Raw genomic sequence first — 98740 nt, forward strand, 5'->3', positions numbered from 1 at the left:
CCCGTCAACAGAAGGAACCGTTCAATGCGAACTTGACAAGGCCCGGATCATACAAATCGACCACCGTGTTGCCGACGCGCGACTTGAGGTCGTGCGAGTAGCGGACGCCGCCCGTGATCTTCAGGTCAGGGACAATTTCATAGGTTGCCTGCCCGAAGACTGACTTGTTCTCGGCAATTGTCGGGTCCTGCGGGAAGCCGAAGCGCGTGTTGGCACCCAGCAGATTGTTCAGGAAGAAGGCAATGCCTGACTTTTCCTTGAAGTAGTATCCGCCGATCTGCGCCTGCAGCGGGCCATCACCACCATAAGCGAGACGGACTTCCTGCGAGGTTTGCCAGTACTTGCCCGCAAAGTCCGCCGAGAACGCTCCATTGGCGGCGTTGCTGAATTCCTTGCGTTCCGATTCACGGTATGACCCGAGATAGGTCAGCGTGACATTGCCCAACGTATAGTTGAGCTCGCCCATCACGCCCTTTTCCTCGTTGTTGCGGAAGGCCTGCTGCGCCTGCGTGCGGCTCAACGTGCGGGCGACATCGGGATCGGCGCCCAGATAGGTTGGCGCGCTGAAGTTCTGGCGACCGCCGCTCGTGATGTTGCTATAGAACTGCGTGGTGGGAACACCGTTGGTAGGGTTGCCCTTCACCTTGCTGTAATCACCGACAAGCAGAAGGCTGAGGTCCGGGGTCGGCTTGAACAGTGCTGACAGGCGGACAGACTTGTTGTCCTTGAACTTGTTGAGCGTCACGCCATCGTTCGGTGCGCCATCGATAAGATAGCTGTCACGCTGGTCGATGTTCGCGGCAACGCGGAAGGCAATCGTTTCGCCAGCCGGGACGTTGATGACGGCAGTACCATTCAGCGCGTTGAAATTGCCGTAGGAAACATCGGCGCGTGCGCCAAATTCGAACTTGGGCTGAACCGTGAGGATGTTGACCACGCCGGCCGTCGAGTTGCGCCCATAGAGCGTGCCCTGCGGGCCGCGCAGCACTTCTACGCGCTCGATGTCGAAAAACGAGACTTCCTGAGCCTGCGGACGCGCCAGATAGACGCCGTTGATCATGAAGGCCGCCGAAGGATCGCCCTTTTCGGTACCGTCGGTGCTGGTCACGCCGCGAATGGTGATCTGCAGGCCGTTGCCGCGCACGATAGACAGGTTGGGAACGCTTTCCTCAAGCTGCGTCGGATTGGTGATGCCCGAGGCGATCAGATCGTCACCGCCGACAGCCGTCATTGCAATCGGGGTCTTGGACAGCAGCGATGAAGTGCGGTTTGCCGTGACGACGATGTCGCCATCTGTCGGCGCCTCGCTCGCATCCTGGGCGTAGGCGGACGTAGCCGCCAGAGACAGTGCCGATGCCAGGCACGCGAACTGCAGTTTTCTCATCGTAATCCTCCCTTTTGAAACCTGCACCCTTATCGACAGCGCTGTCAGCAGAGGGGGCGCCAGGGCTCACATATCGCCCCTGTGGCTTGGTTCTGGCATCCCTCTCAGCCGCTGCAATGTATGCGCGCGGTCGTTATGCCTCTTGCCTTGCATACTTGTTTTGACAGCGCAAGCCAAAATTGTTGCCAGTTCCCACTGGCCTTGTTGAGGGTATCGTCAGCCTTGCACGTCGGGACTGGTGAAAAGGCGAGCGTATCCTTCGAGCGCGTTCGAAGCGTTGAACATGTGCGCACGCATCAGTTTGGCCGCTTCTTCCCCATCGCCACGCATTACGGCCTCGACCAGTTCGCCGTGTTCGTTGCGCGACCGCGCGGGTCGTCCACCCTGTCGCAACTGCGCTCTGCGAAAGGCGGCCATGCGCTCACGAAGGAGCTTTGCCTGTTCCACGATGAAGGTGTTGTGGGTTCCCTCATAAATCGCATCGTGGAACCGCCAGTTCAGTCGGTCGTACTCCTCTACATCGCCATTCTCCACCAAAATGGCCGATTCTTCGTGGATTTTCCTCAGCGCGCTCCGTTCGAGAGGGGTCATTCGCCACGCCGCCAGGCGCACGCACAGCGCTTCGATTTCCGCTGAGAGTTCGAACATCTCGAACACCCGCTCTGCCGTCATCGCGGCCACGACCGCACCGCGCCGCGGTCGCATTTCGACCAGTCCCTCCGCAGCCAATTGCCGCAAGGCTTCGCGAACCGGCGTGCGCGAGGCGCCGAACCGGTCGCCCAGTTGCTGCTCGTCCAGCTGGGTGCCGGGCGCCAGAATGCCGCTGGTAATTTCGTCCGCAAGCGCGAGGCGGATGCGCTCCGAACGCAGCATCCCGCCGGCGTGGTCATTTTCCGAAATCATGTTGATGCATGCCCGATAGTGTGATTATGGAATTCTTGCATACACACACTCCGGAAACAACCTGTTCCCGAGTCCTGCTCAAGGACCTGCCAATTGCCTTACGGTGCGCCGCACGACATCCTCAGCCTGTTTCTGGGCCATTGCGAATCTCAACCAGATGCACCCTTCCTGATCGGTCCGGATGGAGCAGAGCTGAGTTACCGTAGCGCCGCAGTTCGCGCTGCCCAGATCGCCCATGCATTTCGCGCCAATGGCGTGATGCCGGGCGACCGTGTGGCTGTCCAGGTCGAGAAATCGCAGGTAGCGTTGCTCACCTGGCTGGCCGCGCTGCTGTCGGGCGCTGTCTACCTCCCGCTCAACACTGCGTATACGATAGGCGAATTGCGCTACTTCCTTGGTGATGCGCGCCCCGCCCTCGTTCTGTGCCGCACCACTGATGAGGCGGCCATGTCGGACTTGTGCAGCGAGCTTGGCCTGCCTGCGCTGCTGACGCTCGACGCAGAAGGCAACGGCGGGACGCTCGTAGAAGCCGCGGCAGGCCAGCCCGAAGCCTTCCCGCGCCACATTCCGCAGCCGGACGACCTCGCTGCGATCCTTTACACCTCCGGCACAACCGGGCGCAGCAAGGGAGCAATGCTGAGCCATGCGAACCTGGCCTCGAATGCGCTGACCCTGCTCGATTATTGGCGCTTCACCAGCGCCGACCGGTTGCTTCATGCCCTGCCGATCTTTCACACGCACGGCTTGTTCGTGGCAACCAACGTCACGATCGCGGCGGGCTCGGCGATGATCTTCCTGCCGCGGTTCGATGCTGATGAACTTGTCAGGCTGATGCCGCAGGCAAGCGTGTTGATGGGGGTGCCGACCTTCTATTCGCGGTTATTGGGCCATGCCGGTTTCACTCGCGAGCTTGTCAGCCATATGCGCCTCTTCATTTCAGGTTCGGCGCCCCTCTCGGCGGAGGTCCACAAGGATTTTGCCGCTCTCACCGGGCAAGCGATCCTCGAACGCTATGGCATGACCGAAACCAACATGAACACTTCCAATCCCTATGATGGCAAGCGCAAGCCGGGCAGCGTAGGATTCCCGCTCCCGGGCGTGATCTTGCGCATTGCCCAGCCCGAAAGCGGAGTCGAAATGCCCCAAGGCGAGATTGGCGTGATCGAGGTCAAAGGACCCAACGTGTTTCGCGGTTACTGGCAGATGCCTGAGAAGACTGCCGAGGAATTCCGCGACGATGGCTTCTTCATCACCGGCGACCTGGGCTACATCGACCCGCAAGGCTATGTGCATATCGTCGGCCGTGCCAAGGATCTGATCATCGCCGGGGGCTTCAACATCTATCCGGCCGAAGTCGAAGCCGTGCTCGATGAGATCCCCGGCATTGCCGAAAGCGCGGTGATTGGGGTGCCCCACGCCGACATGGGCGAGGCCGTCGTTGCCGTGGTGAAGGCGACCGACCCGACGCTCGATGCCGATAGGGTAATTGCCGCTCTGGCTGACAGGTTGGCCCGCTTCAAGCAGCCGCGCGCGGTCGTTTTCGTTGATGAATTGCCGCGCAACACCATGGGCAAGGTGCAGAAGGCACTGCTAAGACAGGAATATGCCGCACTCTTCGCCAGCTAGGGCAACGTGCGGGAGGGGAATGAGAGATGTTGATCCTGTCGATCGCGATTCTGGTCGCGATCTTCGTGGCGGCAGTGTGGTTGCCGGTAAACATGGGGCTGATCGGCTTCGCAGCAGCTTTGGCGCTTGGCGTATTCGGCGCAGGACTGCCGGTGAAGGAGGTTCTGGCCGGCTTCCCTGCCGACCTGTTCCTGACCCTGCTCGGCATCACCTATCTGTTCGGGATTGCCAGCAGGAATGGCGCGATAGACTGGCTGGTGGCGCGCGCGGCGGGGCTGCTGGGCAGTCATACGGCGCTTTTGCCGCTGCTTGTCTTCCTCGTCGCCGGCGTGCTGACGGCGCTTGGCGCTGTCGGGCCTGCTGCGGTCGCCATCGTCGCCCCGATTGCCATGCGCTTTTCGCGCAGCCACGGCTTTTCTCCATTGATGATGGGCCTGCTCGTCGTCCACGGCGCCCAGGCAGGAAGCTTCTCGCCCATCTCGATCTACGGCGGCATCACCGCCAAGGTCCTCACCGGCAGCGGCATCGAGCCTGATGCGCAATACCTGTTCATCGCCAGCGCAGCCTTCAATGCCGCAATCGCCCTCATGGTCTGGCTGTTCTATGCCCGGCGCGAGGCGGTGGCAGGCACGAACCACGAAGGCCATGTTGAAGTGCCGGTGCTCGACCGAGATGGGGCGTGGACGCTTGCCGGCCTGCTGGCCCTCGCCGCCGGCGCGCTGCTGTTCAAGGTCGAGATCGGGTTCATGGCACTCATGGTGATCCTCGCGCTCGCCATGGTTGCGCCGCGTACGCAGCAGGGTGCGCTCAAGCAGGTTGACTGGTCCACCATCCTGCTCATCTCAGGCATCGTCATCTACGTGACCCTGCTCGACAAAATCGGCACGCTCGATGCAATCAGCGCACTGATCGGGCAGGTTGGATCGGCCAGTCTCGCAGTTCTTCTGCTATGCTATCTTGCCGGCGTCGTCTCGGCCTTTGCTTCGTCGACGGCGCTGCTAGGGGTCATCATCCCGTTAAGCCTGCCCGTTCTCGCTGGCGGTCACATCGCCGTCATGCCAGTCGTCGCGGCGATCTGCATTGCCAACACCATCGTCGATACCTCACCGTTTTCCACCAACGGCGCGCTGATCGTCGGCAATGCGCCCGAAGACGAACGCCCTGCCATGCTGCGCAAGCTGCTGCTTTATGCCGCAATCATCGTTGGCATCGGGCCGATGCTGGCATGGGCCGCCTTTGTCGGATTGCCCGGCCTTTGATCGTCTAGCCGAACCGGAAGCTGGTCACGGCAAGGCCGCCGAAGAAATCGTCCTGGTGAAACTGGACGCTGCATGGATCTGCTCCGGCAGCTCCGGCGATGACATGCAAGGGCAGCAGGTGCTCGGGCCGCGGATGCGCCTGCATGGCCGCAGGCCCATCCATCCACCGCTCGAGCGCGATCGCACGCTGATCGCCATCGACGCCGGAAAGTCTGTCGCGCAACCAGCGGTCGAAGGCATGCGACGCCGCCTGTCCCTTCACCCCGAAATTACGCAGATTGTGATACGACAGTCCCGAGCCCAACACGAGCACGCCCTCCTCGCGTAGCGGCGCAAGGAGGCGGCCCATGGCGATGTGTTCGGCTGCGTCGAAACTGGTCAGCACTGAAAGCTGGACAACTGGAATGTCCGCCTCGGGCCGGATCGGCTGCATCATCGAGAAGGTGCCGTGATCGAAGCCGCGCTTCGCGTCCCCGCGACAGTCCATGCCCCCGGCGCGTAGCAACTGGCTGACTCGACCGGCTAGCTCCGGACTCCCGGGAGCGGGATAGCGTATGCGATAGGTGTGTTCTGGGAAGCCATAGTAATCATAAAGCATCGGTGGCGCCGCGTTGGTCGAAACGTGCGGCACCGCCTCTTCCCAGTGTGCCGAAACCACGAGGATGGCCTTGGGCATGGCCCCCAAGGATGGGATGACAGCCTGCAGCGAACCTTCAAGCTGGTCGTATGCCCGGCGCATCGGGCCGTCCATCCATGGCCACGGGCCGCCGCCATGGTTGAGGAAGAACGTCGGAAGGCGGTCTGCAGTCTGGGTCAATTGTCATTCCCGGCGTTGTATTCAGTGGCCGAGATGGCACCTGCTGGGGCGCCCGACAAGATCGTCAGAGCTTCACCACCCGCATCCTCGGTACCACGTTCTCGGCTGCGTTGAACCAGCGCCACAGGCCTGTGCCGGAACGATGCCCGGCAAGATCGACCCAGTTGCCGAACCCCGGATCAGCATCGGCACAAACCACGATCACGCTGCCGTCCGGCTCCAGCCTGGCCATCGAATTGTTGAGCCACACCTTCTGGTGAACGTGGTCGAGCGATTCCATCCACCAGTTGTCGATCTGGACGTTCCACATGCGGCAGTCCGGCACCGGTGTTTCGATCACCAGCGCCTCGCCCGGCTGGAGGTCGAAGTAGAAGTGGCCGTACCAGATATTGGGATCGCCGCCCGCCTTCCAGAAAATCTCCTGCGGCGCATCGTAGAACTGGTTGGGATGCGCCTTGAACCATTCGGACCAGTTGGCGAAGGTATTGGCCGTGCCCCGCGCCCATGCGGCAGAGGCCATGAGTTGCTGTTCGATCAATGCGGGCGTAAGCAGCGCGGGCGCTGTCGGTCCATCACTGATCCGTTCCACCTTGATGTCGGCAGGGATCTGCGTCTGCTTGTCGTCAAAGGTCTGGCGCACGATCAGCAAGGTGGTGTCGTCTGCCATCGGCAGCCAGTTGCCCGGCTGCGGATCGCGGCTGACCACGATCTCGAAGGTGCCGTCAGGCCCGAACTCCATCTGCGCGAATTCGATCTCGCCAGTCGAAGCCATCGTCCCGTCGATGGCATAGCGGTTGGCCTTGCTGCCGATCGAGAAGTAGGGGACCGTATTGCGCTTGCCGGTGATGCGATAGGTACGATCGCCCCGCACCACGCACTGCTGGTAGAGGTTGTCGGGGTTGTCGGCGCCGATCTTGATCTTGTCGTCGCACAACAGGAACAGGCGCGGAAAATCCGGGTCCGCGCTGTCGACCAGCATGTTGAGCGCGGTGCGCGCCAGACGGCTGAGATACCGCAGACCCTCGGCCTGATCGAGTGCGCTGGTCGGGCTCGACGGGCGTGCCAGAACCTCCCCCGCCTCGGCCAGTTCGCTGCAGAACCGGCGCCAGACGTGGCTGAGGTTGCTGGCTTCGGCGGAAAGGTCTGTCATGCTGTCATCCTGCCAGTTGTCCGCCGTCGACGGTAAACAGCGATCCGGTGATCTTGCGCGCCTTGTCGCTGGCGAGGAAGGCGAACATTTCCGCGATGTCTTCTGGCGCGCACGAACCGTCCAGCAGCTTGGGCGCGTTGCGCATCATCAGCGCCCAGTCCACGCCCTCGGGCGGAGGGGTGTTCTCCGTCATCGGCGTGATCACATGGCCGGGGCAGATCGCATTGATGCGAACACCTGCGGCAGCATATTCGATGGCCAGGCCCTTTGTGATCGCCGCCACGGCGTGCTTCGAGGCCGAATAGGCAGCGTTGTAGGGCTGGCCCTGCAGCGCGGCGGTGGACGCGGTGTTGACGATGGTGCCCTTGCTCTTGAGCAGATGTGGCATCGCCGCCTGGCAGATCACGAAGACGCTCGTCGCGTTGACGTGCATGAGCAGGTCGAAGTCCTCTGCCGCAAAAGTCTCGGAGCGCCCCCATTTCAGCAGGCCAGCGATGTTGCAGACTATGTCGAGCCCTTCGCGCGCGGCGGTGTCCACCAGCGCGCGGCACGAGGCATAGTCGGTGGCGTCGTAGGCCTGCACCACCGGCGCGGTGCCCGAAGCGGCGGCGATCATCGCGGCCGTTTCCTCAAGCCCCGCAAGATTGCGATCACCGATGGTCAGCGCCGCGCCCTCGGCAGCGAAGCGGATAGCGGTGGCGCGGCCGATGCCCGATGCCGCACCGGTTACCAGCGCCTTTTTCCCTGCGAACAGCATTAGAACTTCACGCCCAGCGTGAGGCCGTAAGTGCGCGGATCGGGGAAATACCCGACCGTCAGGCCGCCAAAGCCCGGGCCAAAGTCGATGAAGTTGGAAGGATCGCGCTCCTTGGTCAGGTTCTTGACCCACAGCGCCAATTCAGCCTTCGCCCCGCCCAGCGGCACTTCGGAAACTGCGGCGCGCAGGTTCGCGATGGTGCGGCCCCTGGACTTGGTGTTGTTGGCGTTCTGGTCCGACGGGTTGGTCGTGTTCAGGGCATAGGGGAAAGTGTAATAGCTGGAGACGTAGTTGATATCGCCGTTCACGTTGAAGCGGCCCCAGTCACCCTGCGCCACGCGGAGATCGACGCCAGCTGCGGCAGTGGTCTTGGGTGTGTGCGGGAAGGCACGGTTGTCGGCGACGTTGGTGTCGACGCCGTTCACCGCCTCGATATAGCTCTTGTACTTGGGGTCGAGGAAGGCGAGCGAGCCGTTGATCGTCAGCACATCGACCGGACGGATCACCGTCTCGATTTCCAAGCCGCGGATGCGCGCGGCGGCGGCGTTCTTGACGACCGAGGCTGCCGCACCGTTGGCGGTGAAGACCGAAAGCTGGATGTCCTTGTGTTCGTCCCAGAAGCCGGCGACGTTGAAGATCACCTTGCCATCGGCCAGCTTGGTCTTGATGCCGACTTCGTAGCTGTCGACCGTTTCCGGGCGATAGGGGTTGCACAGCTCAAATGCGCCGGTCGGGCAAGCCGCTGTGGGCGCGCGGAAATCGTTGGTTTCGCCGTTGAAACCACCAGACTTGAAGCCCTGCGCGAAGCGGGCATAAAGGTTGATGTTGTCGTTCGCCTGATAGGCCAGCGTGATCGCAGGGTTGAAGCGGTTGAAGGTCGCATCGGGCACGCCGCCGTAGGGTATGTTCGCCACAACAAACGGCGCGAAGATGCCATTGGCCGCATCGAAGTTCACCCGCAGGAAGCGGCGCACGTCCTTCTTCTCGTGCGTGTAGCGTCCACCCAGCGTCAGCTTCAGGGCATCGGTGATGTCATAATCGACCTGCGCGAACACGGCGAAGGCTTCCGTGTTCGAACCATAGTCCGACTGATAGGACGCACCGCCGCCAAAGAAGCTTTGCGGCCCGAGCGTTTCGGCCTTTTCCTTGTAGTAGAATACGCCCGCGACGTACTTGAGCTTGTCGCTCATCGTCTGGCCGGAAACCTGCAGCTCCTGGCTCCAGCTGTGGAAGCTGGTGTCACGCTGGGTGAGCGCCACCGGCAGCGGCGAACCGTCCAGGTCGAGCGAGTCTGCCCACTTGAGGTTGCGGTAAGCGGTGATCGACTTGACCGTTGCTCCGCCAAGATCGAGCGCCAGGGTCAGCGCATGACCATACGTGCGCGAACGTTCGTAAAGCGGGTTGGCGTCGAGCGATGCGGTCGACTGGCGGTCGGCCCGGTCATAGAGGTTGAGCGGGAAGAACGCGCCGCCGAAGGCGTAACCGGGCGAATTGGGGTCGAAGATGTCTTCGGGGTTGCCATTACGGTTCACCCGCACAAGTTGCGCATAGTCCGGGCGCTGATCGAACTTCGAATAGTCGAACATGTAGTCCGCGGTGAAGTTGCTGCCTTCAGGCTTGAAGCGCAGCTGGACCATGCCACTCTTGCCGTCGAGGTCATTGGTGCGACCGGTGCGCGCAGGGCCTGCGGCTACCGCTTGGGGATAGGGATTGGGCGTCAGCCTGATGAAGCCGTCACGCTTCTGGATCTGGCCCGAAAGCTTGAGCGAGAAGGGCCCCATCGCCGGAAGATCGACCACGGCGCGCCCCTTCCAGTAATCGTAGTTCCCATAAGTCAGCTCGCCCTTCACGCCCAGTTCGCCGCTCGGCGCCTTGGGCACGAGATTGACGGCACCGGCCAGCGCGTTGCGGCCATAAAGCGTGCCCTGCGGACCGCGCAGGATTTCAACGCGCTCCAGGTCGGCCACGTCGAAGATCGAACCCTGCGCCTTGGCAATGTAGACGCCGCCCAGGTAAAGGCCGACGGCAGGTTCCCAGGTCACGGCCGGGTTGATCGTCACCGATCCGCGGATGGCGATCTGCGAAATCGTCTTGTTCGATGGCGCACGTTCGAACTTCACGTTCGGCGCGATCGAGCCGAGGCTGTCGATCGAGGTGATGCCGCGCGTCTCGAGGAACTGGCTGCTCACCGCCGAGATGGCGATCGGCACGTTCTGGATGTTTTCGGCCCGCTTCTGCGCAGTGACGACGATCTCGCCGATACCCGAGGTATTTTCGGCAGCAGTGTCTTGCGCCGAATCCTGCGGCAAATCTTGCGCGAATGCCGGTGCTGCAACAAAGGCGAGCGAGCTCAATGCCGTAGCGGCGAGCAGTTTCCTCACGATGTCCTCTCCCTCTCCAGGATACTTTCCGATGCGCTTTCGCGCAATCAATTCGGACTTAAGCTACGCATATGCAGCGAGGATGGCAACTGGAAACTCTGTATTTCGGCAAAATGCGTCGCACTCGCTGGTGAGTGTTGCGCAAAGCACGCATTTTTGCAGTTCACGGCTTGCCCTACGTGCACGCGCGGTGACGCGCAGCGGCACTGCCGCTCTTCAAGGAGAAACATAGGGAGGACTGCGCCTTGCCGGCATGACGCGGCACGGGGACAGGCTTGCGCGTTACTTCAAGCCGTAGCGCGCGTAATCCTGCACCAAACCCGGCGCGACCTTGCGAAAGTAGGCAAGATCGGCCTTCGCTTCCGGCTTGCCCATGGCGTTGCCGATCCACGCTTTGAGATATTGCGACGCGATCTGCGAGGGCCAGATTTTCAGCGCTGCCTCGGTATCGGCCAAGGCACTGGCAAGATTACCTTGCGCCACCCACGCCAAAGCTCGGCTGTCGAGCACGGCGGCCGGGTTGGAGGCGCGCTCGGTCGCCTGGTTGCACACGTCCATCATCACGTCCGTGCCGACGCGGAAGCGCGCACGATACCAGCACGAGGCATTGAGCAGAGAGGTGTCGCCGGGCCTTTCGTCGATCAGGCCATTGATCTCCTTCAGGCCTTCGTCCCCCCTGCCGGCATAGGCAAGCACGTCAGCGCGTGTCTGGACGACTCCTGAATGTTCGTCGCCCATGTCGTCGTATTCGCTCAGCAGCGCCAGCGCCTCTTCGGTCTTGCCAGACTGCCCCAGCGCCGCTGCAAGGGTCATCGCGTTGCTGGCCGACGGCGCGAGCTTGAGCGCCTCACGGAAATCGGCAATCGCTTCCTCCAAACGCCCCATCTGACGCTTGGTGTAACCACGACGGCTGTAGGTCCACGCATCCGGTGTCAGCCCAATCGCCTTGTCCCAATCCGCCACTGCGCCTTCCAGATCGAAGACTGATTCTCGGAGGTCTGCCCGCCGCACCAACGGATCGGCCTGCGCATCGCCGGTCTCCCGCAAGAGCGCCTGGGCATAGGCAGCCTCGATGGGTGCGAGCCGTGCCTTGAGCGCTGCCGTCTGATAGCGCCAGGCCCGCGCTGCGCTGACCGGGGCGACAAGGAAGGGTACGGTGTTGCGCAGCCGCAGAGCCTTGGCCTTCTCTGTCGCGATTTCCGCTGCGGGCAATTCCCCGCCCAGCGACGCCCGCTCCTCGCTCACCGTGAATCGCTGCCCCTCAAGCTGCCCCTTGCGAGTCACCGTGTTGCCGGCAAAGCTCACCTCGTAGTCAGGCTTGCCGCCAAGCTTGAAGCCCGGTTCGTCGGGCGGCAGCAGCACTTCCATTTCCTCGATCACCCGCTCGGCCGATCCGAGGCTGACTGGCAGCGCCTTCCAGTTGGCGCGGCTACGGTCATAATCGAACGAGGTCGTCGCGCTGCTCAACCCGCGCATGTCCATCCGCTTGGTGCCGTCACGATCACCGAACAGCGACACAACGATTCCCTTGATGTTCACGGTTGCCGTGCCGGTCTCGCTGTCAAAGCTGGTGCTGCCGTCAGTTACCAGCCCGCCGTCGTCGGTAAGACTCTTGAACAGCGAATCCGCCATCTTGCCAAGGATCTGCTTTTTCTGATCGGCACTCGCCTGCCCCAGCGCCGCGCCGAAATTGCTGCCGAGCATGCCGGAAAACGTCGTCGTGACTGTCACGAGCGCTGGCATGTCGATCCCGGCGCGCTGATCTATGGTCATCTTCACAATTCCCGCAGGCAGCTGAGGCAGACGCGGTGCGATGGTCATGAGCGGTGCACCTTCCGCCCGGATCGGCAGGGCAAAACGGAACGGTGGCACATCGGCAATCGTCGCAATCCGGGTGCCGGTAGCTGTACCATCCAGCCAATAGGTCTCGCCCGCGATCTCGGCGCGCACGATGACATGGTCGAACGCTGCGGGCATCGGCAGCGATTCCGGCACGGCATCGCCCGTCTGGCTATTGACGGCAACGACCTCTGCCTTGATCCCCAAGGCTTCAAGCAAGGAGAGCAGGAGCAGGGATTTCGCCTTGCAATCGCCGTAGCGCGAGGTCCAGGTCAGCGAAGGGGCTTGCGGCACGTAGTTCCCGCCGGCCATGCCGTTCAGCAGATAGCTGACCTGATCCTGCACCAACCGCGTAGCCAAAGCTGCGCGGGTCAGTGGGTCTGCGCTCTGCTTCTCGATCTTGGCGACTTCCGCTGCCAGCGGGCTGCCTGGCGCAATCGCGTCCTTCGTCGAATAAAGCGGTGCGAACACCCGCGAGACTTCTTCCCAGCTGCCGAACGTGGTGGCTTCCAGCGTGGGCGGCCGGGTAAAGCGCGATGGCACACCTTGCGGCATCTCCTCTCGCTTTGCCAGTGGCAGCGCCACGTTCACGGTGTGCCAGCCGTCCTTGACACTTTCGGTCGGGTTGCCGGCCGCCGGGCCCGCCTGCCATTTTACCGCGAGGCCTTCGGGCCAGGAAACGCTGGTGCGTGCAAAGCCTGCCTCGAGCGGCAGGGTCAAGAGACCGCTGTCGATCTGCACTTTCCCCTGCAACGCCTTGTCGCGCATGGTCTGGCTATAGGCAATCCGCACCACATCGCCGACCTGCAGCCCGGGAATGGCGAGAGTGGCGGTCAACATGCCGTCGATCTGGCGCTGCTCCAGCCCTCGCTCCCGTCGCAACACCTGATAGCGCGCGCCGCCCTTGAGCACGTCGATCACCTTGCCCGCGCGGAGAATCTCGACGCGATGAACTGTCAGATCGCCCTTGTCGGGCATCCACACCGCTGAACTCGTGCCGCTCTGTGTCAGCGATTCCGGGCTCCCCAGCTTGAAGGCCTGGTCGACATAGACTCGCAGCGTCTCGCCTTCGATACGCTGCTGCACGTCGAGCAGGGCGATAGGGGTATTCGCCGCGGTGTCGATCTTTGCGGCATCGCGCACTTCGGCCCATTTCGGCGCTGGGCCGTAAAGGACGGTCTCTCCGGCAAGTGCCGGTGCAGTAGTGGCAAGAAGACCGACAACGAACAGCGCGAATCTATTGCGCACGCAAACCCCCTGAAATTGAGGGGATTACCTGCCTTCTATTTGGATGTCTGGCAATTGCCCATCAAGCGCGCTGAACAGCCTTTATCCGGGATAGGACCATTTCGGCATGTTCCTTACGGCAGATCAGCAGGTCAGGCATGTATGTGTCAGCCTGGTTGTAGACGAGCGGGCTTCCATCGATGCGGCTGCAATGCAGGCCATGCGCCAAGGCGACTGCGACGGGCGCGCAGGAATCCCATTCGAACTGGCCGCCCGAATGAAGATAGATATCGGCATCGCCAAGAATAACGGCCATCGCCTTGGCCCCGGCGCTGCCCATCGGCACGAGCTCGGCCCCGATGGCCTCGGCCACGGCCACCGCTTCGTGCGCCGGGCGCGTGCGACTGACGACCATGCGCAAGGTTTCGGGCGCGGGCGGCACTTCGCGAGGCTGGTCGGTGCGCAGGACGATCCCGGCCCCCCCGTTCGCGCCTGGCAACGCCACCGCGCCTGTGCTTGCCACGCCGTCAATGGCCAGGCCGACATGGACCGCCCAGTCAGTCCGCGCCTCGCCATATTCGCGCGTGCCATCGACCGGATCGACGATCCAGGTGCGCGAATACTGCAGCCGGTCAAGGTTGTCCTTTTCCTCCTCCGAAAGCAGGCCATCTTCCGGCCGCTGTTCGCGCAGGGCGTGGACGAGGAACTGGTTGGCCGTGGCATCGCCGGCCTTGCCCAGCTTCTTGAGGCTGAGCATTCCGCTTTCGCGCACCGTCAGCAGCAGCTTTCCCGCCACTTGGGCAAGATGGGCTGCAAGTTCTGCATCGGTCATCGCGGCAGAAGGCGTCACGGCATCAGTCATTCGGAGAAGCTCCCTCAGGCTCGGCTTGCAATTCAGCCCTTCGCCCCTAAACCAAAGCTCCCATATGGGAGGAAACGGTGGCATTCACGCATACGGACCAGCAGGAGCTTTTCCTGCCGCTTGTCGAGGGTGTTCACGAAACGCCGCCGTGGGGCGCGTTCATGCGCAATCTCGTCGCCCGCACATATGCGCGCCGCGCTTTCCTCATCATCACCCTGGCCAATGCCATGCCTTCGCAGGAGCCGACCGTCATCCATGTCACCGCGCCCCGCGCGGTGAGGGAGCGTCAACTCGACTTCCGCCGCATCAACGCACTCGGCCTGCACCCCTATGGCCAGCTGCGGCCAGGCCGTGTCTATGCGATCGACGAGATGCTCGATTTTGACGATCCCGCGCGCCTTGCCCTCCAGCGCAGCGCTCTGGCCGAGATGGGCATTCGCTATGGCCGCTGGCTCCGCGTAAGCGCCGGCGGTGCGGCCGATGCGTGGCTGCTGCTGGTGCGCGAGCGTGAGGATTTCAGCTCTGCTGCCGTTTCCACCCTTGCCGCCATCGGCCCGCACCTTGCCGCTTCGCTGCGCACGCTCGCCGCACTTGCCGAACAGCGCTTGCAGACCGCGATGGCACAAGCAGCACTTGCTCGGCTCGGCGCGGGTCAGCTGGCTTTTGATGCAGGCGGACGGGTCATGGCAACCGACCCGCAGGCCGAGCGGATGCTGACCTTCGCTCCCGCCCCGGATCCCCGTGGTGGGCGACGGCTGCAGCTCCTGCCCGCTGCCAGCGGCGCGCTCGAAAAGGCTTGCAGCGCAATCGCCGAGGGCCATATCGAAGCGACCGCGATCCTGCTTGATCCTGCGCGTGACCTGCACATGCTCCTGCGCAAGTGCGACCTTGCCCTGCCCGAACCACACGCCCTGCCCGCCGTGATCGGTACGCTCCGCACCTCCGTCCGTGAGGATGAGCGCGCGGGAACCCGCATCCTGCGTGAACTGCACGGCCTGTCCGACCGCGAAGCCGCGCTTGCAGAGAAGCTGAGCCGTGGCGAGACGATTATCGAAGCGGGGCGTGCCCTGCGCCTGACCGACGAGACCGCACGAAACTATTCCAAGCGCATCTACGCCAAGACCGGGACGCGCGGACAGGGCGACCTTGTTCGCGAGGTGCTCGGCGGCCTCACTCCGTTTGCGTGAAAGCACCAAGCCAATGCCGGAAGCCACCGATTTCTCTGCCCGCCTCACTGCTCTTGAAGATCGCGAAGCTGTGCGAGAGCTTATCGCGCGCTACGGACCGCTTGCCGATGCAGGCGATGCCCAGGCCCTTGCCGAGCTGTGGACCGAGGATGGCGAATATGTCGTCACCGGCTTTGCCACGGCTAGGGGCCATGCCGAAATCGCCGCGCTGATCGAGGGCCCGGTCCACCGCCAGCTCATGGCCGATGGTTGCGCCCATCTCCTTGGCCCTGCTGCCGTCACTGTCGCAGGCGATGTCGCCACTGCGCGCTGTCATTCCTTGGTGCTGCGCCACGAAGCAGGCAGCTTTGTGGTCCACCGCGTCTCGGCCAACCGCTGGTCGTTCCGCCGCACCGCGAAGGGCTGGCGGGCAGTGCGGCGCGAAAACGCCCTGCTCGATGGTGCGCAGGCAGCCCGCGCACTCCTACAGGGCGTGTAGGGTTAGCCCCCGCGCGATACCGGGATCAGGGCCCCGCTCAGGTTGCGTGCGCCGGGCGATGCCAGGAACACGATGACCTTGGCCAGCGAAGCCGGCTGCACCCACTGCGAAAAGTCGGCGTCGGGCATGTCGGCCCGGTTCGTCGGCGTGTCGATGATGCTTGGCAGCACGGCGTTGACCGTGCAGTCCGTCCCGGCAAGCTCGGCGGCAAGGCTCTCGGTCAGCTTGTGGACGGCTTGCTTGGATGCGGCATAGGCCCCCATCCCGCCGCTTGCCACCAGCGCGCTGCCCGCGCCGATGTTGACGATCGCCGCGCCCGGCGTCGCGCTCAGCGTCGGCAGCGCAGCCTTGGTCATGGTCACGCAGGTGGTCGCGTTCATCGCGAACATCCTTGCCCAGGTCTCGGGACCGCCATCGGCGAGCGTCTGCCACACGAAACCGCCCGCCACGTTCACCAGAACGGCAATGTCGCCCAGCGCCGCCTTGACTTGCTCTACCGCCGCCGCTGCGGCAGCGGCATCGGTCAGGTCCACACCGCCGATGTCGAGCCCGCCAGGGTTCGCGTCCGGCGCCGAGGGCGCAAAATCGATCCGCGCCACCTTGTCGCCATTGTCGCGGAACGCCTGCGCCACGGCGCGCCCCAGCACGCCAAAGCCACCCGTAACGATTACCGAACGCATCGTGTCAAAAACTCCTTCAAGGCCGTTGCGAATGGCGGATGCCACCATCGACGACAATCTCCGTGGCGGTGATATAGCTGGCTTCATCCGACAGGAGAAAGCGGATCGTCGTCGCGATCTCTTCGGGCTTGCCGAACCGGCCAGGGAATATGCGCGGACCGTAGATCTGCGCCATCCCGTCTCGCATCTCGCCAAGGATCGGCGTGTCGATCATGCCGGGGCTCAGGGCGTTGATGCGGATGCCATCGTGCGCAAGCTCGTCGGCCATGGATCGCACCAGCGATATGACCGCGCCCTTGGCCGCCGTATAGATCGGGATCATTCCGTTGCCGAACCATGCGTTGATCGAAGAGATCGCCACCACCGCGCCGCCCGGATGCGCCTTCAGGTCATCGCGGAAAGCCTGCACCAGTTCGATCACCGCGCGCACGTGCAGCGCCATTCCGGCGTCGAAGTTCTCGGGCGTGACCCCGCCAATTCCGGTCTGCACCGCCGTGCCCGCACCGTGGACGATACCGCCGACGTTTCCGATCGCAGCGCGCGTTTCGATTGCGGCCGGGGCAACCCCCTGCGGATTGCGCAAGTCCACCGCGAGGCCCACCGCCGCCACGCCATATCGCGCCGCGATGTCGGCCGCGGCAGCCTGGGCGCCTTCGGCATTGATGTCCCACAGCGCCACCGGGCGCCCCACTTCGGCCAAGGCATGGGCGGTGGCCAGGCCGATGCCCGATGCCCCGCCGGTGATCACCACACCCGTCCCGGGCGTGCCCAGCCTCTCGTCACTCACGCTCATGCCGATTCCCTGCCTGATGGATTTGTGGCCAGGCACACCGTGTCAAACCCCAGGACATGCGCCACGCGGCCAAGGCCGACCCATGCCGCCACGCAATGCGCCAGATCGACGATCTCGCCATCGCTGAAGGCTTCGTGCATCCCGGTCCAGAAATCCTCGTCCGCCGCCAGTCCTTTCGGGTCCGTGCCGAAGCGCTCGGCAAAGGCGATGGCCAGCCGCTCCCGCGGTGAAAACAACCCGGAGTCCTGCCAGTTCTCCACCGCCGCATAGAACGCCTCGTCGGGCGCCGGGCCGTTTGCCGTCACCAGCCGCTCGGGCGTCTCGCCACCAACCGAGAAGGTGATTTCCGCATCGCGCGCCGCGCGGAAGTCCTGGCAGATTATGCAACCGTTGATCTGCGCCGTGCGCATGCGCGCCGCCTCGAACTCGCGTAGCGAGAGCCGGGTCTCGCGATAGACGGCAAAGGAGAATCCGGCTGCAGCGGCCATGATCTCGCGCGCATGGGTTCGCGCGGCATGGCCATAGGGATCGCTGGCCGCTTCGGCGGGCACGGAAATGCGCAACATCGGCAGGCGCTCCTCAGTTTGCAGGGATCTCGGGCACGGGGCCCATCGGCGGCACGTTGTGCGACCACGCCATGTCCTCGTGGCGCTCGGCAATGCGCCAGCCATCGGGCGTGCGGACCAGCCTGTCACGATACCAAAGACCGATGAAGAAGACCTGCTCCTCGCCCACCGCGCTGCGATGGACCATCGGGTTGAACAGGATCGTGCGCGCCCGGGCGGTGTCGCCGTCAAGGTCAAGCCTGGTCGTCGCCACCATGTGCTGGAACATCGGAAAGCGATCCAGCGCCACCGGCAACCACGCCTTGATCTGCGCGAAAGTACCCGCGGCGCCTCCGGTTTCGGAGTAATCGATCTGCGCGTCTGGCGTGAACACACGGTCAAGCGCGTCCCAGTCCCGTTCGTCGATTGCGAAGCAATAGCGCGCGAAGAGGTCCTGTATTTCCAGCCTGTCCGAGATTTCCTGAAGCGACATCATCGCGCTGCCCCTCTCCGCCTTGCTTTTGGCTGCGAATCATACGCAACTGCTTTGCTGTTGAGATCATGCATGGCGCTTCTCGCAAAAATTATCTACATTGTCTGCGCAGTTTGTGTTGGTTGAGAAGGTCCATCGGCCGTCGGGCACTGGCAAGGCGGGGAGGGGCATCAGGAAGGACGTCTGCGGCCACAGCGCGACCTGGCACACACTTCCCGAGGTGATGCCCATGCACGCACGCTGTGTGGATGTCGCAAGTCCTCCATGTGCAATGAGCCGCAATTTTATCAATATCAAAAGCCGATATGCTTTTTGATTGACGATTTGCGCATCTGTTGCGATATCTTTTTACGAATGCATTGCCACGTAAAGCAGTGCGTGAGTCGAAAGTCGTACCGGAGGAGAGGCCGCTCATGGCCAGCGCAGCTGCAATTTCGCTCGAAAGCTCGATCCCGTCGGGCGAAGAGCTCGTCGCCCGGGCAAGGGCCATGATCCCCGCCTTGCGCCAGCGCGCGGCCGAATGCGTCGCCGGGCGTGACGTTCCGGCGCAATCCATTGCCGAATTCCATGAGGCTGGTTTCTTCCGCATCCTTCAGCCCAAGCGCTGGGGCGGCTACGAAATGCACCCCAACGTCTTCTACGATGTGCAGCGGGCCCTTGCCGAAGGTTGCATGTCCACCGGCTGGATGTACGGCGTGGTCGGCTGCCATCCTTATGAAATCGCGCTCTTTCACGAAGAAGCGCAGGCCGAGGTCTGGGGCGAGGACACCTCCACCCTCGTGTCCTCCTCCTACCAGCCCGTCGGCAAGGTCGCCCCGGTCGAAGGCGGTTATCGACTCTCGGGCCGCTGGGGCTTCTCGACCGGCTCCGTCCATTGTCAGTGGGTCGTATTGGGCGCGATGGTCCCGCCGCGCGAAGAAGGCGGCGTGCCCGACATGCGCGCGTTCCTGTTGCCCCGCGCCGACTATACGATCGACACCGACAGCTGGCACGTCTTCGGTTTGCAGGGTACTGGCAGCCATGACATAATTGTCGACGATGTGTTCGTCCCCGAACACCGTACTCACCGTTCGATCGACGGATATCTCTGCACCAACCCCGGCCAGCAGACCAACACGGGGCCCCTCTACACCTTGCCCTGGGCCCAGGTTTTCATGCGCTCGGTCTCGACCGCTGCCTTCGGCGGCGCGCGCGCGGCGATTTCTGCCGCCATGGACATTGCCCAGAACCGCGTCTCGACCAACACCGGCAAGGCTTCCAAGAACGATCCGTTTCTTCTTGCCGCCATCGCCCGTGCGCAGGCCGAAGTGACGGAGATGGAGCAGACCCTGCGCCTCACCTTCGATGAATTGATGGCCCTGGCCGAAGCAGGCGAGCCGATCCCGATGGAGAAGCGCACCCTGTTTGCCTACAACTCGGCGAGCGTGGTGCGCCGCATGGCCGATCTGGTCGACGACATGGTCAAGCTGCTGGGCGGTCGCGCGATCTACACGTCCAGCGCGATCATCCAGCCCTGGCTCGATCTCAACGCCGGCCGCGCACACGTCGCCAATGACCCGGCCAATCGTACGCTCGACGTGGTCGGCGCGATGCTCGGTCAGGAACCGACCTTCACCTTCCTCTGATGGGAGCGCCACCCTTGGCTAGCCTGACCCAGACCACGCATCGCGTCTCCGGCGGATACGAAATTGTCATTGCCGAAGCGGGCGATCCTTCCGCGCCTGCCGTCGTCTTCCTGCACGGCAGCGGCCCCGGCGCCTCCGGTGCGTCCAACTTCCGCCAGAACATCGATGCTTTTGTGGACGCCGGTTACCGCGTGATCCTGCCCGACCTGATCGGTTATGGCGGCTCGTCCAAGCCAGAGGGGCTGGACTACACGCTGCAGCTCTTCACCGATACCGTGTACGAAGCGCTCGTCGCCCACGGCGTGACCAGCGCCAGCCTCGTCGGCAATTCGCTGGGCGGCGGCATTGCCCTGCTGATGACGCTCGACCACCCCGGCTTCACCCGCAATCTGGTGCTGATGGCCCCTGGCTGCGTGGCCGAGCGCGAGGCCTACTTCGTGATGCCGGGCATCACCAAGATGGTCTCCAGCTTCGGGGGGCCGGACTTCAACCTGGCCGAGCAGAAGCGCCTCGTCTCGAACCTCGTCCACCCGGACTTCGCCCCCAGGATCCCGGATGCCCTGGTGGAGGAACGCTTCGCCGTCGCCCGCACCCAGCCCAAGGACGTGCTGGTGCGCATGCGCACGCCCGACCTCTCGCCGCGGCTGCCGGAAATCACCCAGCCGGTCTTCGTGCTGTGGGGTCTGAACGACGAGTTCTGCCCGGAAGCCCATGCGCGTCTGTTCCTCGACCATTGTCCCGATGTCCGCGCGATCACTTTCGGCCGCACCGGCCACTGGGTCCAGGTCGAACGCGCTGCCGAGTTCAACGCCTTTGCCATCGAGTTCCTCAATGCCCGCCGATAAGATCCAGCACTATGGCGCGGCGCTTTACGAAGCCCTGCGCACCCGCAAGACCATCGCCCCGCTGATCGAGCAGGATCCCTCGCTGACGCTCGACGATGCCTATGCCATCAACCTCGATTTCCTTTCGCGCCGCGTCGCCGATCGCGAGAAGGTCGTCGGCAAGAAGATCGGCGTGACCAGCAAGGCCGTGCAGGACATGCTCGGCGTCCACCAGCCCGACTTCGGCTTCCTGACCGACTGGATGCATGTCGAAGGTGACATCGACATCGACGCCAAGGCCCTGATTGCTCCTCGCGCCGAGGCCGAGATCGCGTTCATCCTCAAGAGCAGCCTCAATGGCCCCGGCGTCACGGCCGCTGACGTTCTTGCAGCCACCGAAAGCATCGCCCCCTGCTTCGAGATCGTCGACAGCCGCATCGACAACTGGAACATCAAGATCGTCGATACCGTGTCCGACAACGCCTCATGCGGGGTCTACGTGATCGGCAATGAACGGCTCGACCCCGCCGGGCTGGACCTGCCCAATCTGCACGTGGCCGTCACCAAGAACGGCGAACCGCTGTCCGAAGGCTATGGCCATGCCGTGCAGGGCGATCCGGCACAAGCGGTGGCTTGGCTCGCCAACACGCTCGGCGCCTATGGCGTGACGCTCGATGCAGGCGACGTGATCCTGTCGGGTTCACTCGTCCCGCTCGCGCCCGCCGTGAAGGGCGATCGCTTCGAAATGACACTCAGCAACGCTGCAGGGCCACTCGGCACCTGCGTCGCCAACTTCGTTTGAGGAATACCTGAATGGCACGCGTAAAGGCCGCGATCATCGGTTCGGGCAATATCGGCACCGACCTGATGATGAAGATGATCAAGTACCCGCAGAACATGGAACTGGCGATCGTCGTCGGCATCGACGAGAAGTCCGAAGGCCTGGCCATGGCGCGCGAACACGGCATCGCCACCACGCACGAAGGCCTCGAAGGCCTGCGCGCCCACCCACTCTACAAGGACATCGGCATCGCCTTCGACGCGACCAGCGCCTACGCCCACAAGGTCCATGACGAGGCTCTGCGCGCCGATGGCATCCAGGTGGTGGACCTTACCCCCGCGGCCATCGGTCCCTTCACCGTGCCGCCGGTCAACATGGGGCAGCACCTCGACCAGCCCAACGTCAACATGGTGACTTGCGGCGGTCAGGCGACGATCCCGATGGTCGCCGCCGTCGCCCGCGTCTCGGACAAGCTCCACTATGCCGAAATCGTGGCGTCGGTCTCCTCGCGCTCGGCCGGACCCGGCACCCGCGCCAACATCGACGAGTTCACCCGCACCACCGCCCGTGCGATCGAACAGGTGGGCGGCGCCGCCAAGGGCAAGGCTATCATCATCCTCAATCCGGCCGAACCGCCGATGATCATGCGCGATACCGTGTTCACCCTGTCCGAAGGCGGCGATGAGGACGCCATTCGCCGGTCGGTGGCCGATATGGTGGCCGAAGTGCAGAAGTACGTCCCCGGCTACCGGCTCAAGCAGGAAGTTCAGTTCGAACGCTTCGGCGACAACAACCGCCTGAAGATTCCGGGGCAGGGCGAATTCACCGGCATCAAGTCGATGATCATGCTCGAAGTCGAGGGCGCAGGCGACTACCTGCCCAGCTACTCCGGCAATCTCGACATCATGACTGCCGCCGCCAAGGCCACCGGCGAACTGCTTGCCGCGCGCCGCATGGCCGCTGCTGCCGCCTGAAGGAGATCGGACGATGACTGCCACCTTCAACGTCGAAGCCGGCGACAAGCTCTACATCCAGGACGTGACGCTGCGTGACGGCATGCACGCGGTTCGGCACATGTACGGCATCGACCACGTCCGCGCGATTGCTTCGGCCATCGAAAAGTCGGGCGTCGATGCCATCGAGGTCGCCCATGGTGATGGCCTTTCCGGCGCCAGCTTCAACTACGGCTTCGGCGCGCACACCGATTGGGAATGGCTGGAAGCCGTGGCCGACGTGCTCGACAAGTGCGTGCTGACCACGCTGATCCTGCCCGGCGTGGGCACCGTCGAGGAACTGCGCCGCGCCTATGACATCGGCGTCCGCTCGGTCCGCGTCGCCACGCACTGCACCGAGGCCGACGTCAGCAAGCAGCACATCGGCATCGCCCGCGATCTTGGCATGGACGTCTCGGGCTTCCTGATGATGAGCCACATGATCGAGCCCGACGCCCTCGCCCAGCAGGCGCTCCTGATGGAAAGCTACGGCGCACAGTGCGTCTATGTCACCGACAGTGGCGGCGCGCTTGACATGGACGGCGTGCGCGCGCGCTTTCAAGCCTATGACCGCGTGCTGAAGCCCGAAACCCAGCGCGGCATGCACGCCCACCACAACCTCGGCCTCGGCGTCGCCAACTCGATCGTTGCCGCGCAGTGCGGCGCGGTGCGCATCGACGCTTCGCTGACCGGCATGGGCGCGGGCGCGGGCAACGCCCCGCTCGAAGTCTTCATCGCCGCCATCGATCGCAAGGGCTGGAACCACGGCTGCGACGTGATGATGCTGATGGACGCTGCCGAAGACCTCGTCCGCCCACTGCAGGACCGCCCCGTCCGTGTCGATCGCGAGACGCTCGCACTGGGCTATGCCGGGGTCTACTCCAGTTTCCTGCGCCATGCCGAAAAGGCTGCCGAGACCTACGGCCTCGATACGCGCGCGATCCTCGTCGAACTCGGCCGCCGCAAGATGGTCGGCGGACAGGAAGACATGATCGTCGACGTCGCGCTCGACATGCTGAAAGCGCAAGCCTGACCTGAAAACAAACGGCGAGAGGGCGATAAGGCCCCCGCCCAACCCCCCGGGAGAAAATGCCATGATCCTCAAGGACAAGGTCGTCATCATCACCGGCGCAGGGCCCGGCATGGGCCAGGCCGCGTGCCGGGGTGCGGCGAAGGAAGGCGCCAAGGTCGTCGTCACCGCCCGCTCGAAGCAGGCCATCGAGGAAGTGGCGCACGAGATCGTCGCGGCAGGTGGCGAAGCCATCGCGGTGCCGCTCGACGTGACGCAGATGGATCAGTGCCAGGCCGCAGCCAGGGCCGCGCTCGACCAGTGGGGCCGCATAGATGGTCTGGTCAATTCGGCCTACTATCACCCTGATTGGGGCCCGCTGATCGAGCATGACATCGACCAGGTGCTGCAAGCGTTCGATGTCGGCGCGGCAGGCGCGCTGCGCATGGCCATGGCCGTGTTTCCCACGATGAAGGCGCAAGGCGCTGGCTCCATCGTCAACATCTCCACCCTCTGCACCCGCAAGCCGATGCCCGGCGAAGGCGGTTATGGCATGGCCAAGGGCGCGCTCAATCACATGACCCGCCACCTCGCGGTCGAGTTCGGCGGCACCGGCGTGCGCGTGAACACCGCGCTGATGGGCTGGATGATGGGCGCTCCATTGGAAGGCTTCATCCAGGGTCTCGGCGAAGGCGCCGAAGCGTTCCGCAAGCAGCGCGCCAGCGAGATCCCGGTGGGCCACATCCCGCCCGACGCGGATTGCGCCAAGGCAGTCTACTTCCTGCTCTCTGACTACGCCTCGGAAGTGACCGGCGCCATGCTCGACGTCAACGGCGGCGACTGGGTCGCGGCATAAGGGAGGGCACGGTCATGTTGCTTGACTGGATGAAGAGCCACCCCACCCTTGCCGACGATCCGGTTTCGGGCTTCGATCCCGATGCCGTGACCGTCAGCGAGACGGTGGAAATCGCAGCCCCCGCCCGCGTGGTCTGGGCCGTACTCACCGACATGCCACGTTACAGCGAATGGAATCCGTTCTGCGTGCGCGCTTCCTCCACACTCGAAATGGGCGCGGCGGTCGACATGACGCTGGTCAACTATGCCGTGCCCGGCACGCTCGTGCCCAACTGCGAATACATCTGCGCTTTCGAGCCCGAGCGCATGATCTCGTGGGAGATGGTCCACTCCGATTTCTGGCCCTACCCCGCCCGCCGCGATCAGGTGATCGAACCGACCGGCGATGCATCATGCCGGTACTTCTCGACCGACGCCTTCCTTGGCGCCAATGGCATCCACGTCTTCCGCTTTGCCGGACCGTGGGTAAAACGTGCGTTCGACGATAGCGCCCGCGCGCTCAAGGGCCGCGCCGAAATGCTCTACGCACAAGAACAGAAAGCCTGATCCCGCAATGCCTTACACGCTCCAGCAGCTCTCCGACATGGAAGAGATCAAGGTGCTCAAGCACCGCTACTTCCGCGCTATCGATACCGGCGATTTTGCTGCCCTGCCGGCGCTGTTCACGGCCGATGTCGCCTGCACCTACAATGGCGGCACCTACAAGGTCTCGCTGTCAGGGCGTGACGCCATGGTCGAGTTCCTGTCCAATTCTTTCCACTCGGGCGCGCTTGCCATGCACATCGGCTCGATGCCCGAAATCAGCGTGACCGGCGACAACAGCGCCACCGGCCTGTGGTATCTGCAGGACGTGTTCATCGACCTCGAGAAGGACGCCCACACCTTCGGCACGGCGATCTATACCGACGCCTATCGCCGCGAAGGCGGGGTGTGGAAGATCGAGTCCACTTATTATGATCGCGTGATCGAAGTCTTGCGCAAGTTCAGCGAGACGAAGGGCAAACCTTCCGTCCAGCGCCTCGCGACCACCGGCCGAAAACCGCACGAGCGCACGGATATCAGCCACCTCATCCACTGGGACGAATGAGCACTGCGCCGGTCAAGGTCATCGCCCTGCTCCGCAAGAAGGAGGGCCTTAGCCGCGAGGCGTTCATCGCCTATTACGAGACGCGCCACGCCCCGCTGATCCGCTCGCTGCTGCCACACATTGCCGACTATCGGCGCAACTACGTCGACCGCGACGGCGCCTTCACCAGCGCCGTTGCCGCAATCGACTTCGACAGCGTGACGGAAATGCGCTTCGCCAGCCGCGCGCATTACGACGCTTTCCTCGCCGTCGCGTCGGACCCGGAAGTTGCCGCCCGGATCGCGCATGACGAGGAGAACGTCTTCGACCGCGCCGCCACGCGAATGTTCGTTGTGGACGAGGTTCCGGCTGCGCCCCCGGCATCGGGAACCCTGGCTCAACTGACGGCCGAGCGCGCGATCCGTGAAGGCCTCGCCCGCTTTGCGCGCGTGATCGATGCAAAGCAGTGGGACGCCTTGCCAGATGTCTTCGCCACTGACCTGACCTTCGACTACGGCCTGGGCGAACACTCCGGGATCGCCGCGCTGGAAGCCAACATGCGCCGCTTCCTCGATCTCTGCGGGCCAAGCCAGCACCTGATCGGCAGCATCACGATCGACGTTGCGCCCGGCAGCCTGGCCGCAACCAGCCGCGCCTATGTCCAGGCCCGCCACCAGCGCCCCGGTGACACGGGCGGTCCAATATTCGACACGAACGGCGAATACATCGATCGCTGGACCCTGCGCCCCGACGGCTGGCGCATAACCCGCCGCGATGCCCTGTGGCACACCAACAGCGGGGACACCGCAATCATCTGGAGTGGCGCCGACTGAGGCGACGCTTCAGTCGTCCCCGAAATCCGGCACCCACGGCACGCCATTGATATGGCCGCCACCGTCTACGAACAGGGTATTGCCGGTCAGATACCGCGCGTCCTCGCTGGCGAGGAACAGAGCGACGCCGCCGATGTCCGCCTCGGGATCGCCCATACGACCCATCGGGTTTGCGGCCGCAGTCGCCTTCGCCACGTCGGGCGCCATTTCCGCAAAACGGCGATAGGCGGCCGAGACCGCTGCCGGGCAGATCACGTTGACGCAGATGCCATGGGGCGCCCATTCCCGCGCCGCCGTGCGCGAATAGGCCCGCACCGCTTCCTTGGCGACGTTGTAGTCTGCGCTGCCCATGTGTGCGTTGACGCCATTCAGCGACGCCATGTTGATCACGCGGCCCCAGCCCCGCGCCTTCATGTGCGGCAGTGCCCGCTCCATCGCCCACTTGGTGGCATAGAGGCACATCTTCAGCGCATCGTCGAAGCGCGCGTCGGTCTTGCGCTCGATCCGCACCGGCCCTTCGCCGCGATAGGCGTTGTTGACGAGGATATCGACCGCACCGAACCGCTCGGCACACAGGTCCACCGCCGCGAACACATCGTCACGGGAAGAGACATCGCACTGGATGAAGACCGCCTGCGCCCCGCCTGCACAAAGCTGCTCGACCACCGCCGGACCGCGCTCGGCATCGTAGTCTGCGACGACCACGCTCGCCCCTTCCCTGGCGAAGCGGCGAGCAATGCCTTCGCCGATGCCATCGGCACCGCCGGTAATGACGGCGGCGCGCCCAGCAAGTCTTCCCGTCACGCCGCCGTCTCCTTCTCTCGTCAGTTGCCGAAGCTGTAACGCAGGCGCAGGCCGAACATGCGCGGCTCGCCATAGATCACGCTCTGCGCGCCGATCGTCTGGAAGATGCCGGTGTTCGAGATGATGTAGTTCTTCTTGGTGATGTTGGTGGCGAACAGGCTCAGGTCCACCGGCGCGCCCATCACGCCCTTCCAGTCGATCGTGGCGTTGAGCAGGCCATAGCTCGGCAGCAGCACGCCCGGTTCGTTGATCGTCCCATCCGGGAAGCGCTCGGTCGAAAACGGCGCGGTCGGCTGCTTGTCGGTCCAGTTGTAGCTGAGGAACAGGCTGAAATTGCCCACATCTTCCGAAACCGGCAGCGAGAAGCGGCCATAGACCGACAGGATGTTGGGCGAGAGGTACTGCAGTGGACGGCAGGTCATGTCCGCCCCGGCAAAGACCTTGGGCGAAGTGATCGACTGCGCGGTACAATCCCACACGCCGGAGCTCGAATCGAACTTGAAGGATTTGTACTTGGCGCTGAGGTGGCTGTAGTTGCCGCCCAGTTCGATGTTCTGCGTCGGCTGGATCATCGCCTCGACTTCGACGCCCTTGATCTCGGCCGAAGCGTTGTTCAGCGTGATCGCGCCATTGCCGCCGGTTGCGCGGTTGAAGTCCCCGGCCGCGCGCTGGATGTTCTTGTAGTCCAGCCAGAAGCCGTTGACGTTGAACCGCCCGCGCATGCCGCCGGCGTTGAAGTCGGTCTTGAAGCCTGCTTCGTAGTCGGTGACGGTCTCCGGCCCGAAGGTGCGGGTGTTCTCGAACACGGCATAGCTGTTGAAGCCACCGGCCTTGTAGCCGCGCGTGACCTTGCCATAGACCATGATGTTGTCGTTCGGGCGGTAGTCGAGCCCGATGGTCCAGTTGGGCGACGAGCTTTTCAGCCTTGCACCGAACAGGCAGGTGTTGAGCGGATCGGCGATCGGCTGCGTGGGATTGGGATTCGATTTCCACGAACACGCCGTGACATACTTCGCCCCACCCGGCAGCGGGACATAGCTGAACGATGTGGTCGATCCGTCCACGGTGTCCCAGGTATAGCGATAGCCCGCTGTCAGTCGCAGGCGGTCAAGCGCAGGCGAAAACGCGCCGAAATCGAGCGAGCCCTGCGCATAGAGCGCCTTGGATTCGTTGGTCACACCGATCTGGCTCTGGCCGATGGGGCAGCCCGTGACCGACTGCAGGCCGCAGACGTTGATCGAATAGGACACCATCGTGCCCCGCGGGCTCTGCTTGTAGTAGAAGCCGCCGACCGTATAGGTCAGCTTGTCGTTCAGCGCCGTGCCCTGGAACTGCAGTTCCTCGGTCACCTGCTTGTACCAGTCACGCGGGGCGGTGCGGCTCTCTACCGTCACGCCGGTATCATAGACCGGAGCGATCGTGCCGTCCTGGTCGTTGGCGTAGTAGGACTTCAGTTCTGCATAGCTGAAGATGTTGCGCAGCTTGAGAGTGCTGGAAAGTTCGATGTCGGTGGTGTTGTTGATGCCCCAGGATTCCAGCTTGGCGAAGCTGTCCATGCCATGCGCTGTCTGGCGGATGCCGCGCGCGTTCTGCTGATTGAGCAGGTTGGTGTAGTAGCTGCAATTGGCAGGGCCGGTCCCTGCACCGCAGAAATTGAAAGTCGGCGCGATTGCGCCCAGTGGCAGGGATACGCCCGGCGCAACCAGGATCGGCCGCGTGGCGAGGCCAACGAAATAGTTGGTATTGAAGTTCTTGGCGATCGAACCCGTGCCATTGCTGTGCGACTTGCCATAGTAGCCCAGCGTATAGTTGGTGACGCCCTCCACCGGCTCGATCCACAGCCCGACGCGGCCCATGCGCCAGTGCTGGTCGTCGCGATCCTTGTTCCAGTTTACGTCATGCGTGAAGCCGTCACGATCGCGTGAGGCTCCGACAAGCCGCAGGCGAACCTTGTCCGAGATCGGCAGGTTCAGCACCGCTTCGGTCTCGACCATGCTGTAGTTGCCAAAGCCGGCCTGGACATAGCCTTCGAGCTTGTCGGTCGGCTTGGCCGGCGTCAGCAGGATCGCGCCACCAGTGGTGTTTCGTCCAAACAGCGTGCCTTGCGCGCCGGCCAGAACCTGTACGTTCTGCAAGTCGACGAAACTGCCGGGGCCACCTTGGCCGGAAAGCGTGATCGCCGAAACCAGCGGGACTTCGTTCATGTAGACGACGACCGCGGGCGATCCCTGGAACGATGCGCTCTGCCCGCGGATCGATGGCGACATCACGTCGCGCGAAGCCTGCCCGTTCGGGCCGACGACCAGCGACGGCACGGAAGCCTGCAGATCCTGCAACTGGGTAAGCCCGCGTTCGCGAATGCTTTCTGCGCTGATAGCGGTGATCGAGATCGGAACGTCCTGTGCGCGCTCTTCGCGGCGGTTGGCCGTGACGATGATTTCCATGTTGTTGGGCACGCTGTTTTCCGCAGCCTGCTCATCCGCAGCATCTTCTGCAGCAAAAGCGATCTGCGGCGCAGCAAAGCTGCCCAGCGAAACGCTTGCCAGCAACGCCCAAGCGACCCGTCGTCCCGTTTCCGAGCGTGCACGCATTGTGTCAGACATCGTTCTCTCCCTCCAAGATCGTACTTCCCATGCCTCTGCGGCGAAACACGGATCGACAGGATGAGCGGCATCCCCGCGCACGCCCCAAGCATGCACGACGACAATTCGCAGAAAGGCAGGGAGGCCCCTCATCCCGGTATTCTTTTTCTCTATGAAGCAGCCTATCAACTACGCAAAATAAGTTCAAGAGACGATTTTAGCATCATGTTGCGTAGCCAAGGGCACGTCTTTGCGCTTATGTGGGCTTGACGAATTTTTCTGGAAGTCCTCCGTTGGCGATGCACCGAACAATGCGGCCACACCGATTCTGCAATCGCCAGCGAACCCAAGGCGCGGCACGAAGTGACTGATTTTCAGGAACCTTCCACTGCGCACCGCTCAGAAAAGCAACAGGAGAAGTCGATGCCTGACCTGCCCTATCTCGCCCGCGGCGTCATGCCGGTCGAAACACCGTCGAGCGTGCTCGTGTCCTCGTCGAAGTATCTCAACAACCCCCGCCTGCGCGATTGGCTGGCGATGATCCTCCTGCGCCGCAACGGCCCGGACCTGCCCCCGCCAGCCGAGATGTACGAGTTCCTGCCGATTCTCGAGGAACTGCGCGATCACGATGCCATAGAGGAGATGTTCACGGCAGAACGCCGGATCAATCCCGAACTCGATGCCTGGCTTTCCGAGGGCTTCTACTCGACCTACTCGATCGACGATTTCGCGCAGTACGCGCCAGGCTCGCTCGGCGGAATCTTCTACCAATGGATCACCGAAGGAAACTACGAGATCCAGATCACGCCCTGGCGCGAACCGAAAAGCCAGCTGGAGTTCTACAACCTGCGCTCAGGCCAGACCCACGATTTCGAACACATCCTGTGTGGCGGCGGGTTCAACTTCATGGGTGAGCTCGTCCCCTACTGGTACCGCCTGACCAACGTGTTCAAGCACATCCGCAATCCGGAACTGGCAGCCGAATTGAGCCTGATCCAGATCTTCGGATCGCTCCGCTACACCGTGCGGACGATACTGCATTATCCGCAAGTCTGGAACACCTGCACCGACGCTATCCAGCGCGGCATGGCGGTCGGCAAGGCCAGCGACGCCTTGTTCATGAAGAAGCTGGAGCCGTGCTTCCACCTCCCATTGGCCGAAGCGCGCGAGGCTCTGGGTGTGCGCGGCGCGGTCGATGTCGATACCGATCTCGAAGGCGCGTTCTGGGCGGAGCGGGTTCCCGCCTCGGCGCTGGTGAGGCCGGAACTGCAATAGCCTCGGCCTGATGATTGACTCACTCCGTCTCCCAAGTAAGTGAGTGATCATGACAAGGACCCGAATACCGGGCGTGCAGCGCCGAGGCCAGATCGTTGCCGCCGCACGGCGGGTCTTTTCACAGCACGGCTATGACGGAGCCAAGACCCTGCAGATCGCGCGCGAGGCGAAGGTCTCGGAGGCGCTGGTGTTCCGTCATTTCCCCAGCAAGCTCGCCCTCTACCGCGCGGTCCTGCGCCAGGTATTTCTCGAGCAGGACGAGCGCTGGCGCGAACAGGGCGTGCACGGCGAAGGTGCGCGGGGCCTCGCCAGTGCGATCCATACTTTCATCTCCGCCTGCGCGACCGATGCAGAGGATCCTGCCCGTCATGATACGCATCGCATGACCCTGGCCAGCCTTGCAGGCGATGGCTCCTACGCCAGCCTGATCTATCGCCGCTCGCAGCGGCGCAACGGGGCTGCCATGGACGCGGCCTATGCCTCTGCCCGGGCCGAGGGTGGACTTGACGGCGAGCCTCTCGACGTGCCCGCCGCTGCCATGTTCGTCGAACATGTCGGGACGATGATGGCCGCAATCGGGGGATTGCCTTTGGCGGCAAGGCCTTACGGAGTCGCAGGGGATGATCTTGTCAGGCAGGCGACGTGGTTCTGCCTGCGTGGCATCGGCATGCCGGACCGGATCATTGCCGATTACTTCGCCTCCCTCGCTTCAGACACGTAAGGCAGGATCTTCGAAGATCAGCTGAATGATGGCTTCCGCAAGACCTATCGCTCGACTGGCAGCCCATGGTTCGTGCCGCTCAACAGGCGGCGTAATGGCCTGCGTGCCGGTCTATCTCACGGCCCGATAGGCAGCATCACCGGCGCGAAGGTCGAAAGCAGTCCCGCGTCAAGCACTTGCGCTTGACCCGTGATGAAGCCCGAGGCCGGGCTGCACAGCCACAACGCCACTTCGGCAACATGCTGCGCCTGTCCCATGCCGCGCAAGGGCACGCGCGGCAGCTCCTGCCCATCAACGATCTCGACATCCGGCGCGCCGATCAGGGGGGTCTCCACTCCGCCCGGGCACAGCGCATTGATCCGGCAGCCGCGCGCCGCGAAGGCATCGACGCAGGACTTCACCAGCCCGACCACGCCATGCTTGGCAGCACTGTAGGCCGGGTTCGCCGGATGGCCGACCACGCCGGCCGCCGAAGCCGTGACCACGACCGCGCCGCCCTGCCCGATCACTGGCTGCACCGCCTTGATCCCGTTGAACGCGCCCTTGAGATTGACCGCGACCAGCTTGTCGAACAGCGCCTCGTCAACCGTGTCGAGGCCTTCGGCGGCGCCATAGAGCCCGGCGTTGAGGAAGGCGAAATCCAGCTTTCCGGCTACGGCCAGAACTTGCGCCACCATCTCCTGGTTGCTGGCATAGTCGGCCACGTCGACCTTCACGGCGCTTGCGCGCTGACCGATCTCGGCCACGACGGCCTGCGCCGCCGCAAGGTTGAGGTCAGCGCAGAACACCCTCGCGCCTTCCTGCGCAAAGCGAATTGCCGCGGCGCGGCCGATGCCGGATCCTGCTCCGGTGACGAGGGCAACCTTGCCGACAAATCGCTGCATCACTCTCTCCGAAATAGCCCTCGCCTTGATCAGCGAAGTTCTGTTTTCAGCACCTTGCCCGCTGCATTGCGCGGGAGATCCTCCACGAGCACGAAGCTGCGCGGCACCTTGTAATTGGCCATGTTCTCGCGCGACCACGCGATCAGCTCGGCCTCGCTTGCGGTTGCACCGGGACGAAGCACGACGAAAGCGCGACCCACTTCGCCCAGGCGCTCGTCCGGCACGCCGACGACGGCGGCCATGCCGATCGCCGGATGCTCCGCCAGCAGCTTCTCGACTTCGGCGGGATAGACGTTGAACCCGCCCGAGATGTACAGGTCCTTCATCCGGTCGGTGATGCGCACATAGCCGCGCTCGTCCATCGTGCCGACGTCGCCTGTGTGCAGCCAGCCATCGGCGTCGATGGTCTCGGCCGTGGCTTGTGCGTTGTCGAGATAGCCAAGCATGACGCCCTGCCCGCGCACCTGCACCTCGCCGGTCTGCCCGCGCGGCACTTCGTTGCCTTGCGCGTCGGCGATGCGAACTTCGTTGCCCGGAAAAGCCTTGCCGCAGGTGCCGGCAATAGTTTCAGCGTCGTCTCCCGGAACGCAGGTCGTGATGTTCACGCACTCGGTCATGCCATAGGCGGTGATCAGATCCACCATGCCAAGGTCCTCGCGGATGCGTTCGACCAGCGCGGGCGGCACGCTTGCCGCGCCGGTGGTGCCGCCCCGCAACGATGAGCAGTCCCATTTGCGCTTGTCCAACTCTGCCAGCAGCATCTGGAAGATGGTCGGCGGCCCCGGCATGAAAGTGATGCGTTCGCGCTCGATCAGCTCGATTGCCTGGCCCACGTCGAACTGCGGCATCGGCACAGCCACCGCCCCCGAGAGGATGCACGCAACCCAGCCCACCTTCATGCCGAAGGAATGGAAGAACGGATTGGCAATGAGATAGCGATCGCCCTCGCGCAGGCCGGTATTCTGGCACCACACCGCAGCCTGCGGCAGGACCCGGCCGTAAGTCATCAGCACGCCCTTGGGGCTGCCGGTCGTCCCGCTGGTGAACAGGATGTCCGAGACAGTATCGGCGTCGATACCCACCAGCGCCCCGTCCACGGCCGGGTCGTCCGCCCCCTTGCCCCCTTGCACCAGATCGTGCTCGAGCAGCAACGTGCCTTCCAGCGCAGGCAGGTCCTCGTCCGCGATCAGGGCGCGGTAATCGATGCCGAGAAAGCCCTCGACCGTGAACAGCAGCTTCGCATTCGTGCGGCGCAGAATGTCTCCCGCCTCGCGGCCCTTCAGCCGGGTATTGAGCGTGACCACCGCCGCGCCGCAGCTCATCACCGCAATCGCCGCCACGATCCATTCGCGCGAATTGGGAGCCCAGATGGCTACCCGGGCCCCTGCGCCTATGCCCCGCCCCAGCAGTGCCGAAGCCGCCGACCTGCTGCGCTGCCACAGCTCGGCAAAGCTCCACACCTCGCCGTTCTCAAGCACCGCCGGCGCATCTGGCCAGGTTCTTGCCGCAGCCTGAGCGGCGTGGGGTATCGTTGGCGGCAGGGGATCGAGCATCGCGGGTCAGGCCACTTCGAACAGGCCGGCCGCACCCATGCCGCCCGCCACGCACATCGAGACGACGACGTACTTCACGCCCCGCCGCTTGCCCTCGATCAGGGCATGGCCAACCAGCCTTGATCCGGTCATGCCGAACGGATGGCCGATGGCAATGCCGCCGCCGTTGACGTTGAGCTTGTCGGGATCGATCTCCAGCTTCTTCTGGCAATAGACAGCCTGGCTCGCGAAGGCCTCGTTGATCTCGAACAGCCCGATGTCCTCGATCTTCAGCCCTGCGCGGTCCAGCAGCTTGGGGATCGCAAAGACCGGCCCGATGCCCATTTCCTCTGCCCCGCAGCCCGCCACCTGGAAGCCGCGATAGATCCCCAGCACCGGACGCCCTTCGGCCTTTGCAGTATCGAGGTCCATCAGCACCTGCGCCGATGCGCCGTCAGAAAGCTGGCTGGCATTGCCTGCGGTAACGTGCTTGCCCTCGGCGATGACCTGTCCGTTCTTGAACACCGGCTTGAGCCCCGCGAGCGCTTCGTAAGTCGTGCCCGCGCGCACACCTTCGTCACGGCCAAGCGTCACCTCTTCCTTGCCGGTCTCGTTACCCTCCTTGTCGAACAACGCCTTGGTCACGGTGATCGGCACGATCTCGTCATCGAACTTGCCGGCTTCCTGCGCAGCCGAGGCGCGCTGCTGCGAAAGGGCGGCAAAGCGGTCCTGCTCCTCGCGGGTCACACCATAGCGCTCCGCGACGATCTCGGCGGTCTCGATCATCACCATGTAGGCATGCGGGTCCGCAGCCTTGATGAATTCCGAACGGTTGCGAAACTGCGGCGCATGCTTGTTGATGGTCAGCGAAATGCTTTCCATGCCGCCCGCCACGGCAACGTCGATCTCGTTGCACATGATGCCACGCGCTGCGAGCGCGATGGCGTTGAGCCCGGACGAGCACTTGCGGTCGAGCGTGAAGCCCGCTGTCGTGTCGGGCAGGACCGAACCGTGGACGGTTAGCCGCCCAAGGTTGTAGCTCTGCGTGTTCCAGTGGTTGCCGACCCCGAGGTAGACGTCGTCCACCCGTGCCGGATCGATCCCGGCCCGCGCAATCGCGGCATTGACCACGTGGCTCGACAGCACCGGAGCTTCGGTATCGTTGAAGGCCCCACGATAGGCCTTGCCCACGCCGGTGCGGGCGGTCGAAACGATGGCGGCTTCACGCATGTTTGCGTCCTCTCAGGAAAATCCGTGCATGTTGGTCGGCCCAAAATAGGCCCGCATCTCGACGACCTTGCCGTCGTCGTTGAACTTGAAGGTGTCGATCACATCGACGCGCATGTCCTTGCCGCCAAGGTTGAGCAGGACCGAGAACGCGAACGCCGCATAAGGCCCGCACACGCGCACCAGCCCTTCAAGCCTGAGCTTCGCGCCTGTCTGCATCGAGGCCGTATAGAATTCGAGGATCGCCGCCTGCCCGACCTTGGGTTCGGTCCCCACCGGGTCTTCGACCGTGGCATCTTCCGCAAACAACGCGGCAACCCGTTCGGGCGCGCCTGCATCGAACGCGGCAACATATTCGTGAACGGCGGCTTCCATCACCTTGGGATCGGTCATCGCACTTGCTCCGGAAAATAGCGGCTGATTGTATCGAGCACGCAGGCTGGCCTGTCCTGCCCCTCGATCTCGACGGTGACGCGCACGACTGACTGGATCGCGCCCTTGACCTCCTCGACCGAGACGATTTCGCCTGCACCCCGGATGCGGCTGCCAACCTTCACCGGCGAGAGGAAGCGCAAGCGGTCCGCGCCGACGTTCACCGCATGGGCAAACCCGCGCACCTCGATCAGCTGGGGGAGGAAGTAATTGACGAGGCTCATCGTCAGGTAGCCATGCACGATCGTCCCGCCGAACGGTCCGTCCTTGGCACGCTCGACATCGACGTGGATCCACTGGTGATCGCCCGTGACATCGGCAAACCCGTTGACCCGCTCCTGATCGACCAGAAGCCACTCGGTCGGCGGCAGTTGCGTGCCTTCCTTGCCAAGCAGGTCGGCCGGTTTCTCGAACACCACCGCCACGATCAGGCCCTCTGGCTCGATACCGGGACGATCTCGCCGGTCATGTAGGAGGAAAGGTCCGAGGCCAGGAACAGCATGACATTGGCCACTTCCCACACCTCGGCGGGGCGCCCGTAGGCCTCGGTCTTGACCAGCTCGGCAAGGCGCTCTTCTGTCGTCACCTTGGCAAGGAACGGATGCATCGCCAGGCTCGGCGCCACCGCATTGATGCGCACGCCGTGATCCGCCGCTTCCAGTGCGGCACAGCGGGTGAAGGCCATCACGCCCGCTTTCGCCGCGGCATAGTGCGCTTGGCCCCGCTGCGCGCGCCAGCCCAGCACCGAGGCGTTGTTGACCATCACTCCGCTCTTCGCCGCATACATCGAAGGCAGGAACGCCCGCGTCATGCGGAACAGGCTGGTCAGCGTCACGTCGAGCACGCGGCTCCACTGCTCGTCGGTCATGTCGACGACATCGACCTCGCCGCCAAGGCCGGCGTTGTTGATCAGCACGTCGACCGATCCCAGCGCCTCCAGCGAGGCATCGCGCAGATCCTGAACCTGCGCCTCGCTGGTCACGTCACACACCTGCGTGAACGGGCGTTCGCACCCCACTTCGGCGGCAATGCGATCGGCCGCTTCGCCCAGACGACGCTCGTGAAAGTCGCTGATGAGAACGCGCGCGCCCTCCTCGGCGGCCCGCTTGGCGACAGCGAAGCCGATGCCGGTCCCGGCAGCGGCGGTCACCACCACCGTCTTGCCCTTGAGCATCCCAAGCGGCGTCGGATAGGGAGGAACGGGAACGCTCATGCTTGACCTCTCGGTTCGCGCGGTAGCCCCAGACCGCGCTCGGCGATCAGGTTGCGCTGGATCTGGTTGGTGCCGCCGTAGATCGTGTCGGAGCGGCTGAAGAGAAACAGGTTGGGCAGCGTCGGCCAGGAGTAATGGTCACCGGACGCAATTTCTCCGGCCTGTCCGAGCACTTCCATGCCCAGCTCGCCAAGGTCGCGCCGCCATGTCGCCCACTGGATCTTGTAGGTCAGCGCCGCACCGTCGATGGCCGCAAGGTCTGTGCCCGAAAGCATTCGAAGCGCGCCATAGCGCATCAGGCGAAGGCCGATTTCCGCCCGCGCAATCTTCTGGCGGATCACCGGATCGGCAGCCTTTCCGTTGGCCTTGGCCGCATCGATCACGGCGTCGAGTTCGTTCCTGAACTGCATCTGCTGGCCGAGCGTGGAAACCCCGCGCTCGAACGCCAGCAGCGCCATCGCCACCTTCCACCCCTCGCCCGCTGCGCCCAGCATGGCATCGGCGGCACAGCGCGCGTCGGTGAGGAAAGTCTCGTTGAACTCGGCCTCGCCGTTGATCTGACGGATCGGGCGCACCTCGATGCCTGGCTGGTCCATGTCCATCAACAGGAACGACAGCCCCTTGGGGCCCGCCGAGCCTTCTTCGCTACGCGCGACGACGAAGATCATGTCCGAATAATGCGCGAGGCTTGTCCAGACCTTCTGGCCGTTGACCACCCACTCACCATCTTCCAACCGCGCCTTGGTCTTCACGTTGGCAAGGTCGGAACCGGCATTCGGCTCCGAATAGCCCTGGCACCAGATCTGCCGACCTGCCGCGATTTCGGGCAGGTACCTCGCCTTCTGCTCCTCGGACCCGAAGGCAAGGATCGTCGGCCCGGCCAGTTCCACGCCGATGTGGTTGATCCGATTGGGGGCGCCAGCCCGCGCATATTCCTCGGCGAAGATCACCTGCTGGGCGATGGTCGCATCGCGCCCGCCCCACTCCCTGGGCCAGCCGATGCAGCTCCACCCGGCCTCGCCCAGCCGCTGCTCCCACTCCTTGCGGCGCGGGATTGCGTCGCACAGGTTGGGAATGCCGCGAATGTCGGCGAATGCCCCGGTCATTTCCGCCTGCAGCCACTCCGCGCACTCTGCGCGAAAGGCTTCGTCAGCGGGCGAAAAGCCGAGCTTCATGCAGCCGCCCCGAGAACCGCCGAGGCGACCTGCTCGCGATGCCACTGGCCATCGCCAAGCAGCGTCTGGATCGAACGGGCGCGCTTGAAGAACAGGTGCGCGTCATGCTCCCAGGTAAAGCCGATGCCGCCGTGCAGCTGGATCATGTTGCCGGCGCACATGAAGAAGGTGTCGGCGCAGAACGCCTTGGCCGAATGCAGCGCGACCAGCGCCTCGCCCGAACCCTCATCCACCGCACAGGCCGCCCAGTAGACCGCCGAGCGCGCCTGCTCGATCTCGATCATCATGTCGGCAAGACGGTGCTTGTAGGCCTGGAACGAGCCGATCTGCCGCCCGAACTGCACCCGCTCCTTGGAATAGGCCACGGTCCGATCCAGCGTCGCCTGCGCTCCGCCCAGCGCCTCGGCGGCAAGGCAGATCCACCCGGCGGCCAGCGCCCCGGCAATTGCCGCATCGCCATCGGCAAGCTGCTCGCCCTGCGCGCCATCGAGCGTCGCCGTGGCAAAAGGCCGGGTCTGGTCCATCGTGACGTGCGCCTGCACACTCACACCAGCGCCCTTTAGGTCGACGATCCACGCATCGCTGCCCAAATGGACCAGCAGCAGATCAGCCGAAGCGCCATGCGGCAGGAACGGGAACGTGCCCGAAATCCGGCCATCCTTCACGGCCAGCTGCGGAGCCCACGCCGCCGTCGCGATCAACTCGCCCGCAGCAAGGCGCGGCAACCATTCCGCCTTCTGCGCCTCGGAACCCCCACGCGCAATGGCCTGCCCGATCATTACGTGGCCCAATAGCGGCAGCGCCGCCACTTGTGCGCCTGCAGCCTCGGCCACCAGCGCCATCTCGACCATGCCGAGGCCCGCGCCGCCATGCTCCTCGGGCAGGCCGATCCCGGCAAGGCCAAGCTCGGTCGCGAACGACGACCACAGCTCGCGGTCGATCCCGTCGGCCGCCATGGCCTTTCGCGTGCGCTCGCTCGTCGCGTTCTCGGCAAAGAAGCCGCGCACGGTCTCGGCGATCATCGCCTGTTCGTCGGTGAAGGCAAATTCCATCGTCTCTACTCCGTCCGGGCCTTCAGGCCGTGCCCCATACCCCGCGGCCTTTAGGCCGCACCCCACACTTTCCGCGGCGGCACGCGCGCTGCGATCAGCTTCGCCACGGCATCGCCAACTTCGGCAGGCTCCCACCGGGCGCCCTTGTCCACCACCGGACCCTCGCGCCAGCCGTCCTCCAGCATGATCTTGCCACCTTCGAGTTCGAAGACGCACCCGGTCACATCGCGGCTTGCGCTGCTGCCGAGCCACACGACCGTCGGCGCGACATTGGCGGGGTCCATGACGTCGAAGGCCTGGCCCTCGGTCGCCATCTTCTCGGCAAAGGCCTGCTCGGTCATGCGGGTGCGCGCAGATGGGGCCAGTGCATTGGCAGTGATGCCATAGCGCCCCAGCTCTGCCGCCTGCACCAGCGTCAGCGAGGCGATGCCGCCCTTGGCTGTCGAATAGGCTGCCTGCGCGATCGAGCCCTGCAGCCCGGCCCCGCTCGAGGTATTGATGATCCGCGCATCGGGATCGCGCCCGTCCTTCTGCTTGGCCCGCCAGTAGTTCACGGCGTGGCGTGCAAGGCAGAAGTGGCCGCGCAGGTGGACGTGCATCGTCGCGTCCCACTCTTCCAGCGTTGCCGAAACGAACATGCGGTCGCGCACGATGCCGGCATTGTTTACCACCACATGCAGGTCACCGAAGGCGTCGAGCGCGGCCTGCACGATCCGTCCTGCCGCATCCCAGTCGGTGATGTCCTCGTAGTTGGCCACGGCCTTGCCGCCCGCCGCCACGATCTCGGCCACCACGCCATCGGCAGCGCTGGTATCGCGACCCTCGCCGCCCAGCGACGTGCCGATGTCGTTGACCACCACGTTCGCGCCCTCGGCGGCAAAGGCCAGCGCATAGGCGCGGCCCAGCCCGCGTGCGGCGCCGGTGATGATGACAGTGCGCCCATTACAGATACCGCCGCAGATGCCCACTTGTGTCTCCTGTGAAGTGCTTCAGCCAACCGGCAGCAGCAGGTGCTGCGAAAGGTCGCCGATGTAATCGAGCATTGAATAGTCGCGCGTGGCGAAGCGCCAGGTTCCGCCAACGCATTCAAACGTATCGTGATAACGCCCCGATGCGATTGCCTGCAGCGGCAGTTCCGGGGTCTGCTGGAACACGGTGTAGACCGAACGGCAGCTCGCCGTGCCCGCCGCCTCGTCAATCTCGAGGATCGGGTTGGTGATCACGTGCCGCGTGCGCGGCGTGCCGCAAGGATGGATGCGCACGAAGGCGCGCCACTGCTCCAGCATCGCGGCCCCACCTTCCACCACACGCCCGCCGCCCAAGGTGACGCGCGCATGATCGAACATCGCGGCAACCTCATCGAGCTGCCCAGCGTCCATCAGTTCCGCGTAGCGGTAGAGCAGGTTGGTAATGGCGGTGGCGGCGTGCATGGTCAGAGCCGCTCGATGATCGTGACGTTGGCCTGCCCGCCGCCTTCGCACATCGTCTGCAGCCCATAACGGCCACCGGTGCGCTCAAGCGAGTTGAGCAGCGTCGTCATCAGCTTGGCGCCTGTCGATCCGATTGGATGGCCCAGCGCAATCGCGCCGCCCGCCACGTTGACCTTCTCGTGCGGGATTTCGAGTTCCTTCATCCACGCCATCGGCACCGAAGCGAAAGCCTCGTTGCATTCGAACAGGTCGATGTCGGAAAGCTTCATGCCCGATTTGTGCATGGCATAGCGCGTCGCCGGTATTGGCCCCGTCAGCATCCACACCGGATTGTCGGCCCGCACCGACATGTGGTGAATGCGCGCGCGCGGCTTGAGGTTGTGCTCCTTCAGCGCCCGCTCGCTGACGATCAGCAGCGCAGCCGCACAATCGGAATTCTGGCTGGCATTGCCCGCTGTGATCCGCCCGCCCTCGCGCACCGGATTGAGCAAGGCGAGGCCTTCCAGCGTCGTGCCAGGACGGATCGTCTCGTCGCGGTCCAGCCCCTCCAGCGGCACGATCTCGTTCCTGAACCAGCCCTGCTCGGTCGCATGCTGCGCACGGCGGTGGCTCTCATAGGCGAAAGCGTCCATTTCCTCGCGGCTGATGTTCCACTTCTCGGCGATCATTTCGGCCGAGCGGATCTGGTTCACTTCCTCGTCGCCATAGCGCGCGTCCCAGCCCCTGGCGCCGATGAACGGACTTTCGAAGCCATAGGCAGCGCCAGCGGTCATCGCCGCCATGATCGGAATGCGGTTCATCGCCTGGCTGCCACCGGCCACGACAATGTCCTGCGTGCCGCTCATCACGCCCTGTGCGGCGAAGTGGACCGCCTGCTGGGCAGAGCCACACTGGCGATCGATGGTCACGCCCGGCACGTCCTCGGCAAGACCGGCGACCAGCCACGCCGTGCGGCCAATGTCGCCCGCCTGCCCGCCGATCGTTTCGGTGCAGCCCCACACCACGTCCTCGACCAGCGCCGGGTCGAAGTCGTGCCGCGCCATCAGTTCGCGGATGGGATGCGCGGCAAGGTCGGCCGGGTGGAGGTGGGCAAGGCCGCCCTTCTTGCGCCCGACAGGCGCGCGCACGGCATCGACGATAAAGGCTTCAGGCATGTTCTGTCTCGCGTGCAAAGGTCTGGTCGGCGCCAAGTGGCTGGGTGAAGATGCGCGTGGCAATGCGGCTGCGATGGAAGGCGGGCGTGCCCCACGCCGCCTTCAGCGCCAGCGCGCGCTTGAGGAACAGGTGCACGTCCACTTCCCAGGAATAGCCCATCGCGCCATGGACCTGGATCGAAGCTCGCGCGGCTTTCTCGGCCGCTTCCAGTGCAACGATCTTCGCCTCGGACACCCGCGCCCGCGAATGAATGTCGGCGTGTCCGATCTCGGCCGCAGCAGCGAGCACGACCGGCCGCGCGAATTCGATCGCGGTCTGCGCGCTGGCAAGGTGGTGCTTCACCGCCTGGTACGATCCGATCGGCTTGCCGAACTGCATGCGGTCCTTGGCATAGGCGACCGCCAGATCGACCGCCCGCTGCGCCAGCCCCAGCCCCTGCGCCGCCGCGAACAGCGACGCGCGGTCCAGCGCCAGCGTCCAGTTGGCAGGGCCTAGATCCTCGGTGTTGCTCTCATCCCAGTCGATGCGGAACAGGCGGCGGAACGGATCGATGGTCTCGGCAGGCGTGAGCGTCACCTGGTCCGGCTTGGCGAGGAAGGCCCGTCCGTCCTTCTCGATCAGGATCGCCGCAGCAATGTCGGCATTGGCGACGACCGGATTGATCGCCGGGGCCACCGCGATGATCGCCGCCGGATCGGCCAGGAGCGGATGATCCGGCGCAAGGCTGGCCAGCAAAGGCGCGCCAACACCGGCGCTTTCCGCCAGAGGTTCAGGCAGCGCCACATAGCCCGCCTCGATGGCGATAAGGGCAAGGTCCAGTTCGGTCAGCCCCATGCCGCCAGCAGCTTCGGGCAGGAGCAGCAGGGTAAAGCCGTTCTCGACGATCTGCGCCCAGCGCGCGGCATCGAAGGCCACGCCCTGTTCCATCATCTTGTGCCAATGATCCGGCGTGCAGGTATCGCCCAGAAGCGTCCGTGCCGTCTCGGCAAACATCAGCTGTTCGTCGTTGAGGGTGAAGTCCATGTGCCCGTCCCTCCTCAGCGCGGCAGGCCGAGCATGCGCTCGGCTATGATGTTGCGCTGGATCTCGTTCGACCCGGCATAGATCGGCCCGGCCAGCGAGAAGATGTAGTCGTCGAGCCATTCGTGCTCACCAGCAGGCGGCAGCAGCTCGGCCTCGGCCCCGAGGATAGCCAGCGCGGTCTCGTGAAGGTGGATGTCCATTTCCGACCAGAAGATCTTGTTGGTCGAAGCCTCCGGCCCGATCTTCGCGCCCGCCATCAGCCGCGATGCGGTCTGGTAGATGTTGAGCGCATAGGCCTCCGCATTCATGTGCGCGCGCACCACGTCCGCCTCCAGCGCTGGATCGCAGCTGTCCTTGCGGCTCTGCCACAGCGCCGCCAGCGCAGCAGCAGCTTCCTGGAAGCGCGCCGGGCTACGCAGCATCAACCCGCGCTCGAACCCTGCGGTCGCCATGCAGATGTGCCAGCCCTGCCCCTCGTCGCCCAGGCGGTTGAACGCAGGCACGCGCACGTTGTCGAGGAAGATCTCGGCAAAGCCCACATGCCCGTTGATCTTGCGGATCGGGTTGCGGGTGACGCCTTCCTGATCCAGCCGGAAGAAGATCAGGCTCATCCCCTTGTGCCGCTCGCTGCCCGGCTCGCGGAACAGGCCGAAGGCCCAGTCGGCAAAGGCGGCGCGGCTCGACCAGATCTTGTGGCCGTTGAGCACGTATTCGTCGCCCTCACGAACGGCGGTCGCCCGCACTCCGGCAAGGTCGGACCCCGCCTGCGGTTCGGACCAGGCCTGCGCCCAGATTTCCTCGCCGCTCGCCATCGGCGGCAGGAAACGCTGCTTCTGTTCGTGCGTGCCGAATTCCATCAGCGTCGGGCCGAGCAGGAAGATGCCGTTCTGGTTGACGCGGCCCGGCGCTCCGGCACGGTAATACTCTTCCTCGAAGATCAGCCACTGGATCAGGTCGAGCCCGCGCCCGCCGTATTCCTTGGGCCAGGTCACCATGCCCCAGTCGCCGCTCTTCAGCGTCGCTTCCCATTGCCGGTGCGCCTCGAAACCCTCGCGCGTCGCGTCGTAATGCTCGAGCGGTTGCTTCGGCACATGCGCTTCCAGCCACGCGCGAACCTCTGCGCGAAATGCCTGCTGTTCTGGAGTGTACGTCAGGTTCATCAGAACTTCGCCGCCTTGCCGGTCTCGACGAAGGCATCCCGCGCGCGCTGGCTGTCTTCGTGCATGTACATTTCCAGCGTGAAGCCCTGCTCCCAGCGGTATCCGCGATCGACGTCACGCGCTTCGAGACCGTTCAGAGCTTCCTTGGCGATGACCAGCGCCTTGCGGCTCTTCGATGCGATCACGCTGCAGAAGGCGTGGGCCTCTGCCACCAGATCGGCACGCGGCACCACCTTCTCCACCGCACCCAGGCGATAGGCTTCCTGTGCCGGGATGTTGCCGCCGGTAAAGAACGCCGCGCGCACCTTGTGCAGCGGCAGCATGCGCGACATGTGGCTCGCCCCGCCCATCGCGCCGCGATCGACTTCCGGCAGCGAGAAGAACGCATCGTCCGCCGCGATGATCACGTCGCTCGCGCCGCAGATCCCGATGCCGCCGCCGATCACGAACTTGTGCGCCGCGACCACGACAGGAATCTCCGCCTCGTGGATCGCCTTGAACGTCAGGAAGTTGCCGCGATTGAGCACGGTGATGCGTTCCGGGTGGGCCTGCATCTCCTTGATGTCCACCCCGCCGCAGAACCCCCGCGAATCCTCCGCCGCGCGGATCAGCACCACGTTCGCCTCAGGGTCTGCCGCCGCCTTCTTGACGATGGCCGGCAGCGACATCCACGTCTCGCTGTCGAACGCGTTGACCGGCGGCACGTCGAACACGATCTCGGCGATGCGGTCCTTGACGGTAAGCGTGATCGGCATGGGGTGTCCCTCGTCCTCGAAATGTCAGCTTGCGCAGAGCGCGGAAAGGCGGGCCTCGGCCTCGGCCATGATGCGGTCGACCAGCTCCTGGCAGGTCGGAACCTCGGAAATGCGCCCGCCGACCACGCCGGTCGCCATCACGCCGTTCTCGATATCGCCATCGACCACCGCCTTCTGGATCAGCATGGGCATGGTCGCGGCCATCATCGCCTGCTTCAATGGCACATCGCCGTGCCCGGTCATGCCCTTGGCCGCCTTGATGAAGTGAAGCCACGAGGCGCCGGTCTGGCGCTTCATCGCGGCGCCTGCCTCGAAGGCGCGCAGCCACATGGCCAGGGAGCCGGACTTCTCGATGCGGTCCATCAGGCGCGTGCGCACCATCCGCTGCGGAATGCCGTCGAGCTTGGTCGTCACGATGATCTGGTCGGTCCCGGCCTTCAGGTACGCCGCCTTGGCGCTATCGGGCACCGGGCTTTCCTTGGTCAGCAGAAAGCGCGTACCCATCGCGATGCCCACCGCACCAAAGGCCAGAGCTGCCACCAGCCCGCGACCGTCGGCAAAGCCGCCGCTGGCGATCACCGGCACCTTCACGGTATCGAGCACTTGCGGCAGCAGGATCGTCGTCGGCACCGAACCGGTATGCCCGCCACCCTCGCCGCCCTGGACGCTGATCATGTCGACGCCCAGCTCTTCCATCTTCCTGGCGTGCTTCACCGCGCCGACGGTGGGGATGCACAGAATCCCGGCGTCCTTGAACCGCCCGATCATCTTGGCATTCGGCCCGCGCCCGAAGCTGACGGCGCGGACCTGCTCGGCATTGGCGAGGATCAGCTCGACGATCTGCTCCGCTCCGGGCTGGAACGAATGGAAGTTCACTCCGAACGGCTTGTCGGTACCACGGCGCACGGCAAGGATCTTCTCGCGGCATTCGTCAGGCGTCATCACCGCCGCACCGAGGAAGCCGAACGCACCCGCATTGCAGCTGCCGATGACAAGGCTCGGCTCGGCCACCCAGCCCATCGCGGTCTGGATGATCGGAGCCTTGCAGCCAAGGCGCTCGGTCAGGACGGTGTGAAGCGCACCAGCCATCAGCCTTCGCCCGCGTCTTTCTTATTCGCCGCAGCAGCAGACGTCCCGCTCACCCCGGCAATCGAGTTGCCGGTCACGATATCGTTCTGCGCATGGGCGAAGTGGTGCATGTGGTAGACCGCATCCATCGCCGCCCGCTTGCCGCGCAGTTCCTCGACGTGATTGACGGACTGCTTGGTCAGCCAGTTGCCCAGCCGCCCTTGCCCCGCCAGCTTGTTCGCCCACGCAGCAGTCGCCTCGCGCAATTCGGCGCGCGGCACCACCTTGTTGACCATGCCGAAGCTGTAGGCCCGCGCCGCTGGCATGCGCTCGCCCAGCAGCAGGAATTCCTTGGCCACGCGCGGCGGCAGTTCATAGGCATGGGCAAAGTATTCGACACCCGGAATGCCCATCAGCGGGTTCACCGGGTCCTGGAAGAACGCGTCTTCCGAAGCCACGATCAGGTCGCAAACCCATGCCAGCATCAGCCCGCCCGCCACGCAGGCACCCTGCACCATGGCGATGGTCGGCTTGGAGATATCGCGCCAGCGGCGGCACATGCCAAGGTACTGCTCCTGCTCGCGGGTATAGAGCAGTTCGGCGCCCGGCTTGTTGGTGTGCGGCGGGAACATCAGCCGCTTGTCGAACTCGTGGTGCAGGTCGCGCCCCGGCGTGCCGATGTCGTGGCCGGCCGAAAAGTGCTTGCCCTCGCCCGCCAGCACGATCGCGCGGACGTTGTCGTCCTGCACCGCGCGGCCAAACGCATCGTCGAGCGCATAGGTCATCTGCCCGTTCTGGGCATTGTTGAACTGCGGCCGGTTCATCGTGATCCACGCCACGCTGCCTTCCACCTCGTAGCGGACAGGCTCTTGCGTCTCGTAGACGATGTCGACTTGCTTCGGCTCGACGAGGTCGGTCATGCGGTCATCTCCCTCAGGCGGCGGCGCGAATGGCGGGCGGGTTGTCCTTGAGCACGCTGGCGCGGACATTGTGCGGGTCGAGGCTGGCAATCACCGCCAGTTCCTCTGCCGTCGGCAGCCGCGTCACTTCGACGTTGTCGGCCTGGGCCAGTTCGAAACCGGTCGCCGCCTGCACTTCCTCGAACGTCACGCCGGGGTGCAGCGAGATCACGCGGATCTGGTTGTCCGGCCCGCCGAAGTCCATCACGCACAGGTTGGTCACGATCCGGCGCAGGCTCACGCCCGAGAAGTTGCCGCCGCCCACGCGCTTGGCCGGGTTGTACCCCACGCCCGAGATCATATCGACCTGGGGCACGAAGACGCGCGGCCCATGCGCCGGGAAGAAGAACGAGTTGGGGTGGTAGATCGTGTTCCCCGGAAAGCCGCGCACGCCCAGCATCTGGGTCTTGGGCTTGTCGTAGGTCCCGCCCATGTAGGACAGGTTGATCTGGCCGAAGCGATCAAGCTGCGTCGGCGTGACCATGGCATGCCTTCGCCCTGACCACACCGCACTGTCGAAGAAGCGCGAGAACGGCAGGTAGCCTGCAGGCTTGCGGTCGTCGTACTTGCGCGGCCCCAGCGGCACCGGCTGCTCGACCAGATAGGCCTCGCCGTCGGTCATCATCAGTTCGGGCGTGTGGGTCAGCTTGGCCAGGCCCGCCGCCAGGCGCGGCACTGGCCCCACGCCGGTCGCCACAATTTCGCCATTGCCCCGGAACGCTTCCGAACAGGCGACGATGCACAGGTCTACGAGAGTGATGTCGCTCATCAGAAAATCGGCAGCGAAAGAGCCGCTACCGCCTCCTTTCCGCCAATGGATTCAAGATATTCGGCTTCAGAAGCGCCAACGAAGCGGTCCGCCACCGCAGACCAGTCGCCCGGATCGCGTGCCGCATCGGCGTAGGCCTTGAAGGCCTTCATGTCCCAGCCGTAATGCGGCGGCATCGAGCTTGGATGCGCGCCGCAGGGCATTTCCACCACGCCCGAAACGAAGCAGCGCTCGAACAGGTTGTCCTGCGCGCCTTCGGGGTAATGGTCCTCCATCCGGTCGACCAGTTCCTCGCAGCTGACATAGGTCCTGGCAGCAGCCTTGGCGAACCACTCGTCGTAATAGACGTCCGGCCCAAACACCTGCACGTTGCCGCGCCAGTCGCTGCGGTTGACGTGGATCAGCGCGGCATCGAGCTTGAGCGCCGGCATGGCGATCAGCGTCTCGCCATCGTCATAGGGTGACTGCACGGTCTTGAGGCCGCCCAGCTCGGCAAGGTCCGTGCCGAGGCCAACCCGCGTCGGCAGGAACGGCAGGCCGAACGCCGCCGCCTTCAGGCCCCACTGGAACATGCCTTCGTCCAGCTCCAGCACCTGCAGCGCGCCGCTCTCGCGGGCCTTGCGGAACCACGGCTCCAGCGGGATCGCATCAAGGCTGACAAACGCGAAGACCAGCTTCTTCACCTTGCCCGCTGCGCACAGCATGCCCACGTCAGCGCCGCCATAGGCGACGACGGTCAAGTCCTTGAGGTCGGAACGCATGATCTCGCGCACCAGCGCCATCGGCTTGCGCCGCGGGCCCCAGCCGCCGATGCCGATGGTCATGCCATCGGACAGCTGCGCGACGATCTCCGCCGCGCTCATCCTCTTATCAAGGCTCACGCCTGTTCTCCTGCCTGCTCTTCAAGCGCCTTCTGCCATGCCCAGACATGGCCCCATTCGCTGGGGATCAGATGCGCGGTCGGTGTCCAGTTCGTGTGATCGATCACCAGCGGATCGGCCCCGATCTCGATGTCGAAGCCAGAGGGCGTCTGCATGTAGAAGCCAAAGGTCTGGTCGTTGACGTGCCGGCCGATCGAGGCGCTCTCGGGCACCTTGTTTATGCGCATGCGATCATGGCACTTGCCCACGTCGCTTTGCGTCTTCATCTCCAGCATCAGGTGGATGCAGGCAGAAGGCGGCACCGGCATTTCCGCAATGGCTACCGAATGGTGGCGGCCATTGTCGGCGTGCATGAAGGCAAAGCCCATGCCCGGATCGTTGGGATCGTCCGAAAAACGGAAGCGCGGGATGTCGGTGTCGCGAAAGCCGATGGCCTTGTAGAAGGCGTGCGCCTCGTCAAAGTTCGGCGTCGCAAACACGGCGTGCCCCATGCCCATGTCTCCGGTCACGAAGCCGCTCACGCCCACCGGCGAAACGAACGCCACATCGTCGCGGACATCGCCGTGGAAGAACTCGAGACCGTTGCCCGAAGGATCGCTCGTCGCAAAGAACGCCGCCACGCCGCGCGCCTTTGCTGCATCCGCATCGCCATCGACAATCTCGCGCCCCAGCCCGGCAATCGTCTCGCGCAGCGCCGCCAGTTCCGCCGCATCGCCGACTTCATAACCAGCAGCCGCAAGCCGGTCGCTCTCGCCCCGCTCCACCCAGAAGCGGAACGGGCGGTCGTCGATCCGGTAGGCCGCCACGCCATCGCATGGCGCATCCGCCCGCATCGTGCCGACCACTTGCGTCATGAAGTGGTCCCAGGCCTCCGCCTTGGCGGTTTCGATCCTGACATAGCCCAGTGCCTTTATGCCCATGGCAGCTTATCCTTTCACGAGGTCGAGGAAGTAGGGCCGCTCGCCCCCGCCATCGACGTTGATGCGTGCGCCGCTCACCCATGAGGCGAGGCTCGAACTCAGCCACAGCACGGCTCCGGCGATGTCCGCGCCCGTGCCCATGCGCTGCAGCGGCAGCGATTTGGCAACCGCAGCCTGCGCCGCCTCGTCGCCATAGGTTTCCTCCGAGGTTTCAGTCTGCATCAGGCCGACGATGATCGCGTTCACGCGCACGCCATCGGGCCCCCACTCCTGCGCAAGGCTCTGCGTCAGGCTGAGCAGTCCTGCCTTCGCCGCCCCATAGGCCGCCGTCATGGGGGAGGGCCGTATGCCCGATACGCTGGCGATGTTGACGATGCTGCCAGCCCCGGCCTTCGCCATGTGGGCATAGGCATATTGCGACATGTACATCGCCGAATGCAGGTTCAGCTTCACGATGGAATCGAAGAAGCGCGGGCTCGCCGTGGCGGGGGCTTGCGGTGAACCACCAGCGTTATTCACGAGGATGTCCAGCCGCCCATGGCGCTCCATCACGCCATCGACCAGTGCCTGCGCCTGTTCGGGATCGCGGATGTCAGCCGCCCGGAACGTCAGGCCTTCGGGCAGATCGTCAGGCTCGGTTCGGCCGCACACTGTCACCGCAGCCCCGGCGCGCAGCAGGGCTTGCGCAATCTGCCGCCCCAGCCCGCGCGTGCCCCCGGTGACGATCGCCACCTGGCCGCCCAAGTCAATGTGATCAGTGCCCTGCACCGCAGCTGCTCTCCCATCCCATGCCGCAGGTGCCGAAAGTTGCACCGCAGCAGATTCGAAATCGCCAATATCCAAAGGCGATTGCCTTTTCAATTGACGATTTGCGTATCCAATGCAATCTTAAATTACGAATGCGGCCCAGATTGACGCGAATAACGTCAAGCGGGCGTTCAAATGACAGCCACAGGCAGCGGACACTACAGATCCGCGCACGGGCATGGGAGCGGAAGGCCGGAATGACAGGATATTCGCAGTATCGACCTTTGCCGATTACGCAGGTCGAAAAGTGGGATTTCGAGACGGACGTCGCCGTGATCGGCTTCGGCGCAACCGGGGCTTGTGCCGCGATCGAGGCCCGCGTTGCGGGTGCAGAGGTCCTGCTGTTCGAACGCAGTTCCGGCAGCGGCGGTGCCTCGGCGCTCTCCGGTGGCGAGATCTACGTCGGCGGCGGTACCGATGCGCAGAAGGCCGCAGGGTTCGACGATACGGTCGAAGACTTCACCGCCTACCTCAAGCTTGCCGGCGGCCCCTGCGTCGATGAGGCCAAGTGCGAGATCTATGGCCGCGAGGCGCTGGCGCACTACCAGTGGCTGAAGGATCAGGGCGTGCCCTATCGCGGCAACTACCTGCCCGGCAAGGTGATCGAACCGACCGACGATTCCACCCTGATCTGGTCGGGCAGCGAGGCCGCCGCGCCGTTCTACCGACACGCAAAGCCCGCCCCGCGCGGCCACGTGATCCAGCACATGGGCTGGGGCGGCGGGCGTCCGCTGGTCAACATACTAGAACGCCGCGCCCGCGATCTTGGCGCCGAGATCCACGTCGACGCACGCGCCGTCGCGCTCATCACCGATGGTGACGCCATTGCCGGAGCCGTCGTCCGCATCGACAACAAGGACCGCTTCGTCCGTGCCCGCAAGGGCGTCGTCCTTGCCACCGGCGGCTTCGTCTTCAACGAGGCCATGCGCCGCAAATACTGCCCTGAAAGCTTCCGCGTGAACAGCCCGATCGGCGACAAGGACGACGGCATCGGCATCGAACTCGGCGTCTCGGTCGGCGGCGATGCGATTCACATGGACCAGTTCTTCACCACCTGCCCGTGGACGATCCCGGCCGAACAGGCCCACGGCGTCTTCGTCAACGTCGCCGGGCAGCGCTTCATCAACGAGGACTGCTACCACGGCCGCGTCAGCCGCTGCGCCGTCGACCAGCCGGGCGGCAAGGTCTACCTCCTGCTCGACAGCGCCCACTTCACCCAACCGCTCGACCTTGCCGGCATCACCATCGCCGGCACTGGCGAGACGTGGGAGGAAGTCGAAGCCGAACTCGAAATGCCCGCAGGCACGCTTTCGGCCACGATGCACTTCTACAACGAACACGCCCGCAACGGCCGCGATCCCCTGTTCGACAAGCAGCCCCCGATCCTGAAAGCGCTCGACCAGTCGCCGTTCGTCGCGCTCGAGTGCAATTTCCAGACAAGCTACTTCAGCTTCTTCACCTTGGGCGGGCTCAAGACCTCGACAGACGGTGAAGTGCTCGGCCGCTCCGGCGCGCCGATCCCCGGACTGTACGCCGCAGGGCGCTGCACCTCGGGCCTGCCGGCATGGGGCCACGGCTATTCCTCCGGCCTGAGCCTTGCCGACTGCACCTTCTTCGGGCGCCAGGCCGGCCGCCGCGCCGCGCGCGCCTGAGCGGACGGAAGCACCTCGGGAAACTTCGCACCCGGTGCTTCCTTTCCGCCAAACTTTTGCTAAGTCAGCACTTACATTGACGAGGAAGCGCACAATGCTCAAGAAGGTTACGCTAGGCCACACCGACCTCACCGTGAGCCGCCTGTGCTACGGCACCAACATGCTCGGCTGGATGCTAGATCAGGGCAAGTCCAACGCCATTCTCGACACCTTTGCAGGCCTTGGCGGCAACTTCATCGACACCGCCCGCTCCTATGGGGACTGGATGCCGGATGCCCCCGTCGGCGCCAGCGAGCGCGCGGTCGGCGCGTGGCTCAAGATGCAGAAGCGCGACGATTTCGTGATCGCCACCAAGGGCGGCTTCTTCGACATGCGCGTGGGCGACTACCGCAACCGCGTGACCCCGGATGACGTCGCGGCCGACCTTGCCCAGAGCCTCAACCACCTCGGCATCGATACCATCGACCTCTATTTCCTGCACATGGACAACCCGGAAAGCCCGGTCGAACCGATCATCGACGCGCTGATCGCCCACCGCGAGGCAGGCCGCATCCGTCATTTCGCCGCATCCAACTGGGCAGCAGAGCGTATCCGCGCCGCCAACGCCTATGCCGCCTCCATCGGCAAGGAAGGGTTCGTTGCCTCGGAGACGTTCTGGGGCCTCGCCGTACCCGATGCCGCCGCCGCCGCGCAGCAGGGCTACCAGCACTACTACGAAGGCGAATACGAAAATCTCCACGCTGGCGGCCTCCCCATCGTAGCCTATGCCGCCCAATCCGGCGGATATTTCACCAAGCTCGCGTCCGGCTCGGTCGGCGAACAGCTCGCCGCCCGCTACGCCAACCCCGCGAACGAACGCCGCTTCGCCATCGTGCAGTCGCTGGCCGAAAGGCATGGCGTCTCGATCAACGAGATCGCCCTCGCTTATCTTCTGAGCCAGCCCAACCAGACCATCGCCATCTTCGGCGGCTCCTCCCCCGAACAGGTCCGCGACAGCGCCAAGGCCGACGCCCTGACCTTGAACGCCGAGGAACTGGCCGCGCTCCGCAACGCCTGACCTGACCGCCCGAGAAACTACCCAATTGCCGCGCGCGCGCTGTTCACAGCGCGTTGCGCGCGCATCGCCGCCGTCTCACCGCCCACTGCATGGTTGCGCGGGATCTCGACGCTTATCGGGCACCCTTCCGGCAACGCGCGCACAAATCCCGCCACGTCGAACGCGCCTTCGCCGCACAGCATGCGCGCGGAAGAGGCCTCGAATTCGACATCTTCCGGCGCCGTTGCCGGCCCATCGGCAACCTGCCCATAGAGCACGTATTGCGCCGGAGCCGCCGCCAGTTCCGCCACCGATCCGCCTGACCGCATCAGGTGCAGCAGATCGGCATTGACGCCAACCTTGCCCGGTCGCCCGATAGCGCCCACCAGATCGAGCGCCGCCGCCAGCGAGCCCACCTGACTTGGCGGATAGAACTCGACGCCCACTCTAAGACCGAAACTGCCAGCCAGGTCGCAGAACGCCCCGAACCGCTCCAGCCGCCGCGCCGGATCGCGGTCATAGAGCAGCGCATTGATCAGCCCCGCCCCCAGCTCTGCGGCGCATTCCATGGCCGTGGAGAAAGTAGCCACTTCGGTCCGGCCCGACAGCGTGAACGGATAGGCAAGGTCCAATGCCACGCCCAGATCGCACATCACGCGCCGCAACTCCGCCCGCGCCACGCGGTCGGCGTAGATGTCGAACTTCGGCATCAGCGGCAGCACGTCCATCGGCTCCATGAACAGGCACATGCCATCGCAGCCGGCCTGGCGTGCAATCTGCGCAAGCTGGACCGGAGTGGAGTCGACGGCGGTGATATGATCCAGCGCAAGACGTTGCATGGCCGCTTCTCCTACCCGCACAACGGCAAAATGGAATACGCAAATAACCCAGAGAACCGGCCACGAACTTTGCTCATACGAAAATATGTCGCCGGTCTGATACGCGATTCGTCATAAGTGCCCACTTACAAATATTGCTCCTGGAACGCGACGCTGTTAGTCTGCCCCTGAACAAGGATAAGAGAGGACCGACTGCCATGGCGACAATCGCACCGGAAGCCAGAGATGCCGCCATCTCCGATGGCGCGCTGTCCATGGGCCACCTTGCCCTGCATTACGGCAAACCCGACGACGGCCCGCTCGCCTCGCGCCTGCTCCAGATCGCCGGACTCAAGGAAACCCAGGTCCTCCCGCTTCCCGGCGGCAATTTCTACCGCTTCGTGGTGTCCGGCAGCCACTTCGCGCGGGGCGACGGTATCGTCTACCTCTCCTGCCTGCCCGAACCGCAGCAGCAGCTCATCGCCGCGATCCACGCAGCGCTGCGTGTCGGCAGCGATGACGAGCACGAGGCGGTCAAGGCGTACCGCGGGATGATGGCGCAGGATTTCGAAGCCAGCTTCCACTTCGGCTTCCTCGTCGAATCGCTCGAGGAACTGGAACGGATGGTCCTGACCCTGCAGGTTCTCAACGCAAACGATCCCGCCTTCCGGGGCCGCCTCAACATCGGCATGAACCGCGCCCGCCGTGGCGATGATGCCATCGACGCCCGGCTCGATGCTTCCCCCGTATTCGGCAAGGCCACCCGCTACGCCTATGGCGCGGCAGGCGTGCAGGTTTTCGTCGAGACTGACCTGATGTGCGCAGGCCAACTCGGCGAGAGCATGGTTCTCGAATTCGATTACGTCTTTCCGGACAGGCACAGCCACATCCTCTCGGTCGTCGAACTCTGACCGGCTCCGCCGCCGCATGGAGCGCCTCGAATTCCACTTCGTGATCGTCGGCGGCGGGGTGGCCGGATGCATCCTTGCCAATCGCCTGTCCGCCGATCCCAAATGCAAGGTCGCGCTGCTCGAAGCAGGCGGCAAGGACACGAGCCCGCTGATCGCCGCGCCGGGCGGCCTTCTCCCGATCATGATGTCGGGCGCCCATGCCTGGCGCTACATGTCCGCACCGCAGGCCCACCTCGATGGCCGAATGCTCTACAGCCCGCGGGGCAAGGTTCTCGGCGGCGGCTCCTCGATCAACGGCATGGCCTACGATCGCGGCTTCCATTCGGACTATGACCGCTGGGCCCAGGCCGGCAATCGCGGTTGGTCCTTCGCCGAGGTCCTGCCCTATTTCCGCAAGCTCGAAAGCTTCGGCCCGGTGCAGAACGAATGGCACGGCATTGATGGCCCGATCCAGGTCACAAGGGCCGCACAGAATCATCCCTTCGCCCAAGCCTTCCTGAAAGCCGGAGCGCAGGCCGGCTACCCCCTGACGAGCGATCTCAACGGCGCAACACGCGACGGCTTCGGCGCGGTCGACCTTACCGTGGGCAAAGGCCGACGCTCCAGCGCTTCATCGGCCTACCTGCGGCCTGTCCTCAAGCGCCGCAACCTTACCGTGCTGACCGCAGCGCAGGCCCGCCGCATCACTTTCGACGGCCCCCGCGCCACCGGCGTGATATTTCGCAGGCGAGGCACTGACACTCTCGCGACAGCCGCCCGCGAAGTCATCCTTTCCGCAGGCGCGATCAACACGCCGCAACTGCTGATGCTATCGGGCGTCGGCCCCGCCGCGCATCTGGCCGAGCACGGCATCCCCCTGATTCACGACCTGCCCGGCGTCGGCCAGGACCTGCAGGACCACCTCGCGGCGCACGTCAAGTTCCGCTCGACAAAGCCGTGGTCGATGCTGCGCTTCCTCAATCCTGTGCGCGGCGCCCTTGCCATGGCGCAGTACCTCGCCTTCCGGACAGGCCCGCTGGCAGACCCGGGCATGTCGGTCGCCTGCATGGTCCGCTCCAACCCGGCGCTGGACGAGCCTGACATCAAGATGCTGCTGGTTTCGGCCCTGTTCGGGCAGAATGGACGCAAGATGGTGCCGATGCATGGCTTCTATGCCCACATCAACGTGGTGAGGCCGGAATCGCGCGGGCGCGTCACGCTTGCCAGTGCCGATCCCGATGCGCCCCCGGTGATCGACCAGAACTACAATGCGACGGAGAACGACCGCCGCGTCATGCGCGAAGGCATACGCATCGCCCGCCGCGTCTTTGCCCAAAGCGCGTTCGACGAGATGCGTGGGCAGGAACTCGCACCGGGTCCGCACATCCAGTCCGACGAGGAGATCGACGCCTATATCCGCGCCCATGCCGAGGCCGATTACCACTCCACCAGCACCGCGCGGATGGGCTCGGATCCCATGGCCGTGGTGGACGAAACCCTGCGTGTCCACGGCCTCGCATCGCTGCGCGTGGTCGATGCCTCGATCATGCCGCACCTGCCCGGCGGCAACACTGCCATCCCCGTCGCGATGATCGCCGAAAAGGCCGCCGACATGATCCTTGGGAAAGCCTGAATGATGAAAACTAGAGCCATGGTCTGCCACGCCCCCGGCACCCCGCTGGTCGAGGAACTGCTCGATCTCGCCCCGCCCGGACCCGGCGATGTGCTGATCGAAATCATGGCGAGCGGATTGTGCCACACCGACCTCAGCCAGATCGAAGGCAAGGCCGCGCCCTATCCCTTCCCGGTCGTCGTCGGCCACGAAGGCGCCGGCATCGTCCGCGAAGTCGGCGCGGCGGTCACGTCGGTCAAGGTCGGCGACCATGTCATTCCCGTCGGCATCGGCGAATGCGGCTCTTGCGGCAACTGCCGCTCGGGCAGGACCAACCTGTGCGAGGCGTTCCTCGGCGACATTGCCCTCCAGCCCAGCCCGTTCTCGCTCGATGGCCAGCCGGTCTCCGCCTATTCCGGCGTCGGCAGCCTCGCGCAGTTCATCGTCACGGCAGAGCGCAACGTCGCGGTGATCCGCAATGATGTACCCTTCCACCTCGCCTGCACCGCAGGATGCTGCGTGGCTACCGGCGTCGGCGCAGTCATGCACACCGCCCATGTCGAAAACGGTGCGACCGTCGCCGTCTTCGGCCTCGGCGGCATCGGCCTGAATGTCGTGCAGGGTGCGCGTCTTGCGGGTGCCGCGCGGATCATCGGCGTCGACATCAATCCCTTGCGCCACGAACAGGGCAAGCGCTTTGGCCTGACGGACTTCATCGACGCGCGGACGAGCGATCCCGTCACCGCAATCCAGGCGCTGACCCGAGGCGGGGTGGACTACGCGTTCGAGTGTGCGGGCAATGTCAAGCTGATGGCCCAGGCCTTCGAATCGACGCGCATCGGCTGGGGCTGCACCGTCGTCCTCGGCGTGCCGCCCGATGGGCAGGCGATGGAACTGGTCCCGTTCCAGCTTCAGCTCGGGCGGCGGGTGCAAGGCTCGTTCATGGGCAACGTCAAGGGCCGCAGTGAACTGCCCGGCCTGCTCGATCATTTCGCGGCCGGTCGCCTCAACCTGGCCGATCTCGTCACCCATCGCCTGCCGATGAGCGAGGTCAACGCGGGGTTCGATCTGATGCGGCGCGGGGAGTCGCTGCGAACGGTGGTTTCGTTCTGATTTGTGTTTGCATTATCAGGGGTGTGGTGACAAAACATCGCCAATTGCGAACCAAACTGCTCCTATAATTACGCATGGAGCAAATTGGTCCTAGTGAGAGGCTAGTCTACGATGGCAACCACCGCCACCCCCGTCGCCGACCGGGTGTTTGACCGCGAAACCCTGCTGTCTGCTGCGTGCGAACGCACCGGCCTGTCGGATTTCGGCGATACCTGGTTCTTCGAACCGATGGACCATTACATCGCCGCCGCCAATGCCGAGGGCAAGCTGACGGAGGCGGGTTTTGCCGGGCAGACCGAAGCGATCGTCAAGGGCCTTGCCAGCCGCCTGCGCATGGTCGAGGACATCAAGCGCCATCCCGAAATCCTCGATGAGGACGTGGAAGTCGCCGCGATCATCCTTGGCCTGCCGCGCACCGGCAGCACGATCTTCCATCGCCTGCTCGCCAGCGCCCCGGGCATGACCGCGATCCGCTGGTACGAGGCGCAGAACTACGCCCCGCTTCCCGGTGACGAACCCGGCAATCCGAAGGCCCGCCGCGCCTATGCCGAGGCGATGATCGAGGGCTGGCTCAACCTTTCGCCCGAACTCGCCTCGATCCACCCTCTCGATCCCGATGCGCCGGACGAGGAGATCATCATACTCGGCCAGTTGTTCATCACCACCATGGTCGAGGCGATGACCTTCATCCCCTCGTTCGCGAAGTGGCTCAACGATTACGACCAGTCCAAGGGTTACGAGGACCTCAAGACGATCCTGAAATACCTGCAGTGGCAGGACCCGACGCGGCGCGGCAAGAAGTGGGTCCTGAAAAGCCCGCAGAACCTGCCCTATACCGATGTCATCGCCAATGCTTTCCCCAAGGCGGTGCTGGTGATGACCCACCGCGATCCGCTGGAAGTGGTGCCCAGCTACGTCAGCATGGAGGCCGCGCTCTACAAGCTGAACTCGGTCCATTCGGACGAAGCCGTGGGCGCGTTCTGGTTTCCTCGCCTTGCCGAATGGATGCACCGCTTCGAGCAGGCGCGCGCCCGCATCGGCGAAGAGCGCTTCATCGACATCGATTACCGCGAGGTGGCAAAGGAGCCCCTCAAGCAGGCGCAGCGCGTCCTGGCTCACATCGGCATTCCGCTGGACGACAAGATCGAGGCCGCGCTCACCGAGTTCATGGCCGGCAACAAGCGCGAACAGCGCCCGATGCACGACTACTCGCTCGAACGCTTCGGCCTGAACGAGGCTGACGTGCGCGAAGCCTTCGCCTCCTACCGGGCGCGCTACATCGGCTGAACCACCAGCGAAACAATGTTCGCTAAATGTTTCCCCGGGGAAACACGGGGAGAGAGTGCATGACCACGCAGGCAGACTTGCTGATAAAGGGCGGCCTGATCGTCGATGGCAGCGGCGCGGAGCCGCATGTCGGCGACGTTGCCGTGCGCGGTGATGCCATCGTCCACGTCGGCGGCACTTTCACCGGCACCGCCAGCGAAACAATCGACGCCACTGGCTGCATCGTCACCCCCGGCTTCGTCGATATCCACACCCATTACGACGGGCAGGCGATCTGGTCCGATACGCTTTCGCCCAGTTCATCGCATGGCGTGACCACGGCGGTGCTGGGCAATTGCGGGGTCGGCTTTGCGCCATGCCGAAAGGCGGACCATGAAGCGCTGATCCGGCTGATGGAGGGCGTCGAGGACATTCCCGACGTGGTCATGGCCGAAGGCCTGCCCTGGGACTGGGAGACATTCCCCGAATACCTCGACGCGCTCGCCCGCCGTCCGCGCGACATCGACGTCGCCTGCCTCCTTCCGCACAGCCCCTTGCGCGTGTGGGTCATGGGCGAACGGGCCATCGCCCGCGAGGCCGCGACCGAAGATGATCTCGCCCGGATGCGGACGATAGCGCGCGAGGCGATGGACGCCGGGGCCATCGGCTTTGCCACCTCGCGGCTGAACATCCACCGCACCAAGGCGGGCGACCTGATCCCGACCTTCGGCGCAGACACGCACGAACTCATCGCCATCACCGGCGCGCTGGCCGAGGCAGGTACGGGCGTGTTCCAGGCCGTGCTCGATGCGCCGTTCGAGACTTGGGAAAGCGAGATGGCGCGGCTGATCGCCGTCACCCGCGCTTCGGGCCGCCCGTCCACCTTCACGCTGGGCCTCGTCAACCATGGCCGCCCCAACTGGGAAGACGCGCTGACGTTGGTCGATCAGGCGCGGGCCGAAGGGCTGGAGATCTGGCCGCAGGTCCTGCCGCGCCCGATCGGCATGGTCTCCGGCTGGGCGCTTTCGACCCATCCGTTCTGCCTGTGCCCGTCCTATCAGCCGCTCGCCAACCTCCCGCTCGAACAGCAGTTGCCGCGCCTGCGCGATCCGGCATTCCGGGCGCAACTGATCGGCGAGATGCCGCAGGAGGGCCACCCGCTGGCCATGCTCACCCGCATCTGGGACTGGATGTTCCCGTTCGGCGATCCCCCGCAGTACGAACCATCGGTTAGCAACAGCATCGGCGCCCTGGCCCGCGCGCAGGGGCGCACGCCCGAGGAAGTGGCCTACGACGTGCTGATGGAGCGCGATGGCACCGGCATGATCCTCAACACGCTGGGCAACTTCCACGAAGGCAGGCTTGATGCCCTGCTCGGCCTGATGCGGCGCGAGGATACCGTGACCGGCCTTGGCGATGGCGGCGCGCACTATTCGGCGATCTGCGATGCCAGCTACCCCACCTTCGTGCTGACCTGGTGGGTGCGCGACCGCGACGGCGAACGCATGGGTCTGGCCGAGGCGGTGAAGATGCTGTCGTCGCGCCCGGCGCGGGTGGTCGGCCTTGAGGACCGCGGCCTGCTGCGCACCGGCTACAAGGCCGATCTCAACGTGATCGACATCGACCGGCTGACCCTGCACGCGCCGGTAGTCCGCCACGATCTGCCGGGCGGCGGGCGCAGGCTTGATCAGGCGGCGAGCGGCTATCGCGCCACCGTGGTCAGCGGGCAGGTGATCCGCCGTGATGACAAGCCGACCGCACTGCGGCCCGGACAGGTGGTGCGCGGCATGCAGAAGGCGCGCGCAGGAGAAGTGCTGGCGGAGCGTCCCTAACCTGCCGCAACGGCCCGGTTCAGGACCGAGGGGTGCCGGAGAAGCTGGCAATGAACGTGCGCAGCAGTCCCTTCTGGATGGCCATGGCTTCAGGATCGGTTGCCTGCCGCCCGGACAGGCTTTCAATCAGGGGCGAGGCCCAGAAGAAGCCGAACAGCATGTTGAAGATCGCGACGATCTGCATCGCGAGGCTGTCATCCGATGAGGGCTGGCCCGCCTTCTCGTTCATTTTGCGGCCATAGCCGACCATCCGTGCCAGCCAGTCGAGTCCGATCGGGTCCGGCTCGCTGTCGGACGAAATCGCGGCGCGGATCAGGAGCCGGGCGATGTTGGGATGCTGCGCCAGCAGGTCGGTCATGCGATCGGTCAGGTCGGCGAAGTCGGCATCGGGGCGCGCCAGCACTTCGTCCATCAGATCGGTCATAGGCTTGAGCGCGCGCTCATAGACCTGTCGGTAGAGTTCGTCCTTGCCGGTGAAATGCTTGTAGAGGCCCGGCTGCTGCAGACCTGCCTTGGCGGCGATGTCGCGCAAGGAGGTGGCGCCATGGCCGTGCTGCGCAAACAATTCCTCGGCAGCATCGAGAATGCGGTTGGCGGTGCGCTGCCCCTTGGTGAGAGCGCCGGATGCTGCGGGCGCATGAATATCGGAGTTTCCGTCCATCGCCCCTCCATAGCGGAGTTCGCCTGAAGTCGCTTGCCAAAAAAGTTATCGATCTATAACTTCTGTCGGGAAAGCCAGGAAGGCGCGAATCCCAGACAGGAGACAGTGATGCTCGATGAAGCCCGCAGGCAGTACCTTTCCGACATTCTCAAGCCCGCCTCGCCCCCGCGCGAGATCAGCAATCCGTTCACGGAGGCGCAGAAGCGGCTGATGCTGGATGTGGTCCACGATCAGGGGCCGTGGAAGCTGATCATCGCCCAGCACTTCCCCACCGTGGAATCGCTGATCGCGACGTTCGCCGGCGGTTTCCCCGAGGGCTTTACCCCCACGCTCGACATGTTCCTGACGCCGACGTTCCGGGGTTACCTCGCCAACTATTCCACGCCGCTTTACCCCGAACTGCATGATGTCTTCTACAACGAGGCGTTCCTGAACCACGCCAAATCCTACTGGGGCGCGCAGTACGCCAAGCCGCAGATGATGCTGTTCAATGTCAACGGACCTTGCGGCAACACCGACCCCGGCCACCTCGATTCCCCAAGCTTCCGCGGCGTGCGGCACGAGAATTCGCCCACCTGGCTGTGCTCGATCATGGGCCGGTCCGGCTTGTTCCAGGATTACCTGATCAAGATGGCGCAGGTGATCACCTGGTTCAGCCATGATCCGGAAAGCGGCTTTACCTATTGGCCCAACGGGCCGCTGGGCAAGCCCGCGCGGGTGCAATCGCCGATCTACAACCGCGCCGTCGTCGTGCAGAACGAGATGCTGGTGCACCGGGGCGAGGCGAACGGACCCGTCGAGCGGCGGCGGCCCGAGGGCCTCGGCTTCGACAGCGTGTTCACCGGCGATCCGGCTGACCGCGATGGCTGGCTGGTGAAGACGGGCGAGCAGGTGATCGAGCGCTATCACACCGACGACCTGCGGTTCCTCGTCCACTGGTCGGCCGAAGTGTTCAGCGACTATGCCGAACTCAAGAAGAACATGGACGGCAGCGACAACCTGACCCACGAGCAGGCGATCGACAGGCTGATCAAGGACGTCCGTTCGCGCGGCATCGAGATCGCAACGCCGAGCGATCCGCTGAACGATCCGGTGTTCATCGCCGCACTGAATGCTGCCTACGACTACGGCGGTCCGGCAGAGTATCCCGCCGAAGCGCCGGTCGATGCGCCTTATGGCATGGCAGCCTGAGCCGGGCGGCAAACACAGGAAAGGGCCGCGTTCATTGCGATCGCGGCCCTTTGTTTGTCCTGCCCCAGTCGGCCGGACGCTTACTTCAGCTTGGCGAGATCGGCGTCAATCTGGGCAAGGCGTTCGTCGGTGACGTCGTCGGGCGCGTAGGTCTGCACGGCCTTCAGCGTCATCGAGCGGGCCATTTCGATCTGCTCGTTGCTGGTCATGCCGGGGATGTACTTGTCGATGATCGCCTTGGCAGCGGGATCATCGAGCAGGGTGCCGATGTCGGTTTCGGCGGTGCTGTACTTGGGCTTGGCGGCAGGCGCGGCAGCTTCGGGCCTGGCCGGTTCGGCAGCGCTGGCCGAGGCGGAAAGCGCGGCAGCGGCCAAGGCGACGATAAGGGCAGTGCGGATCATGGGCATCCTCTCAGAAGACGACATGCGAGTCGTTCGCCCGAGCATTAATGCACACGGGTGTTCGAATATCAAGCCTACCAGGCGCTGGTGCCCCAAAGGATCAGATCGACCGCGCGTTGTGCGAAGACTTGCAGGTCCTCGTCCCTGGCCGCCAGTCCGCTCTGCAGTTGAGCCCCGCTGATTGCGGCGACCAGCAGACGCGCCACGGCATGAGCATCGCGCAGGTTGCGCCTGTCACGCGCAGCCGCTTCCTCGATGTCGCGGGCGATCAGGCCGACGATGTAATCGTTGCCCCGCCGCTGCATGACTTCGGAAAGCTCGGGAAAGCGTTCCTGGACCGACAGCAGGAGACGCTGCAGGGCAAGAACGTCCGGCCTTCCCAGCCATGTGGCAATGATCTTGGCGTGATGGCGCAGGCGCTGTTCGATATTGTCGGTAAGCGATGCGTCCTGCAACGAGGCTTCCGCCGACCAGTCGGCGATCGACTGTTCGATGACCGCCTTGAACAGCGCTTCCTTCGAGGGATAGCGGGCATAGAGCGTGCCCTTGGAAACGCGCGCGGTTTCGGCCACCTGCTTCATGCCGACAGCATCGAACCCGTGGGCAAGGAACATCGTGCGCGCGGTGTCGACAATGGCGCGATCGATCGAGGTGACCTGATCAGCCGTCGGCCGGCCGCGCACCGGTTGATGCGGCGCGGGCGCAGCCTTCCTTGCTGCGGGACCGCGGGTTTTCTTGGGGCTGGCGTCCATCGCGGTGCCTTGTTCCACAGCAGCAGAGCCCGCGCAAGCGGTGTCGCATAATCGAACCCGCGTGATCTATTACTTGACTCGAAGGCGAGCTTCGTGAAGTCTGCCGGCCTGAAAGCACGGGGCGGGTGATGCCCCGCCGGATCACCTGAGGACCCTGAAATGAAGCCTGCCGCGCGCCTGTCCTGCTCTGCTGCAATGCTTGCGCTCGGCTGTGTCCAGGCACAGGCCAACCCTGTGCAAGCTTCCCGGGATACCGCCGAGGCGCGCGCCGAGCAGGCGCTTTCGCAGATGACGCTGGAGGAGAAGATCCAGCTGCTGCACGGCACGATGCCGCTGTTCATTCCCGTGCCCAAGCGCGCGCGGGGCATGCCGGTTGGCGCAGGCGTCATTGCCGGGATCGAGCGCCTGGGCATCCCGCCCCAGTATGCCACGGACGCCAGCCTTGGTGTTTCCAACATCATGGACATGCGCAAGGGCGATGTTGCCACGGCCCTGCCGTCCGGCCTGTCGCTCGCCTCCACCTGGAACCCGGCGCTGGTGCGCGAGGGCGGGCGGATGATCGGATCGGAAGCCGTGGCCAAGGGCTTCAACGTGATGCTGGCAGGCGGCGTCAATCTGGTGCGGGACCCGCGAGCCGGGCGCAATTTCGAGTATCTTGGCGAAGACCCGCTGCTCGGCGGCGTGCTGGTGGGGGCGCAGATCGAGGGCGTGCAAGCGAACGGCATCATCGCCACGATCAAGCACTTCGCGCTCAACAACCAGGAGATCGGGCGCTCGTCGGCCTCGGTCGAGATGGACGAGGCGGCCATGCGCGAGAGCGACCTGCTGGCCTTCCAGATCGGCATGGAGCGCGGCAATCCGGGCTCGGTCATGTGCTCGTACAACAAGGTTGGCGGCACATATGCCTGCGAGAACCGCTTCCTGCTGACCGACGTGCTGCGGCGCGAGTGGGGCTTCAAGGGCTATGTCATGTCGGACTGGGGCGCGGTCCATTCGGCCGAGGCGCTGCTGGCCGGGCTGGATCAGCAATCGGGCGAGATGCTTGACCGCAAGCGCTGGTTCTCCACCGAACTGAAGCCGAAGCTGGCTGACGGCAGCATTCCGATCTCGGCAGTCGACACGGCGGCCAAGCGCATCCTCTGGGCGATCTATGCCAAGGGCGTGGACAAGACCGTGATCGCGCCCAGGGCCATCGATTATGCCCGCAATGGGGAAGTTGCGCTGCAGGCCGCACGCGAAGGCACGGTGCTGCTGCGCAACGAGGGCGGCATCCTGCCGCTGGCGGCTTCGGTCCGCTCCATTGTGGTGATCGGCGGCAAGGCCGATCTTGGCGTGCCATCGGGCGGGGGATCGAGCCAGGTCGTGCCGGTCGGCGGGTTCCGCGCGCTGGAGAAGATCGAGAGCGGGCCTGCCGCCACCTTCGCCCGCCGTGCGTGGGGCGGCACGCCGCCGCTTGAGGCGCTGCGCCGCACATTTGGCAAGGCGCAGGTGACGTACGTTGACGGCAGCGATGCGAAAGCGGCAGCAGACGCGGCCCAGGCCGCCGATGTCGCCGTGGTCTTCGCCACGAAGTTCGCGACCGAAGCCGAGGACCAGCCCGACCTGGCGCTCGATGGCCGGCAGGATGCGCTGATCGATGCCGTGGCCAGCGCCAATCCGCGCACGGTGGTGGTGCTGGAGACCGGCAACCCGGTAACGATGCCTTGGCGGGCCAAGGTGCCGGCGCTGCTCGCCGCGTGGTATCCCGGCCAGCGCGGCGGCGATGCGATTGCCGAAATCCTGTCCGGCAAGACCAATCCCTCGGGTCGCCTGCCGGTGACCTTCCCGGTAAGTGTGGATCAGTTGCCCAATCCCGTCCTGCCCGGATCGGACCTGCCGCCGCCGTCCAAGGAGGACAAGGCCACCTATGGGCTGCAGACCAACAGCCCGCCGTTCACGATCACCTATCCCGAAGGTTCCGACGCCGGCTATCGCTGGTTCGACCGCAAGGGCGAGAAGCCCCTGTTCGCGTTCGGCCACGGCCTGTCCTACACGACGTTCCGCTATTCGGCGCTCAGGGCCAAGGGCGGGCGCACGGTCAGCGCCAGCTTCATCGTTACCAATTCCGGCACGCGCAAAGGGGCCGACGTGCCACAGGTCTATGTCACGCTGCCCGGCAAGGCGCGGCGCCTGATCGGGTGGGACAAGCCGGTGCTGAAGCCGGGGGAAAGCCGGACAGTGACGATCACGGCCGACCCGCGCCTGCTCGCCAGTTTTGACGTGGCGCGACAGCGCTGGGTGGTGAAGCCGGGCAGAGTGAAGATCGAGGTGGCCCGCTCTGCCGTTGACCCGGTGCTGGCCACGCAGGTTTCACTGGCCCCGCAGACGATCAAGCCCTGATGCCAAGAGCAAAGATTCCGGGAGAAAGACGATGAAGGTCAACCGGCGCGAAGCCATTGCCTTGGGCATTGCCGGCGGCGGCGCAACCGCGCTCCCGCTGCGGGCGCTAGCCGCAGCTGAACCGGCACAGGTCGAAGGCCTGCGTGTGTGCGGTCTGGAAAGCCCGCTCGCGCTGGGCGATGCACCACCGAGGTTTTCGTGGAAGCTGGGCGGCGCGGAACGGGCAGGGCAGGTCGCTTACCGGATCAGCGTGGCGCGAAGTCCGGACGACCTCGCTGCTGGCCGCAACCTGGTCTGGGACAGCGGGCGCGTGGCAGGCACTTCGGCGGTCGACATTGCCTATGGCGGGCCGGCCCTGCCCTCGCGCAGCCGGGTGTGGTGGCAGGTGGAAAGCTGGACCAGGGGCAGCCGCACGCCGCTGCGCAGCCAGCCCGCAATGTGGGAAACCGGCCTTGCCCCGGCAGACTGGCAGGCCGAATGGATCGCCAGCGAAACGCTGGTCGCCAAGGCCGATCGCGAAGCCGGGCTGCACTGGCTTTCAGGGCCGGACAAGCAGAACGTGGGCCAGACCCGCGCCTTCCGCTGGACCTTTGACCATCCCGGCGGTGCGGCAGAGTTCTGCGCCACGCTGCACGAATTGACCGGCGTGTGGATCAATGGCGAACCCGCGCCCGCGCCGCGCGATGGCCCGGCGCGTCACACCGAGATGGCAGTCTGGCCGATCATCCTGAAGAAGGGCCGAAATGTCATCGCCATCGAAGGGCGGCGCGTCGGCAGCTTTGGCCAGCCGCCTTGCGTGGCGGCGGCTTTGCTGCGCCATGGCGAGGGATTGATCCAGCGGATGACTTCGGCCAGTCCTGGCTGGAAAACCGTGGTGGCGGCGCCCCCCGGCTGGCATCTGCCCGCGTTCGATGACACGGCATGGCCCGCAGCCGAACCGGCCAAGGGCAGCCTCCCCATTGGCGAGCCCTGGCCGCTCACGCCTGCCAGCCGCCTGCGCCATGGCTTCACCATCGACAGGCCAATCCGCGCCGCGCGCCTCCATGCCACCGCACTGGGCATCTACCAGCCATGGATCAACGGCGCGCCCTTGGCCGACCGCAAGCTGGCACCCGAATTCACCGATCCTTCGAAGCGGGTGCTTTACCAGACCTATGACGTCACCGCGCTACTCAAGCCCGGTGCCAACATGCTCGGCATGGTGGTCGGCGATGGCTGGTACGGTTCGCGCTTCAGCACTTCTGCCCGCTTTGCCTTCGGGCCTGCGCCATGCCGCATTCTGTGCCAGCTCGAGATCGAGCATGACGACGGTTCGCGCACCGTGATCGGCAGTGGCGATGGCTGGGAGATCGCAGACTCGGCCGTGCTCGAACATTCGCTGTACGATGGAGAGATCCACGATGCGCGGGGTGAACAGCCCGGCTGGGCGACCGCGAACGGACCGACCGCAGGGTGGCGTCCAACCAGTGTGGTGGCTGCTCCCGCGATCCCGGTTCAACCACAGCGCTGCCCGCCGATCCGCATTCGCGAGACGCTGCAACCGAAGAGCGTCAAGCGCCTGGGGCCTGGGCATTATCAGCTCGACTACGGACAGAACTTTGCCGGCTTCCCGCGCCTGACCGTGAGTGCCCCTGCCGGCACGCGCATCGAGATGCGCTTTGCCGAGATCCTCAAGGCTGACGGCACGATCGACCAGGCCAACCTGCGCACTGCCAAGGCGCGGGACATCTACATTGCCGCCGGGCGCGGGCGCGAGGTCTATGAGCCGCGCTTTACCTATCACGGCTATCGCCATGTCGAGATCACCGGTGTGCCCGATGATCAGACGGCGTGGAACCTTGAAGGTCTGGTGGCGCATCAGGACCTGCCACTGACCGCCGAGTTGCGCGTCGGCGATCCGGTGATCCAGCAGTTCTGGCGCAATTCGGTGTGGAGCCAGAAGGCCAACTTCTATGGCCTGCCGACCGACTGCCCGCAGCGCGACGAGCGGCTGGGCTGGATGGGCGATGCCGCCGTGTTCTGGCCAGCGGCCGCATGGAACATGGACGTTGCCGCCTTCACCGCCCGCGTGATGGAGGACGCGCGCGTCTCGCAAAGCGCCAAGGGCGGCTTCCCCGACTGCATCCCGCCGTTCGTGCCGACGATGAAGCTGTCCTCGCCGGGCTGGGCCGATGCGGGCGTGATCCTGCCGCACACCTCGTGGATGCAGAACGGCGATACCGGCGTGATCCGCGCCAACTGGCAGGCGATGGAAGCGTACATGGCGTGGATCGAGGCGGCCAACCCTGACCATGTCTGGCGCAAGCAGCGCGGCGCGGACTATGGCGACTGGCTCTCGGTCGATGCGCCGACGGCCAACCCGGGCGCGGCGACCACGCCCAAGGACCTGCTCTCCACCGCCTATTGGGCGCAGGATGCGACGATGATGGCGGCGATGGCCGGGGCGATCGGCAACGCAGAGGCTGCCGCAAAGTATCGCAGCCTGTTCGAGGCGATCCGCAGCGCATTCAACACCGCCTTCGTCGTCGATGGCAAGGTCGGCAACGGGAGCCAGACCGGCAACGTCGTGGCGATCCGCTTCGGCCTGCTTTCGCCCGAAGCCATGCGCGCAGCGGGCGCGGCGCTGGCGGCGGACATTGCGCGGCGCGGCAACCACCTGTCCACCGGCTTCCTCGGCACGCCGCACATCCTCGATGCGCTGGTCATGGCCGGGCAGGAGGCAACTGCGATCACCCTGCTCACCGAGCGCAGCTATCCGTCATGGGGCTATATGGTGGAGCAGGGCGCGACGAGCATGTGGGAACGCTGGAACAGCGACCAGGGCGATGCCAGCATGAACAGCCGCAATCATTATGCCTTCGGCGCAATCGGCGATTTCCTGTTTCGCCGCATCGCCGGCATCGCGCCTGCGACGCCCGGCTTCGGCAAGGTCCGCATTGCGCCGATCATGAGCGAAGTGCTGGGCACTGGCGGCGCGACCTACCACAGCGTGCGCGGCACGATCCGCACCGACTGGACGGCCAAGGGCGGCAGGTTCCGGCTCGATGTAGAGCTTCCCGGCGGCGTGGAGGGTGAGGTCGTGCTGCCCGATGGCCGCAAAACCCGCGCGATGGCGGGGCCGAACCGGTTTTCGGGCAAGCTCTGAGGTGGATCAGGCGAAGACGCTTTGCCTGATCCAGTCCACGCTTGTCACGGTCGACGCGAGTCGGCTTTGCCCCAGCACTTGCGACCAGTAGCCCTCCGAACCATCTGCGAGGCGCCATTCGTGCAGGCGGCGGGTGAGGAGCTGGAGGTCGTATTCCTCGCTGATGCCAATGGCGCCGTGAACCGCATGAGCGGTGGCAGCGATGCGCGGGGCGGCCGACGAGGTGGCGATCTTGGCCGTGGCCGCGGCGGCGAGCGGCACGTTCAGACCATGCGAAGCGCCAAGCTGCGCAGCGATGCGGCAGGCGATCATGTCCTCGGCCATCAGCGCGAGCATCTGCTGCAGCGACTGCTGGCGGCCGATCGGCTTGCCGAACTGCACCCGCTCGGATGCATAGGCGGTGGTCACGTCGCACAGGCGGGCGGCGGCACCGGCGATCAGCGCAGCGCGCAGCACGGCGGCAATGGAGCGCAGGCCGGATGCAGGGCGGGGCAGACTCCTGCCTTCGGGCTTGCCGGAAATGCGTGCAGCCAATGAATTGGTGACGCCGGTCGGCGCGGGCGCAAGCTGCGCCATGTCGCACAGCACCAGCGCATCGCCGCAATCGACCAGCGCGGCTTGCGCCACCAGTCCGCAAGGCACCGGCTGCGCCAGCGAGGTGACAAGCACGACCGGCCCATCGGGCGCAGCGATCCCGCTCTCGGCCAACAGCGCGCGGGCGACCATGGTTTCGGCCACGGGCAGGGGCACGGCGCGGGCCCCGAGTGCCTCGATCAGCGGTTCGATATCGGCAAGACTCAGGCCCGCGCCGCCGTGTTCATCGGAAACCAGCGCATCAAGGAAGCCTGACCCTGCGATCTCTCTCCACAGAGCGTCGGCAGAGCCACCGTGTTCGATGGCACGGACCACTGCCGGGCTCGCTGCCGCATCGAGCATGCGGACGAAGGGTTCGAGCAGTTCGTTGATGTCCATCTGTTTCTCTCCCCTCACCGCAGGCCCATGCCGCGCGCGATGATCCCGCGCAGGATCTCGCGCGTGCCGCCGCGCAGGCTGAAGCTCGGCGCGATGTGCGTGACGTAGAGCAGCGTGCGATACAGCTCCTCGCTCACCGCCTCATCGGGGTGCGCGGCGAGATCGTCGCCGATCACCACCGGCAATTCCTGTTCGAAGCCAGTGCCGCGATCCTTGACGATGCTCGCTTCGACCACCGGGCTTTCCCCCGCCACCAATCGCGCCGTGCAGGCAATCGACATGGCGCGCAGCGTGGCAAGCTCGGCAGTCAGCCGCCCGACCAGCGCGGCGCAATCGCTGCGGCCCACCGCCTGCAGGTGCCGTATCCAGGCATCCAAAAGCACGGCGCTGGAATAGATGCGTTCCGGCCCGGAGCGTTCGAACGCCAGTTCGGCGACGACCTGCTTCCAGCCCTCACCCTCTGCCCCCACCAGCGCATCCTCGCCGAGTTCGACGTTCTCGAAGAACACTTCGGCAAAGTGCGCATCGCCCGTAAGATCGACGATGGGCCGTACCGTGACGCCGGGCGCCTTCAGGTCGATGATCAATTGCGAAAGCCCCGCCTGCCGGTCTGCCGAAGTGCCGGAAGTGCGGACCAGCGCGATCATGTAGTCCGAATGCATGGCATTGGTGGTCCAGATCTTCTGGCCGTTGACCACCCAGCCCCCACCGCTGCGATTGTCGCTGCGGTCGGCCCGCGTGCGCACGCTGGCAAGGTCCGAGCCCGAGCCCGGCTCGCTCATGCCGATGCAGAACAGCTGTTCGCCCCGGCAGATCGCGGGAATGTGCTTGCGGCGCTGCGCCTCGGTGCCGAAGTTCAGGAGCAGTGGCGCGCTCTGCCGATCAGCGATCCAGTGCGCGGCGACCGGTGCTCCGGCGCAGAGCAATTCCTCGACCACCACGAAGCGCGCAAATGGGCCCTTGCCGTGGCCACCGTATTCCTTGGGCAGCGTGAGGCCGAGGAAACCCGCCTCCCCCAGTGCGCGGCTGAATTCCGCGCTGAAGCCCTGCCACGACCGCGCGCGGCGATCCATCGGGATGCCGGCAATGTGCTGTTCAATGAAGGTGCGGATGGCAGGCCGCAGCGCTTCGTCTTCGGGTGGCAACTCGGCAAGCGTCAGGGTATCGAACACGGAAAGGCGGCTCCTGTCCCGGGCGGCGCATCATGGCGCCGCTCTCCAGGGCAAAGCGATGCGCCCGGAGGCACTCTGCATCAAATATTTATTTTGCCGGGTTCGATAGTGATTGCATATCAGGCGTTCTCACAGGCCAGGGCAGTGCGCACGAAATTCCGTGCCAGCACAGATGGCTCGTCGGCCCGCGCAATGCCCATCGCGATCGGCACCGGGTCTGACAGGGTGACGATGCGCACCCCCTCCCCGGCAAAGCGCGCGCTGCGGCCGGGGATCAGCGCCACGCCAAGCCCGGCTTCGACAAGGCTGAGGATGGTCTGCACCTGCACCGCCTCCTGCGCGACGCGCGGGGTGAACCCGGCACGATGGCAGGCGAGCCGGATCGTGGCATGGAGCACGCTGACCGGGCTGTAGATGATGAAGCTGCGATCAGCCAAGGCGCCAAGATCAAGCGTCTTGCGCCCCGCCAGCACGTCGCTGGCAGGCAGCACCGCAACCAGTTCATCGGTCTCGATCACGTCGATAGCCACGGGCGCGGAGTCCATCACCGGCAGGCGCACCAGCCCCACGTCCAGGCGGCGCGCAGCAATGGCCCGGACGATCTCGACGCTGTTCATCTCCTCCAGCGCGAGCTCGACCTCCGGGTAGGCGTGGCGAAAGGGGGAGACGATGCGCGGCAGCAATTCTCCGATGGCCGAGCCGATAAAGCCGATCGACAGACGGCCACGCAGGCCCGCCGCGCCCTGGCGCACGGCCTCCCGCACTTTCTCGGCCGCCGCCAGAGCCTCGCGCGCCGGGGCAACCGCGGCAAGGCCTGCCGTCGTCAAGCGCACGCCACGCGGATCGCGCTCGAACAGGGCGACGCCGAGGTCTTCCTCAAGCTTGCGAATGGCGACCGTCAGCGGTGGCTGCGAGATGTGCAGGCGCTCTGCCGCGCGATGGAAGTTCAGCGTTTCGGCAAGGGCGTTGAAATAGCGCAGCTGGCGCAAGTCCACGATATATACTCACTATCGAAGTCGGAAAATTCAATATTAGCCCGAAAGGACGGGGTAGCCTAGCTGTTTCAGCCAATCAAAAGCCCATGGAGAGCGCGCGATGTCCGAAACCCCCTTCCTGCTGGTCGAACGCGATGGCCCGGTGGTCATCGCCACGCTCAATCGCCCGGACACCCGCAACGCCATTTCGGAAACCGCGCACAGCGAGGAGATCGCCCAGTTCTGTGCAGACGTGACCCGCGATCCTTCGGTGCGTGCGATAGTGCTGACCGGGGCGGGCAAGGCCTTCTGCGCAGGCGGCAACGTCAAGCACATGGCCGAGAAAACCGGCATGTTCGGCGGATCGCCCTTCTCGATCCGCAACCAGTATCGCACCGGCATCCAGTTGATCCCGACGGCGCTTTACGATCTGGAAGTGCCGGTCGTTGCCGCTGTCAACGGCCCGGCGATCGGGGCGGGCCTCGACCTCGCCTGCATGACCGATATCCGCATCGCTTCGGACAAGGCTCTGTTCGCGGAAAGCTTCGTAAAACTCGGCATCGTGCCGGGAGATGGCGGGGCGTGGCTGCTGCCGCGCGTGATCGGCATGGCCCGAGCCAGCCTGATGACGCTGACCGGCGACACCATCGACGCCGCCAAGGCACTGGAATACGGCCTGGTCAGCGAAGTCGTGGCGCCTGACCGGCTCCTGCCGCGTGCCCTCGAAGTCGCCCACTCGATCGCCGCCAACCCCGGCCATGCCACCCGCATGGCCAAGCGCCTGCTGCGCGAAGGGCAGGACATGAAGCTGGCCCCGCTGCTCGAGCTTTCGGCCGCTTACCAGGCGCTGGCCCATCACACCCATGACCACCACGAGGCGGTCAGTGCCTTCCTCGAAAAGCGCAAGCCGGAGTTGAAGGGCGAGTGAGCGAACCGCAGGTTGCCGGCCCGCTTGCCGGGATTACCGTCCTCGATCTTTCGCGCGTGCTGGCGGGGCCGTGGTGTTCACAGGTTCTGGGCGACCTTGGCGCCGACGTGATCAAGGTCGAACAGCCGGGACAGGGCGACGACACGCGCAAGTGGGGGCCACCGTTCCTTGACGACGGTAGCCGCGACGCCGCCTATTACCTCTGCGCCAACCGCAACAAGCGCTCGGTCGCGATCGACATGGCCGAGCCTGCAGGCGCCGAACTGATCCGCCGGTTTGCCGCGCAGGCCGACGTGGTGATCGAGAACTTCCGCGTCGGCGGCCTTGCCAAGTACGGGCTCGATTATGAGTCCCTGCGCGAGGTCAAGCCGGACCTGATCTACCTTTCGATCACCGGCTTCGGCCAGACCGGCCCCTTGCGCAACAACGGGGGATACGACTTCCTCGTCCAGGGCATGAGCGGCCTGATGAGCGTGACCGGCCTGCCCGATGGCGAGCCGGGCGGCGGGCCGATGAAGGTCGGCATCCCGATCAGTGACCTGACGACCGGGCTCTACGCCGCAATTTCGGTGCTGGCGGCATTGCCACCGGCGAGGGCCAGCGGATCGACCTTGCCCTGCTCGATACGCAAGTGGCGCTGCTCGCCAATCAGGCGTCGAACTGGATGAACGGCGGCATGGTGCCGCGCCGAATGGGCAACCAGCACCCCAATACCGTGCCATATCAGGACTTTGCCTGTTCGGACGGCAGCGTGCTCGTCGCACTCGGCAATGATCGGCAGTTCCGCGCCTTCACCGCGCTGATCGGCCTGCCTGACCTCGCCGACGACGAGCGCTTTGCAATCAGCGCAGGCCGTAGCGTCAACCGCGATGCCCTGCTCGCGCAATTGCGCCCGGCCATCGCCCGGTGGAAATCGGCTGAACTGATCGCGGCGATGGAAGCGGCGGGGCTGCCCGGCGGCAAGGTGAACGAGATTCCCGAAGTGCTCGACCACCCGCAGATCGAAGCGCGCGGCCTGGTGCACGAAATGGCGCGATCCGACGGGACGCCGGTCAAGGTGCTTGGCTTCCCGGCCCAGCTTTCGGCCTCGCCCGCAACATATCGCCACGCCCCGCCACGCTCGGGCGAAGATACCGTCGCCGTGCTCAGCGAAAGACTGGGGCTCGACAAGGACGAGATCGAACGCCTGCTGGCGGCTGGCGTGATTGCGGAGACATTGTGATGCAGGGTGCAAACTACATCGACGGTCGCTGGGTGGACGGCGCAACGCCGTTCACCACGCAGAATCCGTCCGACCTTGATGAGACCGTGGGCAGCTATACTAAGGTTGGGGAGGCCGAAGTGCGCGAGGCCATGGCGGCGGCGCGCCGGGCGCAGCCAGCATGGGCCGCGTTCAACATGCAGGCGCGGGCCGATATCCTCTACCGCATTGCCGAACTGCTGAAGGCGCGCGCGCCGGAGATCGGCAAGCTGCTCAGCCGCGAGGAAGGCAAGACCCTGCCCGAAGGCATAGGCGAGGCCCTGCGCGCCGCACAGTGCTTCCAGGCCGCGGCCGGCGATGTGATCCGCGCGCAGGGCGAATGGTACAATTCGATGCGCGATGGCTTCAACGTGCTGGTCACGCGCGAACCGCTGGGCGTCATCGCCGCGATCACCCCGTGGAACTTCCCGATCGCCCTCCCTTCATGGAAGATCGCAGGCGCGCTCGCCTATGGCAATGCGGTGGTGCTCAAGCCCAGCAGCTTCGTACCCGGCTGCGCGGTGATGCTGGCGCAGATCATCGAAGACGCGGGCGTTCCGGCGGGCGTGTTCAACCTCGTCATGGGTGATGGCCGCGCTACCGGCAACGTGATGATCGACGAGGCCGACGGCCTGACCTTCACCGGCGGCACCGCCACGGGCCGCGCCGTGCTGACCCGCGCCGCCGAGACGATGACCAAGTGTCAGCTCGAACTCGGCGGCAAGAACGCGCTGGTCGTGCTCGACGATGCCGACCTTGATCTCGCGGTCGAGATCGCCAGCAACGGCGCCTGGATCCAGACCGGGCAGCGCTGCACCGGGACCGAGCGCCTGATCGTGACGCGAGGCATCCACGATGCCTTTGTCGAGCGCATGGCCAAGGTGGCGGGCAGCTACCGCGTCGGCCACGCGCTCGATCCCGAGACCCAGATCGGCCCGGTCGCCAACGTTCAGCAGTTCAACGAGAACCTGCAGTTCGTGATCGATGCGCAGGCCGAAGGCGCGGAGCTTGCCGCAGGTGGCGGTGCCGTGGAAGCGCGCACGCGGGGCCTCTACATGGCCCCGACGCTGCTGACCGGCACCAGGGCCGAATGGCGCTGCAACCAGCACGAATCCTTCGGGCCGATTGCTTCGGTGATCAAGGTCGAGGACCTCGACGAGGCGATCCACGCTGCCAATGCCTGCGAATACAAGCTGTCATCCGGCATCGCCACGACCAGCCTCAAGAGCGCGGAACGCTTCCGCAAGGCATCGAAGGCCGGCATGGTCATGGTCAACGCGCCGACGGCGGGCCTCGAATACCACGTCCCGCTCGGCGGGCGTTCGCCCTCTGGCTACGGCGCGCGCGAGACCGGCTCCACGGCCGCGGAATTCTTCACCGAGAGCAAGACCAGCTACATCAATCACGGCGCCGTCTGAGCGCTGTCGGAGAGAGATATGACGACTGTTGCATACATCGGCCTTGGCGCGATGGGCCTGCCACTGGCCAGACATTTGGTGCGCAAGGGCTTTGACGTCATCGCCTATGACATCGACCCGACCCGCGCTGACGAGATCGTGGCATTGGGCGGGCGCAAGGCGGGCTCGGTGGTCGAAGCCGCGAGGGATGTCGAGGTGGTGATCACCTGCCTGCCTGCGACGCCCCATGTGGAGGCCGTGGTGCTCGGCCCCGATGGCGCACTGGCTCAGATGAAGCCCGGCACGCTGCTGCTCGACATGTCGACCATCGATGCCAACGGCACCGACCGCGTCGCCAGGGCCTGTGCCGAAAAGGGCGTGGCCTTTGTCGACAGCCCGATCGGCCGCCTCGTGCTCCATGCCGAGCGCGGGGAATCGCTGTTCATGGTGGGCGCGAGCGACGAGGACTTCGCCCGCGTCGAGCCGCTGCTCAATGCCATGGGCAAGGACATCATGCGCTGCGGCGGGCAGGGCATGGGCAGCCGGATGAAGCTGGTGAACAACTTCCTGCTGCTGACCATCGCCGAAGTCAGCGCCGAAGCCGTCGCGCTCGGCACGCGTCTTGGCCTAGATATCGCGACGATCCTGAAGGTCACCGGCAGCACAACGGCGCAGAACGGCCAGTTGCACACGCTGATGGTCAACAAGGTGCTGAAGGGCGATACCACCCCCGGCTTCACCATCGACCTTGCCTTCAAGGACATGACCCTGGCGATGACGGCTGCGGCGGAATACCGCATGGGCCTGCCGGTCGGCGCGGCCGCTCACGCCGTCTATGGCGGAGCCCGCGCCATGCCGGAATTCGCGAAGAAGGATTATTCGGCTCTGCTCGAATGGGCCTGCCGCAACGCCGCGGTGGAAACCCCGCGCACAAGCTGAAGTCTGCCGGAAGAGCAGCGCGCGGAAAGGCGCGCCGCTGCCGTGCCTCTCAATCCGCCGCGATCTGGCGGGCGATGTCCGGCATGACCGGCGGGGTCTGCTCCTGCATGAAACGGATGCGCCCGCCAAGGGCCTGCTCGCTCATCTCGGGCTGGCTGTGCACCCAGAACCTGTTTTCTGCCATCTGCTCGAGGAACAGGCGGCAGCCCTCGTCGAGGTCCATGCCGTAGTCGCGCATCATCTCGAACATCGCGCGGCGGTGGCCGCTGGCGTTGGCCGGTTCCCCCTCGCCGCCTTCCGCATTGAAGATGTTGGTGCGCATCATGCCGGGGATGATCGCCGATACGTGGATCGGCAGCTTCTTCAATTCCATCTCGAGATAGAGGCATTCGCTGAACGCCTGCACCGCGTGCTTGGTGACGATATAGGCGGTCTGCGCGGGCATCTGTCCGAAGGCGCCAACGGAGGAAAGGTTGCCGATCCAAGCTTCCTTGCCGCTGGCGATGATGCGGGGGACGAAGGCCCGCACACCGTGGATCACCCCATGGAGGTTGATGTTCAGCGCAGCTTCCCAGCGCGCCGTGGGCACTTCCCAGGTGTAGCCGACGGTCTCGATACCCGCGTTGTTGATCAGCAGGCGCACTTCGCCATGCCGGGCGAACACCAGTTCGGCCATGCGATCGAGCTCTTCGGGAATCGACACGTCGACCTTTTCTGCTTCAGCCCTCCCGCCAGCCGCCTTGATCGCGGCAACAGTTTCAGCGGCGGCGGCCTCGTTGATGTCGGTCACCACCACGGTCATGCCGAGCGCGCCGGCGCGACGGGCGAGTCCTGCGCCAATGCCGGAACCGGCACCGGTTACGACGGCCACGCCGCCTGCAAATACGTCCTTGTCCAAGGCCATGAACTTACTCTCCGCTGCGGATCAATGGGCCAGCATCTGCACGTTTTCGCACAGCGCGCCTTCGGGATCGGTCGAGAATACCACGCGCACGCCGTGATCAGCCTCCTCGCGAATGGGGCCGACCAGCTTGCCGCCGTTCGCCGTGATCTTTTCGACAAGTGCGTCGAGATCCTCGACCACGAAGCCGAGGATGACCTGCTGGTCGCGGGGCGCAGCGCGCTCGGTAAAGTTGAACATGACCAGCGAGCCCTTGGTCCAGTCACCCCCCGGAGCGAGGATCACTTCGCGGAACGGCTCGCCATCGCTTGAGCCAGCCACCCTCTGGACAATGCCGTAGCCGTAGACCGCCACGTAGTAGGAGGCCATCGCCTCTTCATCGCGGCAGATCAGCTTCGTGAAGCCGGAAATTGCGGTCATCGTATCGTTCTCCCGTTCGCGCTGCGCGATGTCGTGACTGGCCTTGCGAGCCGGCCTCTCAGACATTCCGCAAGGAAAGTGAATCAGCACTCACTATCATTGATTATCGTAGCCTCTTCGCGCATATGTTACGCAATGACAAGCCGAAAGGCCGGAAGGAACAAGCCTGATGCGCAGCTATGATGTTGAAAACGGGGTCGTGGATCTGGGCCGGATCAAGCTCGACGTGCCCGATACGATCAGCGACGAGGCCAAGGCCTATCTGCGCTTCGATCCCAACCAGCAGATGCCCGAGGACGCGCACCCGGTGCCGATGTGGCAGATGCGCGAACCGCTGGCGCCAATGTTCGAATGGCTGAACCAGCAGGCGTTGGAAGCCTATCCCTGCACGGTCGAGGAGACCGCGATCGACGGCGTGCGCTGCCATCGCATTGCGCCCAGGGACGGCGTGCGCCATGCTGGCAAGATTCTGATCAACCTGCACGGTGGCGGCTTCGTCATGGGTTCGGGCTCGCTGGTGGAAGCCATCCCGATGGCTGCCGAAACCGGGTGCGAAGTCATCGCCGTCGATTATCGCCTCGCGCCCGAGTACCCCTTCCCCGCTGCTGTTGACGACATCGTGGCGGTCTATCGCGATGCCCTGAAGACGCATGCGGCAAGGGACGTGATCCTGTTCGGCACCTCGGCTGGCGGCTTTCTGACGGCCATGGCGATCATGCGTTTCAAGAAGGAGGGGCTTCCACTACCGGCTGCCTGCGGCGTGTTCACCGCCGGCGGTGACGTGACGCAGCTGGGCGATACCTTCAATTACCTGACGCTGTCGGGCTTCTACGGCCACGTCGGCGCAAAGCTGGACGATCCGCTGTGCGAACGCGGTGTCTTTGTTGGAGCGGCGGACCGCAACGATCCGCTGCTCGCCCCGATCAAGGGCGACCTTTCGGACTTCCCGCCGACGCTGCTGGTCACCGGTACGCGCGATGCGGTGCTGAGTTCGGCGGCAATGTTCCACCGCGCCTTGCGCAAGGCCGGGCGCGATGCCGATCTTCACGTGTTCGAAGCGATGCCGCACGGCTTCTGGTTCAGCGTGGCTCTGCCGGAATCGCGCGAGGCAATCGACCTGATGGCACGCTTCTTCGAACGCCACCTCGGCATCGGCGCAACATAGATCAGCTGCGCCGACAAGAACCGCGACTTACAGGAAGAAGTCGCGGTTCTCGGCGCCCATCAGCACGCTGGCATAGTTGCGCGCAAAGCCGACCGGATTGTTGGCAACATGCGCGCGCGACATGCGCACGTCATGCCACAGATCCTGGAAATCGCTGCCGAGATAGACCGAGCGGCCACCGGCCACGTCCATCAGCAGGTCCATCGCCTCGATGCAGCGATCCGCCACGAGGCTGGCCTGATAACGATAGCGGACGCGGTCCTCGATGGTCGGCTTCCAGCCCGCCCTTTCCATCGCCTCGAAGTTGCTGACCATCACCGTCAGGCATTCCTCGGCAAGGTTGGAGGCGCGGGCGATGCGTTCCAGCACATCAGGGTCGGCTGCGGACTTGGTCATGTCGGTGGAGCTGAGGCCGACGCGATCCCTGAACAGCGCGATGGCATGGCGCACTGCGCCGATCGCGGCGGTGTTGACCACACGGATGAACACTTGCGCCCATGGCAGGTCATAGACGCCGCTGCCCTGATGGTGGACCGAATTGAACCCGTCCATCTGCTTGTGGCTGCGGCGCTCGGGCACGAACACCGGTGTGTCGATCACGATATCGTTGGAGCCGGTGCCCTGCAGGCCCATGGTGTGCCAGGTATCGTCGATGCGGTAATCGCCGGCGGGCACGAGGAAGGTGCGATGGCCCTCTTCGGCCACCATCCCGCCCAGCAGCACCCAGTTGCAGTGCAGGCTCCCGCTCGACCAGCCCCAACGGCCCGACAGCAGGAAGCCGCCTTCGGTCCGCTGCACTTTCGCGCCCACCGGATTGTACGAGCTGGAGATCATGGCGTCCGGGCCATCGGCGAAAACCTCGGCCTGTGTCTCAGGGGCCATCATCGCGATCTGGTAGTTGTGAACCGCGACGATCCCCAGCGCCCATGCGGTGCTCATGTCGCGTTCGGCGATGGCGATCTGGTCGAGGAAGAAGTCCTGCGGCGTCCCTTCGCGTCCGCCGTGGCTGGCGGGGGTAAAGTGGCGGAAGAAGCCCTCTTGCCGCAGTGCTTCCACGACCTTGTCGGAAATGCGCCGCGCCTTGCGCCCTTCTTCGGCATGAGCCGCGACGAGATCGAGCGTGGCTGCTGAGATCGACATTTATTACCCCTCGAAACCTAGTGCGTAGCCATGTGAATCTTATGATACGCATTTTGCGCCTTGCAAAGCATCTAGACAAAACTTTGCCGCAAAAACACTGGTGAAATTGTCTATTTGCACCAAAGTGCAGCGCATCTACGCCGCACACCCGTCTACGACACAGGGGCCGCCTTGCGAGCGGCCCCTGCAGATTTCGCCAAGCGCGACAGGCAATTACCAGTTGAACTTCAGCGTGGCGCCGAATTCGCGCGGGTTGGTCAGGCTGACCTGCCGGAAGCCCGAATTGAAGGTGCCTGCAATCAGGGAATCCACCGTCCCGTTGCCGAGGCCACGGTTGGTGATGCGCCGCTGGTCGAGCAGGTTGCGGGCGAACACGTCGAACTCCCATTTGCCGTCGTCGGTGCGCACGCCCAGGAACATGTTGAGCAGTTCGCGCGACTGATAGGTGTACTGCGCCCGCTCTGAATCAAAGCCCGGACGATAGGTGAACAGGGCGCGCACGAACGGCGTCACCGAGCCCATCGGCAGGCGCAGTTCGGTGTTGGCAGTCAGGCTGAAGTCCGGAACTTCGGCGAGGCGACCATTGGCCACGCAATAGCTGACATTGCCCGTGCCGGTAACCTTTGGCGTGCCGTTGCGGTTGGGGACGCCGGTGCCGGCAAAGTCGGTGCACGGCACGCGGGCATTGTCGAACCGCGCCTTTGTGTATGCGGCCGACACGCCCAGGTCCCAGTTGTCCGAAACGCGCCCGTCGAACGAGGCTTCGACGCCCTTGATCGTGGCATCGGCATTGTAGTTGAAGTCAAAGAACCCGGTGGCCGGCTGGTTCGCGGGAGCGTTGTAATAGATGTCGGTGAACCGCGACAGGAAGTTGTCGATCTTCTGGAAATAGCCCGAAAGCGAATAGCTGACGCGGCGATCGAACATCGTGCCCTTGATCCCGCCCTCGAACGAATCGCTCTTTTCCGGGTTGGTGCGGATCAGGTCGTTGGAAATGCCGGCCGGCACGGCAACACCCGTGCTGCCGGCGCGGAACGAATGGCCATAGGCGGCAAACACGTTGAGGTTCGGCGTGATCTCGTAGGAGATATTCACGCCGCCCGTCACCGGCTTGTTGGTATTGCGCTGCAGGGCCGGCGGGATGATCTCGGTCGGGCCGCTATTGACGGCGCCGCTCAGCTTCAGTTGTGTGGTCTGAACGCTCTTGATGATCGAATAGCGCACGCCACCCTCGATCGACAGCGGGCCGGAGCGGTAGCGCAGGTTGGCGTTGAACGACCAGGTCTGGTTGTTGACCGGCACGTTGACGCGCGTTGCGATGCCCAGTGTGTTGGGCAGCGTGAACGGCGTGAAGCCTGGGATCGGCAAACCGATCGCGGCGAATGGCAGGTTGACTTGCGCATTCGGGCTTACCGCATACCAGAACTGCGATGCATCCTGGTTGACCACGGTCGTGCCGGTCTGCTTCGTGTAGAACGCGCCAAGACCCCAGCCGAGACCTTCGCTGTTGTTTGAGGTCAGGCGCAATTCGGCCGTGTCGACCTTGTAGGGCGACACCACATTGGAATACTGCACATAGCCCGGCAGCGCATTGGTCACATCAAGATCGCGCTGGATGTCGAGCCTGCTGAACTGGTGCGCCCCCACGAAGGCGATTGTCGCGGGCCCGAGATCGTAGTCGAGGTTGAGGTTGACGATGTGCGACTTGTTGATGTTGCGGAAGGCACCATCCTGCACCGAGGCATAATCGTCCGTGGTCAGCGCCGGGCCCGACCGCGCAGTCGTATCGGGCACGAACACACCGGCGAGCAGCACCGGAAGATCGCCCACACCCGGAACCGGAATCGTGAAATACTGGCTGTAGGGCGTATTGCCCGCGCCGATGACCTGCTGGAACTGGCGGTTGTCGGCTTCGAGGTACTGATAGGTCAGGTAGCCGGTGAAGTTGTCGGTCGGCTTCCAGCCCAGCGTGATGCGCGCGCTTTCGGTGGTGCTCTTCGAGCGTTCCTTGCGGGTCACGTTGTAGACGTTGTTGAGGCGGTTGCCGTCGACCAGCGCGGCAACGCGGATCGCGAACGTGTCGGAGAACGGCAGCGAGGCCCCCATCTGCGCGTTGTAGCCCGCACGGGTCGTGCCGGTGATCTGCGCGTAGCCCTCGGGCTTTTCGAAGCTGGGGCGACGGGTGGCGATGGTGATCGCGCCAGCCGGCGCCGAAAGGCCGCGCAGCAGCCCCTGGGGCCCGCGAAGCACTTCGATCTGCTGCACGTCATAGATCGCGGTGTAGACCGTCTGTGCGTCGGTCGGGATCTCGTTGAGGTAGACCTGCACGGCGGGCGAGGTGCCCTGATCGGGGTCGAACGAAATGCCGCGCAGCGTCGTGGTGTTGTTGCGGCCGCTGACGTTGGTCAGTTCCAGGCCAGGAGCGAGTTGCTGCACGTCCTTGACGTCGAAGATCTTGAACTTCTCGAGCTGTTCGCCGGTGGCCACGTTCACCGTCATCGCCACGTCCTGCAGCTTCTGCGACTGGCGGGTGGCGGTAACGATGATCTCGTTGCTCGGCGCTTCCTCTGCCGCCTGCGGCGCGGCGTCGGCCGGCTCGGCCGCCATGGCTGCACCTGGCAGCGGCATCGCGATTGCACTGGCGCCGAGCAGCAGCGCGAACCTGGTGTTGTCGGACTTCATGTTTCCTCCCCTCGTTGGCCGAAAGAGCGAGGTGACCCCGCCTGCGTTCGCGCCTGGATTTGTGCCGATCGCTCGGTCCGATTCCGGCGGGATCGTGCGGTGACTTCAGGGGAGCGATAGCGCGCCACAAGCGTCCATCGTGCTGGATCGGCCCATGCGCCCAAAATCAGAATCACTCCCCCTCGGTCCTTGCATTCGATCACGCCGAAGTTAGTCTTAACTAACAAACGATGCCGGGTGCGTCAAATCAGATTCGCTCAATAGCGATCTTATTCGGTCGTAATTGGCCTGCGGCGGGGGATTTGCGTAAGAATGCGCCATTTTTGCAACGCAATAACCAAAGGGCGAAAGCGCTCTACCGCGCACCCGCTACAGTCGCCCGCCTGACTCCCCGGGGCTCAATCCATGTCGGGCCAGACTTGCGCGAAGAACGGATTGGCGGCCCTGTTCGCATCGTAAGTGTCCTGATCGACCATGCAGGTCGGACACCAGTGGCCGCCCTTGAGGTAGAGCCGGGGCGTCATCGTGAAGTCATGGCCCATGGCGCAGCGGATTTGCGTCGGCTCGTCGGCACCGCCCATCGCACCAACATGCTTGCCGCCCCGGAACGCGACGGCAGACTTGAGATCGTCGCCGGTCCAGTCCTGCTCGTGCTTCTCGGTGTCATAACCGTGGTCGAGCAGCGAGACCTCGCGCGAGGGCTGGCGGAACTCGAAGTCGGCCCAGGTGCGCGGCAGCCGCTCCCACGCCTCGCGCGATCCGAAATAGGCATCGATGTGCTCGCGGTCGTCATTCGCGATCCAGTTGAGAGTGCCCCCCGGGCCCTTGGCCAGCTTCTCCATCCGGCTGCGCCCCGCGCCCGGAAACCACCGGGCGACAAGCCGCACCGGCACCGGCATGCTGGCGACCATCGCCTGTGCCCAGTCCTCCAGCGTCTCGGAGCGGAACGGCACCATCTCCTCGAGCCGATCCGAATCCGCATACCACTGGCCATGGAAGTTGCGCGTCGCCGACCAGTGCGGGCGAAAGCTGGCGAAGGCATCCTCCTGCCCCAGCGCGCGTGCGGTGATGCGGGCGAACTCGTGATTGGTGACCCGCAGCTTATCCCCGCCGCCGATGTTGTAGAAGCGCTTCCAGAACGTGTCCGGCACGGCATCCTCGCAGGCATTCGCCGCAAGCCGGGCCGAATCGCCCACCGTTACCCATTCGAACACGCCGTTGAATGGGTTGTGGAAAATGATCGGGTCGAAGATCTTCCAGATGCCCGGATGCGCAATGCCGGTCTGGCGCAGCGAGACCCAGCGCTTCAGCCCGCTTTGCGCGACGATGGCTTCAGCCTGGGTCTTGCTCACTGCGTACTGGTCGAACCGGCTGATCTTGATCGGATCGCCCGTGCGGCCCCAGTGGACCGGCGCATTGCGGTGCCCCGTCTGCGCCACCGTGCCGATATAGACGAGGGCCGTAGTCTCTGCCTGCCCTGCCGCCTTGATCGCCTCGACGATGTTTCGCGCCCCGCCGACATTCACCTTCATGGTCAGTTCGGGGAACTGGTCGGCAAGGGGCGAGACCATGCCGCCGATGTGCAGCACCTGATCCACGCCGTCGATACCGCGGCGCATGTCCTGCGCGCTGGTCAGATCGCCACTGAGCCACTCCACCGCCGGATGCTTTGCGAACCGCTTCACCACCGGGTGGTCCTGCTCCTCCGGCCGCACCAATGCGCGGACCCGGAAGCGGTCTGCCCTGCCCGCCAGTTCGGCAAGGGTCGCGCTGCCCATGTTGCCGGTCGCACCGGTCAGAAAGATCGTCTTCTTGGTGGAAATCGCCACGTCAGGCTGCCTCACAGGTTATAATCGTCCTCGTAGGTTCGATTAAATCAAGCTGGCAGTCAACTGCTTGCACAGACCTCTTTGCCAATCCTGATTTATGATGTAAGTGCCCACTTATTAAAACGGAGAGGCGAGATGAACGCGATTCTGGCTGAGCGCACCAACTTTACACCACTGGCCAATGGCCCGGACCTTGCCCGCGCGCTCGATGAAGCGAACGTGCCGACCCTGCTTGCGGCCTATGTCCATCTCTCGCACGATACCGATCTGCTCGAACAGTTCGCGCCCCATATCCGGCCCGCGTTCTCCTATCCTCCGACGGAAATTCCCGACGAGCTGGCCGACGCGCTGCGTCTCAAGCTGCGGCACCTGCTCACCACCGGCGAAGGCCTCGCCAGCAGCGAACCCTCGGACGCGCTCGTCCAGCGCATAATGTCGGTGACCGTGGGCGAACCGGTGGACACCGAGTTCGTCGACCTGGTGAACGACCAGTGCGGCTTCCGTCCCTGGATAGACCGCAGCAAGCTGCCCGATCGTCCTGCCCCCGAGGCCGGCTTCAAGGTGCTCGTCATCGGCGCGGGCATGACCGGCATGGCCGCCGCCACCAAGCTGCGCGAGGCGGGCTATGAATTCGTCGTGATCGAGAAGAACCCCGAAGTCGGCGGCACCTGGTACGAAAACCGCTACCCCGGCGTCGGCGTCGATACGCCCAGCCACTTCTACAGCTTCAGCTGGGAAATCTGGCCCGATTGGCAGCACTACCACCCCCATGGCGCCGACATGCAGCGCTACATGACGGGCGTTGCCGACAAGTACGACCTGCGCCGCGACATCCGCTTCGACACCACGGTCGAAAAGCTGGTCTGGGACGAGAAGTCCTGCACCTGGACCGTCACTGTCCGCCGAGCCGATGGTCAGACCGAAGACCTTGTCGTCAACGCGGTGATCAACGGCCACGGTCCGGTCAACCGCCCGAAGATGCCGGACATCCCGGGCCTGTCCGGCTTCAAGGGCCCCGTCGTCCACACTGCAGCCTACCCCGCCGATCTCGACCTGAAGGGCAAGCGCGTCGCCGTCATCGGCACCGGCGCCAGCTCGGCCCAGCTCTGCGGCGCGATCGCGCCCGAGGTGGCCGAACTCACCGTCTATCAGCGCACCAAGCACTGGGTGCTCTACAATCCGGAAATCGCCCACGAGGTGAGCGAGGGGATGAAGTGGGCGCTGGCCAACATCCCAACCTTCAAGGAATGGTTCCGCTTCCGCGTCTACTGGGCCGCGGCCGACGGACTGTTCTCGAACGTGCTCAAGGACCCGGCGTGGGAAGGCAACATGCTGGCCGTCTCCGAAGGCAACGAGATGACGCGCCAGTACGCGCTCGGCTACATGCAGCAGCGCTTTGCCGACCGGCCCGACCTGATCGAGAAGCTCACCCCCGATTTCCCGATCTTCTCCAAGCGCATTGTCCTCGACAATGGCTGGTTCGATGCGCTCGCCCGCCCCAACGTCCACCTCGAAACGCAGGGCATCGCCCGCATCCTGCCGAATGGCATCGAGGCGAAGGACGGCTCGGTGTTCGAGTGCGACGTGATCATCTGCGCCACCGGTTTCAACGTCGCGCAGATGGTCGGCAACCTTGTGATCAGGGGCGAAGGCGGGCGTGAACTGGGCGAGGAATGGGGTGCGGAAGACCCGCGCAGCTACCTTGGCATGTGCGTCCCGGGCTATCCCAACTACTTCCACACCGTCGGCCCCAACAGCGCGCCCAATCACGCCGCCGGCCAGAACCTTATCTCCGAAGCGCAGGTCAACTGGATCATCGAGGCGCTCGATCGCATCACCGAAGCCGGCGCCCGCGCCTTCGAGGTGGAGCAGGACGCATTCGATGCCTGGAACCGCAAGGTGGACGAGCGCATGCCGCAGATGATCTGGACCCACCCGCGCGCCAATTCCTACTACAACAACTCGAAAGGCCGGGTCTTCCTGTCGTGGCCCTGGCGCCTGGTGGATTTCTTCAACGCCACCCGCCGCCCGGAACCGGGCTGCTATCGCCTGATCGATTGAGACCGCCAACCCGGTTCCCTGCAACTCTCTTGCGCGGGACCGGGGTTTCGCCCTAGTCGGGATGCGTGACCAAACGTACCCGCCTCCCCGCGAAAGACCGCAAGGCGCTCATTCTCGCCAACGCCCGCGCAATTTTCGCGCAGAGTGGCTATGAAGCGGCGCGCACGCAGGAGATTGCCAAGCGGTCGGGCGTATCCGAAGCGCTGATGTACCGGCACTTCCCCTCGAAAGAGGCGCTCTACCGCGCCGTGCTGCGCGAAGTGATCCGCGAACAGGATGCCAGCTACGAGATCCTCGGGCTCCAGGAACTCAACGGGCGGGCGCTGGTCCGCAATCTCCATGCCTATTTCAGCCTCGTCATCGGGCCGTCCCAGGTGCGCTTCAAGGAAGGCTTCCGCCTGCTGCTTGCCAGCCTGATCGGCGACGCGCGGTTTGCCACGCTGGTCTATCGCCGCGCGCACCGGTTGATGAATCATCGCCTCACCGCCGCCTTGCGCCAGGCGCGCGACGCTGGCGAGGTGGTGGGCCGGGAAATCTCGGTCGCCAACACCTCGCTGTTCACCGAACACGTCGGCACCGTGCTCAACGTGCTGGCTTCGAACGTCGAACGCTCGCCCTACCACGGCAACACCGAGGACCTCATCCGCGACGCCGTATGGTTCTGCTGCCGCGGGGTGGGCTTCACCGACGAAGCGATCGAGCGCCACCTGCGCGATTGAGCGCTGCCGAAAGGGCTACGCCGGCATTCAGGCGCGCATCAGCGAGCCGCCGTTGACATCGAAGATCCCGCCATTGATCCAGCGCCCGTCCTGCGACAGCAGCATGGCGACGACGCCGGCATGGTCTTCGGATGTACCGAGGCGCGTGTGGGGGGTGCGGGCCATGTAGTAGTCCGCCCACTTCCTGGCCTCCTCGGCATTCGCGTCCATCTGCGCCTTCATCTCGCCCGTGACGGTGAAACCGGGCGCGAGGACATTGGCCGTGACCCCTTCCTTTCCCCAGCGTGCCGCGACATGGCGCATCAATGCGTTCAGTCCGGCCTTGGCCATGGCATAGCAGGGACGTGTTGGCTCGGCGCCGTGGGCAGCGCCCGAACTGGTATAGACAATCGCGCCCTCCCCACTGGCAACGAGGTGTGGCAGGACTGCGCGGGTACACAGCAGGTGGCCCCGCAGGTTTACCGCGATAGTGCGATCGAAGGTGGCGAGGTCGATCGCCAAGGCATCGGAATCTTCCATGATCACGCGCAGGTCGGCCGCGTTGATATGCGCTCCATCAAGCCCGCCGAACCGATCCACCGCGGCCGCCGTCGCCTGCTGGACGGAGGCTTCGTCAGCGATGTCGACATGGACGGCGAATGTGGCACCACCGGCGTCCTCGGCAACCTTCGTCGCACCGGCGATGTTGATATCTGCTGCGCATACCTGCGCGCCCTCCTCGGCAAGGCGGCGAACGGTGGCTGCGCCAATGCCCGTCGCACTGCCGAAAACGATGATGCGGCGGCCGGCAAGTCGGTTGGTCATGATCGTCCCTTCTTCACGTCAATCGAGTGCTCATCAGGGGCCAGAGCCCACGCCATACGCATCACAGGATGCGCAAAGGTGAAGCATGCCTCTCCGACTTGCCAGGAATGCGTAGACATATACCCATCATGGTGCGTAAAGGAACTAAGTTTTTACTCACCATCCTCGTGAACTGCCATGCCCTTGCGCTGGCCGGGCATGCGGGTTACCAACCACATTGACAGCGCTATCTAATTGGGGTCCAAAAGGATCGACGGCGCGGGGAGAGCGATATTGCGCAAAGTGCTGAAGGTGCTCGGCCTGCTGTTGCTTGCGGCCGCGGTAGTCATGGCGATCCTGGCGTGGCGCAACTGGGACCTGATCCAGCGCGTGTTCCTGGGCGGTGTCAAAGTCTATGAGACGGTCCCGCCGCAAATTCCCGCCAACATTCCGCGCCCCGCCGTGCTGGTCTTCTCGAAGACCAATGCCTTTCGCCATGAAGAGGCGATTCCCGCTGCTGCGAAAATGTTCGACGCGCTGGCCAAGCAGAATGGCTGGGGCCTCTACCAGACGGAGAACGGGGCGGCCTTCAGCCCCGAGATCCTGTCCCGCTTCGATGCCGTGGTGTTCTCCAACGTCACCGGCGACGTCTTCACGCCCGAACAGCGCGCTGCGTTCAAGGCCTATCTCGAAAATGGCGGTGGCTATGTCGGGATCCACGGCGCGGGCGACAATTCGCACAAGGCGTGGGACTGGTATGTCACCTCGGTGATCGGCACGAACTTCATCGGCCATCCGATGGACCCGCAGTTCCAGAGCGCTGCCGTCAACGTCGAAACCCATGCGCACCCTTCGACCGCGTCATTGCCTGACAGGTTCGATCATGTCGACGAATGGTATTCCTTCGACAAGTCGCCGCGCGGGATCCCCGGGCTGACCGTTCTCGCCACGATCGACGAGGGCAGCTACAAGCCGGGTTCGTTCATGGGCACCGAACTCGCCATGGGCAAGGACCATCCGGTGGCGTGGTGGCGATGCATTGGCCAAGGGCGCGTGTTCTACGCTGCGGCAGGCCACACTGCACAGACTTACGACGATCCCCAGTACCGCCAGTTCCTTACGGGTGCGGTACAGTGGGCGATGAAGCGCGCCGGCAGCGGCTGCGGCAGCGATGCCGCCAGCGCCGCCGGGCCCGCGCAAGGCAAGCAACCGAAATAGAGCAACCACAGGAACGGGCGGGGAATTCTTTCATGGCAACCACATCCCAGAACAGGAAATCGATCTTCTGGATCTGCGTCCTTGCCCTGTTCTGTGCGGCACTGGCGAACGCCGTGCGCGCAGGCGCCGCCGGGGCAATGAAGACAGCCCTGCTCGATCCGATCGACTCGCAGCATTCGGGCGAGCTTATCGGCGTCGTGCTCGGCAACTCTTTCCTCGGCTTTGCCATCAGCTTGCTGGTCATCTCGCCGCTGCTCGACAAGTTGGGCGCAAAGAAGGTGATCCTGTTCGTCTCGGCCTGCTTCATCCTCGGCCCGCTCCTTGTGCTGCTGGCGGGGAACGCTCCACCCGCCTCAATCATGCTCGTGCTCAACCTGGCCATGGTGCTGTGGGGCTGCGGCTGGGGAGCGACCGAGGCCTCGATCAATCCCGTGGTGGCCACGCTCTTTCCCGACGAGAAGACAGGCAAGCTCAACGAGCTGCACGCCTGGTGGCCGGCAGGCCTGATCCTCGGCGGTCTGCTTTCGGTCCTGTTCTTCAAGTCGCTCGACCTGCCGTGGCAGGCGCTGGTGGGCCTGTGCCTCATTCCCGGCGTGGCTCTGGCAATCTGGGCAGCCCGCCACCAGTTCCCGCAGACCGAAAGCGCCGTGGCAGGCGTCTCCTTCGGCGAGATGATGACCGAGCCGTTCAAGCGGCCGAGCTTCTGGGTATTCTTCGCCATCATGTTCCTGACCGCGTCGAGCGAACTGGCGCCGGGCGCATGGGTCGATGTGACGCTGACCAATACCGTCGGCATGCCGGGCATCCTCGTGCTGGTCTATGTCTCTGCGATCATGTTCGTCATGCGCCATTTCGCCGGCGCGCTGGAACATCGTTTTTCCGACATGGGCCTTCTGCTGATGTGCACGGTGCCCGCGGCCGTGGGCCTGTACCTGCTGTCGGTGGCGAACTCACCCGTTACCGCGGTACTGGCGGCAACGGTCTGGGCGTTCGGCGTGTGCTTCATGTGGCCGACCATGCTGGCGGCAGTTTCGCGGCGATACCCGCGCTCTGGCCCATGGGGCATTGGCCTGGTCGGTTTTGCCGGCGCGCTGGCGATCTACTTCGTGCTCCCCGAACTCGGCGCGATCTATGACAGGGCCAAGCTGGAGAAGGCCGGGGGCGAAGAAGCCTTCGCCGCATTGCAGCCCGGCAGCGATGCCTTGCAGCAGGTTCTTGCCTACGCTGCAGAGAAGAGCTTCCAGACCATTGCCATCATTCCGGTGGTGCTCTTCTTCATCTTCCTCGCCGTGCGCCTCGTCGAACGGAAAAGCGGAAAGGCCTGATCCGTGAAGGTCGGCATCAACCTGATGCTGTGGACGGGGCATGTCACGCCCGCTGATGCGCCGCTGCTCGCAGCGCTGAAGGACACCGGGTTCGACGGCGTGGAAGTCCCGCTGTTCGACGTTTCGAGCAGCGCGCACTTTGCCGGGCTGGCCGGCATCCTTGACGGCATCGGGCTCGAACGCACGGCAACGGCCATTCTTCCGGACGAAGCGCACAATCCGATTTCACCCGATCCCGCAGTCCGCGCCCGTGCGGTCCAGCATCTCGAGCGCGTGATCGATTGCGCAGCGGCGCTCGGCGCGCAGGTTCTGGCCGGACCGTTGTTCCAGCCGCTCGGGCTGTTCAGCGGGGCCGGGCCGACCGAGGCCGAGCTTGAGCGTTGCGCCGAGGTGCACCGGGCTGTTGCCGAACGCGCCCGCGCGGCAAACCTGCCTTTGGCGCTGGAACCCCTCAACCGCTTCGAGTGCTACCTGCTCAACACCTGCGAACAGGCGAGCGCCTATCTGGACCGTCTCGATGCACCCGGGTTCGGCATCCTTTACGATACGTTCCATGCCCATATCGAGGAGAAGGACCCGGTGGCGGCGCTGCGCAAGGCACTGGCGCGCGGCCACGTGGCCCATGTCCACATCAGCGAGAACGATCGCGGCACTCCGGGGCGCGGGCATGCCAGGATTGCCGAGGCCATCGCCGCACTCAAGCAGACGGGGTACGATGGCTGGCTGACCATCGAGGCCTTCGGCAAGGGCCTGCCCGAGCTCGCCGCTGCAACCCGCGTATGGCGCGATTTCTTCAGCAGCCCGGAAGAGGTCTACACCGAGGGGCACCACTTTATCCGCGCATGCTGGGGCCAGGCATGATGTCCACACCTGCCATTTTTGCCCTGCGCCAAGACGCAAGCCAGAACACGGAGACTGCCGATGATTGATCTTCCCGAAGCCGATCGCCGTGGCATCTTGGCCGGCTTCGCTGCCCTGCTCGGCGCGGCAGCACTTCCAATCGAGGCACTTGCGGCACCGGCCGGCAAGACTACGCCCTTCCTCCCCGCCCCTCGCTTTGCGCTGCTTTCAAGCGTGGCCGACACGATGCTGCCCGTCACCGACACGCCGGGCGCGCTTGCGGCGCAAGTCCCCGCGCGGCTTGACGCGATGCTGAAGAACTGGGCCGCATCGGCCACCCGGGCCGAGATCCTCGCGGCGCTTGACCGGATCGATGCCTCGGCCAAAGCTGCCAAGGGGCGCAGCTTTGCCGCGCTTTCCGCAAAGGAGCGCGAAACGGTGCTGCGCGCCCACGATGCCGCCGCGCTCAAGCCGACAGCCCCGCTCGATGCCAACAAGGCGGGGTTCCTGCAGACGGGGACCGTACCGACCGATGCCGGTTACAAGCGGCTGAAGGAGCTGGTCATCGGCCTCTACTACTACAGCCCGACCGGCAGCGAGCACGAGCTGGTCTATGATCACGTGCCCGGCCCCTACCAGGCCTCGGTCAAGCTTACCCCGAAATCCCGGCCTTTCCTCGGCCTCGGTCCGTTCTGAGCGGAGATAGATTCATGTTTGACGCCATCGTTATCGGCTCGGGTATCAGCGGGGGCATTTCCGCCAAGGAATTGACCGAACGCGGCCTGAAGGTCCTGGTGATAGAGCGCGGCCGCAAGGTCGAACACGTCAGCGACTACAACGACACCCAGATGCCGTGGGAGCTGCCCAACAACAACGAGATTCCCGAAGAGGAACTGGCGCGCGACTATCCTGTGCAGCGCCAGTGCTATGCCGTGAATGCCGCGACCAAGCAGTTCTGGGTCAAGGACAGCGAACATCCCTACACCACGCCAGAAGACCGCCCGTTCAGCTGGATCCGCGGCTATCACCTCGGCGGGCGTTCGATCATGTGGGGCCGCCAGGCCTATCGTCTTTCGCCCATGGATTTCGAGGCCAACGCCAAGGACGGTCACGGCGTCGACTGGCCGATCCGCTATGACGACCTCGCGCCGTGGTACAGCCATGTCGAGAAGTTCATCGGCGTGGCAGGGTCAAAGGAAGGCCTGCCGCAACTGCCAGATGGCGAATTCCTGCCTCCATGGGAAATGAACGATGCCGAAAAGCTGTTCAAGGCATCGGTCGAGGAGAAGTTCTCGGGCCGCAAGGTGATCATCGGGCGCAATGCCAACCTCTCGGTCGCCCAGCCACACCACGAGGAACTGGGGCGCACCAGCTGCCAGAACCGTTCGATCTGCGAACGCGGCTGCAGCTTCGGGGCGAACCACACCAGCCTGTCCTCATCCTTCCCCGCGGCAGAGCGCACCGGCAACCTGACCATCGTCACCGATGCGATCGTGCACAGCCTGGTGCAGGACCCGGCCAGTGGCAGGATCACGGCCGTGCAGGTGATCGATGCCAAGACCATGGAGGGGCGGACCTATGAGGCAAAGGTCTTCTTCCTCAACGCATCGACCATCGGGTCGGCGCAGATCCTGCTGAACTCGGCGAACGAGGCAAATCCGCGCGGCCTGTGCAACAAGTCCGACCAGGTCGGGCGCAACATCATGGACCACATGTATGCGCTGGCGACAGCCGGCGTGATGCCGCATTATCCGGCCGACAGCTATTATCACGGCCGCCGTCCCACCGGCATCTACATCCCGCGCTATCGCAACGTGACAGAGGACGCCGACGGCTTCGTGCGCGGCTACGGCTATCAGGGCGCAGTGACCCGGCAGGGCGGAAAGCCCGATGCTTCCGCAGGAATCGGCCAGGAGATCAAGGAGCGGAACCGCAAGTTCGGGCCGTGGGTCGCCTATATCTCGGGCTTTGGCGAAATGCTGCCCCATCCCGATAACCGGATGACGCTGCATCAGACGCGCAAGGACAAGTGGGGCATTCCGCTGCTCCACATCGACGTTCAGCTGCGCGAAAACGAGAAGAAGATGGCCAGGCAGATCCAGGCCGATGCCCGGACCATGATCGAAGCCGCCGGCGGCACTGTCGTCTACCAGCGGACCGAACCGGGACCGCCGGGTCTGGGCATCCACGAGATGGGCAGCGCCCGCATGGGCCGCGATCCGATGACCTCGGTGTTCAACGGGCTGAACCAGGCGCACGAGGCGCCGAACCTGTTCTGCACCGATGGCGCGGTGATGACCTCTTCGGGCTGCCAGAACCCGTCGCTCACCTACATGGCAATGTCGGCCCGCGCCGCGCACAATGCGGTGCTGATGTTGAAGGAAGGCAAGATCTGAACCGCTCGGGGGCTGCCTGCAAGGGCAGCCCTTCAAGCAGGAGACCCCCGGATTTACATTCCCGGCGATCCGGGGAAGCCCATGTAGTAGCTGCCGGTGGTCATTCCGCCGTCGACCACGATCTCTGCGCCATGGATGTAGGAGGCCTCGTCGCTGGCGAGGAAGGCGCTGGCTGCGGCCACCTCTTCCGGCCCGCCGATGCGCTGCAACGGCACGTTGCCATAGCCCTTGTCCACTTCCTCGCGCGGCGCGCCGGAGTGGTTGGACATCACCGTGTCGACTCCGCCGGGGTGGACCGAGTTCACCCGAACGCCCTTGTGGCCCAGCTCCATCGCCGCCACCTTGGTCAGCCCGCGCACGCCCCACTTGGACGAGGCATAGGCGACCAGACTGTTCGCGCCCTTCATCCCGTCCACGGAAGAGACATTGACGATCGAACCGCGCCCACGCGCGATCATGCCCGGCGCCACCGCCTTGATGCCGAGGAACTCGCCGACGAGATTGACGCCCAATACCTTTTCGTAATCGGCCTTGGTCGTCTCGAGCAGGCTCTTGAACAGCAGGATGCCGGCATTGTTGACCAGCGCGTCGACCGGTCCCAGCGTTGCTTCGACTTCGCCCACAACGGCAGCCCAATTGGCCTCGTCGGTCACGTCGAGATGGAAGAACCGCGCCGCATAGCCAAGCTCTGCGGCCAGTGCTTCACCGGCCTCGTCCAGCACATCGGCAATCGCCACTTTCGCGCCCTCGGCCACGAACAGCCGGCTCGTCGCCGCGCCCATGCCCCGCGCGCCACCGGTGACGATCGCCACCTTGCCTGCAAGCTTTCCCATGATCTCTCCCTTGGCCCCTGCGTGGGAGCCTTATGTCCTCAGGCCACCTTCTGCCCCGGCCGCTTGTCGAGCGTGACGTGCAGACCATTGACCCGGCCCTGTATCTCGGGCGCCTTGTCACGCGGGTTGTAGAACTGGCGGTACCACAGGCGCACCTTGGCGTATGGCCCATCCTTGGGGATCGCCAGCGGGTTGATGCAGGCGCGCTTGTTCGCCCAGATTTCCACGTCCTGCGCAAAGGCAAGGCGGCTCGCTTCCTGATACATCAGCGCGGTCTGGCGGTCCTCGGCGGTCGTCTCGCGGCTGCCGTCGTGAACCTTGACCATCAGCGCGTGCCATGACCGCGTCACCCCGTCCTCGATCGGCGTGTTGGCGATCATGATGAAGCTGTCGAACGTGCCGGCCATTTCCGATTGCAGGAAACCGGGCCCCTCGTACCAGGTATCCAGGACCAGCGCGTCTTCGGGGTTGGCGGTCAGCGTGCGGTGCCCGGCGCTGTAGTACTGGTGCAGGTGCGGCCCCATGAACTCGTTGGCAAAGTACTGCCAGTCGGTCGCCCCGTGGATCGGCACGAAGTGGCCGAAGTCGGCCATGTTGTCGACGATCTCGATGCCGTGGCTGTTAAGATCGCCCATGTAGTCGATCTTCCATTCGACCCAGCCCGGCTCGCCATAATGGCCGCCGAAATTGGCCAGCTCGACGTCGGGCTCCAACCCTTCCGGATCATGCCACATCCAGATGATCCCGGCGCGTTCGAGCACCGGATAAGTGCCGAGCTTCGCTGCCTTGGGAATGAAGTCGGAATAGGGAATGTGGTTGCACGCGCCATCGGTGCCGAAGCGCCAGCCGTGGAACGGGCAGCGGATCGACTCGCCCTCGACATGCTCGCCATCGCGCACGATGTAGGACGTGCTGTTCTTCGCCAGGTGCGCGCCCATGTGCGGGCAATAGGCATCGACCACGTAAGGCTTGCCGCTCTCGCCCCGGTAGATCACCAGATCCTTGCCGAAGTAGCGGATCGGCGCGGGATTGCGCGTGGCATCGGCAGCAGTTCCGATCATGAACCACCCGCGCGGAAAATCGAACTCACCCAGGCCATACTCTTTCGAGGTTGCCATCTGCATCACTCCTTTTGATCACCGCGCCGTTCTGCCTTGGTGACGACAGCGCATTCGTGATCCCGAAAACCGAATCGCGAACGATTTGCGGACCGATCGCGATCTTCTCCCACGCCCTCAGCATGGCACGCCCAAGAGCATTGGGCAAGCCCAAGCGGACCACACTTTGCGTTGCCATAAATGCCGCATCTTACGCAAAGGCAGCAATACAACACGTTTTCTCTGTAACCTGCGTTCAGATTTTGGTTTGCAGTTTGCATGAGGCCGTGGCAACAACCCGATCAGCGAGAGGCCGCAAGACGCTTCACGCCACTGGAGAGAAGCATGACCGATCTTGATCGCAAAGTCGTCCTGATAACCGGAGCCGGGCAGGGCATCGGACAGGGCGTGGCGCTGGCAATGGCAGGCGCTGGCGCATCTGTCGTCGTCACCGGGCGGACGCTCGCCAAGGTCGAGGCAACGGCGCGGATGGTCGAGGAACGGGGCGGCCAGGCGCTTGCCGTCGCTTGCGACGTGAAGTCCGCCGCCGACCTTGCCGCGACGGTTGAGCGCACCGTCGCCACCTTCGGCGGGCTCGACATTCTCGTCAACAATGCCCAGGAAGTGCCGCTCGGCAAGCTCGAGGACGTGACGGACGAAGCCTTCCTTGCGGGATTTGAAAGCGGGCCGCTGGCCACGCACCGCCTGATGAAGCTCGCCCGCCCGCACCTCGCCGCGCGCGGCGGCGGCACGATCTTCAACTTCTGCTCGTCGGCGGGCATCCGCTGGGACATGACCGGTTACGGCTGCTACGCCGCGGTCAAGCAGGCGATCCGTTCGCTCACCCGCGCCGCTGCCGCCGAATGGGGCGGCGAAGGCATCCGCGTGCTGACCATCGCGCCGCACGCGGAATCGCCCGGGCTCAAGTGGTGGATCGAGAACAATCCCGAAGAGGCGCAGGCCTTCTTCCGCACGATCCCGCTGGGCCGGGTCGGCAGCCTGGAAGGCGATATCGGCCGCGCGCTGGTGGCGCTTGCGGGGCAGGACCTTGCCTACCTGACCGGGGCGACAATCCCGCTCGACGGTGGACAGGCCAACTTCGACTGAGGAGGCGCAGCCCATGGAAAAGGTCATCGCTGCCCTCTGGGCCCCGCCACACCAGTCGCGCGAGGAGTTCGGCGCCGCACTGCTCGGCACCCTGCCCCAGGCGCTCGTCGCTGCGGGAGCGAGCCGGGTTCGGCTCAACCTGCGCGATGCCACGGTCGCCCCCGGCGAGGCGCTGGTCCAGCAGTGGCAGGCGCCGCAGCAGGCCGCCGTCGTGCAGTTCTGGATGCCCTCGGCAAACGCCCGCTTCCGGACTGAGGTTGATGCCGCGCTGGCCGCGCATTCGGCCTGGTTCGCCGCATGGCTGGTCTGCGAATCCGAGATCATCCCCAACACCGCGCACCCGTGTTCTACAAATGTCTCCCCGGGGAAACACCGCACCTGGGGCTGGAGCCAGGCCAGCTTCATCACCTTCCGCCCGGACATCACCCGCGAAGAGGCCGTCGCCCACTGGCATTCGCACCACACGCGGGTGGCGATCGAGACGCAATCGAATTTCGAATACGTCCAGAACCTGATCGTCCGCCCCCTCACCGAAGGCGCGCCGGCCTACAGCGCATTCGTCGAGGAATGCTTTCCCCTGGAAGCGCTCGAACAGCCCGAAGTCTTCTTCGATGCCGTGGGCAACCCGGAAAAGTTCAAGGCCAATCTCGACGCGATGATGGCCAGCTGCCACGCCTTCATCGACTTCACCCGCAACGATATCATCCCCACCAGCCAGTTCGATTTCGCCCACCTGGGCTGAAGATCGCGCAAGAGGAATCCACCATGTCCGAACAACCGAAAGTGGCTCTCGTAACTGGCGCCAGCCGGGGTGCAGGCGCCGGCATCGCGCGCGGCTTTGGCGAGATGGGCTACACCGTCTACGTCACCGGGCGCACCGTTACGCCGGGTGACGCGAAGGGCTGGGACGGCACCGTGCTGCCCGGCACGGTATCCGAAACCGCGCAGAAGATCACCGAGAACGGCGGCAAGGGCATTCCCGTGGTCTGCGACCATGCCGACGATGCCAGCGTCGCCCGCGTGTTCGAACAGATCATGGACGAGCAGGGCCGCCTCGACGTGCTGGTCAACAATGCCGCCTACATGCACCACCAGCTGATCGAGAAGGCGCCGTTCTGGGAAAAGGAACTGGATGCGCAGAAGATCATCGATGTCGGTCTGCGCAGTGCCTACGTCGCCAGTTGGCACGCGGCGAAGATCATGGTTCCGCAGAAGTCGGGCCTGATCGCGATGACCTCGTCGTTCGGCGCGACCTGCTACATGCACGGCCCCGCCTACGGCGCGCAGAAGGCCGGGCTCGACAAGCTGGCGCACGACATGGAGCACGATTTCCGCGGCACCGGCGTGATCGCCGTCTCGCTCTGGCTCGGCCCGCAACTGACCGAGCGCGCGCTGATCGCGGCCAAGACCAACCCGGAGCAGTACGAAGGCTTCCTGTCGATGGCCGAGAACCCCGAATTCTCCGCCCACGTCCTTGCTGCCATCGACCGGGCGCCGAACCGCGACGAGCTTTCGGGCCAGACGCTGATCGTGGCGGAGATCGCCAAGGAACTGGGCGTGACCGACCGGGGGCACGACCGCCCCTCGCACCGCGAGATGCTCGGCAGCCCGCGCCCGAAGAACCCGGCCGCGGTTTATTGAAGGGTAGCGCGGGGGCCCACCCC

Annotated in this window: 88 protein-coding genes and 1 pseudogene; 40 read left to right on the top strand and 49 right to left on the bottom strand. The window is 64.7% G+C overall.

Going from position 1 to position 98740, the window contains the following annotated elements:
- Positions 1-4 precede the first annotated feature (4 nt).
- Positions 5-1384, bottom strand: a complete 1380-nt coding sequence (locus AX703_RS06140) for a TonB-dependent receptor (protein WP_062343284.1) — start codon at positions 1382-1384, stop codon at positions 5-7.
- Between the two features lie 216 nt (positions 1385-1600).
- Positions 1601-2287: a GntR family transcriptional regulator gene (locus tag AX703_RS06145; protein WP_062343285.1), complete on the bottom strand. Its 687-nt coding sequence runs from the start codon at positions 2285-2287 to the stop codon at positions 1601-1603.
- A gap of 93 nt (positions 2288-2380) precedes the next feature.
- Here AX703_RS06145 and AX703_RS06150 point away from each other — a divergent pair, with 93 nt between their 5' ends.
- Together AX703_RS06150 and AX703_RS06155 are read left to right on the top strand one after the other, a co-directional pair.
- Positions 2381-3913, top strand: a complete 1533-nt coding sequence (locus tag AX703_RS06150) for a malonyl-CoA synthase (RefSeq protein WP_231735400.1) — start codon at positions 2381-2383, stop codon at positions 3911-3913.
- Positions 3914-3939: 26 nt separating this feature from the next.
- Entirely contained in the window at positions 3940-5172 is a 1233-nt protein-coding gene (locus AX703_RS06155; RefSeq protein ID WP_062343286.1) for an SLC13 family permease, read from the top strand.
- Positions 5173-5176: 4 nt separating this feature from the next.
- Here the strand turns inward: AX703_RS06155 and AX703_RS06160 are convergent, their stop codons facing one another.
- The 6 genes from AX703_RS06160 to AX703_RS06185 form a co-directional block, all read right to left on the bottom strand.
- Positions 5177-5989, bottom strand: a complete 813-nt coding sequence (locus AX703_RS06160) for a class III extradiol ring-cleavage dioxygenase (protein ID WP_231735401.1) — start codon at positions 5987-5989, stop codon at positions 5177-5179.
- Between the two features lie 64 nt (positions 5990-6053).
- A complete protein-coding gene (locus AX703_RS06165) occupies positions 6054-7139 on the bottom strand; it encodes a DUF1214 domain-containing protein (RefSeq protein ID WP_062343287.1) in 1086 nt (361 codons plus the stop codon).
- A 4-nt stretch (positions 7140-7143) separates the two neighbouring features.
- Positions 7144-7896: an SDR family NAD(P)-dependent oxidoreductase gene (locus AX703_RS06170; RefSeq protein WP_062343288.1), complete on the bottom strand. Its 753-nt coding sequence runs from the start codon at positions 7894-7896 to the stop codon at positions 7144-7146.
- Entirely contained in the window at positions 7896-10277 is a 2382-nt protein-coding gene (locus AX703_RS06175) for a TonB-dependent receptor (RefSeq protein WP_062343352.1), read from the bottom strand. Before AX703_RS06175 ends, AX703_RS06170 begins: the two co-directional genes overlap by 1 nt.
- Positions 10278-10559: 282 nt before the next feature.
- Positions 10560-13364, bottom strand: a complete 2805-nt coding sequence (locus AX703_RS06180; RefSeq protein ID WP_062343289.1) for a DUF3857 domain-containing protein — start codon at positions 13362-13364, stop codon at positions 10560-10562.
- Between the two features lie 61 nt (positions 13365-13425).
- Complete coding sequence (locus tag AX703_RS06185) at positions 13426-14175, bottom strand: 3'(2'),5'-bisphosphate nucleotidase CysQ (protein ID WP_369820995.1); 750 nt, start codon at positions 14173-14175, stop codon at positions 13426-13428.
- 107 nt (positions 14176-14282) lie between these two features.
- Here AX703_RS06185 and AX703_RS06190 point away from each other — a divergent pair, with 107 nt between their 5' ends.
- Both AX703_RS06190 and AX703_RS06195 read left to right on the top strand, forming a co-directional pair.
- On the top strand, positions 14283-15392 hold the full coding sequence (locus AX703_RS06190) for a hypothetical protein (RefSeq protein WP_062343290.1): 1110 nt from the start codon (positions 14283-14285) through the stop codon (positions 15390-15392).
- A 13-nt stretch (positions 15393-15405) separates the two neighbouring features.
- The gene (locus AX703_RS06195; protein WP_062343291.1) at positions 15406-15870 is read left to right on the top strand and encodes a nuclear transport factor 2 family protein; all 465 of its coding nucleotides are present in this window, start codon (positions 15406-15408) and stop codon (positions 15868-15870) included.
- A 2-nt stretch (positions 15871-15872) separates the two neighbouring features.
- Here the strand turns inward: AX703_RS06195 and AX703_RS06200 are convergent, their stop codons facing one another.
- The 4 genes from AX703_RS06200 to AX703_RS06215 are packed head-to-tail and all read right to left on the bottom strand — an operon-like array spanning position 15873 to position 18384.
- Positions 15873-16550, bottom strand: coding sequence for an SDR family NAD(P)-dependent oxidoreductase (locus AX703_RS06200; protein ID WP_062343353.1), 678 nt, complete (start codon positions 16548-16550; stop codon positions 15873-15875).
- A 16-nt stretch (positions 16551-16566) separates the two neighbouring features.
- Positions 16567-17343 (bottom strand): SDR family NAD(P)-dependent oxidoreductase, encoded by a 777-nt coding sequence (locus tag AX703_RS06205; RefSeq protein WP_062343292.1) that lies wholly within the window; start codon positions 17341-17343, stop codon positions 16567-16569.
- Complete coding sequence (locus tag AX703_RS06210) at positions 17340-17909, bottom strand: carboxymuconolactone decarboxylase family protein (RefSeq protein ID WP_062343293.1); 570 nt, start codon at positions 17907-17909, stop codon at positions 17340-17342. The genes AX703_RS06205 and AX703_RS06210 overlap by 4 nt, the downstream gene beginning before the upstream one ends.
- Before the next feature lie 13 nt (positions 17910-17922).
- Positions 17923-18384, bottom strand: a complete 462-nt coding sequence (locus AX703_RS06215; protein ID WP_062343294.1) for a nuclear transport factor 2 family protein — start codon at positions 18382-18384, stop codon at positions 17923-17925.
- A 410-nt stretch (positions 18385-18794) separates the two neighbouring features.
- Here AX703_RS06215 and AX703_RS06220 point away from each other — a divergent pair, with 410 nt between their 5' ends.
- The 9 genes from AX703_RS06220 (at position 18795) to AX703_RS26485 (ending at position 26366) form a co-directional block, all read left to right on the top strand.
- Positions 18795-20006, top strand: coding sequence for an acyl-CoA dehydrogenase family protein (locus AX703_RS06220; protein ID WP_062343295.1), 1212 nt, complete (start codon positions 18795-18797; stop codon positions 20004-20006).
- A gap of 14 nt (positions 20007-20020) precedes the next feature.
- On the top strand, positions 20021-20851 hold the full coding sequence (locus AX703_RS06225) for an alpha/beta fold hydrolase (RefSeq protein ID WP_231735402.1): 831 nt from the start codon (positions 20021-20023) through the stop codon (positions 20849-20851).
- On the top strand, positions 20838-21632 hold the full coding sequence (locus tag AX703_RS06230) for a fumarylacetoacetate hydrolase family protein (RefSeq protein ID WP_062343296.1): 795 nt from the start codon (positions 20838-20840) through the stop codon (positions 21630-21632). The genes AX703_RS06225 and AX703_RS06230 overlap by 14 nt, the downstream gene beginning before the upstream one ends.
- 11 nt (positions 21633-21643) lie before the next feature.
- The gene (locus AX703_RS06235; protein WP_039334548.1) at positions 21644-22585 is read left to right on the top strand and encodes an acetaldehyde dehydrogenase (acetylating); all 942 of its coding nucleotides are present in this window, start codon (positions 21644-21646) and stop codon (positions 22583-22585) included.
- A gap of 13 nt (positions 22586-22598) precedes the next feature.
- Positions 22599-23636, top strand: a complete 1038-nt coding sequence (gene dmpG, locus AX703_RS06240; RefSeq protein WP_062343355.1) for a 4-hydroxy-2-oxovalerate aldolase — start codon at positions 22599-22601, stop codon at positions 23634-23636.
- 61 nt (positions 23637-23697) lie between these two features.
- Entirely contained in the window at positions 23698-24468 is a 771-nt protein-coding gene (locus tag AX703_RS06245; RefSeq protein WP_039334546.1) for an SDR family oxidoreductase, read from the top strand.
- 14 nt (positions 24469-24482) lie between these two features.
- On the top strand, positions 24483-25013 hold the full coding sequence (locus AX703_RS06250) for an SRPBCC domain-containing protein (RefSeq protein ID WP_082734451.1): 531 nt from the start codon (positions 24483-24485) through the stop codon (positions 25011-25013).
- Positions 25014-25020: 7 nt separating this feature from the next.
- Positions 25021-25554, top strand: coding sequence for a nuclear transport factor 2 family protein (locus AX703_RS06255; protein WP_062343297.1), 534 nt, complete (start codon positions 25021-25023; stop codon positions 25552-25554).
- The gene (locus AX703_RS26485; RefSeq protein WP_082734452.1) at positions 25551-26366 is read left to right on the top strand and encodes a nuclear transport factor 2 family protein; all 816 of its coding nucleotides are present in this window, start codon (positions 25551-25553) and stop codon (positions 26364-26366) included. The genes AX703_RS06255 and AX703_RS26485 overlap by 4 nt, the downstream gene beginning before the upstream one ends.
- Positions 26367-26375: 9 nt before the next feature.
- On the opposite strand, the gene AX703_RS06270 is transcribed toward AX703_RS26485, so the two are convergent.
- Both AX703_RS06270 and AX703_RS06275 read right to left on the bottom strand, forming a co-directional pair.
- Positions 26376-27170: an SDR family NAD(P)-dependent oxidoreductase gene (locus AX703_RS06270; protein ID WP_062343298.1), complete on the bottom strand. Its 795-nt coding sequence runs from the start codon at positions 27168-27170 to the stop codon at positions 26376-26378.
- A gap of 20 nt (positions 27171-27190) precedes the next feature.
- Positions 27191-29773: a TonB-dependent receptor gene (locus tag AX703_RS06275; protein WP_062343299.1), complete on the bottom strand. Its 2583-nt coding sequence runs from the start codon at positions 29771-29773 to the stop codon at positions 27191-27193.
- 402 nt (positions 29774-30175) lie between these two features.
- On the opposite strand from AX703_RS06275, the gene AX703_RS06280 reads away from it, so the two are divergent.
- Entirely contained in the window at positions 30176-31027 is an 852-nt protein-coding gene (locus AX703_RS06280) for a hypothetical protein (protein ID WP_062343358.1), read from the top strand.
- Positions 31028-31076: 49 nt separating this feature from the next.
- Positions 31077-31748: a TetR/AcrR family transcriptional regulator gene (locus AX703_RS06285; protein ID WP_082734453.1), complete on the top strand. Its 672-nt coding sequence runs from the start codon at positions 31077-31079 to the stop codon at positions 31746-31748.
- A 116-nt stretch (positions 31749-31864) separates the two neighbouring features.
- Here the strand turns inward: AX703_RS06285 and AX703_RS06290 are convergent, their stop codons facing one another.
- The 20 genes from AX703_RS06290 to AX703_RS06385 are packed head-to-tail and all read right to left on the bottom strand — an operon-like array spanning position 31865 to position 50196.
- Positions 31865-32632, bottom strand: a complete 768-nt coding sequence (locus AX703_RS06290; protein WP_062343301.1) for an SDR family NAD(P)-dependent oxidoreductase — start codon at positions 32630-32632, stop codon at positions 31865-31867.
- A gap of 29 nt (positions 32633-32661) precedes the next feature.
- Positions 32662-34185, bottom strand: a complete 1524-nt coding sequence (locus AX703_RS06295; RefSeq protein WP_062343302.1) for a FadD3 family acyl-CoA ligase — start codon at positions 34183-34185, stop codon at positions 32662-32664.
- 6 nt (positions 34186-34191) lie between these two features.
- Positions 34192-35394, bottom strand: a complete 1203-nt coding sequence (locus AX703_RS06300) for an acetyl-CoA C-acyltransferase (RefSeq protein ID WP_062343303.1) — start codon at positions 35392-35394, stop codon at positions 34192-34194.
- 12 nt (positions 35395-35406) lie between these two features.
- Positions 35407-35784 (bottom strand): steroid Delta-isomerase, encoded by a 378-nt coding sequence (locus AX703_RS06305; RefSeq protein ID WP_062343304.1) that lies wholly within the window; start codon positions 35782-35784, stop codon positions 35407-35409.
- On the bottom strand, positions 35781-36248 hold the full coding sequence (locus AX703_RS06310; RefSeq protein ID WP_369820991.1) for a MaoC family dehydratase: 468 nt from the start codon (positions 36246-36248) through the stop codon (positions 35781-35783). The genes AX703_RS06305 and AX703_RS06310 overlap by 4 nt, the downstream gene beginning before the upstream one ends.
- 2 nt (positions 36249-36250) lie before the next feature.
- Positions 36251-37036: an SDR family oxidoreductase gene (locus AX703_RS06315; protein WP_062343305.1), complete on the bottom strand. Its 786-nt coding sequence runs from the start codon at positions 37034-37036 to the stop codon at positions 36251-36253.
- Positions 37033-38211: an acyl-CoA dehydrogenase family protein gene (locus AX703_RS06320; RefSeq protein WP_062343306.1), complete on the bottom strand. Its 1179-nt coding sequence runs from the start codon at positions 38209-38211 to the stop codon at positions 37033-37035. Before AX703_RS06320 ends, AX703_RS06315 begins: the two co-directional genes overlap by 4 nt.
- Positions 38208-39263 carry an acyl-CoA dehydrogenase family protein gene (locus AX703_RS06325; protein WP_062343307.1) on the bottom strand — a complete coding sequence of 352 codons (1056 nt, stop codon included), beginning with the start codon at positions 39261-39263 and terminating at the stop codon, positions 38208-38210. Before AX703_RS06325 ends, AX703_RS06320 begins: the two co-directional genes overlap by 4 nt.
- 50 nt (positions 39264-39313) lie before the next feature.
- A complete protein-coding gene (locus tag AX703_RS06330; protein WP_231735403.1) occupies positions 39314-40231 on the bottom strand; it encodes an SDR family oxidoreductase in 918 nt (305 codons plus the stop codon).
- A 21-nt stretch (positions 40232-40252) separates the two neighbouring features.
- Entirely contained in the window at positions 40253-40693 is a 441-nt protein-coding gene (locus AX703_RS06335; RefSeq protein WP_062343308.1) for a nuclear transport factor 2 family protein, read from the bottom strand.
- 2 nt (positions 40694-40695) lie between these two features.
- Positions 40696-41847 carry an acetyl-CoA C-acetyltransferase gene (locus AX703_RS06340; RefSeq protein ID WP_062343309.1) on the bottom strand — a complete coding sequence of 384 codons (1152 nt, stop codon included), beginning with the start codon at positions 41845-41847 and terminating at the stop codon, positions 40696-40698.
- Positions 41840-42871: an acyl-CoA dehydrogenase family protein gene (locus tag AX703_RS06345; protein ID WP_062343310.1), complete on the bottom strand. Its 1032-nt coding sequence runs from the start codon at positions 42869-42871 to the stop codon at positions 41840-41842. Before AX703_RS06345 ends, AX703_RS06340 begins: the two co-directional genes overlap by 8 nt.
- 14 nt (positions 42872-42885) lie before the next feature.
- A complete protein-coding gene (locus AX703_RS06350) occupies positions 42886-44031 on the bottom strand; it encodes an acyl-CoA dehydrogenase (protein ID WP_062343311.1) in 1146 nt (381 codons plus the stop codon).
- On the bottom strand, positions 44031-44786 hold the full coding sequence (locus AX703_RS06355; protein WP_039334517.1) for an enoyl-CoA hydratase family protein: 756 nt from the start codon (positions 44784-44786) through the stop codon (positions 44031-44033). The genes AX703_RS06350 and AX703_RS06355 overlap by 1 nt, the downstream gene beginning before the upstream one ends.
- Positions 44787-44810: 24 nt before the next feature.
- Entirely contained in the window at positions 44811-45875 is a 1065-nt protein-coding gene (locus tag AX703_RS06360) for a nitronate monooxygenase family protein (protein WP_062343312.1), read from the bottom strand.
- Positions 45875-46774 carry an enoyl-CoA hydratase gene (locus AX703_RS06365; RefSeq protein ID WP_062343313.1) on the bottom strand — a complete coding sequence of 300 codons (900 nt, stop codon included), beginning with the start codon at positions 46772-46774 and terminating at the stop codon, positions 45875-45877. The genes AX703_RS06360 and AX703_RS06365 overlap by 1 nt, the downstream gene beginning before the upstream one ends.
- Positions 46775-46787: 13 nt before the next feature.
- Positions 46788-47582 carry a CoA-transferase subunit beta gene (locus AX703_RS06370; RefSeq protein ID WP_062343314.1) on the bottom strand — a complete coding sequence of 265 codons (795 nt, stop codon included), beginning with the start codon at positions 47580-47582 and terminating at the stop codon, positions 46788-46790.
- The gene (locus tag AX703_RS06375) at positions 47582-48463 is read right to left on the bottom strand and encodes a CoA transferase subunit A (protein WP_369820992.1); all 882 of its coding nucleotides are present in this window, start codon (positions 48461-48463) and stop codon (positions 47582-47584) included. Before AX703_RS06375 ends, AX703_RS06370 begins: the two co-directional genes overlap by 1 nt.
- The gene (locus AX703_RS06380; protein WP_062343316.1) at positions 48460-49383 is read right to left on the bottom strand and encodes a VOC family protein; all 924 of its coding nucleotides are present in this window, start codon (positions 49381-49383) and stop codon (positions 48460-48462) included. The genes AX703_RS06375 and AX703_RS06380 overlap by 4 nt, the downstream gene beginning before the upstream one ends.
- Positions 49384-49389: 6 nt before the next feature.
- Positions 49390-50196 (bottom strand): SDR family oxidoreductase, encoded by an 807-nt coding sequence (locus AX703_RS06385; RefSeq protein ID WP_369820993.1) that lies wholly within the window; start codon positions 50194-50196, stop codon positions 49390-49392.
- A 191-nt stretch (positions 50197-50387) separates the two neighbouring features.
- Here AX703_RS06385 and AX703_RS06390 point away from each other — a divergent pair, with 191 nt between their 5' ends.
- Both AX703_RS06390 and AX703_RS06395 read left to right on the top strand, forming a co-directional pair.
- Complete coding sequence (locus tag AX703_RS06390) at positions 50388-51842, top strand: FAD-dependent oxidoreductase (protein WP_062343317.1); 1455 nt, start codon at positions 50388-50390, stop codon at positions 51840-51842.
- Between the two features lie 94 nt (positions 51843-51936).
- On the top strand, positions 51937-52899 hold the full coding sequence (locus AX703_RS06395; RefSeq protein ID WP_062343318.1) for an aldo/keto reductase: 963 nt from the start codon (positions 51937-51939) through the stop codon (positions 52897-52899).
- 17 nt (positions 52900-52916) lie between these two features.
- Here AX703_RS06395 and AX703_RS06400 read toward each other — a convergent pair whose 3' ends face one another.
- A complete protein-coding gene (locus AX703_RS06400) occupies positions 52917-53717 on the bottom strand; it encodes a sugar phosphate isomerase/epimerase (RefSeq protein ID WP_062343319.1) in 801 nt (266 codons plus the stop codon).
- Between the two features lie 197 nt (positions 53718-53914).
- On the opposite strand from AX703_RS06400, the gene AX703_RS06405 reads away from it, so the two are divergent.
- The 5 genes from AX703_RS06405 to AX703_RS06425 all read left to right on the top strand — a co-directional run bounded on the left by AX703_RS06405 (position 53915) and on the right by AX703_RS06425 (position 60409).
- Positions 53915-54607, top strand: a complete 693-nt coding sequence (locus AX703_RS06405; protein WP_062343320.1) for a hypothetical protein — start codon at positions 53915-53917, stop codon at positions 54605-54607.
- Between the two features lie 16 nt (positions 54608-54623).
- On the top strand, positions 54624-56219 hold the full coding sequence (locus tag AX703_RS06410; protein WP_062343321.1) for a GMC family oxidoreductase: 1596 nt from the start codon (positions 54624-54626) through the stop codon (positions 56217-56219).
- A 3-nt stretch (positions 56220-56222) separates the two neighbouring features.
- Positions 56223-57311: a zinc-binding dehydrogenase gene (locus AX703_RS06415; RefSeq protein WP_062343362.1), complete on the top strand. Its 1089-nt coding sequence runs from the start codon at positions 56223-56225 to the stop codon at positions 57309-57311.
- A 111-nt stretch (positions 57312-57422) separates the two neighbouring features.
- Positions 57423-58598 (top strand): sulfotransferase, encoded by a 1176-nt coding sequence (locus tag AX703_RS06420; RefSeq protein ID WP_062343322.1) that lies wholly within the window; start codon positions 57423-57425, stop codon positions 58596-58598.
- A 59-nt stretch (positions 58599-58657) separates the two neighbouring features.
- Positions 58658-60409: an amidohydrolase family protein gene (locus AX703_RS06425; protein WP_062343323.1), complete on the top strand. Its 1752-nt coding sequence runs from the start codon at positions 58658-58660 to the stop codon at positions 60407-60409.
- Positions 60410-60428: 19 nt separating this feature from the next.
- Here AX703_RS06425 and AX703_RS06430 read toward each other — a convergent pair whose 3' ends face one another.
- Positions 60429-61070, bottom strand: coding sequence for a TetR/AcrR family transcriptional regulator (locus AX703_RS06430; RefSeq protein WP_062343324.1), 642 nt, complete (start codon positions 61068-61070; stop codon positions 60429-60431).
- A 108-nt stretch (positions 61071-61178) separates the two neighbouring features.
- Between AX703_RS06430 and AX703_RS06435 the strand changes: the two genes are divergently transcribed.
- Entirely contained in the window at positions 61179-62261 is a 1083-nt protein-coding gene (locus AX703_RS06435; RefSeq protein WP_062343325.1) for a hypothetical protein, read from the top strand.
- Positions 62262-62341: 80 nt separating this feature from the next.
- Here the strand turns inward: AX703_RS06435 and AX703_RS06440 are convergent, their stop codons facing one another.
- The gene (locus AX703_RS06440; protein ID WP_369820994.1) at positions 62342-62662 is read right to left on the bottom strand and encodes a hypothetical protein; all 321 of its coding nucleotides are present in this window, start codon (positions 62660-62662) and stop codon (positions 62342-62344) included.
- 74 nt (positions 62663-62736) lie between these two features.
- Positions 62737-63414 (bottom strand): TetR/AcrR family transcriptional regulator, encoded by a 678-nt coding sequence (locus AX703_RS06445; protein ID WP_156451940.1) that lies wholly within the window; start codon positions 63412-63414, stop codon positions 62737-62739.
- Between the two features lie 159 nt (positions 63415-63573).
- Here AX703_RS06445 and AX703_RS06450 point away from each other — a divergent pair, with 159 nt between their 5' ends.
- Positions 63574-65793, top strand: coding sequence for a glycoside hydrolase family 3 C-terminal domain-containing protein (locus tag AX703_RS06450; protein WP_062343328.1), 2220 nt, complete (start codon positions 63574-63576; stop codon positions 65791-65793).
- 31 nt (positions 65794-65824) lie between these two features.
- The gene (locus AX703_RS06455) at positions 65825-68938 is read left to right on the top strand and encodes an alpha-L-rhamnosidase (RefSeq protein WP_062343329.1); all 3114 of its coding nucleotides are present in this window, start codon (positions 65825-65827) and stop codon (positions 68936-68938) included.
- Between the two features lie 6 nt (positions 68939-68944).
- On the opposite strand, the gene AX703_RS06460 is transcribed toward AX703_RS06455, so the two are convergent.
- The 3 genes from AX703_RS06460 to AX703_RS06470 all read right to left on the bottom strand — a co-directional run bounded on the left by AX703_RS06460 (position 68945) and on the right by AX703_RS06470 (position 72077).
- On the bottom strand, positions 68945-69910 hold the full coding sequence (locus AX703_RS06460; protein WP_062343330.1) for an acyl-CoA dehydrogenase family protein: 966 nt from the start codon (positions 69908-69910) through the stop codon (positions 68945-68947).
- 14 nt (positions 69911-69924) lie between these two features.
- On the bottom strand, positions 69925-71082 hold the full coding sequence (locus AX703_RS06465; protein ID WP_062343331.1) for an acyl-CoA dehydrogenase family protein: 1158 nt from the start codon (positions 71080-71082) through the stop codon (positions 69925-69927).
- Positions 71083-71201: 119 nt separating this feature from the next.
- Positions 71202-72077, bottom strand: a complete 876-nt coding sequence (locus AX703_RS06470) for a LysR family transcriptional regulator (protein WP_062343332.1) — start codon at positions 72075-72077, stop codon at positions 71202-71204.
- A gap of 100 nt (positions 72078-72177) precedes the next feature.
- On the opposite strand from AX703_RS06470, the gene AX703_RS06475 reads away from it, so the two are divergent.
- The 4 genes and pseudogenes from AX703_RS06475 (at position 72178) to AX703_RS06490 (ending at position 76560) form a co-directional block, all read left to right on the top strand.
- Entirely contained in the window at positions 72178-72984 is an 807-nt protein-coding gene (locus AX703_RS06475; RefSeq protein WP_062343333.1) for a crotonase/enoyl-CoA hydratase family protein, read from the top strand.
- A pseudogene (locus AX703_RS06480) lies at positions 72981-74206 on the top strand (CaiB/BaiF CoA transferase family protein). The gene AX703_RS06475 and the pseudogene AX703_RS06480 overlap by 4 nt, the downstream one beginning before the upstream one ends.
- Positions 74206-75642 carry an aldehyde dehydrogenase family protein gene (locus tag AX703_RS06485; RefSeq protein ID WP_062343334.1) on the top strand — a complete coding sequence of 479 codons (1437 nt, stop codon included), beginning with the start codon at positions 74206-74208 and terminating at the stop codon, positions 75640-75642. The pseudogene AX703_RS06480 and the gene AX703_RS06485 overlap by 1 nt, the downstream one beginning before the upstream one ends.
- 18 nt (positions 75643-75660) lie before the next feature.
- Complete coding sequence (locus AX703_RS06490; protein ID WP_062343335.1) at positions 75661-76560, top strand: NAD(P)-dependent oxidoreductase; 900 nt, start codon at positions 75661-75663, stop codon at positions 76558-76560.
- A gap of 49 nt (positions 76561-76609) precedes the next feature.
- Here the strand turns inward: AX703_RS06490 and AX703_RS06495 are convergent, their stop codons facing one another.
- Both AX703_RS06495 and AX703_RS06500 read right to left on the bottom strand, forming a co-directional pair.
- Entirely contained in the window at positions 76610-77464 is an 855-nt protein-coding gene (locus AX703_RS06495; protein WP_062343336.1) for an SDR family NAD(P)-dependent oxidoreductase, read from the bottom strand.
- 21 nt (positions 77465-77485) lie between these two features.
- Positions 77486-77947: a VOC family protein gene (locus AX703_RS06500; protein WP_052242373.1), complete on the bottom strand. Its 462-nt coding sequence runs from the start codon at positions 77945-77947 to the stop codon at positions 77486-77488.
- Between the two features lie 103 nt (positions 77948-78050).
- On the opposite strand from AX703_RS06500, the gene AX703_RS06505 reads away from it, so the two are divergent.
- Positions 78051-79046 carry an alpha/beta hydrolase gene (locus tag AX703_RS06505; protein WP_062343337.1) on the top strand — a complete coding sequence of 332 codons (996 nt, stop codon included), beginning with the start codon at positions 78051-78053 and terminating at the stop codon, positions 79044-79046.
- Positions 79047-79073: 27 nt separating this feature from the next.
- Here AX703_RS06505 and AX703_RS06510 read toward each other — a convergent pair whose 3' ends face one another.
- The 3 genes from AX703_RS06510 to AX703_RS06520 all read right to left on the bottom strand — a co-directional run bounded on the left by AX703_RS06510 (position 79074) and on the right by AX703_RS06520 (position 84712).
- Complete coding sequence (locus AX703_RS06510) at positions 79074-80186, bottom strand: flavin-dependent monooxygenase (RefSeq protein WP_062343338.1); 1113 nt, start codon at positions 80184-80186, stop codon at positions 79074-79076.
- Between the two features lie 213 nt (positions 80187-80399).
- Entirely contained in the window at positions 80400-82868 is a 2469-nt protein-coding gene (locus tag AX703_RS06515; protein WP_062343339.1) for a TonB-dependent receptor, read from the bottom strand.
- Between the two features lie 398 nt (positions 82869-83266).
- The gene (locus tag AX703_RS06520; RefSeq protein WP_231735405.1) at positions 83267-84712 is read right to left on the bottom strand and encodes an NAD(P)-dependent oxidoreductase; all 1446 of its coding nucleotides are present in this window, start codon (positions 84710-84712) and stop codon (positions 83267-83269) included.
- Between the two features lie 120 nt (positions 84713-84832).
- On the opposite strand from AX703_RS06520, the gene AX703_RS06525 reads away from it, so the two are divergent.
- A complete protein-coding gene (locus AX703_RS06525; protein ID WP_062343340.1) occupies positions 84833-86758 on the top strand; it encodes an NAD(P)/FAD-dependent oxidoreductase in 1926 nt (641 codons plus the stop codon).
- A gap of 65 nt (positions 86759-86823) precedes the next feature.
- On the top strand, positions 86824-87477 hold the full coding sequence (locus tag AX703_RS06530) for a TetR/AcrR family transcriptional regulator (RefSeq protein WP_039334487.1): 654 nt from the start codon (positions 86824-86826) through the stop codon (positions 87475-87477).
- Positions 87478-87504: 27 nt separating this feature from the next.
- Here AX703_RS06530 and AX703_RS06535 read toward each other — a convergent pair whose 3' ends face one another.
- Positions 87505-88281, bottom strand: coding sequence for an SDR family NAD(P)-dependent oxidoreductase (locus AX703_RS06535; RefSeq protein WP_062343341.1), 777 nt, complete (start codon positions 88279-88281; stop codon positions 87505-87507).
- Positions 88282-88563: 282 nt separating this feature from the next.
- Here AX703_RS06535 and AX703_RS06540 point away from each other — a divergent pair, with 282 nt between their 5' ends.
- From AX703_RS06540 to AX703_RS06560, 5 genes are read left to right on the top strand one after another with little or no spacing between them, the layout of a single operon-like run.
- On the top strand, positions 88564-89478 hold the full coding sequence (locus AX703_RS06540; RefSeq protein WP_062343342.1) for a ThuA domain-containing protein: 915 nt from the start codon (positions 88564-88566) through the stop codon (positions 89476-89478).
- A gap of 32 nt (positions 89479-89510) precedes the next feature.
- Positions 89511-90803, top strand: coding sequence for a sugar MFS transporter (locus AX703_RS06545; RefSeq protein ID WP_062343343.1), 1293 nt, complete (start codon positions 89511-89513; stop codon positions 90801-90803).
- A gap of 3 nt (positions 90804-90806) precedes the next feature.
- The gene (locus tag AX703_RS06550; RefSeq protein ID WP_062343344.1) at positions 90807-91664 is read left to right on the top strand and encodes a sugar phosphate isomerase/epimerase; all 858 of its coding nucleotides are present in this window, start codon (positions 90807-90809) and stop codon (positions 91662-91664) included.
- A gap of 60 nt (positions 91665-91724) precedes the next feature.
- Complete coding sequence (locus AX703_RS06555) at positions 91725-92339, top strand: gluconate 2-dehydrogenase subunit 3 family protein (protein WP_062343345.1); 615 nt, start codon at positions 91725-91727, stop codon at positions 92337-92339.
- Between the two features lie 14 nt (positions 92340-92353).
- On the top strand, positions 92354-94039 hold the full coding sequence (locus AX703_RS06560) for a GMC oxidoreductase (protein ID WP_062343346.1): 1686 nt from the start codon (positions 92354-92356) through the stop codon (positions 94037-94039).
- A gap of 53 nt (positions 94040-94092) precedes the next feature.
- Here the strand turns inward: AX703_RS06560 and AX703_RS06565 are convergent, their stop codons facing one another.
- Together AX703_RS06565 and AX703_RS06570 are read right to left on the bottom strand one after the other, a co-directional pair.
- Positions 94093-94872 carry an SDR family NAD(P)-dependent oxidoreductase gene (locus AX703_RS06565; RefSeq protein WP_062343347.1) on the bottom strand — a complete coding sequence of 260 codons (780 nt, stop codon included), beginning with the start codon at positions 94870-94872 and terminating at the stop codon, positions 94093-94095.
- A gap of 38 nt (positions 94873-94910) precedes the next feature.
- Positions 94911-95990 carry a Rieske 2Fe-2S domain-containing protein gene (locus AX703_RS06570; protein ID WP_062343364.1) on the bottom strand — a complete coding sequence of 360 codons (1080 nt, stop codon included), beginning with the start codon at positions 95988-95990 and terminating at the stop codon, positions 94911-94913.
- 324 nt (positions 95991-96314) lie between these two features.
- Here AX703_RS06570 and AX703_RS06575 point away from each other — a divergent pair, with 324 nt between their 5' ends.
- The 3 genes from AX703_RS06575 to AX703_RS06585 are packed head-to-tail and all read left to right on the top strand — an operon-like array spanning position 96315 to position 98717.
- Positions 96315-97076, top strand: a complete 762-nt coding sequence (locus tag AX703_RS06575; RefSeq protein ID WP_039334478.1) for an SDR family NAD(P)-dependent oxidoreductase — start codon at positions 96315-96317, stop codon at positions 97074-97076.
- 13 nt (positions 97077-97089) lie between these two features.
- Positions 97090-97818: an EthD domain-containing protein gene (locus AX703_RS06580; protein WP_062343348.1), complete on the top strand. Its 729-nt coding sequence runs from the start codon at positions 97090-97092 to the stop codon at positions 97816-97818.
- Between the two features lie 23 nt (positions 97819-97841).
- A complete protein-coding gene (locus tag AX703_RS06585; protein ID WP_062343349.1) occupies positions 97842-98717 on the top strand; it encodes an SDR family NAD(P)-dependent oxidoreductase in 876 nt (291 codons plus the stop codon).
- Positions 98718-98740 lie beyond the last annotated feature (23 nt).

Source organism: Novosphingobium sp. CCH12-A3 (assembly GCF_001556015.1).
GTDB lineage: Bacteria > Pseudomonadota > Alphaproteobacteria > Sphingomonadales > Sphingomonadaceae > Novosphingobium > Novosphingobium subterraneum.

Bases quoted from the DNA above. Each gene is read 5' to 3' on its own strand.
- AX703_RS06140 (WP_062343284.1), bottom strand. From the start codon at position 1,384: ATGAGAAAACTGCAGTTCGCGTGCCTGGCATCGGCACTGTCTCTGGCG.
- AX703_RS06145 (WP_062343285.1), bottom strand. From the start codon at position 2,287: ATGATTTCGGAAAATGACCACGCCGGCGGGATGCTGCGTTCGGAGCGC.
- AX703_RS06155 (WP_062343286.1), top strand. From the start codon at position 3,940: ATGTTGATCCTGTCGATCGCGATTCTGGTCGCGATCTTCGTGGCGGCA.
- AX703_RS06165 (WP_062343287.1), bottom strand. From the start codon at position 7,139: ATGACAGACCTTTCCGCCGAAGCCAGCAACCTCAGCCACGTCTGGCGC.
- AX703_RS06170 (WP_062343288.1), bottom strand. From the start codon at position 7,896: ATGCTGTTCGCAGGGAAAAAGGCGCTGGTAACCGGTGCGGCATCGGGC.
- AX703_RS06185 (WP_369820995.1), bottom strand. From the start codon at position 14,175: ATGACCGATGCAGAACTTGCAGCCCATCTTGCCCAAGTGGCGGGAAAG.
- AX703_RS06195 (WP_062343291.1), top strand. From the start codon at position 15,406: ATGCCGGAAGCCACCGATTTCTCTGCCCGCCTCACTGCTCTTGAAGAT.
- AX703_RS06200 (WP_062343353.1), bottom strand. From the start codon at position 16,550: ATGCGTTCGGTAATCGTTACGGGTGGCTTTGGCGTGCTGGGGCGCGCC.
- AX703_RS06205 (WP_062343292.1), bottom strand. From the start codon at position 17,343: ATGAGCGTGAGTGACGAGAGGCTGGGCACGCCCGGGACGGGTGTGGTG.
- AX703_RS06210 (WP_062343293.1), bottom strand. From the start codon at position 17,909: ATGTTGCGCATTTCCGTGCCCGCCGAAGCGGCCAGCGATCCCTATGGC.
- AX703_RS06215 (WP_062343294.1), bottom strand. From the start codon at position 18,384: ATGATGTCGCTTCAGGAAATCTCGGACAGGCTGGAAATACAGGACCTC.
- AX703_RS06220 (WP_062343295.1), top strand. From the start codon at position 18,795: ATGGCCAGCGCAGCTGCAATTTCGCTCGAAAGCTCGATCCCGTCGGGC.
- AX703_RS06230 (WP_062343296.1), top strand. From the start codon at position 20,838: ATGCCCGCCGATAAGATCCAGCACTATGGCGCGGCGCTTTACGAAGCC.
- AX703_RS06235 (WP_039334548.1), top strand. From the start codon at position 21,644: ATGGCACGCGTAAAGGCCGCGATCATCGGTTCGGGCAATATCGGCACC.
- dmpG (WP_062343355.1), top strand. From the start codon at position 22,599: ATGACTGCCACCTTCAACGTCGAAGCCGGCGACAAGCTCTACATCCAG.
- AX703_RS06245 (WP_039334546.1), top strand. From the start codon at position 23,698: ATGATCCTCAAGGACAAGGTCGTCATCATCACCGGCGCAGGGCCCGGC.
- AX703_RS06250 (WP_082734451.1), top strand. From the start codon at position 24,483: ATGTTGCTTGACTGGATGAAGAGCCACCCCACCCTTGCCGACGATCCG.
- AX703_RS06255 (WP_062343297.1), top strand. From the start codon at position 25,021: ATGCCTTACACGCTCCAGCAGCTCTCCGACATGGAAGAGATCAAGGTG.
- AX703_RS26485 (WP_082734452.1), top strand. From the start codon at position 25,551: ATGAGCACTGCGCCGGTCAAGGTCATCGCCCTGCTCCGCAAGAAGGAG.
- AX703_RS06275 (WP_062343299.1), bottom strand. From the start codon at position 29,773: ATGTCTGACACAATGCGTGCACGCTCGGAAACGGGACGACGGGTCGCT.
- AX703_RS06280 (WP_062343358.1), top strand. From the start codon at position 30,176: ATGCCTGACCTGCCCTATCTCGCCCGCGGCGTCATGCCGGTCGAAACA.
- AX703_RS06285 (WP_082734453.1), top strand. From the start codon at position 31,077: ATGACAAGGACCCGAATACCGGGCGTGCAGCGCCGAGGCCAGATCGTT.
- AX703_RS06290 (WP_062343301.1), bottom strand. From the start codon at position 32,632: ATGCAGCGATTTGTCGGCAAGGTTGCCCTCGTCACCGGAGCAGGATCC.
- AX703_RS06295 (WP_062343302.1), bottom strand. From the start codon at position 34,185: ATGCTCGATCCCCTGCCGCCAACGATACCCCACGCCGCTCAGGCTGCG.
- AX703_RS06300 (WP_062343303.1), bottom strand. From the start codon at position 35,394: ATGCGTGAAGCCGCCATCGTTTCGACCGCCCGCACCGGCGTGGGCAAG.
- AX703_RS06305 (WP_062343304.1), bottom strand. From the start codon at position 35,784: ATGACCGATCCCAAGGTGATGGAAGCCGCCGTTCACGAATATGTTGCC.
- AX703_RS06315 (WP_062343305.1), bottom strand. From the start codon at position 37,036: ATGAGCGTTCCCGTTCCTCCCTATCCGACGCCGCTTGGGATGCTCAAG.
- AX703_RS06320 (WP_062343306.1), bottom strand. From the start codon at position 38,211: ATGAAGCTCGGCTTTTCGCCCGCTGACGAAGCCTTTCGCGCAGAGTGC.
- AX703_RS06325 (WP_062343307.1), bottom strand. From the start codon at position 39,263: ATGGAATTTGCCTTCACCGACGAACAGGCGATGATCGCCGAGACCGTG.
- AX703_RS06335 (WP_062343308.1), bottom strand. From the start codon at position 40,693: ATGCACGCCGCCACCGCCATTACCAACCTGCTCTACCGCTACGCGGAA.
- AX703_RS06340 (WP_062343309.1), bottom strand. From the start codon at position 41,847: ATGCCTGAAGCCTTTATCGTCGATGCCGTGCGCGCGCCTGTCGGGCGC.
- AX703_RS06345 (WP_062343310.1), bottom strand. From the start codon at position 42,871: ATGGACTTCACCCTCAACGACGAACAGCTGATGTTTGCCGAGACGGCA.
- AX703_RS06350 (WP_062343311.1), bottom strand. From the start codon at position 44,031: ATGAACCTGACGTACACTCCAGAACAGCAGGCATTTCGCGCAGAGGTT.
- AX703_RS06355 (WP_039334517.1), bottom strand. From the start codon at position 44,786: ATGCCGATCACGCTTACCGTCAAGGACCGCATCGCCGAGATCGTGTTC.
- AX703_RS06360 (WP_062343312.1), bottom strand. From the start codon at position 45,875: ATGGCTGGTGCGCTTCACACCGTCCTGACCGAGCGCCTTGGCTGCAAG.
- AX703_RS06365 (WP_062343313.1), bottom strand. From the start codon at position 46,774: ATGACCGACCTCGTCGAGCCGAAGCAAGTCGACATCGTCTACGAGACG.
- AX703_RS06370 (WP_062343314.1), bottom strand. From the start codon at position 47,582: ATGAGCGACATCACTCTCGTAGACCTGTGCATCGTCGCCTGTTCGGAA.
- AX703_RS06380 (WP_062343316.1), bottom strand. From the start codon at position 49,383: ATGGGCATAAAGGCACTGGGCTATGTCAGGATCGAAACCGCCAAGGCG.
- AX703_RS06390 (WP_062343317.1), top strand. From the start codon at position 50,388: ATGACAGGATATTCGCAGTATCGACCTTTGCCGATTACGCAGGTCGAA.
- AX703_RS06395 (WP_062343318.1), top strand. From the start codon at position 51,937: ATGCTCAAGAAGGTTACGCTAGGCCACACCGACCTCACCGTGAGCCGC.
- AX703_RS06400 (WP_062343319.1), bottom strand. From the start codon at position 53,717: ATGCAACGTCTTGCGCTGGATCATATCACCGCCGTCGACTCCACTCCG.
- AX703_RS06405 (WP_062343320.1), top strand. From the start codon at position 53,915: ATGGCGACAATCGCACCGGAAGCCAGAGATGCCGCCATCTCCGATGGC.
- AX703_RS06410 (WP_062343321.1), top strand. From the start codon at position 54,624: ATGGAGCGCCTCGAATTCCACTTCGTGATCGTCGGCGGCGGGGTGGCC.
- AX703_RS06415 (WP_062343362.1), top strand. From the start codon at position 56,223: ATGAAAACTAGAGCCATGGTCTGCCACGCCCCCGGCACCCCGCTGGTC.
- AX703_RS06420 (WP_062343322.1), top strand. From the start codon at position 57,423: ATGGCAACCACCGCCACCCCCGTCGCCGACCGGGTGTTTGACCGCGAA.
- AX703_RS06425 (WP_062343323.1), top strand. From the start codon at position 58,658: ATGACCACGCAGGCAGACTTGCTGATAAAGGGCGGCCTGATCGTCGAT.
- AX703_RS06430 (WP_062343324.1), bottom strand. From the start codon at position 61,070: ATGGACGGAAACTCCGATATTCATGCGCCCGCAGCATCCGGCGCTCTC.
- AX703_RS06435 (WP_062343325.1), top strand. From the start codon at position 61,179: ATGCTCGATGAAGCCCGCAGGCAGTACCTTTCCGACATTCTCAAGCCC.
- AX703_RS06440 (WP_369820994.1), bottom strand. From the start codon at position 62,662: ATGATCCGCACTGCCCTTATCGTCGCCTTGGCCGCTGCCGCGCTTTCC.
- AX703_RS06445 (WP_156451940.1), bottom strand. From the start codon at position 63,414: ATGGACGCCAGCCCCAAGAAAACCCGCGGTCCCGCAGCAAGGAAGGCT.
- AX703_RS06450 (WP_062343328.1), top strand. From the start codon at position 63,574: ATGAAGCCTGCCGCGCGCCTGTCCTGCTCTGCTGCAATGCTTGCGCTC.
- AX703_RS06455 (WP_062343329.1), top strand. From the start codon at position 65,825: ATGAAGGTCAACCGGCGCGAAGCCATTGCCTTGGGCATTGCCGGCGGC.
- AX703_RS06460 (WP_062343330.1), bottom strand. From the start codon at position 69,910: ATGGACATCAACGAACTGCTCGAACCCTTCGTCCGCATGCTCGATGCG.
- AX703_RS06475 (WP_062343333.1), top strand. From the start codon at position 72,178: ATGTCCGAAACCCCCTTCCTGCTGGTCGAACGCGATGGCCCGGTGGTC.
- AX703_RS06485 (WP_062343334.1), top strand. From the start codon at position 74,206: ATGCAGGGTGCAAACTACATCGACGGTCGCTGGGTGGACGGCGCAACG.
- AX703_RS06490 (WP_062343335.1), top strand. From the start codon at position 75,661: ATGACGACTGTTGCATACATCGGCCTTGGCGCGATGGGCCTGCCACTG.
- AX703_RS06495 (WP_062343336.1), bottom strand. From the start codon at position 77,464: ATGGCCTTGGACAAGGACGTATTTGCAGGCGGCGTGGCCGTCGTAACC.
- AX703_RS06500 (WP_052242373.1), bottom strand. From the start codon at position 77,947: ATGTCTGAGAGGCCGGCTCGCAAGGCCAGTCACGACATCGCGCAGCGC.
- AX703_RS06505 (WP_062343337.1), top strand. From the start codon at position 78,051: ATGCGCAGCTATGATGTTGAAAACGGGGTCGTGGATCTGGGCCGGATC.
- AX703_RS06510 (WP_062343338.1), bottom strand. From the start codon at position 80,186: ATGTCGATCTCAGCAGCCACGCTCGATCTCGTCGCGGCTCATGCCGAA.
- AX703_RS06515 (WP_062343339.1), bottom strand. From the start codon at position 82,868: ATGAAGTCCGACAACACCAGGTTCGCGCTGCTGCTCGGCGCCAGTGCA.
- AX703_RS06525 (WP_062343340.1), top strand. From the start codon at position 84,833: ATGAACGCGATTCTGGCTGAGCGCACCAACTTTACACCACTGGCCAAT.
- AX703_RS06535 (WP_062343341.1), bottom strand. From the start codon at position 88,281: ATGACCAACCGACTTGCCGGCCGCCGCATCATCGTTTTCGGCAGTGCG.
- AX703_RS06545 (WP_062343343.1), top strand. From the start codon at position 89,511: ATGGCAACCACATCCCAGAACAGGAAATCGATCTTCTGGATCTGCGTC.
- AX703_RS06555 (WP_062343345.1), top strand. From the start codon at position 91,725: ATGATTGATCTTCCCGAAGCCGATCGCCGTGGCATCTTGGCCGGCTTC.
- AX703_RS06560 (WP_062343346.1), top strand. From the start codon at position 92,354: ATGTTTGACGCCATCGTTATCGGCTCGGGTATCAGCGGGGGCATTTCC.
- AX703_RS06565 (WP_062343347.1), bottom strand. From the start codon at position 94,872: ATGGGAAAGCTTGCAGGCAAGGTGGCGATCGTCACCGGTGGCGCGCGG.
- AX703_RS06570 (WP_062343364.1), bottom strand. From the start codon at position 95,990: ATGGCAACCTCGAAAGAGTATGGCCTGGGTGAGTTCGATTTTCCGCGC.
- AX703_RS06575 (WP_039334478.1), top strand. From the start codon at position 96,315: ATGACCGATCTTGATCGCAAAGTCGTCCTGATAACCGGAGCCGGGCAG.
- AX703_RS06580 (WP_062343348.1), top strand. From the start codon at position 97,090: ATGGAAAAGGTCATCGCTGCCCTCTGGGCCCCGCCACACCAGTCGCGC.
- AX703_RS06585 (WP_062343349.1), top strand. From the start codon at position 97,842: ATGTCCGAACAACCGAAAGTGGCTCTCGTAACTGGCGCCAGCCGGGGT.